The 94,021-nt window shown below is 50.5% G+C and carries 74 protein-coding genes and 2 pseudogenes (1 of these 76 running past the window's edge); 65 read left to right on the top strand and 11 right to left on the bottom strand.

The annotated features are described in order from the left end of the window. From ACTHRH_RS01855 to yajC, 10 genes are all read left to right on the top strand, one after another. Positions 1-740: hypothetical protein (locus ACTHRH_RS01855; protein ID WP_440413798.1), on the top strand; the 740-nt coding region annotated here is incomplete at its 5' end. A 71-nt stretch (positions 741-811) separates the two neighbouring features. After that, positions 812-1,492, top strand: a complete 681-nt coding sequence (locus ACTHRH_RS01850; RefSeq protein WP_379290134.1) for a BofC C-terminal domain-containing protein — start codon at positions 812-814, stop codon at positions 1,490-1,492. A 339-nt stretch (positions 1,493-1,831) separates the two neighbouring features. Continuing rightward, positions 1,832-2,335, top strand: coding sequence for a crossover junction endodeoxyribonuclease RuvC (gene ruvC, locus ACTHRH_RS01845; protein WP_379290132.1), 504 nt, complete (start codon positions 1,832-1,834; stop codon positions 2,333-2,335). Further along, a complete protein-coding gene (ruvA, locus tag ACTHRH_RS01840; protein ID WP_379290130.1) occupies positions 2,332-2,955 on the top strand; it encodes a Holliday junction branch migration protein RuvA in 624 nt (207 codons plus the stop codon). Before ruvC ends, ruvA begins: the two co-directional genes overlap by 4 nt. A 36-nt stretch (positions 2,956-2,991) precedes the next feature. Then, on the top strand, positions 2,992-3,999 hold the full coding sequence (ruvB, locus tag ACTHRH_RS01835; protein ID WP_440413795.1) for a Holliday junction branch migration DNA helicase RuvB: 1,008 nt from the start codon (positions 2,992-2,994) through the stop codon (positions 3,997-3,999). After that, positions 3,996-4,433, top strand: coding sequence for a thiol-disulfide oxidoreductase DCC family protein (locus ACTHRH_RS01830; RefSeq protein WP_379290126.1), 438 nt, complete (start codon positions 3,996-3,998; stop codon positions 4,431-4,433). Before ruvB ends, ACTHRH_RS01830 begins: the two co-directional genes overlap by 4 nt. A 150-nt stretch (positions 4,434-4,583) precedes the next feature. Then, positions 4,584-6,674, top strand: a complete 2,091-nt coding sequence (locus ACTHRH_RS01825; protein ID WP_440413793.1) for a SpoIID/LytB domain-containing protein — start codon at positions 4,584-4,586, stop codon at positions 6,672-6,674. A 9-nt stretch (positions 6,675-6,683) separates the two neighbouring features. Beyond that, complete coding sequence (gene queA / locus ACTHRH_RS01820) at positions 6,684-7,790, top strand: tRNA preQ1(34) S-adenosylmethionine ribosyltransferase-isomerase QueA (RefSeq protein WP_379290122.1); 1,107 nt, start codon at positions 6,684-6,686, stop codon at positions 7,788-7,790. A 55-nt stretch (positions 7,791-7,845) separates the two neighbouring features. Beyond that, positions 7,846-8,982: a tRNA guanosine(34) transglycosylase Tgt gene (tgt, locus tag ACTHRH_RS01815; RefSeq protein ID WP_379290120.1), complete on the top strand. Its 1,137-nt coding sequence runs from the start codon at positions 7,846-7,848 to the stop codon at positions 8,980-8,982. Between the two features lie 36 nt (positions 8,983-9,018). After that, the gene (yajC, locus tag ACTHRH_RS01810) at positions 9,019-9,333 is read left to right on the top strand and encodes a preprotein translocase subunit YajC (RefSeq protein ID WP_144936001.1); all 315 of its coding nucleotides are present in this window, start codon (positions 9,019-9,021) and stop codon (positions 9,331-9,333) included. Between the two features lie 164 nt (positions 9,334-9,497). Here yajC and ACTHRH_RS01805 read toward each other — a convergent pair whose 3' ends face one another. Both ACTHRH_RS01805 and ACTHRH_RS01800 read right to left on the bottom strand, forming a co-directional pair. Further along, positions 9,498-10,334, bottom strand: a complete 837-nt coding sequence (locus ACTHRH_RS01805; protein ID WP_440413790.1) for a phosphatase PAP2 family protein — start codon at positions 10,332-10,334, stop codon at positions 9,498-9,500. An 84-nt stretch (positions 10,335-10,418) separates the two neighbouring features. Further along, complete coding sequence (locus ACTHRH_RS01800; RefSeq protein WP_440413788.1) at positions 10,419-10,808, bottom strand: TIGR04086 family membrane protein; 390 nt, start codon at positions 10,806-10,808, stop codon at positions 10,419-10,421. Positions 10,809-10,977: 169 nt separating this feature from the next. Here ACTHRH_RS01800 and ACTHRH_RS01795 point away from each other — a divergent pair, with 169 nt between their 5' ends. After that, the gene (locus tag ACTHRH_RS01795) at positions 10,978-12,291 is read left to right on the top strand and encodes an ArsB/NhaD family transporter (protein ID WP_440413786.1); all 1,314 of its coding nucleotides are present in this window, start codon (positions 10,978-10,980) and stop codon (positions 12,289-12,291) included. Positions 12,292-12,491: 200 nt separating this feature from the next. Further along, positions 12,492-13,292, top strand: coding sequence for a DUF421 domain-containing protein (locus tag ACTHRH_RS01790; protein WP_440413784.1), 801 nt, complete (start codon positions 12,492-12,494; stop codon positions 13,290-13,292). Positions 13,293-13,370: 78 nt separating this feature from the next. Here the strand turns inward: ACTHRH_RS01790 and spoVB are convergent, their stop codons facing one another. Then, complete coding sequence (gene spoVB, locus ACTHRH_RS01785; RefSeq protein WP_440413782.1) at positions 13,371-14,933, bottom strand: stage V sporulation protein B; 1,563 nt, start codon at positions 14,931-14,933, stop codon at positions 13,371-13,373. A 319-nt stretch (positions 14,934-15,252) separates the two neighbouring features. Between spoVB and ACTHRH_RS01780 the strand changes: the two genes are divergently transcribed. From ACTHRH_RS01780 to ACTHRH_RS01755, 6 genes are all read left to right on the top strand, one after another. Beyond that, positions 15,253-15,510, top strand: coding sequence for a post-transcriptional regulator (locus ACTHRH_RS01780; protein WP_379290108.1), 258 nt, complete (start codon positions 15,253-15,255; stop codon positions 15,508-15,510). A 113-nt stretch (positions 15,511-15,623) separates the two neighbouring features. Further along, on the top strand, positions 15,624-16,856 hold the full coding sequence (gene secD, locus ACTHRH_RS01775) for a protein translocase subunit SecD (RefSeq protein ID WP_440413779.1): 1,233 nt from the start codon (positions 15,624-15,626) through the stop codon (positions 16,854-16,856). Further along, positions 16,846-17,754, top strand: a complete 909-nt coding sequence (gene secF, locus ACTHRH_RS01770; RefSeq protein WP_440413777.1) for a protein translocase subunit SecF — start codon at positions 16,846-16,848, stop codon at positions 17,752-17,754. The genes secD and secF overlap by 11 nt, the downstream gene beginning before the upstream one ends. 82 nt (positions 17,755-17,836) lie before the next feature. Continuing rightward, positions 17,837-18,772 carry a cation diffusion facilitator family transporter gene (locus ACTHRH_RS01765; protein WP_440413775.1) on the top strand — a complete coding sequence of 312 codons (936 nt, stop codon included), beginning with the start codon at positions 17,837-17,839 and terminating at the stop codon, positions 18,770-18,772. Between the two features lie 17 nt (positions 18,773-18,789). Next, positions 18,790-21,216, top strand: a complete 2,427-nt coding sequence (gene recJ, locus ACTHRH_RS01760; protein WP_440413773.1) for a single-stranded-DNA-specific exonuclease RecJ — start codon at positions 18,790-18,792, stop codon at positions 21,214-21,216. 12 nt (positions 21,217-21,228) lie between these two features. Continuing rightward, a complete protein-coding gene (locus ACTHRH_RS01755) occupies positions 21,229-21,741 on the top strand; it encodes an adenine phosphoribosyltransferase (protein ID WP_144936031.1) in 513 nt (170 codons plus the stop codon). Between the two features lie 114 nt (positions 21,742-21,855). Here ACTHRH_RS01755 and ACTHRH_RS01750 read toward each other — a convergent pair whose 3' ends face one another. After that, positions 21,856-22,776 carry a c-type cytochrome gene (locus ACTHRH_RS01750; RefSeq protein WP_144936035.1) on the bottom strand — a complete coding sequence of 307 codons (921 nt, stop codon included), beginning with the start codon at positions 22,774-22,776 and terminating at the stop codon, positions 21,856-21,858. A gap of 256 nt (positions 22,777-23,032) precedes the next feature. On the opposite strand from ACTHRH_RS01750, the gene ACTHRH_RS01745 reads away from it, so the two are divergent. The 4 genes from ACTHRH_RS01745 (at position 23,033) to ACTHRH_RS01730 (ending at position 28,681) form a co-directional block, all read left to right on the top strand. Beyond that, on the top strand, positions 23,033-23,722 hold the full coding sequence (locus tag ACTHRH_RS01745) for a response regulator (RefSeq protein ID WP_144936038.1): 690 nt from the start codon (positions 23,033-23,035) through the stop codon (positions 23,720-23,722). Beyond that, the gene (locus ACTHRH_RS01740) at positions 23,722-25,092 is read left to right on the top strand and encodes a sensor histidine kinase (protein ID WP_440413853.1); all 1,371 of its coding nucleotides are present in this window, start codon (positions 23,722-23,724) and stop codon (positions 25,090-25,092) included. The genes ACTHRH_RS01745 and ACTHRH_RS01740 overlap by 1 nt, the downstream gene beginning before the upstream one ends. A 95-nt stretch (positions 25,093-25,187) precedes the next feature. Further along, a complete protein-coding gene (locus ACTHRH_RS01735) occupies positions 25,188-25,877 on the top strand; it encodes an ABC transporter ATP-binding protein (protein ID WP_440413770.1) in 690 nt (229 codons plus the stop codon). Beyond that, a complete protein-coding gene (locus ACTHRH_RS01730; protein WP_440413768.1) occupies positions 25,874-28,681 on the top strand; it encodes an ABC transporter permease in 2,808 nt (935 codons plus the stop codon). Before ACTHRH_RS01735 ends, ACTHRH_RS01730 begins: the two co-directional genes overlap by 4 nt. Positions 28,682-28,816: 135 nt before the next feature. On the opposite strand, the gene uraA is transcribed toward ACTHRH_RS01730, so the two are convergent. Both uraA and ACTHRH_RS01720 read right to left on the bottom strand, forming a co-directional pair. After that, complete coding sequence (gene uraA, locus ACTHRH_RS01725; protein ID WP_144936106.1) at positions 28,817-30,085, bottom strand: uracil permease; 1,269 nt, start codon at positions 30,083-30,085, stop codon at positions 28,817-28,819. A 247-nt stretch (positions 30,086-30,332) separates the two neighbouring features. Continuing rightward, complete coding sequence (locus tag ACTHRH_RS01720) at positions 30,333-30,992, bottom strand: ThuA domain-containing protein (protein WP_379290088.1); 660 nt, start codon at positions 30,990-30,992, stop codon at positions 30,333-30,335. Between the two features lie 309 nt (positions 30,993-31,301). On the opposite strand from ACTHRH_RS01720, the gene ACTHRH_RS01715 reads away from it, so the two are divergent. The 10 genes from ACTHRH_RS01715 to ACTHRH_RS01670 all read left to right on the top strand — a co-directional run bounded on the left by ACTHRH_RS01715 (position 31,302) and on the right by ACTHRH_RS01670 (position 47,066). Then, positions 31,302-33,476, top strand: a complete 2,175-nt coding sequence (locus tag ACTHRH_RS01715) for a RelA/SpoT family protein (protein ID WP_440413766.1) — start codon at positions 31,302-31,304, stop codon at positions 33,474-33,476. A gap of 30 nt (positions 33,477-33,506) precedes the next feature. Beyond that, complete coding sequence (gene dtd / locus ACTHRH_RS01710; protein ID WP_144936057.1) at positions 33,507-33,947, top strand: D-aminoacyl-tRNA deacylase; 441 nt, start codon at positions 33,507-33,509, stop codon at positions 33,945-33,947. A gap of 169 nt (positions 33,948-34,116) precedes the next feature. Next, entirely contained in the window at positions 34,117-34,290 is a 174-nt protein-coding gene (locus ACTHRH_RS01705; protein ID WP_186328324.1) for a hypothetical protein, read from the top strand. Positions 34,291-34,517: 227 nt separating this feature from the next. Further along, complete coding sequence (locus ACTHRH_RS01700; RefSeq protein WP_440413763.1) at positions 34,518-36,050, top strand: coproporphyrinogen III oxidase; 1,533 nt, start codon at positions 34,518-34,520, stop codon at positions 36,048-36,050. Positions 36,051-36,116: 66 nt separating this feature from the next. After that, a complete protein-coding gene (locus ACTHRH_RS01695; RefSeq protein WP_144936109.1) occupies positions 36,117-38,036 on the top strand; it encodes an FAD-dependent oxidoreductase in 1,920 nt (639 codons plus the stop codon). 899 nt (positions 38,037-38,935) lie between these two features. Then, entirely contained in the window at positions 38,936-40,192 is a 1,257-nt protein-coding gene (gene hisS / locus ACTHRH_RS01690) for a histidine--tRNA ligase (protein WP_379290083.1), read from the top strand. Between the two features lie 107 nt (positions 40,193-40,299). Continuing rightward, entirely contained in the window at positions 40,300-42,078 is a 1,779-nt protein-coding gene (gene aspS, locus ACTHRH_RS01685; RefSeq protein ID WP_440413850.1) for an aspartate--tRNA ligase, read from the top strand. Positions 42,079-42,115: 37 nt separating this feature from the next. Further along, positions 42,116-42,865 (top strand): tRNA threonylcarbamoyladenosine dehydratase, encoded by a 750-nt coding sequence (locus ACTHRH_RS01680; protein ID WP_144936066.1) that lies wholly within the window; start codon positions 42,116-42,118, stop codon positions 42,863-42,865. A gap of 669 nt (positions 42,866-43,534) precedes the next feature. Further along, positions 43,535-44,788, top strand: coding sequence for a replication-associated recombination protein A (locus ACTHRH_RS01675; RefSeq protein WP_144936069.1), 1,254 nt, complete (start codon positions 43,535-43,537; stop codon positions 44,786-44,788). A gap of 571 nt (positions 44,789-45,359) precedes the next feature. Continuing rightward, positions 45,360-47,066: a potassium/proton antiporter gene (locus ACTHRH_RS01670; protein ID WP_440413760.1), complete on the top strand. Its 1,707-nt coding sequence runs from the start codon at positions 45,360-45,362 to the stop codon at positions 47,064-47,066. 170 nt (positions 47,067-47,236) lie between these two features. Here the strand turns inward: ACTHRH_RS01670 and mnmA are convergent, their stop codons facing one another. Continuing rightward, complete coding sequence (gene mnmA, locus ACTHRH_RS01665; RefSeq protein WP_144936074.1) at positions 47,237-48,409, bottom strand: tRNA 2-thiouridine(34) synthase MnmA; 1,173 nt, start codon at positions 48,407-48,409, stop codon at positions 47,237-47,239. Positions 48,410-48,680: 271 nt separating this feature from the next. Here mnmA and cymR point away from each other — a divergent pair, with 271 nt between their 5' ends. From cymR to ACTHRH_RS01585, 16 genes are all read left to right on the top strand, one after another. Further along, on the top strand, positions 48,681-49,100 hold the full coding sequence (gene cymR / locus ACTHRH_RS01660; RefSeq protein WP_144936077.1) for a cysteine metabolism transcriptional regulator CymR: 420 nt from the start codon (positions 48,681-48,683) through the stop codon (positions 49,098-49,100). A 187-nt stretch (positions 49,101-49,287) separates the two neighbouring features. Beyond that, positions 49,288-50,439: a cysteine desulfurase family protein gene (locus ACTHRH_RS01655; protein ID WP_144936080.1), complete on the top strand. Its 1,152-nt coding sequence runs from the start codon at positions 49,288-49,290 to the stop codon at positions 50,437-50,439. A 208-nt stretch (positions 50,440-50,647) separates the two neighbouring features. Beyond that, positions 50,648-51,163 (top strand): PRC-barrel domain-containing protein, encoded by a 516-nt coding sequence (locus tag ACTHRH_RS01650; protein ID WP_379290079.1) that lies wholly within the window; start codon positions 50,648-50,650, stop codon positions 51,161-51,163. Between the two features lie 10 nt (positions 51,164-51,173). Next, positions 51,174-51,374, top strand: a complete 201-nt coding sequence (locus ACTHRH_RS01645; RefSeq protein WP_144936112.1) for a hypothetical protein — start codon at positions 51,174-51,176, stop codon at positions 51,372-51,374. A 194-nt stretch (positions 51,375-51,568) separates the two neighbouring features. Next, positions 51,569-52,642 carry an AI-2E family transporter gene (locus ACTHRH_RS01640; RefSeq protein ID WP_186328325.1) on the top strand — a complete coding sequence of 358 codons (1,074 nt, stop codon included), beginning with the start codon at positions 51,569-51,571 and terminating at the stop codon, positions 52,640-52,642. A gap of 766 nt (positions 52,643-53,408) precedes the next feature. Beyond that, the gene (alaS, locus tag ACTHRH_RS01635) at positions 53,409-56,033 is read left to right on the top strand and encodes an alanine--tRNA ligase (RefSeq protein WP_440413756.1); all 2,625 of its coding nucleotides are present in this window, start codon (positions 53,409-53,411) and stop codon (positions 56,031-56,033) included. A 255-nt stretch (positions 56,034-56,288) separates the two neighbouring features. Further along, the gene (locus tag ACTHRH_RS01630; protein ID WP_144936089.1) at positions 56,289-56,555 is read left to right on the top strand and encodes an IreB family regulatory phosphoprotein; all 267 of its coding nucleotides are present in this window, start codon (positions 56,289-56,291) and stop codon (positions 56,553-56,555) included. 53 nt (positions 56,556-56,608) lie between these two features. Beyond that, positions 56,609-57,025, top strand: a complete 417-nt coding sequence (gene ruvX, locus ACTHRH_RS01625; protein ID WP_144936092.1) for a Holliday junction resolvase RuvX — start codon at positions 56,609-56,611, stop codon at positions 57,023-57,025. Between the two features lie 9 nt (positions 57,026-57,034). Further along, a complete protein-coding gene (locus ACTHRH_RS01620) occupies positions 57,035-57,370 on the top strand; it encodes a DUF1292 domain-containing protein (protein ID WP_379290073.1) in 336 nt (111 codons plus the stop codon). After that, positions 57,370-57,672 carry a DUF1292 domain-containing protein gene (locus ACTHRH_RS01615; RefSeq protein WP_379290071.1) on the top strand — a complete coding sequence of 101 codons (303 nt, stop codon included), beginning with the start codon at positions 57,370-57,372 and terminating at the stop codon, positions 57,670-57,672. The genes ACTHRH_RS01620 and ACTHRH_RS01615 overlap by 1 nt, the downstream gene beginning before the upstream one ends. A gap of 305 nt (positions 57,673-57,977) precedes the next feature. Further along, the gene (gene mltG, locus ACTHRH_RS01610) at positions 57,978-59,006 is read left to right on the top strand and encodes an endolytic transglycosylase MltG (protein ID WP_144933870.1); all 1,029 of its coding nucleotides are present in this window, start codon (positions 57,978-57,980) and stop codon (positions 59,004-59,006) included. A 65-nt stretch (positions 59,007-59,071) separates the two neighbouring features. Then, positions 59,072-60,001, top strand: a complete 930-nt coding sequence (locus ACTHRH_RS01605) for a peptidase U32 family protein (protein ID WP_144933872.1) — start codon at positions 59,072-59,074, stop codon at positions 59,999-60,001. Positions 60,002-60,010: 9 nt separating this feature from the next. Continuing rightward, positions 60,011-61,267 carry a peptidase U32 family protein gene (locus tag ACTHRH_RS01600; RefSeq protein ID WP_144933874.1) on the top strand — a complete coding sequence of 419 codons (1,257 nt, stop codon included), beginning with the start codon at positions 60,011-60,013 and terminating at the stop codon, positions 61,265-61,267. Positions 61,268-61,340: 73 nt separating this feature from the next. Then, positions 61,341-63,455, top strand: a complete 2,115-nt coding sequence (locus tag ACTHRH_RS01595) for a methyl-accepting chemotaxis protein (RefSeq protein ID WP_440413847.1) — start codon at positions 61,341-61,343, stop codon at positions 63,453-63,455. A 222-nt stretch (positions 63,456-63,677) separates the two neighbouring features. Further along, entirely contained in the window at positions 63,678-64,484 is an 807-nt protein-coding gene (locus ACTHRH_RS01590) for a sensor histidine kinase (RefSeq protein WP_191964284.1), read from the top strand. Then, positions 64,481-65,137 carry a response regulator gene (locus ACTHRH_RS01585; RefSeq protein ID WP_144933878.1) on the top strand — a complete coding sequence of 219 codons (657 nt, stop codon included), beginning with the start codon at positions 64,481-64,483 and terminating at the stop codon, positions 65,135-65,137. The genes ACTHRH_RS01590 and ACTHRH_RS01585 overlap by 4 nt, the downstream gene beginning before the upstream one ends. Before the next feature lie 49 nt (positions 65,138-65,186). Here ACTHRH_RS01585 and glpX read toward each other — a convergent pair whose 3' ends face one another. Beyond that, positions 65,187-66,167 (bottom strand): class II fructose-bisphosphatase, encoded by a 981-nt coding sequence (glpX, locus tag ACTHRH_RS01580; RefSeq protein ID WP_440413751.1) that lies wholly within the window; start codon positions 66,165-66,167, stop codon positions 65,187-65,189. A gap of 293 nt (positions 66,168-66,460) precedes the next feature. Between glpX and ACTHRH_RS01575 the strand changes: the two genes are divergently transcribed. The 9 genes and pseudogenes from ACTHRH_RS01575 to ACTHRH_RS01535 all read left to right on the top strand — a co-directional run bounded on the left by ACTHRH_RS01575 (position 66,461) and on the right by ACTHRH_RS01535 (position 77,233). Continuing rightward, complete coding sequence (locus ACTHRH_RS01575) at positions 66,461-67,117, top strand: helix-turn-helix transcriptional regulator (protein ID WP_144933882.1); 657 nt, start codon at positions 66,461-66,463, stop codon at positions 67,115-67,117. 57 nt (positions 67,118-67,174) lie between these two features. Next, positions 67,175-67,980: pseudogene (locus ACTHRH_RS01570) on the top strand (pyruvate, water dikinase regulatory protein). Between the two features lie 706 nt (positions 67,981-68,686). Further along, on the top strand, positions 68,687-69,562 hold the full coding sequence (locus tag ACTHRH_RS01565; protein WP_144933886.1) for a helix-turn-helix transcriptional regulator: 876 nt from the start codon (positions 68,687-68,689) through the stop codon (positions 69,560-69,562). Between the two features lie 106 nt (positions 69,563-69,668). Further along, positions 69,669-70,946: an extracellular solute-binding protein gene (locus tag ACTHRH_RS01560; RefSeq protein WP_440413748.1), complete on the top strand. Its 1,278-nt coding sequence runs from the start codon at positions 69,669-69,671 to the stop codon at positions 70,944-70,946. A gap of 79 nt (positions 70,947-71,025) precedes the next feature. After that, positions 71,026-71,943 (top strand): carbohydrate ABC transporter permease, encoded by a 918-nt coding sequence (locus ACTHRH_RS01555; protein ID WP_440413746.1) that lies wholly within the window; start codon positions 71,026-71,028, stop codon positions 71,941-71,943. Continuing rightward, positions 71,943-72,761 (top strand): carbohydrate ABC transporter permease, encoded by an 819-nt coding sequence (locus ACTHRH_RS01550; protein ID WP_144933892.1) that lies wholly within the window; start codon positions 71,943-71,945, stop codon positions 72,759-72,761. Before ACTHRH_RS01555 ends, ACTHRH_RS01550 begins: the two co-directional genes overlap by 1 nt. Before the next feature lie 9 nt (positions 72,762-72,770). Beyond that, positions 72,771-75,272 (top strand): hypothetical protein, encoded by a 2,502-nt coding sequence (locus tag ACTHRH_RS01545; protein WP_379290063.1) that lies wholly within the window; start codon positions 72,771-72,773, stop codon positions 75,270-75,272. Positions 75,273-75,293: 21 nt separating this feature from the next. Next, complete coding sequence (gene bglB / locus ACTHRH_RS01540; RefSeq protein WP_379290061.1) at positions 75,294-76,358, top strand: beta-galactosidase BglB; 1,065 nt, start codon at positions 75,294-75,296, stop codon at positions 76,356-76,358. A 47-nt stretch (positions 76,359-76,405) separates the two neighbouring features. Continuing rightward, positions 76,406-77,233 (top strand): sugar phosphate isomerase/epimerase family protein, encoded by an 828-nt coding sequence (locus ACTHRH_RS01535; protein ID WP_440413743.1) that lies wholly within the window; start codon positions 76,406-76,408, stop codon positions 77,231-77,233. A 194-nt stretch (positions 77,234-77,427) separates the two neighbouring features. Here the strand turns inward: ACTHRH_RS01535 and ACTHRH_RS01530 are convergent, their stop codons facing one another. Both ACTHRH_RS01530 and ACTHRH_RS01525 read right to left on the bottom strand, forming a co-directional pair. Further along, complete coding sequence (locus ACTHRH_RS01530) at positions 77,428-78,279, bottom strand: L,D-transpeptidase family protein (protein WP_440413741.1); 852 nt, start codon at positions 78,277-78,279, stop codon at positions 77,428-77,430. A 19-nt stretch (positions 78,280-78,298) separates the two neighbouring features. Next, positions 78,299-79,030: pseudogene (locus ACTHRH_RS01525) on the bottom strand (polysaccharide deacetylase family protein). Positions 79,031-79,322: 292 nt separating this feature from the next. Here ACTHRH_RS01525 and ACTHRH_RS01520 point away from each other — a divergent pair. Both ACTHRH_RS01520 and ACTHRH_RS01515 read left to right on the top strand, forming a co-directional pair. After that, entirely contained in the window at positions 79,323-80,396 is a 1,074-nt protein-coding gene (locus tag ACTHRH_RS01520) for a hypothetical protein (protein WP_440413739.1), read from the top strand. 134 nt (positions 80,397-80,530) lie between these two features. After that, positions 80,531-81,226, top strand: coding sequence for a divergent polysaccharide deacetylase family protein (locus tag ACTHRH_RS01515; protein WP_440413737.1), 696 nt, complete (start codon positions 80,531-80,533; stop codon positions 81,224-81,226). A 40-nt stretch (positions 81,227-81,266) separates the two neighbouring features. On the opposite strand, the gene ACTHRH_RS01510 is transcribed toward ACTHRH_RS01515, so the two are convergent. Next, complete coding sequence (locus ACTHRH_RS01510) at positions 81,267-82,277, bottom strand: LacI family DNA-binding transcriptional regulator (protein WP_440413735.1); 1,011 nt, start codon at positions 82,275-82,277, stop codon at positions 81,267-81,269. 238 nt (positions 82,278-82,515) lie between these two features. On the opposite strand from ACTHRH_RS01510, the gene ACTHRH_RS01505 reads away from it, so the two are divergent. The 6 genes from ACTHRH_RS01505 to ACTHRH_RS01480 all read left to right on the top strand — a co-directional run. After that, positions 82,516-84,933, top strand: coding sequence for a glycoside hydrolase family 95 protein (locus ACTHRH_RS01505; protein WP_440413733.1), 2,418 nt, complete (start codon positions 82,516-82,518; stop codon positions 84,931-84,933). Between the two features lie 96 nt (positions 84,934-85,029). Next, positions 85,030-88,185, top strand: coding sequence for an alpha-mannosidase (locus ACTHRH_RS01500; RefSeq protein WP_440413731.1), 3,156 nt, complete (start codon positions 85,030-85,032; stop codon positions 88,183-88,185). A gap of 99 nt (positions 88,186-88,284) precedes the next feature. Then, entirely contained in the window at positions 88,285-90,492 is a 2,208-nt protein-coding gene (locus ACTHRH_RS01495) for a helix-turn-helix domain-containing protein (protein ID WP_440413729.1), read from the top strand. A gap of 266 nt (positions 90,493-90,758) precedes the next feature. Next, positions 90,759-91,613, top strand: coding sequence for an ABC transporter permease (locus ACTHRH_RS01490; RefSeq protein ID WP_144934014.1), 855 nt, complete (start codon positions 90,759-90,761; stop codon positions 91,611-91,613). Between the two features lie 41 nt (positions 91,614-91,654). Further along, complete coding sequence (locus ACTHRH_RS01485; protein WP_440413727.1) at positions 91,655-92,524, top strand: carbohydrate ABC transporter permease; 870 nt, start codon at positions 91,655-91,657, stop codon at positions 92,522-92,524. A gap of 223 nt (positions 92,525-92,747) precedes the next feature. Then, positions 92,748-94,021, top strand: the 5' portion of a protein-coding gene (locus tag ACTHRH_RS01480; RefSeq protein WP_440413725.1) for an extracellular solute-binding protein. It continues 343 nt past the right edge of the window; 1,274 of the gene's 1,617 nt are visible here — the first part of the coding sequence; its start codon is at positions 92,748-92,750; its stop codon lies off the right edge, out of view.

The following is a 94,021-nucleotide window of genomic DNA, read 5'->3' as shown; positions in this document are numbered from 1 at the left end:
ACTGGCCGCATGACGGGGGCAATGTGCAATCGATGAGCCACTGGCCGCATGACGGGGGCAATGTGCAATCGATGGGCCACTGGCCGCAGAATGTGGGCAATGTGCAATCGATGGGCTATTGGCCGCATGACGGGGGCAACATGCAGCCGATGGGCTATTGGCCGCAGGATGGCGGGTATATGCAGCCGATGAGCTATTGGCCGCAGGATGGCGGGTATATGCAGCCGATGGGCCACTGGCCGAACAGCGGGCCGATAGCTAAGAGCGGGGCAGAGAATGTGTCTGCATCGCCAAATGCGAATTTGGCGGCGCAGGCCAAATCCGGACCGAAGATAAATTCCATGCCGAATCTAGAGGCAGCCGCTAATGCGGGTTCTTTTCCCAATATGGGCCCTCTACCGTTTGGGATGCCGGCAATCCAATATGGAGCTGCTGCAGTAGACCCTTACTATGCGCCTTACTGGTCCCCGGCGGCCCCATGGACATACGGGCCTATGGATGCCCCGTATGCCGGCGGCTTCTCCAAAGAGAAGCATTCCCAATCCAGAGGAACGGACAATGAAGAGCCGACCCCGGGCGAGGCGGCAGAGAATAAGGAAACCGCTGAAATAAAAAAGAATAGCCGTACCAAAACAGGAGGATCCGGCACCAAAGCCTCTCTGCATTCCTACCCGCGCAAGAAGAAAAAACGCAGCACCGTGAAAAAAACGAAAACCAACCAACCGTGGATTAATTACTAGATCCGGTTATTAACGTATAATCCCCTTCATTCTGGAAACACTAAAAAAAAATTCAGAAGAAGGGGATTACCGTGAGCTTATCAAGCCTGTTAAAACAGCTCAAGAAGCTGCTAAAGCAAAAAAAACGATGGTTATCGTTAGGGCTCGTTATTTTGGCCGCGGGCGTATCCGTAACGGCTTCGGCATATTATTGGAACAAGAACAGGACGGTTTCGAACGGAACGCAGGAGCAAAAATCTTTGTCCGTATGGAGTTCCCGGGTTGATTCTCCGGAGGAATCACAGGAAGGCAATAAGGCCGTCTTAGACGTCCTTATGCGGGATAACGAGCCCAAGCTGGTCTTTCACCAGAAGAATTACGTTTGCGGGGAGGAGGTCGTGCAGCTCGGATGGCTAAAGCCCGGAGAAATTGCCGACTATTCTTTACAGAACCCGAGGGCAGTTATATCTTTGCAGGACAATCAGCAGGTTTATTTAACGGAACAGATAGACGATTTGTCGGAAAAATGCAAAGGGAATGTTTATTTCGGAATCGACAAGGACGGCAATCTGTCTTTGTTTGAGGGAATGCCCGCAGGAGAGCAAATTATCCGGACGTTCTTCCAGCTTAACGTTCAGCATTTGAAAAGCAGTCTTCCCAGCGAAACCTTGAATCAGTTGTATGACGGAATTCGGATTCTGGACCTCGATGATTATAACAGCGTTATTTCCACGTTCAGCGACTATGCGGTTCAGGGTGGCAAGAGCGAATAGCATTTGCATCGCAATGGAATACAAATCTAAGTTCCGAATGCCCAGGCAGAGAGGGAAAGTTCTTTCCTTCTCTGTCTGTTTGTTTTTCTCAGGCTTCTCCGTAAGCCAAAAAGGAAGGAAAGTCTCCCGGCGTATACTCACTGAGGAGAATATCTGTTATAATGACAAGGAATACATATGTTCGCCAGTCTGCAGATTTATAATTGGAATGATTGGAATGATTGGAAGACCGAGCTTGTCCCGGACTGCCCTAATCATATTTCGTGAGAATAACGGCAATTGGATACCGATGATATAATATCCGTATCCGGCTTTAGCGGAGAATGGAGAGGAAAGCTGTTGCGAATATTGGGAATTGACCCGGGGATTGCGATTGTCGGGTTCGCTTTTATCGATAAGCTGGGAAGCCGCTTGGTTCCGGTACAGTACGGCTGCATCCAGACGGAGGCCCACACGGAGCCTTCCCTGCGGCTCAAGGAAGTCTATGACGCTACGCTGCAATTGATTGACAAATATAAGCCCGAGGCGGTAGCCATAGAGAAGCTGTATTTCAATCGGAATGTTACGACCGCTTTTACCGTCGGGCAGGCCCGGGGAGTCTTGATGCTGGCAGCGGCGCAGAACGGACTTCCGGTGGCGGAGTATACCCCGCTTCAAGTCAAGCAGGCGGTAGTCGGCTACGGGAATGCAGAGAAGAAGCAGGTGCAGGAGATGGTCAAGATGCTTCTTAAGCTGTCACAAGTCCCCAAGCCGGATGATGTGGCCGATGCCTTGGCGGTAGCCATTTGCCATTCCCATTCCTATGTCCTTATGCAAAAAATGAACGAGGTATATAAACGATGATAGATTTTTTGAGAGGTCAACTTGTCCATCGGGAGAAGGATTACGCCGTTCTGGATGTTCACGGGGTCGGGTATCAGGTTTATTGCGCCAATCCCTACGCCTTGGGAGGACATTCCGACGAACCGGTTACGCTGTATACCCACCAGCATGTCCGTGAGGACGCGATTCTGTTATTCGGTTTTGCTACCAGAGAGGAGCAGTCGCTGTTTCGCCGTCTGATCGAGGTGAACGGCATCGGGCCGAAGGTAGCTATAGGAATTCTGTCTGCGGGTCAGCCGGAGGCGGTCATTACAGCGATCTGTCAGGAGAACATCTCCTTCTTGACCAAGCTTCCGGGGATAGGGAAGAAGACCGCGCAGCGGCTCATTCTCGATCTGAAGGATAAGCTCGGCGACTTGACGGCCGGTTGGAGCAATGCCGATCTTGCGTCCAGTGCGGTTTCCAGGCCTATGTCAGGATTATCCGCCTCGGAAGAGGAGGCCAAGCAAGCCTTGATGGCGCTGGGGTATTCGGAAGCAGAAATCGATAGAGTATGGCCTGCGGTCAAGCAGAGAGCGGCGGATTCGGACCCGGTAGACACGGTCGTGAAGACGGCGCTGCAGCTCTTGTTTCAAGGTTAATGGCTGAGGGGAGCATAGGGAGAAGGAGGACCAGTCATGGACGAACGGATCATATCAGCTAATTTAATGATGGAGGACCAGGCGGTCGAGCTCAGTCTTCGTCCAAAATATTTGGCTGAATATATCGGACAATCACAAGCTAAAGAAAACTTGAAAATTTACATAGAAGCAGCCAAAATGCGCAAGGAAGCGCTGGATCATGTATTGCTTTACGGTCCGCCCGGTCTCGGGAAGACAACCTTGTCGAATATTATCGCCAACGAGCTGGAAGTCAACATTCGCACAACATCGGGTCCGGCTATTGAAAGGCCGGGCGATCTGGCGGCGATCCTGACCAATCTTCAAGAGGGGGATGTGCTGTTCATCGATGAGATTCATCGGCTGCATCGCACCGTGGAAGAGGTCTTGTATCCCGCGATGGAGGACTTCGCTCTGGACATTATTATCGGCAAAGGGCCTAGCGCACGCTCCGTCCGTCTCGATTTGCCTCCGTTCACCCTGATTGGAGCTACTACCCGGGCAGGGCTGTTGTCCGCTCCTCTGCGAGACCGCTTCGGGGTGGTCTGCCGGCTGGAGTATTATACCAACGAGGAGCTTGCCTATATCGTGAGCCGGGCTGCCGAAATTCTGCAGGTGGAGATGGTGGGCGAGGCGGCCATGGAAATCGGGATGCGTTCCCGCGGCACTCCGCGTATTGCCAACCGCCTGCTGAAGAGAGTAAGGGACTTCGCCCAGGTCAAAGGGGACGGGATGATTACGAAGGAAATCGCCGAGGTTGCCCTCCGTTTAATTAAGGTGGATAAGCTTGGGCTTGACGAGATCGACCATAAGATGCTGAAGGCCATCATTACCCATTTCAGAGGGGGGCCGGTCGGATTGGATACGATTGCTGCAACAATCGGGGAAGAAGGGCAGACTATCGAAGATGTGTATGAGCCCTATCTGCTGCAAATCGGCTTCCTGCAGAGAACTCCCCGCGGCAGAATGGCCACGGTTCATGCTTATCGACATCTGGGAATAGAGCCGCCGGAGAAGAAGGAATGAAGAACGGACAGCGCCTTACTTTACTCTACGACGCCCATTGTGTGCTGTGCAGAAGAACGGTGGATACATTGAGCCGGCTGGAGGTCGGCTGTGAACTGATTATGATTCCTTATCAGGAGGCCGAAATTTCGCAGCTTCCCGAAGGATTGACTCCGGAACAACTGCAATCGCAGTTGCATGTTATCGATGAACAGAATCAGGTTTACCGCGGGGCAGAGGCTGTCTGCCGGATTATGTCCAAGGTTAGGGGGTGGAGATGGATCGCGGTTCTGTACCGTATTCCTTTCCTCCGTCCTGTGGCTGATCGGATCTATAAGTGGATCGCCGACAACCGGTATAAGCTGTTCGGACGGAACGAAGATTGTGAATCGGGGAGCTGTCAACTTCATCTGCCAATGGATAAGAAGGAAGAACCTGAGTCGGGGAAGAGATAAGAGCAAGAATGAACCTTATCGCCTGTGATAAGGTTTTTTGGGTTTCAGGGGAAAGCGCGTGCAACTTTTTCCAGAAGTAGGAGTCTATATTCTACAGGGGCTGTCCATAGCTCTCACGTTAAACTGAATGATGAAGGAGACAACCTGTCAATGACACAACCACAACCTAAGCGTTCGAAATGGCTGAAATGGGTAGTTGCGTTTAGCATTGTATGCTCGCCGGTACTTCCGGGACCGGTTCCAGCGGCTAAAGCCTCCGTCGCTACTACGGATACGATCCGGGTCGCTTTATATATTGAATCGCCTAAGTATAAACTTTCCGTACCTGCAGTTACCGTCACGACCGATGGCGGGCTCAGCATCGGATTCCGTCAAGCCGCCGGCCCCACAATTGTGCCGGACGGGGCTCCGTCGGCACTGCGGGCAAGCCTGGATCAATATGGCGTTCTTCTGATGGAGACGGATCAGTATACGGCGGCTAAAGCCTATTACGATAAACTGGTTAAAGCCGGCTATTCCTCCACATTATTTGCTGCAGCCAAGCAGGGTAAGGAAGTATATCAGGTTGGTATCGGCGGTTATGCCGATGCTGCTTTAGCCGCAGCGGCACGGGACAAGGTAAAGGCCGACTCCTCCTTGGCCGCATCGGCGTCTGCCCAGTCCCTGACCGGCCCTCTCCGTTGGAGTGCGGGAACTTATTCTACGGAAGCGGAAGCTTCGGCCCGGGTAACGGAATTGCAGCAGGCCGGACTGCCGGCTGTGCTCGCTTATCATGAGGATGGCGCCGGGAACCCGGCTTTCTCCGCGTGGATTGGACAAGAGGCCGACCAGACCGGAATGGCCGCCATACAGGCACAAGCTCTGCAGGTGATGCCGCAGCTGGCGCTGGTACAGGTCGATACTTCGCAACCGTATGCGGTTAAGCGGGATGATCGTACTCAGGGAATGGGAGAAACGCTGCCGCATCTGCAATTCAATGCCGGCAGCAAGCTGTGGATTTCATCATCCCAGCAATCCAGAATTAAAGTAACCGAGAAAGACAACCGCTCTTATCGCGGCAGTCTCGAGTTAAGTCAATACGGCGGGAAGCTTGCTGTAGTGAATGAGCTTCCTTTGGAACACTATTTATATTCCGTCGTGAGCACGGAGATGGGCCAGGGCTGGCCCATGGAGGCTCTCAAGGCACAAGCGGTAACTGCCCGCAGCTATGCTCTGGAGAAGGGAATGAAATATGAAATCGCCCATGTGACGGACAGTACCATCGATCAGGCCTACAATGGTGTAGAATTCGACGATGTGATCGAGGCCGTTAATGCGACCGCCGGAGAGGTCATGGTAATGGGCAAGGGAATTTTCAGTCCGTTATTTTATTCAAACGGAGGCGGGATTACCGCCGAATCCGAAGAGGTTTGGGGAAATCCGGCCCCCAATTACGCAAGTGTAAACAGTCCGGATTCGATAGCGGAGAAGGGCAAGCTTACCTGGTACTTTGTGTGGCTGCCTAACGGGAAGACCGGGTATATCCGATCCGATTTGTTAAAGGATACCGGGTCCAAGAACGCAGCGGGCATGTCTTATTACGAGCCTACGGAGAACGGGGTTAATGTCCGGTCTTTTCCTGATACGAACAGAGCTTCTGCTGTTGATAAAGTAAACCAGGGGGATAGAATCGTTGTTCTAGATGAAGTGATTGAGAGCAATGCCTATTCCTGGATAAGAGGCACCTATACGTCTGCTGAAATGACCGGTATTATGAATAAGCAGCTGGCGGAGCCTTTGGCCGGGCTGGTCAGAAGCCTGGAGGTATCCAAGCGGGGGCCTAGCGGAAGGGCTCTCGAAATTAAGGCTAACGGCCAAGCCGTCCGGGTACAGTATCCCGATGCCATCCGTACGCTGATGGGAGGCCTTCCGAGCACCCTGTTTGAAATTGAAGAAACGGGAAGGTATACTATACTGGGAGCAAATGATGTATCCCGGACCTACCCGGAATCCGCATTATCTTTGTACGCAGTGCAAGGTGGTTCACCAAGCGCCGTTTTGCCCAACGAGTTCTTGGTATTGAACGGGGCCGGTGACGTACGTCTGGCGACCAAGGACCAGAAATTTATATTCAGGGGCAAAGGCAACGGCCACGGTCTGGGCATGTCCCAGTGGGGTGCCCGCGGATTAGCGGAGCAAGGTTATGATTATAAGAAAATTTTGGAACACTACTATAAGGGAGTTACCATTACTAAGGACTGAATAATAGCTATGGATGTAGAATTGTTTAATTATCATCTGCCTGAGGAATTAATTGCTCAGACACCTCTGAAGAACCGGACTCATTCCCGGTTAATGGCTCTGGATAAGCAGACGGGCCGGATCGGACACCATCTTTTCGAGCAGCTGGAAAGTTATTTGAAAGCCGGGGATTTACTCGTGTTAAATGATACGCGGGTCATTCCAGCCCGGCTTTTTGGCTATAAAGCAGATACCGGTGCCAAGGCAGAAGTACTGCTCCTCAAATCGTTGGGGGAAGACCGCTGGGAAGTATTGCTGCGGCCGGCCAAACGATTCAAGGAAGGCTCACGGATAGAGTTCGGTTCGGACGATGCATCGGAGGGGGCCCCCGATTCCGCCGGTCAGCCGCTGCTCACAGCGGTGGTGGAGCAAGCGGGAGAAATGGGGAGCCGGGTTCTGCGATTTGAGTATCAAGGAATATTCAATGAGATTCTTGATCGCCTGGGACAAATGCCGCTTCCGCCTTATATTAAGGAAAGGCTCGAAGACCGGGAGCGTTATCAAACCGTTTATGCGAAGCATGAAGGATCTGCGGCGGCCCCGACGGCAGGGCTTCACTTTACGACCGAATATTTGGAAAGGCTGCAGCGGCAAGGAGTCCGTATCGCTTATGTAACCCTGCATGTTGGTCTGGGAACGTTCCGCCCGGTATCTGTCGACCGCGTTGAGGAGCATGAAATGCATGCGGAGTACTACAGCTTACCCCAGGAGACTGCCGATGCCATCAATGAAACCAGGGCTTCCGGGGGCCGCGTTATTGCTGTGGGAACAACATCGGCGCGAACATTGGAAACGGCAGCAAGAGTTTGTGGACTGGGAGCCGGACCAATGGTACAGGACAAGGAAGCACTGCAAGAGATAAAGGCCTGCAGCGGGTGGACAGATATATTTCTATACCCGGGAGTGCCATTTCTGCTTGTGGACGCTCTCTTAACGAACTTTCATCTGCCGAAATCTACATTAATGATGCTGATCAGCGCAATGGCCGGTCGTGAGCGCATACTGAAAGCTTATGAGGAAGCTGTTCAACACAAGTATCGTTTCTTCAGCTTTGGAGATGCCATGTTTATCTATTAACGGCCAGGCAAGCCGGTAAAACATTTAATGCAAAAGAGAAAAGGGATGAGCGGTTATGGCGGCGGTAACTTATGAATTAATTAAAACCTGCAAGCAAACGGGAGCGCGCCTGGGACGTGTCCATACTCCTCACGGCGTGATAGAGACTCCTACTTTTATGCCCGTAGGCACTCAGGCAACGGTTAAAACCATGAGCCCGGAAGAATTAAAGCAAATGGACGCGCATATAATTTTAAGCAACACCTATCATCTGTTCCTGCGTCCCGGTCACGAAATCATTAAGCGGGCAGGGGGATTGCACCGCTTTATGAATTGGGACAGGCCCATCCTGACGGATAGCGGCGGATTTCAAGTGTTCAGCCTGAACGAAATGCGCAAAATTTCCGAAGAGGGGGTTGAATTTCGTTCACATCTCAGCGGGGATAAGCTGTTCCTCTCTCCGGAGAAGGCTATGGAAATTCAGAATGCGCTCGGTTCGGATATCATGATGGCATTCGATGAATGTCCTCCTTATCCGGCGGATCATTCCTACTGTAAGCAATCGTTGGAACGGACCACCCGTTGGGCGGAACGCTGCCTTCAAAGTCATGCCCGTCCGGACGAACAGGCCTTGTTTGGAATTGTTCAGGGAGGGATGTATGAGGATTTGAGAAAACAGAGTGCGGCGGAGTTGACTTCGTTGGATTTCCCGGGTTATGCTATTGGTGGACTGAGTGTAGGAGAACCTAAAGCATTGATGTACGAGGTGCTGGATTACACCGTTCCTTTGCTTCCCGCAGGGAAACCAAGGTATTTAATGGGAGTGGGATCTCCGGACGCGTTGATAGAGGGAACGATGCGCGGCATAGATATGTTCGATTGTGTCCTTCCGACACGGATCGCCCGCAACGGTACGGTTATGACCAGCTCGGGACGGATGGTGATCCGCAACGCCAAGTTTGCAGATGATTTCGGGCCTCTGGATCCGGAATGCAGCTGCTACACCTGCTCCAATTATTCCCGTGCCTACATTCGCCATCTGTTGAAAGCGGATGAAACGTTCGGGATCCGTCTGACTACGTATCATAACTTGCATTTTCTGTTGGAATTGATGCGAAAGGTAAGACAAGCTATCCGTGAAGACCGTTTACAGGACTTCAGGGATGAGTTCTTCGAGCAGTATGGAATGAATGACAACACAAGTGGATTTTAACTAAATCGGGGTCGAAGTGGAAAGGGGTGAATGTTAATGAGATATATGGCTGAAGCGGCGGCTGAGCCAGTGGGTACGGGCAATTTGCTTCTATCCCTCTGGCCGATTGCCTTAATGTTCCTGATCCTCTATTTCTTGTTGCTGCGTCCGCAGCAGAAGAGGCAGAAAGCTAGAAACGCGATGCTGCAAGCTTTGAAGAAGGGAGACAAGGTTATCACCATCGGCGGGCTGCACGGAACGATTATCGAGATTACAGACGATACGTGCGTGCTGCGGGTGAATGATGCGACCAAGATGACCTTCGAAAGATCGGCGATTAATTCCGTCGTCTCCTCAAACTCGGAATCATAAGAGAGTATCGCCGCAGGATGATCATGTACATAGAGGTAACAAAAAAGAGCCTGTTCAGGCTCTTTTTTACGTTTGAGAGATGGTTTCGTACATTTATCCTCAGTAAAGTCCGGACTCCCGGTTATACACATTCGTTCTCCGCAAGCTCCCCAACAATTGACAATTTACTGTCCCAGGCTGTCATTCCGAGAGCTGTACACTTTGGATTTTCCCGTCTTTCTTTCGCTGATTTTCATGCCTGCCAACGCAGCGCTAACGCCAAGCACAACTCCTGCGACCATATCCGTAACCCAATGAATCCCCAAATAGAAGATGGAAAAGATGATGAAGGCCGCGGTTAGGCCCGCAAACCAGCTCCAGAACCGGTTCCCTGATTTAAAAGCGATGACGGCCATAGTAACGGATAGCGAGGTATGAAGGCTTGGGAAACAATTATCCAGACCTGATAGAGAACGATAGGTTTCTTCAAAGGTCGGGAACGAATCCAAAATCAGAAGACGTACGTCGGGATGGAAAGACCAGACTTCAAAAACCGGGAAAAACAGGTAAAACGGGAACGCCACCAAATAATTGCCGATTATGGCATAACAAACCGCATAAAAAAGAGATTGCCGTTTGTGAAAGGTATACACGGCAATGGAGACGATCATGACCGCCGGAAAGACAACAACATAGAAGAAGGAAGAGAGCCATGTCAGCGTCGGATGTTCAAAAAAGTGCTGTATGGAAGCTACCAGATTACCCTCCAAATGAAAGATGGCAGGTGTAAAATCGGTCTGGGCAGGTAATTTCTCCTCGACCCAGAGCTCGAGCCTATTTACTAACAGGATGGCTATAACAGCCGCAAAATGAAGAAAGTATTTGCGGGATGACAATAATTCCCGTACGAAAGAACCGGCCACCGTTATGGGATTCGCTCTCGCAGCGAGCCATAACAATACAATGACGGCAACAATGGTCCAGATGGTTACCCCTGTCATAGAGTGGAAGTTAAACATCATGGATTCCTCCTAATGTGGTTGTCTGTCGCCAAAAAACACAACGAACCGTATTATATCACATTAGGACGGATTGTAAATGGTAAGTTATTTATGGGTATTTACGCCTATAATGCCGCCCAGAGCCCCGATAAAGAAGCTCGCTGCGCTGAATAAAATCGTGTTTAAGTCAAAGCCTTTATCAAATCCGAGGAAACCGATCATAATTATAATCACACTATAGACCAGCCCCAGAATCCCCCCGTAATACCATCCTTTCATCTCCGCCTTCCTGCCGGCAACCCATCCTCCCAGGCATAACGAAATGGTATGGATAATGTATGCGTATGCAGGAAGCGCGTCTTCTTTTTGATCCGTTAGCATAAGGATAAGAGAAGTAATGATGGCCGCAATACTCATAATGATGAAGGCATACAGCAGGCCGGACAGGATAGGGGATTGAATCCGTACACGGGAAGTGTCGTTCTTGGTTTCCATTTAGCTTTCCTCCTTACTTTTGGGAATGCAAAACTCATCCTTGTACATTGTATGGCCAAGCCGGAGTGATTAGTACAAAGGAGGGAAAGGTTGATTAGGTAATAGACGGGATTGGAAGATTTATGTATAATCTTCAATTAGCACAATCGAAACACAAAGGAGTGCAACTATGAACGAGTTATCGATGGAAGCGGCGACCTGGCAAGTCGTTGCTGCTGTAGTGATTTTCCTGGTCAGCTACGCACTGATTGTTGCGGAGAAATGGAACCGGGCAGTGATTGCCATGGCCGGCGCTATCCTGATGATCATCCTGGGTCTGGTTGATTTTGAGGCGGCCTATCAATCCTATGTGGATTGGAAAACGATATTTTTATTAATCGGCATGATGATCATTGTAGGAATTACGAGCAAAAGCGGTGTTTTTCAATATTTGGCGGTCCGAGCGGCGCAGAAAGCCAAGGGGGACCCGATCCGGATTCTGATTCTTCTCTCTTTGCTTACTGCAGGGGGCTCGGCTTTGCTGGATAATGCGACTATTGTACTGCTAATGGTGCCGATTACGTTTTCTATAACACGTATTCTTAAGCTGAATCCGGTTCCCTTCCTTATTGCCGAGATTATTTCGGCCAACATGGGAGGAACGGCAACCCTTATCGGAGATCCTCCCAATCTAATGATTGGTTCGGCCACACATCTTAATTTTATTGATTTTCTGATTCATCTGGCGCCGGTTATTCTTATTATTCTTGGAGTGACCCTGTTGTTCTTCAAGCTGCTATACGGTAAACAGCTCAAGGTGCAGGCCAAGGAGCGCAAAGAATTGATGAAGCTGAGCGCAAGAAGCTACATAACGGATAAACCCTTGCTTATAAAATCATTAATCGTTCTTGGATTAACGATTATCGGCTTTCTTATCCATCATCTCCTGCATCTTGAAGTCGCCGTAATTGCCATGGCCGGGGCTACGATTCTAATGCTTGTGGCTATTAAAGATAATGATGTTGAAGAGATGCTTCAATCGGTAGAGTGGGTCACCATTTTGTTCTTCGCAGGACTATTTGTGCTCATTGGCGGATTGATTGAAGCCGGGGTTATTCGCAGTTTGGCTACAGGGATGCTGCAGATTACGGAAGGAGATATCGCTTTTACCGCAATGCTCGTTCTGTGGGTCTCGGGATTTGCTTCGGCAACGATAGACAACATTCCGTTCGTAGCGACTATGATTCCTCTAATCAAAGATATGGGAGCTCAGCTTGATGTAGCTCCGTCCGCTTTGAACCCGGTTTGGTGGTCTTTGGCGTTAGGGGCTTGCCTGGGAGGCAATGGAACGTTGATCGGCGCATCGGCCAATTTGATCGTGGCCGGAATGGCCAAGAAGGAAGGAAAAGCATTTTCTTATATGGAGTTTCTTAAGGTAGGGGCACCGGTCACCTTGATTTCTCTGGTCATTTCGTCCTTATATGTTTATTTTGTTTTACTATGACCGGCGGCGTAATTAAAGGAAGATTTGAAATAGTTCAATCCTAGCGATCAGTAATCCCTTCCGGGACAAGGCCGATGGCGAATTGCCAGCAATTAGACAAGGATTTATTGCATGAGAGCAGCAGGTAAGGGTCAGAATACCCATTGAACCTTTTCGTTCTGTCGAGCAACAGTGCAAGCAGAGAACAGGAGGATGTTACAATGGACGTTCTGATTCTTTCCATTCGAACCATTGCAATGTACGTGATCGTATATGTTGTACTTAGAATAATGGGAAAGAGGGAGATCGGCAAGCTGTCCGTTTTCGATCTCGTTATTTCCATTATGATCGCCGAGATAGCCATATTTGTCATTGAAGATGAGGACAAGCCCTTTTGGGAGGGGCTTTTGCCCATTATGATTTTGCTTGTCATTCAGGTTGGACTTGCATATATCATGCTGCGCAATCAAAAAATCAGAAGATTTTTGGACGGCAAGCCTAGTTATTTGATCGAAAACGGTAAATTGAATCGTGAGGAAATGAAGAAACAGCGCTACAACCTCGATGATTTGATTCTCCAGCTGAGGGAAAATAAAATAACCAATATATCCGATGTCGAATTTGCCATTCTGGAAACAACGGGAACTTTGACTGTAGTGGAGAAGCAGAATAATGAGGGGCAATCGCCACAAGGGCAATCTTCGCCTATTCAGCAAGGAAGCCAGGAGGCTCCAAACCCGGCTGCTAATAAACAAACTCAAGAAGGCGAAGGAAAGAACAATAAGAAAGGTAATCAAGCCTCTAATGCGGCAACCAAGCCGTCAAATGAGAAGATTCGTTACGAAGGATTGCCTCTTCCCCTTATTATGGACGGAAAGGTGCAGGATAAAAATCTGGATAAGATCGGAAAAACCCGTTTCTGGCTAAAAAATGAGCTTCAAACTAATGGAGTTAACGATTTTAAAGAAGTATTCTTCTGTTCCATTGACCATAAGGGAAAATTATATGTGGATAAAAAATAAACAGGCGCCCGTTTAGGGGCGCCTTGTTCGTCATGTTATGAAAGGGACGGGGTTTCGTTGGGCATTATCGTTACAGAGTTACAGCTTTTTGCCGATCCAGGGAACCCTCCTCAAATCACTGCGGTCTACTATCTTAAGCATGGCAATACAGACGAGATAGATAGTGAATCCCAGCAGACAGGCATAGATAAATCTCGGAAAGGGCTGCTGTATCCAATTGGAGTTCATCACCGCATAGCAGCCTAAGCCGGTAATACCCATCGCTACAACCACTTTAAAAAAGTCGGCCGCGTTCATCGAAAATTTCAGCATTCTGGATACGCTTGACCAGTTTAACCAAGCTACCACAATCGTGTGGATATTGATGGCCATAATAGCTCCGAGTATGCCGAAATTAGGTTTTGAAGCCAGCCAATAAATCAGAAATAGCTTGATAATTGCGCCGATCAACGTGTTTCTAAGAGCAATCCCGGGTCGATTCAGAGCCTGCAGGGTTGCCTCAAGCGGCCCTTTTAAATACATAATCAGCGCAACGGGGGCCAGCATTTTCAACATGACGCCGATATCGCTTTGATCGTACAAGTAATAAGTTATAGGATCAGCCAGCACATACATAATGACGGCAAAAGGGGCTCCTGAAACCAGCGCAAGCCGCAGCGATTGGTGAAGCCTTTTATGAATCGTGCGCATGTCCTTGCGTGCGGCAGCCTCAGATAAAGATGGAATGAGCGAGACCGAAAGGGAATAAGTCAGGGCGCTCGGAAGCATTAGAATCGGCAGGATCATGCCCTGCAGAGCCCCGTATTGTGAAGTGGCCACGGCGGTGGCCACTCCTGCAACCGCCAAGCTTTGGATGATCAGAATGGATTCCAGGAAGTAGGAGGAAGAGCCGACAAGCCGGCTTCCGGTTACCGGAACGGAAATATGAAAAATCTTTTTTAAAGTATCCAGCCTGCCCCCGTTTCCGGAACCGATTTTGGCGGATTGGTAAACATTGTACTTTTTACGTGTAACGCTATATTGGTACAATAGAATGGCAAGTCCGGAAATTTCTCCGATCAGGACGCCGAACATGGCTCCCGCCGCGGCAAACTCTATTCCATAAGGAAGCATCACATAGGAACAGAGGAGCATCGTAACAATGCGGACGAGCGTTTCGAAAGTCTGGGAAACCGCTGTAGGAATCATGTTCTGCCTTCCTTGGAAATAACCGCGGTAAACCGACGAGATACCGACGATCGGAATAATCGGACTCATGCATAAGAAAGTATAATATACACGTGAATCGGTAAATAAATAAGTGGTTATCCAGCGCGAGGAGATGACGATAAGCAGCGTAAAAAGCAAACTCAGGCTGATGATGACGGCCAGTGATATATGGAGAACCTGCCGGGCTCTCCTTTCATTGCCCTGAGATTCCGCCTCGGCGACCAGCTTGGCAATGGCAAGAGGGATTCCGCCCGTCGTAATGGTCAACACGACACTGAGGAAGGGCCACCCCATCTGATAAAGGCCAACCCCCTCCGCGCCAATAACACGCGGCAATGTAATCCGGGGCAGGAAACCGAGAAGCCGATTGATAATGCCGGCAGCCAGCAGAATCATTGCCCCTTGAATAAACGATTGCTTATACTTTCCCAAATTATGTCCCCTCTTCCCGTTAACCCGCAGGTTGTCTTAAATAATGGATATGCAGAGGGTGGCCAAGCTCATGCTTAAATCGAAGCAGAAAAATAATAACCTTGGCAGGATTAAGCCGTTGGACGCAGAATATTCTAGAGGATCGCCGATTGTAAGATCAATTAGGGGGCGGCCGAAGGGCTGAAGAAGTAGAGTTTCTCCATTATTCAGCGTTATACTTTTAGAAGATTTAGGACTATTGAGATAATCTGCGGATAATAGTCTGGTATCACCTGATTTTGGCAGGGTCAGCTACAACTCCTTGGGGAGGGGAAGGCCGATGGATCACGAACGACCATTTACGACGGAAGAACTGGAGGAAGTGATACTGCATTTATGCCGCATGAAAGCGGAGGAATTTGCGGTCATAGGATACGAGCAGGTTAGCGAGCGGGAGATAAGGAATTATTTTAACGACAAATACCGTCACAAGGGGCATCCTCCTCTTCATCAACTGGTTAATGACATCTTGTCACTTAGTGTTCCCCAATTTATGAACTGGATGACAATGCAGGCTTTCAAGGGCGCCCCGTTCTAGGAACGGGTTTTTTTTCGGTTAGAAGGAGGCTTTTGCTTTTTATAGCAAATTGACTCGTTTTTTTATGGTTAGTATAATAGCAATATTGAGTATGGAAGGGAGACTTTCAGTATATGGATGGCAAGAGAATGGCCGCATTTGTTTTGCTCGTCGTCATTACACTTGGTGCGATCACCTGGACGAGCCCGCAATTGCTGAGCAAAGTTAGACTGGGCCTCGATCTGAGGGGCGGATTTGAAATCTTGTACGTTGCCACTCCGGTTCATGGAGAAGGAGAGGTAACTCAAGATGCATTAAGAGAAACAGCCAGAAGTTTGGAGAAGAGGGTCAACGCTCAAGGAATTGCCGAGCCGGAGATTACTCCCGAGGGGAAAGACCGGATTCGCGTAAGAATTGCCGGAGTTACCGATGAGGCAAAAGTCCGGGAGATGCTTAAGAAGCCGGCCGTTCTGACTTTCCGTGGGCCAGACGGCAATATAGAACTGGACGGGACCGATTTCAAACCGGGTAAAGCCAGGGTGGAATATGAGAACGGAACGATGCCGATAGTCTCTATTGAATTAAAAAACGCCGAGAAGTTCGCTAAAGTAACCGAGAAATTAATCGGTCAAAGTCTGGGCATTTACTTGGATGATCAGATGATCTCCAATCCCAAGGTAAATTATGTTATCAACAGCGACAAGGCGACCATTACCGGTCAATTTACGTACGATGAAGCCAAAAGTTTGGCGGATACAATTAACCTAGGCGCTCTGCCGTTGAATTTGACAGAGAAATATACTCAGAGCGTGGGTGCCACCCTCGGCCAGCTTTCGCTTGAGAAAACGGTCAAGGCCGGTCTGATCGCTTTTGTTCTTATTATTTTGTTCATGATTATCTTCTACCGGGTGCCGGGCATTATTGCTTCGGTTACATTGATTACTTTCAGTTGGCTGCTGCTGCTGGTGTTTGTCTTGATGAACGCCACATTAACGCTTCCGGGAATCGCAGCTTTCGTTCTCGGAGTAGGGATGGCCGTGGATGCCAACATCATTACGTATGAACGGATCAAGGAAGAGCTGAGAAGCGGCAAGAGCGTCCTGTCTTCTCTGCGCGCAGGTTCGAAAAATTCGTTCCGGACGATTATGGATGCGAATATTACTACCATATTGGCCGGTGCTGTGCTGTATTTTATCGGAACTGGAGCCATCCAAGGGTTTGCACTGACACTGATTTTCAGCATTGTAATCAGTATTATTACGAACGTATTCTTCTCGCGTTTGCTGCTGCACCTGCTGATCCGCTCTAATGCCGTTAAGAAACCGGGATATTTCGGCGTAAAGGAGGCGGAAATCCGTGCATTATAATATCCATTTCGATTTCGTCAAGCATCGGAAGAAGTTTTTTGCTTTCTCGATTATAGTAACGATCATCGGTATTGTGGCTCTCCTTGTATTTGGCTTGAATCGAGGAGTCGACTTTAAAGCGGGGACCACTCTTGATATTACAAGCCCCCAGCCGATGGAGAAGGAGCAGGTTATACAAATATTCAAGGAGGCCGGATATGATATAAGTCCTACGGTAGGCGGGACGACGGCTTCGGCCCGTTTTGATAAAGTGCTGACTCAGCAAGAGGTGGAACAAATCATGGCAGGATTCCACGCTGTCTATGGGGACGGAGTCAGCAAGGAAGAAAACACCGTCGATGTAGAGCTGGCTAACGAGCTCGCGCTCAAAGCCGTTTATGCCGTACTGATTGCGAGCTTGGGGATTATTATTTATGTCGCTTTTCGTTTCGAGTGGAGGTTCGGCATTGCCGCGATCGTTTCTTTGCTGCACGACGCTTTCTTCGTAATCACCCTGTTTTCCATCTTCCGTTGGGAAATTAATCTACCGTTTGTTGCGGCAATTTTGACCATTATTGGTTATTCCATTAATGATACGATTGTTATCTTTGACCGGATTCGTGAGAATCTGAGGTTTGCCAAGATCAAATCCTTCAGTGATCTGTCCGAATTGGTCAACCGCAGTATTTGGCAGACGATGACCAGATCCATCAATACGGTAGTAACTGTACTGATCGCAGCCGTGCTTTTGTTTGTCTTGGGAAGCGAGTCGATCCGTTACTTCTCCTTAGCCATCGTTCTAGGTTTGGCAGTCGGGGCTTATTCCTCGATTTTCATAGCAAGTCCTCTATGGCTGCTGTTAAAAACGAAGTGGCCAGGAACAACTAAAAAAGTAGCTGCCGCCAAGAACGAAGTTTAAGTAACAGGACTTTGCTTTAAATGCCGCGAGACTTGTCCCGCGGCATTTGTCTTCAATACTTTTTCCCAAGAGAGGTGCAAATATGTCTCATCATCCGTATGTCAAGGCAGAACTGGCTGCTTTCATCCGTATTGCCGGAAACCTGCTGCTCGCTTTGGCCAAGGGCATCGTCGGGTGGTTAGCCAACAGCTCGGCTTTAATAGCCGATGCCTTACACACCGCTTCTTATGGGATCCGAAATTTGGCTGCTCCCGTGCGTCTGCAGGAGGACCGTCCGCGAGGGGGCAGCAAGCGGAGGAAAGCAAGCCGTGCATGGATAGTCGGGGCCGCGGCCATACTGCTTGTTGCCGGAATAGAGCTTGGGTGGAGTACCGTAAGCAAACTCCAACAAGACAGCTATTTACCTGTCCAATGGTTTGCGCTGCCGATGGTTATGCTGTCCATAATTTTGAAAGGGATTGCGGGCCGGTCGAGAAACGGCGGTGAACGTAAAGAGCTGCGATCCATGCAGAGTAATAAATGGGATCATAAATTATCGTATGCGGGCTCACTGATGGCTCTGATCGGCTCGACAGGAGCCTGGGGCAGCGGATGGCTGCAGCTTCCGCTGATTGGTATATTGGACCCGTTAGCGGCCATCGCAATCACGCTCCTCGTGCTCCGATCCGGTTATCGGATGCTGTACGATGCCAGGCCTGCCGCCGGAGACCAAGCTTTGGAACAGGAAGATGTGGAGGAGCTTATTCGCACGGCCCAACGGGTCAAAGGGGTTATAGCAGTAGATGATTTAAAGGCTTATGAGCAAGGCCATTTTGTTCTGGTCGAGCTGCAGGTGAGCGTTAACCCGCAGATTTCAGTGTCGGAAGGCAATGACATTGCCAGATTGGTCAAGCATCATCTGATGAAGCGGTTTATGCATATTGCCGATGTGTTGGTTAATGTACAGCCGTATGACGGGGGATACCCTTATCGGAATGCCATGGAACATGATCTGGAGAACAGAACGCTGCTTCATTAGGAAAGGGGGAGGATAGGATGCTTGCTTCCAGAGCGAGATGGAAAATTAAGGAAGTTGACAATACAACGGTTGCACGGCTCATTGAGCAGCTAAATCTGTCCCCGCTGCTGGCGAAGCTGCTTGTTGCCCGGGGAATGTCTGACGTGGAAGAGGTTCGAAGATTTTTGCAGGCGGATGCGGACCAGATCTATGATCCGTATTTGATGGACGGAATGCGGGAAGCTGTGGAGAGAATCCGCCGCGCTTTGGACCGCAAGGAATGGATTCGTATTTATGGAGATTATGACGCCGACGGAGTCAGCAGCACTTCTCTGATGGTACAATTAATGAGACAGTTGGGGGCCGGCTTTGACTATTATATCCCCCATCGGATTCATGAAGGTTATGGCTTGAACAAGAATGCCCTGGATCAAGCCAAGGAAAGCGGAGTCGGGTTGATAATAACGGTGGATACCGGGATCAGCGCCTGGCCGGAGGTGGAGTATGCGGCTTCTCTTGGAATAGATGTGATCGTTACCGATCACCATGAACCGCCAGAGAAGCTTCCTCCTGCTTATTCGGTCATTAATCCGAAGAAACCGGGCTGCCCTTATCCCTATAAGCAATTGGCCGGGGTAGGGGTGGCGTTCAAGCTGGCTCATGCCCTGTTGGGCCGTTTGCCTCAGGAGCTGTTGGAGATGGCGGCCTTGGGCACGGTGGCCGATCTGATGCCTCTAACTGATGAGAACCGCGTCCTGGTGAAGCTGGGCATAGAATCTATGCGATCTACGACAAATCCGGGGTTGTCGGCGTTGATGGATGCGGCCGGTGTTGACAAAAAGGAGCTGTCAGCCGGCCATATCGCTTTCTCGTTGGCCCCCAGAATCAATGCCAGCGGAAGACTCGAAAGCGCCGACGATGCGGTGCGGTTACTGACGACGAATGACCGGGAAGAAGCTGACCGCCTGGCTTTCGAGTTGGATCAATTAAACAAGGAACGGCAAAGAATAGTGGAGGAGATGACGGCAGAGGCATTGGCCATGCTGGAGAACACTCCCGACTTGGCCGGACATAAAGTGTTGGTGGTCTGGAAGGAGAACTGGAATGCCGGGGTAATCGGTATTGTTGCTTCCAAGCTGCTGGAGAAATACTATCGTCCCACCATCGTACTGGGCATCGACCCCGAAACCGGCTTGGCCAAAGGCTCAGCTCGTTCCATAACCGGATTCGACCTATATAAGGCGTTAAGCTCCTGCTCGGAATTGTTTGAGCATTACGGAGGACACCAAGCGGCAGCGGGAATGACCATCGCGAGTGAACGTATTCCTGAGCTTAAGCTCAGGCTGGAGGCATACGCAGCAGACTGTCTGACCGAACAGGATCTGATTCCGGAGATTCAGGTCGATTTCCACTGCGGCCTGGAGGATGCGACGTTAGAAGGTATCACGCAGTTGGAAAGGATGGCCCCTTTCGGAATGGGCAATCCATCCCCACGGATAGTCATTAATGAATTGGAACTGCAGGATTGCAAGAAAATAGGGCGAGAGAAACAGCATTTGAAGCTGACTCTGGTACAGGAACAAAGGCAAGTGCCGGCCATCGAAGCGGTCGGTTTCGGCAAAGGCTCTTTAGCCGAAAGAATCGCCCCCTCTGCATTGATAGATATATTGGGGGAGTTGTCTGTCAACGAATGGAACGGTATCCGCAAACCCCAAATCATCATTCACGACTTACGGGTACCTGAGCCACAAGTATTTGATTGGAGAGGAATACGCAGCACAGATTCCCGATGGGCGGAATTGTTTGCGGAAGGGGCTGCGGAACCCGATCTCGGTTCTTGCCAACGGAAAAAGGCTGTTGTTATATTTGGTGAGGAAGAGCTTGCCGGACTCCCCCCGGAATGGAAATCCGGAAGCAGCATTTGGTGCTTTAAAGACACGGGTCAATGGACAGATATACATAATGATCTGAAGCATTCGTATTCTGAAATTACGGACTTGATTCTTTATTCTATGCCTCCGGGGCAGAACCAGCTGGAGCTGGCGCTGCGCGAAGCCGCAGGGGTACAGAGGATATACAGCGTATTTCAGGAACCGTCTCCCGGAAGGAGAACGATACCGGGAAGGGAGCAGTTTAAGCAGGTGTATGCAGTGCTAATGCAGCGTGCACAGTCACCGGTCGAAGAAAATGTTTTGGTGGATTATATTAGCAGAAGGTCTGGGTTGCCGCGAAGTACAATACAGTTTATTATGAAAGTATTTGAGGAATTGAGCTTTGTCGAACGCGACGGAACCGGATATCGGTGCGTAGCTTCTCCGGCCAAGAGAGAACTGTCATCCTCCAGGCTCTACAGCAATTTTATAGACCGGCAGCGGGTTGAGGAAATGCTGATGTATTCCTCCGCGAAGGAACTGAGCCGTTGGATTATTTCACGATTGCCGCAACAAAAATCAAATAATAGATAACGGAGGAACAATATGGATTTCAAGCAGCATATTCGGGTGATTCCCGATTTCCCTCAGCCGGGCATTCGCTTCAAGGATATTACAACGTTGCTCAAGAACGGGCCGGCTTACAAAGAGGCGATTGATGCACTGAAAGAAAAGGTTAGCCGCTACGAGATAGATTATGTAGCCGGCCCTGAGGCGAGAGGTTTTGTTATAGGTGCGCCGTTGGCCTATGCTTTGGGGGTTGGTTTTGTGCCTATCCGCAAGAGCGGCAAACTGCCTGGAGACTGTATTGAAGCCAGTTATGCGCTGGAATATGGCAAAGACAAGCTGGCTATGCATCGGGATGCCATACAGCCCGGCAGCAAGGTATTGATTGCTGACGATTTGCTGGCTACCGGCGGAACGTTATCTACAACCATTGATTTAATTCAGCAACTGGGTGGAGAAATCGTGGCAGGGGCCTTCCTAATCGAGCTTACGTATTTGAATGGAAGAGAGAAGCTTGGAGATCTGGAAGTCATCTCTCTTGTCCAATATTAGTTTTCCCGGGAAACCGCAACGGACAATTAACTTCGAAGAAGATAGTTTTTCCAGCACACCAAAAAGGCTGATCCTATTCAGTGAGAATAGAATCAGCCTTAAAGTGATGCCAAGCTAGTTCAATACTTGCTCCCAATCGATCGTTCCGTTGCGTATCTGTTCGCGAAGCTCTTTATTGATAATATCGTTGGGGCGACCGCCGTTAGGCCAATCGGTATCGTGACCTTTCCACTCTGGACGATCCATGGATAAAATAAATGCCGCCAAGTTGGATACCTCCTGATCGGACAGCGTTCCTCCCTGGCCTTTGGGCATCGTGTTCATAATATAGCCGGCCAGCTTCGTCATTCTCGATAATCCGGCGCCGTCATTGAACGAATTGTCTCCCCACAGAGCGGGTCCCGTACTGGAGCCTGTTCCCGAACCATCGGCACCGTGACAAGCGAGACAGGATTGCTTGTATAGCTTCTCCCCGTCCTCGAGATTAGGAATAGGAAGATTATCGGTCGAGTTCTGCATCCTCCAGGGCAGGTCCGCTCCAACCGGTATGCCTTCGGAGATGTAGGTCAAATACGCCATCATGGCACGCATTTCTTTACTGTCATAAGGAAGCTCCTTGCCGTTCATGCTTCGCACCATACAGCCGTTAATCCGGTCCTCCAGTGTAAAGACAACCCCTTCCCGCGGCCTGTACTGCGGAAATGCGGTGGTTACCCCGACAAACGGCGAGCTGTTAATGTCAAGACCTCCGCCGGCATGGCAGCTGATGCAGGATAACTTGTTGCCGACGTAATCGGGAAGCATCGTATCCGTTTCGCTAATCAACTGATGTCCATACTTAATGGCTTCTCCAACCGGTCCGTCCGGCACATCGTCGAGGCTGGGCGGGTTAAACGCGATTTCACGGGCCGAAGGCTCCGCATAGCGGGGGGCCGCTTCCTTCTGCGGAATGTTCATCTGCTCGGTAATTTTGTATCCTACCAGAAAAGCTCCTAACAGGAAAAAACCAATTATAATTGCTACATTTGTTTTCATCCTTCTCTCCCCTTTATCCTGTTGTATAGTACTCTTACTATAATGGAACGCTGTTGTTTGAACTGTGAGAAAAATCACATTGTGTGCTGAAATGGGAACATGATTCTTCCATTTTCATGAATTTTTCAATATTTGCCAGTGCCCGGTAACCTGATCATCAGAAATGGTATAATAGTATTAACGAGAATAGTTATGACAGACTGCGTCTTAGAGATTGAAAATGGTATTGTTGACGGGGATGAGGGGATAAAACGAGATGAACATATTGTGGGTCGAAGATGAAGTTAAAATGATCGAAAGAGTTGTTCCTTTCTTGAACCAGGAGGGGTGCCGGGTCACCCATGCGATAAGTGCAGAGGCGGCATTAGAACTGCTTCGCAAACAATTGTATGACCTGCTCTTGATCGACTGGATGCTGCCGGGACTATCCGGAACGGATTTGTGCAGGGAAGTTCAACGAGAACGCAAAGTTCCGGTTATTATGCTGACGGCCAAAACGGATGAGTGGGATAAAGTGATTGCGCTTGAGATCGGGGCCGATGATTATATCACCAAGCCGTTTGGAATGAGAGAACTGCTGGCCAGGATCAAAGCGGTTCTGCGGAGAACCGGCTCTGCCGGCGTTGCGGAAGACAAGGTATTGCGGAGCGGATCACTGACGATCGATCCTCTTCGGCATGAAGTGAAGAAGAATGACAAATTAATCTCGCTGACACCTACCGAATTTGAACTCCTGGTCACTTTAGCCGAACAGCCCGGCCGGGTTTTCAGCCGTCTGCAATTGATCGATCAAACGTTGGGTGAGGTATACTATGGTTACGAACGGACTATTGATTCTCACATCCGCAATCTTCGCCGTAAAATTGAAGATGATCCTGCCCAACCGCAATATATAGTTACCGTTTATGGGGTCGGCTACAAGTTTGGCGGAGGAGCTTGCCCGTGATGCCGCAGAGGAATATAAATAGAAAAAGTTTCGTACTACGAAATAGAGGCTCCCTTCTGACAGCGATGATCCTGGCGGCGTTCTGCTCTTTGACCCTGTACGCAGTGACCGCCTGGATTCAGATCAATACGGATGATCTATATAAACGGCAGCAAACGATTCAAACAAGCACTTACCTAAGTTCTCTATACGAACTGTATGGAAACTGGGAGCAGGTGATAGCAAAGCTGGAAACAGCACGACAGGAGAAACTGCCAACTCCTTTGAATGAAACAACTGGGAATCTACAGATATGGTCTGCTGATAACGAATTAGTTTGGCCTGTCGAGTCATCGAATTCGGACAGTATTTTGAACGAACGACAAATTTTACTGTTAGACCGGGAAGTGATCGGTTATTATCAAATATCTTTTCCGGCTGAAATCGCCGGGAGTCCTCATCTAGTCTATATTCCCCTTATTTTCGGCCTGTTGATTTTCGTGGTCAGCTACCTGATGCTGCGAAAAAAAGATGAGGCCCAAGCTCAATTACTCCACCGTCTATCCGATCAATTGACACCGTTGGCTCAAACGCACCCGGAACACGTGACAAGCCAGACCCGTAATTCCGGGAAAATCACAATGCAAATGATAGATGCTGAGATCGCCAAAATCTCGCAGCGGCTGTATCGTCTGGAGACGATCCGCAAATCGATGGTCGCGGATATTGCCCATGAATTGCGAACACCTTTATCTGTGATGCGAACGCAATTAGACCATAGTTTAACCCAGCAAATCCCTCTGGATATGACGCAGGCAGCTTTGCTGCAGGATGAAATCTATCGCATGAGCAAGCTGCTGTCCGACCTGCAACAGCTGGCTCTGGCGGAATCCGGCCATCTGCCGCTTTATCCGACCTGGTTTTCGCTGCGAAATATAATTCATGAGCTTATCGAATTATTCGCCATTGACGCAGAAGAAACAGGCGGGATCAAGATTGGCCTGCAGGGGGAAGGCAGCTTTCGCATCTATGCCGATGAAACTCGCTTCAGACAAATTTTGATCAATTTGATCGGCAATGCATTAAGGTATGCGCGTACTTCGGTACTGATCCGAGTATCCTTCGATGCATCGATGTGTACGATTGCTGTAACAGACGATGGGATGGGCATGGAGGAGGAAGAACTCCCGCACGTATTTGAACGCTTTTATCGGGGAACGATGAAACGCCGTGAAGCGTCGAACGGGTCGTCAACCGGGCTTGGACTAGGGCTTCCGATCGTTAAGCAGCTTGTCGAGCTGCATAAAGGAACCATTACCGTCACGAGCAAATGGAATATCGGAACGACTTTTCGAATCCAAATTCCTATCTTCCATGACCCTGAAGCATGAGACAGCGATCTGCACAACATCTTCATATTTCCTCCATCACTCTTTCATAATGGTTTGTTACATTATGACTTACATTGCAATAAAGAGGTGTGAAGATGATTCAAGCAAACCGACTCACAAAAACATTCGGCTCCGGCGGTTCGATGGTACGAGCCCTTAAAGAAGTGGATCTATCGATCGCCAGAGGGGAAATGATCAGCATTGTCGGACCGTCCGGCTGCGGTAAAACGACCCTGCTCCATGTCCTCTCCGGGATAGAGCTTCCGACAGAAGGAACCGTCCTTATCGACGGATTTGATCTGTATGGAGCAGCAGAAAAAGTGCGCTCCGCTTTCCGTCTGAACAAGACCGGATTTGTGTTTCAATCCTTTCACTTAATTCCGGTATTGAACGCTCTGGAGAATGTGGCGCTCCCGCTGATCGGACAAGGAGTGCCGACAAAGAAAGCGAACGAAAAAGCAAAAATCGCCCTTACTCAAGTCGGTCTCGGCGACAAGTTAAACGCTCGCCCAACCGAATTGTCAGGAGGGCAGAACCAGCGAACCGCGATTGCCCGCGCCATTGTGTCCGACCCGGTCGTCCTCTGGGCCGATGAGCCGACCGGCGCGCTCGACAGCCAGACCTCCGAACAAATTGTCGGGCTGCTGCGGCACATTAACGAAACGATGGGTACCACAATCGTCATGGTCACCCATGATAAAAGCATCGCTGCCCAATCGGACCGGACGATCCGGATGGAAAACGGACGCATCATCGACCACGGGGAAGCGGGGGCGGAACGATGAGAAGCATGCTGACTCCTTCCCTCGTGTGGCGTATGGCGTGGCGGAACCTGTGGACCCAGCCCCGCCAAACGCTGCTGACCGTGCTGGGCGGCTGCATCGGAGCTGCATTGATCATGGCAGCCGTTGTCTTTTTTCAATCGTTTGATGAAAGTGGAAACCGCTGGCTGAAACAGCATTATGGTCCGATTGATTGGGAATTGAAGCCTCCGGCAGGAACCCGACATTTCACGCAAGAGGAAGTGCAGGCGATCGCCGAACGGTTACAGCCATACAATGTACAGCTGCTGCCTGCTGCTATTTTTGAAACAAGCGTCAGCAAAGTCGACGGTCAGTTGCAGCCCGTGCAAACAGGTTTACGCTACTTGGCCATAGGAGTTGACTTTGCTCAAGCCGCTGAATTTGATCCCGATCATCCGCTTTGGGAGCTGTCTTTGTCTGCCGATCAAGTTATACTATCCGAAGCGATTGCGAAGCCACTCGGTCTCGTCGAGGGCGATACGGTGGCGATCCCTGATAAACGTGGAAACTCTAAGCTTTTTCAAGTGAAGAAAATCGTCAAAGAAGAAGGCATAACCGGTTATAGGGGCCTATTCGCTGCCGAAGGAACCCTCATTATGGGAATCCGCCAAGCCCGAAATTTAAGCGCAACTCCTGACGGAGCCTTCACCTCTATCCTGGCTGGCCGGGAAGATTATGCATTAGCAGAACAATCGGCCGTACGCTTTCCGACCCCGCTGCCGTTGTTCGATCTGCATGAGCAGAAAGTAGCGGATGAAAACCAGGTAAACAAAATGAAACAGCGGCATGGGGCTATTTTTATCATTTGCAGCCTAACCGCTATTTTGGCCGGAGCCTTGCTGATGATCCAAATTCTGCAAATGCTGGTTTATTCACGCAAGGAATCCTTAGCTCTGCTGCGTGCGCTCGGCTTTCAAAACAGACAAGTAAGAGCCATTTTTTTCATCGAAACGACATTAATCAACTTATTAAGTACGGGCGTAGGTATTGTGCTGGGAATACCGCTGGGCTTCGGCGTCATTCGTCTGTTTGAATGGTTTAATCAGGACCTGCTCTACGCCTATGGCGCAAACTCAATTCCTATTATGCCTTATGTATCTTTGGGCGGTATCGCCCTGTCTTGCGCTGCGGTTCTCGGGTTATTAACAGTTATCTCATTCGTCGCTTGTTACCGGATGGGCAAAATGAACATCGTGCTTGCTTTGCGGGGAGATCAAGATCCGGAGAAAACAGGCGGCGGACAGTGGATTCGCAAGGGGCTGCGGATCGTGCTGACGGTTTGTGCTGCGATTATAGTGTGCAGCCACTTTATTCAATTTTTCAGCGGGAAAAGTTTAGAGATCATGACAACCAATACAGGATTTGTACCGCACCGATCGTTGTCTGTCTTAGCGTTATGGTTTGGGGCTTCAGTATCGATGCTGTATTTGGTCGTTCAGGTTCTTCCCTATATCCAAAAAGGGCTAAAACCGCTTTTATCCCGGATCGGTATAGGAGATGCAGCTCAACTATTGGCGTTCCGTTATCCGGCAGGAAATTATCGGCGCACGTTCATTGTCACGCTGTTATTTAGCTGCTGTTTCATGGTCCTGGTACTCATCTTGATCGTCACCCAGCACAACTATCGGGATATCAGCCAGAAATCGTATTCGATTCTCGGTTATCCTGCCTATATCAAGTACTATAGCGAGCAGGAGAAGCAGCAGATCTTAGCTGGTTTACAGCAGGATCCCGAATTGGCAGAGGCCGCTCAAAATCCGCCGATGATGGAACCTTATATGCTTGGTTTCGAGCCGAACGATGTCTTTCTGGATTTACAGCAGTTGAATTTGACGGTGCCAAGCGAGGCCTTTCTCGCGCATGGGGCGCCCAAGCTGTCACAGCGCTCCCCGGCATTTGCTTCTGATGAAGAAGCCTGGGCGGCTGTGCTAAATAACCCCCAGGCCGTTATTCTGGATCATAAATACAGCTACGAGATGAGTACCGCCCTCTCAAGGAAGTTGAACGTGGGCGATCATCTGACGCTTAACGTGTACAATAAACCGGCAGAACCTAACACTCCTGATTTCGGAAAGCCTCGAAAAGTTGTCGATACGATCGACATCGACATTATTGGCTTCGCCGATACTTCTACGGGGATGGAATTTTATAATGTCATGTTTGTCCATCCGCAAATTTACGACCAATTGAAAGAGCATGGATATCGTTGGGAGTATTTAAAGGAATCAGGGTATGTTCTGTTGTCTTTGCCCTCTAACGATCTTCGCGATCTGCGCAAAATCGAACAGCGCCTCGCCGCACAAGGGATCAAAGGCTTCTATTCGCCTGGGATTTCCAAGGCCGGAGAAGACATGAATATGATCCAAATGCTGTGGATTTTCATCGGATTTATGACCCTGGTGACTTTGAATATCGGTTTAGCCGGATTAGCCATCCTTCAATATCGCGCAGTTCAGGAGCGAGCCAAAACCATGGCGATGATGCGCTGTATCGGGCTCAGCATCCGAGTGATTCGACAAATGCTGCTGCTGGAAGGAACAACGATCAGCTGGCTGGGTCTCTTGAATGGCTGCCTGTTCGGCTCCATTGGCGGTTATACGATCGTAAGATTGGCCGAATTGACTAAGCCGCCTACCTCGCCGGCCCTGTCATTTGATTATCCATGGGAGATCATCCTGCCCATTATCGGCACTTTAATGCTGATCGCGCTCCTGTTAAATCTGGCTCCTTCACGAAAAATCACACGCTTGTCTCCGGGGGATGCCATTCGTTCGGCGGGCGATTAACACGGTCACTGTACCGGGATGATCAAGTGATTCCGCGCCGGTTTTGGAGAAGAAGCCAACGAAAAAAGAAAAACGGACAGGAGCCGCGTGCCCCTGTCCGTTCATTTAATAATAGCTTTGCTTAGTTGATTTATATTACTTTTCCTGGTCGTTAGACAGCTTCAGAACTTCCAGCAAGCGGAGGAACAAGCTTAGCAGTATGGCCACGATAGTAGCAAGCGCCATGCCCTTCAGCTCGAAATTCCCCCAGCGGAAGGCCGCTCCGCTGATTCCGATAACGAGAACGATTGTGGTCAGAATCAGATTGGCCGGCTTCGAATAATCGACCTTGGACTCGACCAGCATCCGGATACCCGATGCGCCGATAACTCCGAACAGCAGCAGGGAAATGCCGCCCATGACCGGTTCGGGGATGGTCATGATCAGTGTGGACAGCTTGCCCGAGAAGGACAGGATGATGGCGAATACCGCCGCACCGCCGATGACGAATACGGAATAGACGCGGGTCAGGGCGAGAACGCCGATATTTTCCCCATACGTCGTATTCGGGGTAGACCCCACAAAACCGGAAATGATGGTGGAAATGCCGTTGCCGAGCAGAGACCGGTCAAGTCCCGGATCCTTCGTCAAATCTTTGCCTACGATGTTGCCGGTAACAATCAAGTGACCGATGTGCTCGGCGATAACGACCAGCGATACGGGCAGGATAACCGCTATGCTGGCCCAATCCCACTTGGGGGTATAAAATGTAGGCGCAGCAATCAAGCTTGCCTCATGAACTTTAGCGAAATCGACAAGGCCTAGCCGGTAGGCTACGATATAGCCGACGACGATTCCGATCAGAATCGGAATAATCTTCAGGAAGCCGCGAAAGAGAACGTTGCCGAGCACGGCGACCAGCAGCGTCACCATTGAAGCGGTAACCACCTTGGGATCGATGCTCCATGCGGATGATGGAATATCCTCGGGCTTGATCAACCCGGCCATCCGGGCGGCTGTCGGAACAAGCTCCAGACCGATAACGGCCACAATCGCACCCATTGCGGCAGGGGGGAAGACCACATCGATCCAGCCGGTACCGACCTTGCGAATGAGAAGGGCGACAAGCGAGAAGATGACTCCGGTGATAATGAAGCCCCCCAGCGCCATTTCGTAAGACCCGTTGTTCAGAACTACGAATACAGGGGACAGGAAAGCAAAGCTGGAGCCCAGATAGGCTGGAATTTGTCCCTTGCAAATGAACAGATACAGCAGAGTGCCTATTCCGTTCATCAATAGAATGGTAGCCGGATCGACCTTGAACAGGATCGGCACGAGCACCGTAGAGCCGAACATAGCAAACAGATGCTGAAGGCTCAGGGGAATGCTTTTCAACAGAGGCGGACGCTCGTCCACCCGGATCATGTGCTGCTGCAAGAAACTTCCTCCTTGTTTATATAATCTTTTTCGTTTACTAAAAAAGCCCATCGACTATATTATCAGAAAGAAGTCGGAAAGACATCAGTTTTTTTACCACATTAGAAAGTTTAAGTTCATTAAAGCATTAAAATGGAACAACTTTCTAATTGGCATAAAAAGCTTCCTTTAAAACCGGGTTATTCGTCTTCGAAGAGGCTCCGTTAGGGGCTTTTTTTATCCGGTTAAATCCCGCTTATGTTTCTTGCTGGCCGGCCCACTTCATAGCATTGGCGATAAGGCGGCCCATCGTCGGATGAGCCCATGTCTCCGCAGTATGGCCGGGGGTCAGGACACAGACCTTGCCTTGTCCGTGGCGATGAGCCCAGGCGGCGGGAGCCGCTTCCCCTTCCTCTGAGATAAGCTCCGCCAAAATCAGGGGGTCTCCATCCATATCGATAAAATATTGCTCGTCATTTATCTCCCAATCACTGACTCCGGCCGTTACCGGATGGTTAGCGGATGGAGAGGATTTAACGAGCAGCTTGCGGGTGCCCGGCGGATGATGGGTAAACGTCCCCTTGACCAGCTTGCGGTACGTTCCCTCCTTCGGATATTGAGCCAGCCCGGAATGGATGGCAATCAAGCCTCCGCCTGCCGCAACGTAATCGGCAAGCTCCTGCTGGCGTCCTTCCGGACACCAGAGCTTGTCCGTCCGCACGCCGTTCTCCACGAGCAGGGCATCGCGGCCAATCACAATTCCGTCATAAGATTTGAGACGGTCCCACGGGAACTCCTCCGCCCGAGTCAAAATTTCCAAATCATATTCGATAGAACGGGATATAGCCTCGAGGCTGTGACGGGATCGTTCCGCAGGATGATAACGGTCTTCCAGAAGAGCCAACCATTTGACCATAAGACAACCTTCCTTCCTAAATATCATTTGAGAGCCCGTTGCTGCTACCTTGATTTCCGATCAAAGCGAGCAAAGGGATTTATTGCACATTTTATTACCGAAGATAAGCCGTTTTTCCAATGACTCCCACCCATAATACTACAAATTATAGATGGCGGGAACCCAATTCAGATTCGCCCAACGGGGAGTCTGCGGTACGCTTTGGGAATGGCTCGACATGAAAAACGGGACGATTCGACACGTTTCTTGACGGGATGCCCTGTTGAGGTTCATAATGAATAAAAATGATCAAACGGAAAGGATTTAGGAATGGGGATCGAGCTGTTACTTGAGAAGGCATCAACCTATTTAAAAGAGAGCGACCTGAACAAGATACAAGAGGCCTATCTGTTTGCCGAACAGGCTCATCACGGTCAGGTAAGAAAATCGGGAGAGCCTTATATTCTGCATCCGGTCGCAGTAGCCGAAATAGTGGTTAAAATGCAGATGGATGCCACCTCGATCATCGCTGCTCTGCTGCATGACGTTGTGGAAGATACCAGCGTTTCTTTAGACATGCTGCGCGAACGGTTCGGGGATACCTGCGCGATGCTGGTGGACGGCTTGACGAAGCTGGAGAAAATCCAATTTAAATCGAAGCAGGAGCAGCAGAATGAGAATTATCGGAAGATGTTCGTCGCGATGGCTCAGGATATTCGGGTCATTCTTATCAAACTGGCGGACAGGCTTCATAACATGCGGACTCTTAAGTTTCAATCGGAAGAAGCCCAGCGCCGGATTGCCGATGAGACTCTGGAAATTTTCTGCCCGATTGCCCACCGGTTAGGGATATCTGCGATCAAATGGGAGATGGAGGATATCGCTCTCCGTTATCTAAATCCTCAGCAGTACTACCGGATTGCAAATCTGATGCAGAAGAAGAGAACCGAGCGGGAGCAATATATTCAGGATGTTATTGTGAAAATAAAGGAAAAAGTGTCCGAAATGGGGATCGAAAGCGACATATCGGGCCGGCCCAAGCATATCTACAGCATTTATAAGAAGATGACCTCGAGAGGCAAGCAGTTCAATGAAATTTATGATCTGCTGGCCATTCGGGTGATTGTGGACAATATCAAGGACTGCTACGCCACCCTCGGGATTATTCATACTTTATGGAAGCCTATGCCCGGCAGGTTTAAGGACTACATTGCCATGCCCAAGGCCAACATGTACCAATCCCTGCATACGACCGTGATCGGACCCAAGGGGGAGCCGCTGGAAGTGCAGATTCGGACCTGGGAAATGCATCGCACTTCCGAATATGGTATCGCCGCCCACTGGGCGTATAAGGAAGGCTCGGCGGTTCCGTCCGGCAGCTTCAGCAAGAAGATGAACTGGTTCCGTGAAATTCTCGAGCTGCAGAACGAAACGCGGGATGCTTCGGAGTTCATGGAGTCGTTGAAGATGGACTTCTTTACCGATCTGGTCTTCGTGTTCACGCCCAAGGGTGAGGTCATTGAGCTTCCGGCGGGCTCGGTACCGCTTGACTTCGCGTACAGAATTCATACGGAGGTCGGGAACCGGACGATCGGGGCCAAGATCAACGGACGGATCGTCCCGCTGGATTACAAGCTGAACAACGGCGATATCGTTGAAATTCTGACCTCCAAGCATTCGTACGGCCCCAGCCAGGATTGGCTCAAGATTGCTCAATCCTCTCATACGAAGAGCAAGATCAAGCAGTGGTTCAAGAAGGAGAAGCGGGAAGAGAACATCATTAAAGGCCGGGAAGCCATCGAACGGGAGTTAAAGCGCCTGGCCATCGATCCGGCCCAATGGATGACGGATGACAAGCTGCAGGAGGTCGCATCCAAGTTTAATTTTAACGATATAGAGGATATGCTGTCCGCGATCGGCTTCGGGGGAATTACCGCCGCGCAGATTGTTACCCGGCTGACGGAGAAGCTTCGCAAGGAAGAGATCCCTCCGCTGCAGCTGACTAACGAAGTCAAGGAAGTGAAGTCCGCTCCGGAGAAGAAGAGCCGTCCCACCCATGGAGTCCGGGTCAAAGGAGTGGACAACCTGCTGGTCCGCTTCGCCCGCTGCTGCAATCCCGTTCCGGGAGACGATATCGTCGGCTATATTACGCGCGGCCGCGGAGTGTCGGTGCATCGTTCGGACTGCAGCAATATTCCGGCACCGGACGGTGAGGAAGGCAACCGGATTATTGAGATTGAATGGGCGGATTCGATAGAAGCGAATTACAGTGTCGAAATCGAGATAACAGGACATGACCGGCCGGGCTTGCTCAATGAAGTGCTGCAGGCCGTGTCGGAGAGCAAGACGATGATGTCCGCCGTCTCCGGCCGTTCGGACAAGAACAAGATGGCGTTGATTCATATGACGATCCTGATCCGCAATATCGATCATCTCCATTCTGTCGTCGAGAAGATTAAACGAATTCAGGACGTCTATTCCGTGCAAAGAATCATGCAGTCATAAGACGGTATTGACTGGAAACGAGGGATAGGGTTGAGGATTGTAGTACAACGCAGTAAAGAAGCGAGTGTGACCATTAACGGAAGCCTGACGGGGAGCATCGAGCAGGGGCTCGTGCTGCTGGTCGGGGTCACCCACGAGGATACGGAAGAGGATGCCCGCTACTTGGCGGATAAAGTGGCCGGTTTGAGAATATTTGAGGATGACGGCGGCAAGATGAACCTGTCTGTTCAAGAGATAGGGGGTCAAATCTTGTCGGTTTCGCAATTTACTCTATATGGAGATTGCCGCAAGGGCAAGCGGCCCAATTTCATGGCGGCGGCGAGGCCGGAACTGGCAGAACCGCTGTACCACCGGTTTAACGAGCTGTTGAGAGAACGGGGACTAACCGTTGCGACTGGGCGGTTCGGCGAAATGATGGATGTTCGGCTGGTGAATTGGGGGCCGGTTACTCTTATTCTGGAGAGCAAATAACGAGAACAAGGTTCGATTGCCGTGCGCAGACGGGCCTCGGTCAGGCTAAAGTTCGGGACAAGCAGAAGGTGTATAGTCAGGGGAAGAGGCTCCTCTTTTTGGCAGATTATTAGTTTCCGCGGAGGGAAATAATAGCCGCTAGACACCTTGGCATAAAGGAGATGTAGACGTGCACCGATCCGTCAAGGAGGAAACCGTCCTGCTTTCCCAGCAAATTTCTGCTCCGGCCTCTTACCATGAAGCGATCGCTTCCCTGACCCTTGACGGGTCAACGGAGGGCAAGCACAGCTTCGAATCCGAACGGGACGCGATGAAGAGAGTTCCGCGCAAAATCATTCGCTAGCGATTATAATGAGATAACATAATAGCCACGGACGGACACTCAGTCTGTCCTTTTTTTGTGTCTGGGAGGAAGGATTCAATTAATATAGACGGAGGATGCATGAAGGAATCCGCGGGTTCCTACGGCCGCACTAAATCTGCCAGAAATGTTTTATTCGGCGGGCATCTTATGTTACACTCTACAATAGGCTAATCATGCTTACGGAAATACACCTCGGAGGTGCGCACTTGTTAAATATTGCGATTCATCGGATTGGATTCGATGATTTTTCGACTGAAATTTATCATATTACCCGCTTGTTTTTTGAACAGCCCAATGTTCAGTGGGAGCCGCAGGAGAAGGATGCGGAGTGGCAAGCGGTCATAGAAATGCGGAAGAAGGAAGACACCCGTGATATCTATGTGAAGACGGATTTATCGGCGGCAGATGGGGGAGAAGCTTGGTCACATGAGCATACGATGCCCATTCCCGATTCCGGAGAGGAAGAGCGAGGGATAGTGAAGCGGGCGATTCTCTATTCCCTGCTTCAGGTGCTGCAGGATGCCACCGGGCTGGAGCAGCCATGGGGAATTCTCACGGGGGTCCGCCCGACCAAATTAATGCACAACATGATGAATAAACAGGATATAGAAACCTGTAAGCAAATATTGAGAGAGCAGTATTTGATCACCGAACCCAAGGTGAAGCTGCTTGCGGATGTGGCAGAGCGGCAGCTGAAGGTCATTCCCGATCTGTTCCGGCTGGATAAAGAGATAAGTATCTACATAGGAATACCGTTCTGTCCCACCAAATGTGCCTATTGCACGTTTCCGGCTTATGATATTCGGGGAAACAACGGGTCTGTTCAAGGTTTTCTGGAAGGGCTGCATTATGAAATCCGCGAGATGGGCCGATGGCTTCAGCAAGCCGGTCTGGGCATTACGACGATTTATTGGGGCGGCGGAACACCGACGAGTATCGAGGCGGATGAGATGGACGCCTTGTTCCAGACGATTCAACAATCATTCCCCGGATTGGACAAGGTTCGGGAGCTGACGGTTGAAGCCGGACGTCCGGATACGATTACCCCGGAGAAGATTGAGGTCTTGCAAAAGTGGAAGGTGGACCGGATCAGCATTAACCCGCAGAGCTTCACGCAAGCGACGCTGGATACCATCGGCCGCCACCATACGGTAACCGAAACATTGGAGAAATTTAAGCTGGCCCGTCAAATGGGCATGAATAATATCAATATGGACTTGATTATCGGCCTGCCTAATGAAGGGATAGAGCAGTTTCAGCAAACGCTGGACGAAACCGCCAAGCTGATGCCCGAATCGCTGACGGTCCATACCCTTTCCTTTAAGCGGGCATCCAAAATGACCAAAAACCGCAGTGACTATGAAGTAGCTGAACGGGATGAAATCGCCGAAATGATGCAGATGGCTGCGGATTGGACCGAGCGGAACGGTTACCAGCCCTACTATCTGTATCGCCAGAAAAATATATTGGGCAATTTGGAAAATGTCGGTTACTCCCTGGAAGGAAGGGAAAGCCTGTATAACATTGTGATGATGGAAGAACGGCAAACGATTCTCGGACTTGGCTGCGGTGCGGTAAGCAAAATCGTTTACCCGGGAACGGAAGAGGATACCCAGCAGAAGATTGAACGTTTTCCCAACCCGAAAGAGCCTGCCGCTTACATTCAAAATTACAAGGAATACGTGGACAAAAAAATAAAGCTGCTGAATCAGGCGTACTTGTCCGAAGCGGGAATTTGACATTCGTTCATCCTTAATAGATTAATATATGGGGGGTCTACAGTGAAGAATAAATGGATTTTACTGATGGCCACTGCTATTATCCTGCTTGCGGCGGGAAGCAGCTGGATTTATTATATGGAAAAGTACGGCGGCGGTATCCGCTTTACAGCAGGGAACAAGCCGCAGGAGCTGGAGAAGGTGGAGGTTGTTGCACAGCCTGCGGATGATTATGACGTGATCGTGGTAGGAACCGATCCGGAAGGAATCGCGGCGGCGGTTTCCGCTTCCCGCAATGGGCTGCGAACGCTTATGGTGGACGGTCATGACCGCGAAATACTGGGCGGTTTGATGACCCTTGGCTGGCTCAATAGTATTGATATGAATTATGACGTGGAGAATAAATCGATCGTCCCCGGTGCCAAGATGCCGGTTCTGAACAAAGGGATTTTCTCGGAATGGTATGAAAAGGTCGAGGGGGATTCGTTCGACGTCACTACGGCGGCTAACGCTTTTAATAAAATAGTTCAGGGAGAGAAGAACCTCGATGTGCATCTGAAGGCGCGGGCGATTGAACCGATTCTCGCCAAAGGCCAAGAGGATCACATGGTTGTAGAGGGGATATCGCTTACGCGTGAGGACGGAACCGTCCAGCAAATTAAGGCCAGAGCGGTCATCGATGCGACTCAGGATGGCGATTTTGCCGCTGCCGCGGGAGTTCCGTTCACGATTGGCCGGGAAGATTTGGGCGATATGAAGTCCAAGATGGCCGTTACTCTCGTCTTTCGTCTGGGGAATGTGGACGATGAGGTTTGGAAGCAGGTCCGCAAACGGCTCAGCAATGACAACGATCCAAATACCGGTGCTACGGACATGTCGGCCTGGGGCTATGTCGAGATGCAGAAGTACCCGGCAGTCAATAAAGAACGGATGAAGATGCGCGGATTAAATATAGGCCGCCAGAACGACGGCACTATTCTGATTAATGCTCTGCAAATTTTCGGGGTGGATCCGTTCGATCCCAAATCGCGGGAAGAAGCCTTCGTGCTGGCCAAGGAAGAAATTCCGCATGTAGTGGAGCATATGAAGGAGCTGTATCCGGAGTTTGCCAATGTAGAATTTCTCGATACCGCGCCGGAGCTTTATGTGAGAGAAAGCCGGCACATGAAAGGAATGTACCGTCTGACGATACTGGACTTGCTGGAAAACCGCGATCATTGGGACCGCATTGCTTTCGGTTCCTATGCCGTTGATATTCAGCGCACAAGTCCGGCGGATGACGGTGCGGTCGTTCTTGATCCGCCGAAATACGCCATTCCTTTCCGCAGCATTGTTCCCCAGAAGGTAGATAATCTGCTGGTGGTTGGCCGTTCCGCAAGCTTCGATACGCTTCCGCATGGAAGCGCCCGGGTCATTCCGACCGGGATGGCAACCGGTGAAGCGGCCGGGGCAGCCGTCAAAATTGCCATGGATGGAGAGATGACCTTCCGGGAGCTGGCTGAATCCAAGGAAGAGATCAAGAAGCTTCAGGATCTCATCAACAGCAAGGGGATGGATGTCAAGCCATATACTCCGAAGGTACATCCTTACATGGAGCATCCTGCCTATCCGGGATTGAAGGTAGCTGTCTATCTGGGTATTGCCAACGGGGGCTACAATAACGATTTCCGTCTCGATGACACATCCAATCCGCAGAGATTGGTTAATCAATGGAATATAGCCAAGCGGGTATATCCGAATTCGTTCAAAGGAGATGCATCTGCTGCTATCGCAGGTATGGAAGAAGCAGCCAAGCAGCCGTTAACTCTGGAGCAAGCTTGCTATACGATAGCTAAAGCAGTGGAGCTGGATGTTCCGAAGGAGCAGGCTCAGAGCGAGCTGATCGACAAGGGGCTGCTGAAGCAGTCGACGATAGACATGATTAAGGATCAGGGACAATTGACCAATGGAGAGACGTTCATGATGCTTAAGGATACTCTGGAACGGATAGTCGGTGTGAAGTTTTAGAGCTCGAGGCATTATTCTTTGCTCAACGCGCGCCTATTCGGTGCGCGTTGAGGCGTTTCATCACAGCGATCTGTCTTCTAACAGGCATAGGTCCGATAGATGTAATCAAACTGTAATGTTAGGTTCATGCCTTTGTAATAATAAATGTCTATACTTAGAACTGACCCCTTTTGTAACATATATAACTAATTCAACCTGCAGCCGATGCCGCAGGTTCTTTTCTTTTTGGCCGGTTTTTCTATTCCGCAGTTTTCCACAGCTCAGGGGATTCGGAGTCTTCTAAGAAGGGTCATTTGTTCCAAGATGACACATCCGTTCTGGGATGACTTGACAATCCTAAGCCGGCGCATTACAATCAATACTAAATCTTACGACCCTCCGGTGATCGGCGCCTACCGCAACTAAGGACTTTATCACTGGAGAATATCGAAATCCGTTGAAGGGACCCAGTAATTCAACCCCACCTCTGCAGAGAGGGAAGCCGATGGCTGCAAGCTTCCTGAGGATGATTGAATGAATAACCTCCCGGAGGACGGGCCGTGACCCCCACAGCATGAAGATGCGGGTGGAAGTAGCGGCTTCGCGTAGTCGGGCGTTAACCGGAGAAGTGCGGAGCTTTCGTTCCTCTTACTTGACGGTAAGGGAAGAATGCCCCGAATGTGGGTGGTACCACGGGTGATTTGTATATAATCCCTCGTCCCTGGCTGTTATGGCCGGAGACGGGGGATTTTTTGTAAATATAAGAAAGTATAAGTTTTCATCTATACCTGTTCTTATATTTCATCGGTAAACGCGCCCGTCCTAAGGACGGCGATAGCCGTTTATCCTTGCGGAATGCCCGATGTGTCCCGATCCGCACTGCCCGAGTCTCTATATGAAATGCAGAAGGAGGAAGCGAAATGAGTTTTCAGAAGCCGAAAGGCACACAGGATTTGCTGCCCGGCATTGTGGAAAAGTGGCAGTACATCGAAGCGAAAGCAAGAGATTTGTGTCGCCGCTATCATTATAAAGAAATCCGCACGCCGATTTTCGAGCATACGGAGCTGTTTCAGCGCGGCGTTGGCGAGACGACCGATATCGTGGAGAAGGAGATGTATACTTTCCTCGACAAAGGCGGCCGTCATATAGCGCTTCGGCCCGAAGGGACGGCGGGCGTTGTGAGAGCCTACGCGGAGAACAAGCTCTACGCGGAACCGGACGTTACCAAGCTGTATTATATCGGGCCGATGTTCCGCTACGAGCAGCCGCAGGCGGGTCGTTACCGCCAGCTCCACCAGTTCGGCGTGGAAGCGTTCGGCTCGACCGATCCTGCTCTGGATGCGGAGGTCATCGCGCTGGGCTACAGCTTCTACAAGGAAGTTGGCATTCGCGACGTGACGGTTGAGATCAATTCCGTGGGTACCCCGGAAATTCGGGCCCGGTTCCGTCAGACGCTCCTGAACTTCCTTGAGCCGATGCGCAGCGAGCTGTGTAAAGACTGCCAGAACCGGATGGAGAAGAATCCCCTTCGCGTGCTGGACTGCAAAGTCGACCAGCATCGGTTCGCCGGGGCTCCCGAGCTGATCGATCACCTGGACGAGGAATGCGCGGCACACTTTGAGGCCGTCAAGCAGAGCCTGTCCGCCATGAATATTCCGTATCGGATCAACCCGCGGCTTGTCCGCGGCCTCGATTACTATACTCACACCGCTTTCGAGTATAAGGCGGAAGGCATCGGAGCCATCGATACGATCGGCGGGGGCGGACGCTATAACGGGCTCGTCGGAGAGATAGGCGGTCAGGATCAGCCGGGTGTCGGCCTCGGGCTAGGCCTTGAGAGAACTCTGCTCGTACTGGAATCCCAGCAGGCGGACGTTCCCGGCGCACAGCCGATCGACGTTTATCTGGTGCCGATGGGAGACCGGGCGGAGCGTGAAGCGGTGAAGCTGTTGTTCGAGCTTCGTTCGGCCGGGATAGCTGCCGAGAAGGATTATTTGCAGCGGAAGATGAAGGCGCAGTTGAAGGCGGCAGATCGCTCGCAGGCCCGCTATGTGGCGATTCTGGGCGAGGATGAGCTGGAGCAGGGCGTCATAGCGTTGAAGGAAATGGCTACGGGGGAACAGCAGTCCGTACCGCTTGGCGAGCTGCTGTCCTTCCTGAAATCGGCCCTCGGTTAAAAATTCGCATAGTTTGGCTGCGATAAACAGGAATACATTTAGGTTTCGAGTGAAGAGAAGAACGATGAAATCCCCATACTTTTAGAGGAGGAAAGAAAGATATGTCCATGTTAAAAACGCATCATTGTGGTCAGCTTGGCAAAGCTCACGTAGGAGAGACCGTTCAATTAAACGGATGGGTCCAAAGAAGACGGGACCTGGGCGGGGTATTGTTCATCGACCTTCGTGACCGGACAGGTATTGTGCAGATCGTGTTCAACCCGGACTTTTCCGGAGAAGCGCTGGAGATCGCAGACCGGGCGCGCAACGAGTATGTTCTGGCCGTTCGCGGCAAGGTGGTCGAACGGGCGGAAGAGACGAAGAACGCGAACCTGGCTACCGGTGAAATCGAGGTTCAGGTGTCGGAGATTGAAATTTTAAACGCGGCCAAGAATCCTCCGTTCTTCATCGAGGACGGCATCGAAATCGACGAGGCGCTGCGCTTGAAATATCGTTATCTCGACCTGCGCCGCCCGGAAATGCAGCGGACGCTCATGCTGCGCTCCAAAGCGGCCAAAATTTTCCGCGATTTCCTGGACGAGAAGGAATTCGTCGAAGTGGAAACGCCGATCTTAACAAGAAGCACGCCGGAAGGTGCGCGCGACTATCTCGTGCCGAGCCGCGTACATCCGGGAGAATTTTTCGCCTTGCCCCAATCTCCGCAGATTTTCAAGCAGCTGCTGATGGTCGGGGGGCTGGAGCGCTATTATCAAATCGCGCGATGCTTCCGGGATGAAGATCTGCGCGCGGACCGCCAGCCGGAATTTACCCAGGTGGACATCGAGACTTCCTTCCTGTCTCCGGAGCAGCTTCAGGAGCTGATGGAGGAGCTGATGGCGAAGCTGTTTAAGGAAACGATCGGAGTAGACATTCCGCGTCCGTTCCAAAGATTGACTTATGCCGATGCTATGGGCAAATACGGTTCCGACAAGCCGGACCTGCGCTTCGGCCTGGAGCTGGTCGAGGTGTCCGATATTGTGGCGGGCAGCGGCGTCAAAGTGTTCTCGACGGTGGTCGGCAACGGCGGTCAGGTCAAGGCGCTGAATGCCAAAGGGTGCGCCTCCTGGAGCCGTAAAGAGCTGGACGATCTGCAGCCGTTCGCCGCACGTTACGGTGGCAAAGGGCTTGCCTGGATTCAGGTGAAGGACGGCGACTGGAAAGGACCGATCGTTAAATTTTTTACCGAGGAAGAGAAAGCGGCCCTCACCGAGCGTCTGCAGGTGGAAGAAGGAGACCTGCTCGTATTCTCGGCAGATAAGCCTAAGGTGGTTGCGGATGTGCTCGGCAATCTGCGCCTGAAGCTGGGCAAGGATTTGGGGCTCATTGATGAGAGCCAGTTCAAATTTGCCTGGATCGTCGATTTCCCATTGCTTGGCTACGACGAAGAAGAGAAGCGCTATGTCGCTGAGCATCACCCGTTCACACGGCCGAAGGAAGAGGATATTCATTACTTCGATACCGATCCGGGCAAAATTCGGGCACAGGCCTATGACCTGGTCTTGAACGGATACGAAGTAGGCGGCGGATCAATGAGGATCTACAAGCGCGATATCCAAGAGAAAATGTTCGCTGCTCTCGGCTTTTCCAAGGAAGAGGCTTGGGATAAGTTCGGCTATTTGCTGGAAGCCTTTGAGTACGGTACTCCACCGCACGGAGGAATTGCATTCGGGCTGGACCGTCTGGTTATGCTGTTGGCCGGACGCTCCAATCTTCGCGAAACGATTGCATTCCCTAAGACGGCAAGCGCCACTTGTCTGCTGATGGACGCTCCCGGCGAGGTGGACAGCCAGCAATTGGAGCAGCTCTCCATTCGAGTTGCGGTGAAGCAGCCTTCCTCCTCCCAATAAAACTGTCTGATTAAGCCTGTCAAAAGGAGGAAAAGCAATGCTGAATCAATTTTCGAGGACGGAGCTCGCCATTGGCCCGGAAGGGCTGGACGTGATGAAAAGAAGCACCGTAGCTGTGCTCGGCGTCGGCGGCGTCGGCTCTTTCGCGGTAGAAGCCTTGGCCCGCACCGGCGTTGGCCGCATCGTTATGATCGACAAGGATGTTGTCGATATAACGAATGTCAACCGGCAGCTGCATGCGCTGCTGTCGACCGTCGGCCGTCAGAAGACGGAGCTGATGAAGGAAAGAATCCGGGATATCAATCCGGATTGCGATGCCGTAGCGCTGCAGATGTTCTACACTGAGGAAACATACGAGAAGCTGTTCGAGTATCCGCTAGATTATGTCATTGACGCTTCCGATACGATCAGCTATAAGATTCATCTGATCAAGCAGTGCCTGCAGCGTAAAATCCCGCTTATTTCCAGTATGGGAGCGGCGAACAAAATGGATCCGACCCGCTTTCAGGTGGCGGACATCTCGAAGACAACGATGGACCCGATGGCCCGGGTCATTCGCCAGAAGCTGAGGAAAGAAGGGATTACCAAGGGGGTTAAGGTGGTCTTCTCCACCGAAGAACCGGTAAGGCCGAGGGAAGATGTTACGAAGCAGATCGTACCGGAGAATGCGCCCGAAATCCGCAAAGCTAAACAGCCGCCGGCCAGCAACGCGTTCGTTCCGCCGGTGGCGGGATTAATTATGGTAAGCGTGGCCGTGCGTGATCTGCTTAAGTCAGCCGGTCTTTGAGATTGCTGCAGGAGGGGGAGAGCGACGCTCTGTGCTAAAGTTAAAGCGCCCCTCTTACCGGGCTTGGCCGCTCGGCTCGTTGGGCCCGAGCCGGGGGGACAGGGACGGTCACCGGCAAATAATATGGTATAATAGAGCATGTCGACCGGTAACCGGCGGCATGTTCTTTTTTCAACATTTAAGCGTATAAGTTTGACCTTATCCCTGTTCTTATATTTCATCGGTGCGCCTGTCCAAAGGTCGGTAACAGCCGTTTATCCTTGGTCGTGACAGCTTTTGGTAGGAAAACCTGCAACTTTGCATCTTTTGAACAGGTTGCTGGTTCGTTGGCAAAAATTGCTGCGAAAATACATGCTTTTGAGCATCAAATTGAAGAAAATGCCTGTCATGAACAGAAATTCATGTATTTTTGCAGGCTTGCCCACTACAATAGGCGATTTAAGAGAAGAAGGATGCGCTTTTGCTTCTTTTGCCTAAGGCCAGTATGCATAGCACCACACGAGGGACGTAGGCTTTCACTATGCAACGCATAGTTCGCCTTTCCGGCGCCGATTGTGAATGGCCTCATAAGCTATGACGATCTACCACCAAGCGAGGGCCGTAGGCTTTCGCCAAGCAGCGCCATAATGTGCGCTCGAAATTATTTTTAACTGTAAGGGTGAAATCACATTGGACTTATTTGACCTAAATCCAACAACAGACCACCAGCCACTTGCCGAACGTATGCGCCCTCAGACGCTTGATGAATATTTTGGTCAGTCCCATATCTTAGCGCCAGGTAAAGTCCTGCGGAAGATTATTGAAACCGACAAAATCACAAGTATGATTTTACAGGGTCCTCCAAGTAGCGGTAAGACAAGTCTTGCTTATATTATCTCTCAGTCCACAAAAGCCAATTTCGTACGTTTAAATGCGGTTTCCTTAACCGTTGCAGAACTTCGTGAAGCCATAAGTACCGCTAAAGACAATTTAAAAATGTACGGTCAAAAAACCATTGTAATGATAGATGAAATTCACGCTATGAAAAGTAATGTGCAAATGGCATTGCTTCCACATGTAGAAGACGGGACTATCATTCTGATCGGACTGACCACCGAATCCATTGCTCACGATTTAATTCCGCCGCTGGTTTCCAGATGCCGTACTTTTACCTTAAAGGCATTAGACCACAATGATTTGAAAGAAATCATTGTTCGTGCGCTGAAAAGCAATAGAGGTTTGGAAAACAAATTTGAGATTACGGACGAAGCTTTGGAGTATTTGGCCGATGTGTGTAATGGGGATGTGCGGAGCGCTTTTAATGCACTGGAAATGGCTGCTTACTCCCTTTACGAAGGAAATCTTATTGAACTACAGCATATTCGTGAGGCATACGATTCCAGAGTGAATTCCATAACAACTACGGATTTTTATGATATTGTATCTGCTTTTTGCAAATCTTTGCGCGGTTCCCAAACGGATTCGGCTCTTTATTGGCTTGCCCGTATGCTGGACTCTGGTGTAGATCCGTTATACATTGCCCGAAGACTTGTTGTTCATGCATCAGAAGACGTCGGAATGGCAAATCCAAATGCTTTACAAATAGCGATAGCGGCGCAGCAAGCGGTTGAATTTGTCGGGATGCCCGAGGGACGTTTAGCGCTTGCTCACGCCACGGTTTACATTACGGAGAGTCCTAAGTCCAATAGTGTTTATAAAGGGCTTGCAAGCGCATTTCAGACGGTTAGAAATCATCGTGCTTATCCTGTTCCGGAAAACATCAGAGACGGCTCTAGAAGCTATATAAACCCGATTGATAATCCCAACTCCAAAATGCAGTACTTGCCGCCTGAAATTCAGAACGAAAAGTTTTACTTCCCGCAAAATTCAGGAACCGAATCAAAAATTTATGCTCGATATTACGACAAAGAAAACAGAAAGTAATGCCTCCTTGCGGGGGCATTTTTCATTTCCAAGAAACACTGGGCGGTAAACTTGTTCAAGAGGCAATCGAGTTATTAGTCAAAAGTCGTTAATCATAAGGAGAAATTAAGGGTCTAAAATACAATCGACTTTTAGATCTGAATGAAGTGGTGGGCTATGCCTTGTAAAAGAACCTAATCATTATGTGCAACGACAGCATTTTCCCGACGCACTCAAAGAGCAGCCATTTTTTATAGCCGACGAACAGGGAATGGAAGAAAAAATGAGGATAAACCAGAAAAACGAAAAAACCGAAAGACATTCCTTTGAAAAGGATGTATTTTAGGTTTTTTTGCTTTTTTTTGGGCCGGTAACAATGACAATCCGCCCAAGTAAGCTTATAATAAAGAGTGGGGCAAAATAAGGTCGGCGCATCATTCTAAGGGGGAGCCGCGCCTTGTCATACAAACATAGGGAAAACAAGGCGTACATAAAAGTACTTTAACGATGACAATATTTTTGCCGTTCTTGGTAAACAATCAGGAAAGACCGTTAAACGGGAACGAGATGCTAGCGAGAAGGTGATATTCATTTGTTATCGACAGACAATGCGATTTTACTGGTTGCCATCCTGTTACTAATAGGGGTCATCACTACCAAATTTTCCGCACGATTCGGGCTGCCTTCGCTGGTTTTGTTCTTTGTCGTCGGAATGGTCATCAATAAGTTTATTTACTTTGATAATGCCGCGGTTACTCAGCTATTCGGAGTTCTGGCCCTGATCGTGATCCTGTTCGAGGGAGGGCTCCAAACGAAGTGGAGCAATATGCGCAGGGTGCTGGTCCCTTCCTTGTCATTGGCCACCTTCGGCGTCTTCTTAACAACGATCGTCTTCGGCGCTTTCGCCATTCTGATTCTCGATTTGGATTTGATCGAAGGAATGCTGCTTGGAGCTATTGTCGGATCTACGGATGCGGCTGCCGTTTTTGCCGCCCTCGGCACTCGCAACATCAAACAGAAGCTGTCCTCAACACTGGAGGCAGAGTCGGGCACGAACGATCCGATGGCGGTATTTCTTACCGTATCGCTTATTCAGCTTTATCAATCGCCGGACTCCAATTTCTGGATTCTGCTGGTCAATTTGTTCTGGCAGATGGGCGTAGGCTTGCTCATGGGGCTGCTGCTGGGGAAGGTTGCCGTTTGGTGCATCAACAAAATTAATTTGGATTCCTCCGGATTATATCCGGTCTTGTCCGTTGCCTTCGCTATATTTACTTACAGCACGACGGATTTGATCAACGGAAGCGGGCTTCTTGCGGTATACGTGATGGGAGTTCTGGTCGGAAATTCGGATTTGACCTACCGCCACTCGATTTTCCGGTTTAATGAAGGCTTCGCCTGGATGATGCAGATATCCATGTTTATTCTGATGGGACTTCTTGTCTTTCCGTCGGAGTTGATCGGCATTGCATGGCAGGGCTTGGCCTTATCCGCTCTATTGATGTTCGTAGCGAGACCGGTCGGTGTTTTCCTCAGCATGATATTCATGAAGTTCTCCTTTAAGGAAAAAATATTGATTTCCTGGTGCGGACTCCGGGGAGCGGTGCCGATTGTACTGGCGACTTATCCGCTGCTGGCCGGGATGGAAAACGGGTATTTATATTTTAATATGGTATTCTTCATCGTATTGACCTCCGCCCTTATCCAGGGCTGGACCATTACTCCCTTGGCCAATTGGCTCGGCCTGACGGGAGACAAGAAGCCGACTGTCCCCCACAGCTTGGAACTGGTCTCAATCGGTAAGACGAATACGGAAATTATCGAAGTGCAAATCGAAGACCAGGCGAATGTCGTCGGTTCGGAAATCCGGAACCTGGCCCTGCCGGAGGATACTTTGATAACGGCGGTGATCCGCGGGGAGAAGATGATCACTCCAAGGGGAACTACCCGGTTATGCGGAGGAGATATACTATACGTACTGGTGTCCAAGGCTAAAACAGAAGATGTCAAAAATCTGTTTATCGCCATGAAGCCCGGGGAAGAGGATGATTTTGCGGAACCGGAAGGAGAACGTCCTTCAAGGAAAGCGGACGAAAGCGAGGCCGGAGGCAGTAAGGGGACTCATTCGGCATCGGAGGCTTCTCCTTCTCCAGACGGGATCGCCCCGGAAGATCGACAAGAAGAAAGCGGGGCGCCCGAGCGGAAGGCGGAGTTTTCGGGTCAGACGGAATCCGTGACCCCGCCTAATCATTCGAAATACCACGAGCAACGCGAACAAAACGGAAACAAGGAGAAATAAGTTCAATAAAAAAAGCAGCGGAAACGGTGAAGCACCGAATCCGCTGCTTTTTGTTTAAGAAGGTATAAGTTTCACCTTATACCTTCTTAATATTTCACCGGTAAACGCACCTGTCCAAAGGGCGGCGATAGCCTTTTATCCTTGTCTGGCATAAAATCAGGCCATCAGCCCTAAACGAGATCCGTTTCCGGTTCATCCATCCGTTCCGTGCGGTCGATAATGCCGCCGCCCAAGCATAGCTCTCCGTCATAGAATACTACGGCTTGTCCGGGGGTAACGGCTTTCTGCGGCTGGTCGAATTCGACCCGGCAGGTGCCTTCTCCCGTCATGCTTACTCTTACCCCCTGATCCTGCTGCCGGTAGCGGAATTTGGCGGTGCAGCGGAGCGTTCCTACAGGCGGCTGGCCATCGATCCAGCTCACATCCGTAGCTTCAAGCGCGGTGGAGTATAGCCGCGGGTGAGTGTCGCCCTGAACGACGTACAGAATATTGCGGTTCAGATCCTTGTCCGCGACAAACCACGGTTCCCCGGTGCCGGACCCGCCAATCCCCAGGCCCTGGCGTTGGCCGAGGGTATAGTACATGAGCCCGTCATGCTTACCTTTGTATTCCCCGTCCAGCGTAAGGATATCTCCGGATTGGGCCGGCAGGTAATGACTCAGAAATTCCTTGAAATTTCTTTCTCCAATAAAGCAAACCCCCGTGCTATCCTTCTTCTTGGCGGTGGCGAGTCCTGCCGCTGCGGCCAACTCCCTGACTTTCGGTTTAGGCAAATGTCCGATTGGAAACATCGCTTTGGATAGCTGATACTGGTTCAAAGCGTTGAGGAAGTAGGTTTGATCCTTGTTGGCATCAAGGCCGCGGAGGAGACGATATTTTCCTTCATGGAAATCGACCCGAGCATAATGCCCGGTAGCGATATAATCGGCTCCGAGTTCCAACGCTTTCTGTAAAAACTCGCCAAACTTGATTTCCCGGTTACACATAACATCCGGATTAGGGGTTCTCCCTTTGCGGTATTCATCCAGGAAATAAGAAAACACTTTATCGTAATATTGCTTCTCGAAATTAACGGTATAGCAAGGTATGCCGATTTGGGCGCATACTTTGCGCACGTCTTCGGCGTCCTCTTCCGCCGTACAATACCCGAATTCGTCGGTATCGTCCCAGTTTTTCATGAAGATGCCGATCACTTCGTACCCCTGCTCCTTCAGAAGAAGGGCGGCTACTGATGAGTCGACTCCTCCAGACATTCCAAGGACGACTCTCGTCTTTTCAATCGGCTTGTCCATTGATTTAATCCCTCGCTTTGTTTTACTGACTGCTGTATTATTGTAACACATTTTAGCCTGATAACCGCTATTGTGAAAATAAGAACCTTTATAATTTTCATGAAAAAGTCATGGTTTTCATTCCCGTAGAAGCAATTCTGTGTTAACATATAGTTAATGTAGAATATGATACTCAAGATCTACAGAAAGATGGCGGTCATATCGGTTTTTATCCGACTTTTGCCATCCATTTTAGCATGAATTGTCTTTATTTTGGTTAAGCTTGATAACAATAATTCGCCTTGAATTACAAGTCGCAATACGATACAAATGAGGTGCTGATTTGAAGATCTCGACTAAAGGACGCTACGGGCTGACTATTATGATGGAATTGGCCAATCGTTACGGTGAAGGCCCCACTTCCTTAAAAAGCATTGCAGAGAAGCATCAATTATCGGAGCATTATTTGGAACAACTGATAGCTCCCCTGCGCAACGCCGGTCTGGTTAAGAGCGTGCGCGGAGCTTACGGCGGTTATATCTTATCCAAGCCTGCCGAGGAGATTACTTCGGGAGACATTATTCGTGTTCTTGAAGGCCCGATCAGTCCCGTTGATTTCACCGAGGAAGACGATCCGGCCAAGCGAGACCTATGGATTCGCATCCGTGACAGTATTGCGGAGGTATTGGATTCCACTACCTTGGCATCCCTGATAACTTTTAAAGACGAGGGCAGGAGCGACAGCTATATGTTCTACATTTAGTGCCTTGCCGTCGACTGCCGATGTTTGGCCCGGCGGTCCATGAGATTTGCCCGAATCCGGTGTTATAACATACTCCTTGGCCTCTTCATCCAACATTTGGATAGCTGCTCCCCGGCTCCGAGCCTGGCAGCGCCCCGTATTCCACATGACTCGCAGAGAGAACACATCCCATGTTTAGGAGAAGACGATGAAACGTATTTATCTCGATCATGCAGCCACGACCCCCTTGCATCCCGAAGTGCTGGAAGCTATGATGCCATATTTGACGGATATATTCGGGAATGCCTCCAGTGTCCACTCCTTCGGGCGTGAAGCCCATTGGGCCTTGAACGATGCGAGAGAAAGGATCGCTTCGATGCTAGGCTGTGAAGCCAACCAATGGATATGGACGAGCGGAGGGACAGAGAGCGATAATTTGGCTGTCCTCGGCACTGTAGCAGCCGCGAAGGGCAAGCGTCATATCATCTCGAGCGAGATAGAGCATCATGCCGTACTTCATGCCTGCCGGCATTTGGAACAGCATGGCTGCGAAGTGACCTACCTTCCGGTTGATGCAACGGGAAGAGTGCGCGTGGAGGACGTTGAACGTTCGATAAGACCCGACACCGCATTGATCAGTGTCATGTACGGAAATAACGAGGTGGGTACGCTGCAGCCGATCCGCGAGATTGGCGAAATAGCCCGGCAGCATGGAATAGTGTTCCATACCGATGCCGTCCAGGCGCTCGGACTGGAAAAGCTTAATCTTTCGGAGCTTCCCGTAGATTTGGTCAGCTTCTCCGCACACAAAATCGAAGGCCCCAAAGGCATCGGAGGATTATACTGTTCTCCCCGAGTGCGGCTCGCTCCCCAATCCTATGGAGGGCTGCAGGAACGTAAACGCCGCGCGGGAACCGAAAATGTTGCGGGAGCTGTCGGCTTCGCCGCAGCGGCAGTCAGAGCCGTCTCGGCCCTGGAGCAGAAGCAGGCGCAGATGACGGCATTCCGCCGAACAATGATCGAAGGCTTGACCAGAGAACTTGGTTCCGATGGCTTTATTGTTAATGGCCATCCGAACTTGACACTGCCTCATATTCTCAATGTCAGTTTCCCGGGAGTTTCGACCGAAACCCTTCTAATGAACCTCGATTTGGAAGGGATCGCTGCGGCCAGCGGTTCCGCCTGCAATTCGGGAGCTCTGGAGATCTCCCATGTCCTGCAAGCGATGAAGCTTCCCTCTCCGGTTACCCAATCGGCAGTTCGTTTCAGCTTCGGGCCCGGCAACACAATCGAAGACATCGAACGGGCCGCCTCCATAACTGCAACCATCGTTAACAGAATCCGTAATAATAACAGTTAGCCTTGAACCTGACATACGTCCCAAGGTCGGCCTTCAGCCGTTTAGAGTGATGATTGAAGCACCGCCTTGGGGCAGCTCTATACCCGGGTTTGTCCTCTTTTTGCACGGTCAGAATAAGCATGGCCCAATTGACAAACAATTTTGTAAGGACATGCAGCCTTATTATTGAATTTGGCAATTTGATCGGTCGAAAGGAGAGACAAGTCTTTTGCGCAGAGCTAAAGATATGCTGGGTCTGCCCGTTATTGATGTGCGGACCGGAAAACAGCTTGGATCCGTTAAGGATTTATGGATCGATTCCGAATGGCAGGTGCAGGCGATCCTGCTCGATAACAAGTCCTGGTTCTCGAGCCCAAGGTTCATCTTATGGGAAGATATCAACTCTTTCGGGGAAGACGCCGTTACCGTGACTGATGAAGCTGTGATCCGCTCGGAGGAGGACATCACCGGAGCATGGGTTCTGCTCACGGGATCGGGGCAAATTATGGGCTTGCCTCTTCTGACGGTTAACGGGCAGCAATTGGGACGGGTGGAGGATGTTTATTTTTCTCAAAATATGGATAAAAGAATAATAGGATTTGAATTATCGGAAGGCTTCCTGGCCGATGTCAAGGACGGCCGCAAATGGCTGCCCGCTCCTGAGCAAGCAACGATGGGACAAGATGTTATCATGGTCCCTGTAAGCTGTAAAGATTCGTTGGAAGATATTTTATACGAGGAATAGGGTGAAAGAGATGCTGCGATGTCCTAATTGCAACTCCAAGGATATAGGGAAAATCGGTTCGCACCAGTTCTATTGCTGGGGCTGCTTCATTGAGCTGACGGTGAATGGAGACAAGATGTCCGTATATCAGGTGGAAGAAGACGGTACACTTAGTTCTTTGGATGATTTGTTTTTTGAAGAGCCTGCTCCGCAAGAAATTCATGCTAATTAATTTTGTTTGCTGAGCCGTATCATGCATCCGGTTTTTTACGAAACGGAACCGAGGTTTCTGTTTCCTGAAAAGCCGGATGCTTTTGCATGGCAGGGTTTAAGCTCTCTACCCGGGTTAAATTGCCTGACTGCTACATATACTATTGTAGGAGCTAGTCCGTTTTTGGAGAAACGGATGAAACGGGGTGAGAACGGGTGGAGCCTTTTTACAAAAATAAATGGTTCGGATTTTTTTTGTTCGTGCTTGCCGGATTGTTGATTCTGTATATGCTTATATTGGTCCGGCCTATTATTGTTTGGGGATATAGACTGATTAGCACTATTTTGGCCCCTTTTATTATTGCCTTGATTATTTCTTATGTTCTGAACCCGATCGTCACGCTGCTTAATCAGAGGAAGGTTCCGCGGACGGTAGCGGTTCTGTTGATTTATGCGGTGTTCATCACTTCGCTCAGCGTCATTATGCTTAATTTGATTCCGGTCTTTGTGACCCAATTGGCGGAGTTAAACGAGCATATTCCACAGATGACGATGCAGGCGGAAAGTCTGATGATCACTTTAAACGATCACCCGCTGTTGCCCGACAGTATCCGCGAAGGAATTTATAATTCGATAGAGCGATGGGAGAAGGGGATTTCAACCGCTATTTCGGATTACATAGACCGGATCGGCAGCACGATAAATACGCTGTTTATAGCTTTTATCGTTCCGTTCATCGCATTCTATATATTGAAGGACTTTAAATTAATCGAAAGAGGAGTCATCACCATCGTTCCCAAATCATACCGGAAGCCAACGGTCAAGCTGCTACGTGATATTGACCAAGCATTGGGCAATTATATTCGCGGGCAGTTTATTGTTTGTGTAATTGTAGGGCTGCTGGCCTATATCGGCTACTGGCTGATCGATATGCCCTATCCTTTGCTTATGGCCAGTCTGGTCAGTATATTCAATATTATTCCTTATCTGGGGCCGTTCTTCGGAGCTGCCCCGGCCATCATTATGGCGGCTACCGTTTCCTGGAAAATGGTGTTGTATGTCATTATCGTAAACACTCTCGTTCAAATTTTGGAGGGAAATGTAGTCTCACCCCAAGTGGTTGGGCGGACCCTGCATATGCATCCGCTAACGATTATTTTTGCACTGCTGGTAGGGGGAGAGCTGGCGGGAATTATCGGGCTCATTCTGGCCGTGCCGTTCTTCGCGGTCATGAAGGTGATCGTTCAGCATATTTTCATTTATTATGTTCACCGCAAGCCTACCGGTTAGGATCTATGCCAATAAGAACCGGCAGGGAATGGACGCATACGGATCGAAGAGACCGGGCCATGACAAATGTTGACATGGGCACGGAATAACCGCTATAATTTGGGGCATAAGTAATAGTTAAATAGCGGATAAAGCGAGGATGAATTCCAAGAAGTCATAGCCCTCCCTCAGAGAAGAGGTTCCTGTCGAAGGACAGGCTGCGAGAACCTCCGGGATGAAGAATGACGGATGCTGTTTTCGGAGTGTGGATAAACACCACCGGGGAGACCCGTTACATCTCACTAGAGGAGATTGCATGGGGACGATCATGTCCGCAAGGCAATAACCAGGGTGGTACCGCGATTAGAATCGTCCCTGAATGAAGGGGCGTTTTTTGTTTTACCGCATTAGAAAGTATAAGTGTATTGAATCATGAAGTTGGTAAAGACGATTAACTGTAATTTATGCAGGTAATTTCAAGCGAATGGTGGAAAGCGATTAAAGTAAATGGAAAAACTGCATTTAGAATCGAGGTTTTTGGCCGAAAACGCCTTTTTTGCACAAACTAGCTGTAGTTTTTCCACTTAGTTTCCGTCTTTTGCTCCAGAGGAGCAATCTAGCTGTATAAAATCCAGTTAAACATCCAAGTCGGAAAAGCGTCGCCAGTTCGTCAAGCGGCATCATCAGAAGCGGTGGAAAATTTGATTTTCCCATTGTTCGCCCTAACCGGAACGGACCCCAACGGAGTTTTTTAATATTGATATATTGATAATGGAGGAAGGTATGGATGAAAGCTAGTGAAATTCGTCAAAAATGGCTTGATTTTTTTGCGGAGAAAGGACATAAAATCGAACCGAGCTCCCCGCTCGTTCCCCATAACGATCCATCCTTGCTGTGGATTAACGCCGGGATGGCCCCGCTCAAGCCTTATTTCGACGGCCGTGTGAAGCCGGAGAATCCGCGGATAGCGAATGCGCAGAAATGTATCCGCACGAACGATATCGAAAATGTGGGCAAGACCCGCAGACACCATACGTTTTTTGAGATGCTGGGGAACTTCTCGATAGGCGATTATTTTAAGGTAGAAGCGATAACGTGGGCATGGGAGTTTCTGACCGATCCCAAGTGGATAGGCTTTGACCCGGAACGTCTATCCGTAACCGTATATCCGGAGGACCAGGAAGCTTTCGATCTGTGGAAGAATAAAATCGGCTTGCCGGAAGAACGGATTTACAAGGTAGAGGACAATTTCTGGGATATAGGAGAAGGCCCTTGCGGTCCATGTACCGAGATTTTCTACGACCGCGGCGATGCTTACGGCGATCTCAGCGACCCGGAATGCTGGCCCGGCGGAGAGAATGAGCGCTTCCTGGAAGTATGGAACCTTGTATTCTCCCAGTTCAATCACAATAAGGACGGCAGCTACACTCCTCTGCCGAATAAAAATATCGATACCGGCGCCGGATTGGAGCGGTTCGCTTCCATCCTGCAAAATGTCGATTCCAATTTTGACACCGACCTGTTCGTGCCGATCATCGAGCAAATCAGCGAGATTGCCGGCGTCCGTTATAAGGATAACGAGGAACAGGATGTTGCACTGAAGGTGATAGCGGATCACATTCGGACGGTCGTGTTCGCTGTCGGGGATGGTGTCCTGCCTTCCAACGAGGGCCGGGGTTATGTTATCCGCAGGCTGCTGCGCCGCGCAGTCCGTTATGGTAAAGTACTGAGAATCAATCAGCCTTTCCTCTACCGTCTTGTGCCCGTTGTCGGGAAGGTCATGGGCGTGTATTACAACGAAGTGACGGACAAGGCCGAGTTCATAGACAAAGTCATTCGTACGGAGGAAGAGCGGTTCCACGAAACGTTATCCGACGGTCTGGCGATTCTTGCCGGTCTGGCCGACAAGGCCAAGCAGGACGGATCGGGCCGGATTGGCGGTGCGGATGCGTTCAAGCTGTACGATACTTACGGCTTCCCGCTCGATTTGACCGAGGACTTCGCTCAGGAGCACGGATTGGATGTCGACCGCGAAGGATTCGAGCAGGCGATGGAGGCTCAGCGGGAGCGGGCACGGGCTGCCCGTCAGGACAACGACAGCATGAAGGTTCAAGGCGGTCCACTGGCCGATTTCACGGATAAAAGCGAGTTTGTTGGTTATAATGAGTTGGTAACAACTGCTAAAGTGATTGCGATCGTAAGAGAAGGGCAAATGGCGGAAGAGGCAAACGAAGGCGATATCTGTCAGGTCGTTCTGGACCGGACGCCATTCTATGCCGAGTCAGGGGGACAGATTAGCGACACGGGAATGCTGACGGGAGCACAGGCGAAGGCCAAGGTCGAGGACGTAAGCAAAGCCCCGCATGGACAGCATGTTATGACGGTCAAGGTGGAGCAAGGAACTCTGCGCGCCGGGGATACGGTAGAAGCTGTCGTAGACCGGATCAAGCGCGATGATATCATTAAGAATCACACAGCGACCCACCTGCTGCACCAAGCTTTGAAGGATGTGCTCGGCGAGCATGTCAATCAGGCCGGCTCCCTGGTCGCTCCGGAACGTCTGCGCTTCGACTTCTCCCATTTTGGCGGAATCAGCCCTGAGGAACTGCAGGACATCGAGGTTCGGGTTAACCGGCAAATATGGAACCGGACCGGCCTGGACATCTCCCTCATGCCGATCGCGGAAGCTAAAGCGATGGGGGCTATGGCTCTATTCGGAGAGAAGTATGGCGACATTGTGCGGGTCGTCCGGATCGGGGATTACAGCATTGAGCTGTGCGGAGGCTGCCACGTAGGGAGCACGGCGGAAATCGGGTTGTTCAAGATTGTGAGCGAAAGCGGAATAGGGTCCGGTGTACGCCGGGTAGAGGCGGTAACCGGCCGTTATGCTTATGAATATTTGGAGCAGCAGCTTGATCTTCTTAGACAATCCGCAGCGATGCTGAAGTCGGGGATTAGCGATGTCCCCCGCAGGATCGACTCCATGCTCGGCCAGGTTCGTGAGCTGAATAAGGAGATAGAGTCCCTGCGCGGCAAGCTGAGCCACCTTGAGGCGGGCAGTTTGACGGATCGGCTGCAGGAGGTCGATGGTGTGCCTGTATTGGCCTCTAGAGTGGATGCAGGGGATATGGATTCTCTACGGACAATCGTTGATGAATTGAAGACGAAACTGGAATCCGGTATTATCGTGCTGGGCGCGGCTGTAGACGGCAAGGTGAATCTTGTCGCAGCCGTAACTCCTGATCTGGTGGGGAAAGGCTACCACGCCGGCAAGATTGTCAAGGAAGCGGCGGCGATCTGCGGCGGAGGCGGAGGCGGCCGTCCCGACATGGCTCAGGCGGGAGGGAAAGATCCGTCCAAGCTGGAGGAAGCCATAAGACAAGTTCCCGAGCTAATCAAGCGTATGGCTTAATGGGCAATTTAGCCCATAAGGGCATCACGATAGGGGATTCTGAGAAAATTTGTCTGTTAAAAGAGGAATTATCGACACAGGCAGAGAATATATCAGTTAGATGAAAGGTTGTCGGCCATTGCAGACCTCCGGCGCAGGACGATCGGTCCTGCGTTAGAGGTGCGCAGGCGGGTTAGGCGCTGGCATCGGACTAATAAGGAATAGGGTATGAAGCAGGTTTTGCCTAAGGGGCAGAACTCTCAAGGAGGTGCGGTCATGAATTCCATGGATAAAACAATGAAGTTTAATGTCAAAGCCGACGGGATTGAGACATCGCCGGAAGAGGTTATGATTGCCGTATACGACGCTCTGCAGGAAAAAGGCTACAACCCGATCAACCAGATCGTGGGATACTTGCTGTCCGGAGATCCGGCTTATATCCCTAGACATAATAACGCCAGGAGCCTGATCCGCAAACGGGAACGAGATGAATTGATTGAGGAATTGGTTCGATATTATTTGCAGGGAAAGAAGCGCAAATAATAAAATATCGAAGGAAATGTCTTTTTTCGATTAGCAAGACGGGAGACTAGTTGATGAAATGGATGGGTTTGGACTACGGAGACAGGACCATCGGCGTTGCTTTGAGCGATGAGTTAGGCTGGACGGCCCAAGGCCTGGAGGTTATCCGCCGCACGAACAAAGCCGCCGATTTGGCAAGGCTGGGAGAAATTATCCGCGAGCATGGTGTGGAGGAAATTGTCGTCGGCCTGCCGAAAAATATGAACAACACAATCGGTCCTCGCGGGGAGCTGAGTATGGAATTTGCGCAATTATTGCAAACTAAATTTGGACTCCCCGTTCACCTTTGGGATGAACGATTGACGACCGTGTCTGCTGAAAGAGCATTGCTGGAGGCAGACGTCAGTCGTAAAAAAAGGAGGCAAGTCATCGACAAGATGGCCGCCTCCCTAATATTGCAAGGCTATTTGGATTCTAATAAGAGAAGGTGAGGTTGTACAATGGCGAACGATGAGATGCATTTGGACGAACCGGAAATCATCTACATTCCAGATGAAGAAGGAAACGAGGAAGAATTTGAGGTCATCATGAAATTTGAAGTCGACGGCTCGGACAAAAAGTATATGATGGTCGTTCCCGTGGAAGCCGATGACGATGAGACCGATGAGGTGTATGCTTTCCGTTATGAGGAAGACGGTGACGATTTGAAGCTGTATACGATCGACGATGAAGAAGAGTGGAACATCGTTGAAGAGACCTTCAATACACTCATGGATGAGATGGAAGACGACGATGAAGACGATGATGATGGCGATAAAGAGGCCAATGATCGGTAATGCCAATCTACCAATTGAAAGACGCTAAGCCCATTGATGTATTGAAGACAACCTTCGGTGATGAAGTGGTGTTGGAGGATGAGGAATCCTCGCGTACTTACGTGCTTCTCGCTGAATTTTCTCTCGGGCCGAATGAATATGCTGTCCTGGCGCCGGCCGAACCGCAGAAGGATGAGGCGGAATCGGTGTTTCGTATTACCCGTAATGCTGCAGGAGCCCCTGAATTGGAAACGATTCTGGATGATGAAGAATGGGAAACCGTATCCGAAATCTATGATGAAATGACTGCAGACTTCGACTAGCGGGCGGGTAGAACATTTTTTTAGAATATGCTAGGATAAAAAGGGCGGCGGAAGCCGCTCTTTTTCTGATTTATAAGTTCCGGGGCTCCCCGCAAAGTACTCGGAATACGCTTCGAAGGCATACGTCACTTTGTGGGGTTATTTAATGATGCATTTATGGGGGATCTGCAAACGATTTATGGTCCTCTGAACAAAATGCTATGGATTTTATTTTGACGGATTATGGGAGGGTTTTAGTGAACGATCAATTAAAGAACGATAGAAATCATGGTGCCGCTCTCGGCAAAAAAAGGCGTTGGCCTGCAGTGCTTCTTATTTTCTTCTTGCTGCTGGCCGTCCTGGTTACTTTGATTGCCCTATATATTGTCAATGGCATGAAGCCGACAGCCTCCAACGGCGAAACCGCGCGCGTTACTATCCAGCCGGGATCGGGCTCCAAGCAAATTGCCGAAATGCTGGAGCAGGAGGGAATCATACGGAATCAGTGGGTATTTATAGGTTATTTGAGATATAAGAAGGAAGGGCTGCGGTTCCAGGCCGGAGAATATGAAATGAGTCCCGGGATGACCTTCGATCAGATTATCGCGAAGTTAAATTCGGGGGATATCGTTAAGGAAGAGATGATGCGTTTTACCATTCCGGAGGGCTTCACCATTCGACAAATCGCGGAGCGATTGAGTGAGCAAGGTTTTGTTGATGCGGAGGAATTTATTCAAATCGCGCAGGATCCGTCCGCAGTCCAATCCCCTTGGCTCGATTCGCTTCCCGAAGATCCAAATGTGAAGTATCGGCTGGAAGGATATTTGTTCCCCGAAACCTATGAGCTTAAGCTGGACAGCACCCCCAAGGATATTATTGTACGTATGGTAGACGAATGGAACCGGAAGCTGGCTAAGCTGCCTCCTGATTGGCAGAACGTCATGAAGGAACGCGGATTATCCTTCCATCAATTGCTTACTCTCGCGTCGCTAATCGAACGGGAGGTAGCCGTGGAGGACGAGCGTCCTTTGGTGGCCGGAGTCATTTATAATCGGATTCAGCAAGGGATGAAGCTGCAAATCGACGCTACGGTCCAGTACGCGCTGGACAAGCCTAAAGAAAGGCTGTACTACAAGGATTTAGAGGTGGACAGTCCCTATAATACCTATGAGAATGCAGGATTGCCGCCTGGGCCGATCGCCAGCCCCAGCTTGTCTTCTATTGAAGCTGCGCTGTATCCGCAGGAAACGAAGTACTTGTACTATGTGACTAAAAAGGATGGCTCCCAGCGCCATCTGTTCGCCGAAACCTATTCCGAGCATTTGAAGAATAAGGAAGAGAGCGAGAAGCAGTAATTCTTGAACAATAAGTTGAAGCCAGGAAGATGGCTAATTCGTTGGAACGGCAGGAGGGAAAGACAATGACCAAACCGGAGCTGCTGGTTACGGCAGGAACACTGGAGGAAATGGAGAGATTGATCGATGCAGGGGCCGACGCGGTGCAGCTTGGCGAGCAGAGATACGGAATGCGGCTGCCGGGAGACTTCGATCTTCCGATGCTGGAGCAAGCTGTCCGATTGGCCCATTCCAAGCAAGCCAAGGTCTATGTGGTGGCCAACAACATAATGAACAATGACGTATTGCCGGAATTGCCGGCCTACGTTAAGGAAGTCGCCCGGATCGGAGCGGACGCTCTAGTATTCGGAGATCCGGCCGTCTTGATGGCTCTGAAGCAGGCCGGTGTCGAAATGCCCCTGCACTGGAATCCGGAAATGACGGCGACCAACTATGTGACGGCCAACTATTGGGCGGGCAAAGGGGCTACCCGTGTCATTCTTGCCCGGGAGTTGAATCTGGAGGAAGTTTTGGCGGTCAAGCAAAATGTGAAGATGGAGGTTCAGGTTCAGGTTCACGGGATGACGAACATTTTCCATTCGAAGCGGGAAATGGTCTCCAATTACCGGAAGCATCAGGGGCTGGCTCCAAATCCGTCTGACCACGGCAAGGATCAGGGATTATTCCTTATCGAGGTGGAACGGCAGGAGGAGAAATACCCCGTGTATGAGGATTGCAACGGTACCCACATTATGAGCTCCGATGACATCTGTATGCTGGAGGATTTACACGAGCTTCTGGCTGCCGGCATCGATAGCTTCAAGATAGAAGGCTTGCTCAAGCCTCTGGAATATAACGTAACGGCCGTTAGAGCCTACCGGCAGGCGATTGATGCTTATGCGGCTGATCCGTCCGCTTATGAATTTAATCCGGAGTGGCTGGAAGCGATAGAGAAGATTCAGCCGGCCGGCAGGGAGCTTTCTTTCGGATTTTTCTACAAAGAACAGGTTTATTGAGGTGATATGATGTCAGTGCAATTGGAAACGTCTGAAGGACAAAAGCGGACGCTTGCCCGACCGGAGCTGCTGGCGCCGGCAGGCAATTTGGAGAAGCTGAAATTTGCGGTTCATTACGGTGCGGATGCGGTTTATATAGGCGGACAGAAATACGGGCTTCGTTCGAATGCGGACAATTTTACATTCGAGGAAATGCGGGAAGGCGTCCAGTTTGCCTCCCGCTACGGGGCCAAAGTGTTCGTGGCTACGAATATTTATGCCCATAATGAGGACTTGGAGGGACTGGAGGATTATTTGCGGACTCTCCAAGACATAGGTATTGCCGCCATTATTGTCGCTGATCCGGCAATTATCGAAACTTGCCGCCGGGTGGCGCCGAAGCTGGAAATTCATCTGAGCACACAGCAGTCGACCATGAACTGGCAGGCGGTACAATTTTGGAAGGACAACGGGGTCGACCGGGTTGTTCTGGCGCGGGAAGTCAGCATGGCCGAAATTAAAGAAATCAAAAAACAGGTGGACATCGAAATTGAAACCTTCATCCACGGGGCCATGTGCAGCTCTTATTCCGGCCGCTGTGTGCTGTCCAACCATTTTACCGACCGGGATTCGAACCGCGGGGGCTGCTGCCAATCCTGCCGCTGGAAATACGATTTGTTTGTAGGCAGCGAGGACTCCCCTTTATTTGAACCGGAGGATGACAAATTTACAATGGGGTCCAAGGATCTGTGCATGCTTGAATATATTCCCGAGATGATCGAGTCCGGGGTGGAGAGCTTCAAGATCGAAGGAAGAATGAAGAGCATCCATTACGTAGCTACCGTTGTGAACGTTTATCGCCAGGCGATAGACAGCTATCTGGCGGATCCCGAGCGGTATGAGCTTAAGCAGGAATGGCTGGATGAAATTCACAAGGCCGCGAACCGGCCGTTGAATACGGGATTTTTCTTCGATGCCCCGGATCATGAGGATCATATTTTCGGGCCTGAAGAGAAGCTGATTCCATATGAATTCGCCGGCATGGTTATGGAATATGATGAGAGCACCGGTATGGCCGTAATCCAGCAAAGGAATCATTTCAAGCCGGGGCAGGAGGTTGAATTCTTCGGCCCGAACGGCACGGCTTTCAAGCAAATCATCGGCGAGATTTGGGACGAGGAAGGTCAACCGCTGACTGCGGCCCGGCATCCTTTGCAGATTGTAAAGCTTAAAGTGGACAGCCCGGTTCAACCTTTGGATATGATGCGGAAAAAAATGGACGGTTAATTTTTAAAAAAGACTAAAAAAAATGGGTCGAAATGCCGAGAAAATAGTCATCAAGACTTAAATAGGATGGTGGCTGTCTTTGAAACTTTCGAAAAACCCATTTAAGAAGCTGTTTTCACGCAACCAAAGACCTATTTCTCAAGATGGTCGCTCTTTTTCCTGGAAAAATATAAAGCTGAAAAGCCCGGGCAAATCCGTAGGAATGAAGCTGTTTCTCATTTTCTTCTTCAGCATTCTGGTGCCGGTAGTGTCACTAGGTATATTTTCCTATAACTTGTCCAAAGACATTATCGAGAACAAAGTGTCCCAGGCAAGCGAGCAGACCGTTGAGCAGGCGACGGATAAGCTGGATCTGATCTTTCAGAATATTATGGATGTGACGACCCAGCTTTTTGCCGACAGTGAATTTTTGAGAAATTTGCAGATGATCAACGTTCAATCCACTGAAGACTACACCACTTATGATTTAATCAACAAGATTCAGCAGCGCTTGAATACGCTTATCAATTCCAACAACATGATGTACGGAATTTATTTGATTCCGACGGGAGAAGGCCGGATGCTGGGCAGCGGGTCCCTCAGCACAATTAACAGGGCCGAAATCGTAAATGAAGAATGGTTTAAGGAAACGATCGAAGGCGGCGGAGTTCCCGTATGGCTGCCCACCAAGAGATACGGATATGTAGGCGGGGATACCGTCTTCGGCATATCGAGGCTGCTCTCCAAAGAATACGTCATTCTCGCTGAAATCCGTGTCAACGTACTGAACTCCGGCATAGCGAACATTGCAACTGCCGGAGGGGAAGCGGTTATCGTGGATAACCAGAACCGGTTGGTCAGCGTCGAGGATATTGATCAAATCGGAGAGGTATTCGAGATTGATACGACGGACAACAACTCGGCATATGCAAGCTCCGTGTCCAAGAAAGAGGTTTATAACGGGGAAGAGCATTTAATCGTCTATAAGAAGATGAATGCTACCGGCTGGGCTGTTGTTACCAACTCCCCGTTGGCCGGGCTGGTCAAAGACACGAACCAAATATCGAACATTACTCTAATTATGGTCATCGTTTCGGTAGTGGTTGCTGTCCTGATCGGAATGTATGTCGTTCGGATGATCGGCAAACCTCTGTCTCATCTGCGGGATCTCATGAGTCAAGGGGCACAAGGGAACTTGACTGTGAGAATCAAGCATTCCGGTAAAGACGAGATCGGCGAGGTTTCGACAAGCTTCAACCAAATGATGGAGCAGATTACTCGTCTTGTTCAACAGACGAACCAGTCTGCCGCCGATGTATTGGATACGGCCCGCGTCCTTCTCCATTCCTCGAAGCAGACAGCGACCTCCGCAAGAGAGATCGCTATCGCAACGGAGGAAATTGCTAACGGTGCTTCGAGCCTGGCCATGGAAGCGGAGAAGGGGAACGGTCTTACTCAGGAGATCGGCATTCAGATGAAGCAAGTGGTGGCCGCCAATGTCGAGATGGGATCTGCTGCGGCTGAGGTTCATCAGGCAAGCGAGCAGGGAACGGCTTACATGGGTGAACTGACCAACAAGACGAACCTTACGGAGAAGATGACCCGCTCCATGGTCGAGAAGGTGGACAAGCTTAAGGAAAGCACCAGCTCCATTCGAAAAATATTGGATGTGCTTCAGAACTTGACGAGACAGACCAACATTCTCTCGTTGAACGCTACGATTGAAGCGGCACGGGCCGGCGCGGCAGGCAAAGGATTCATGGTTGTCGCCGACGAAATCCGCAAGCTGGCGGATCAGTCCAAGCAGTCTATTGAAGTCGTAGGAGAGATTACGGAGAAAATCCAAGGCGAAATAGATGAAACGGTGTCTGTTCTGTCCGAGGCTTATCCGGTGTTCCAGGAGCAGATAGAATCGGTTAAAGATGCGGAGCTGATCTTCCAGAAGGTGCAGGAGCAGATGGGAGCATTCGTGGAGCAATTATCCGCAGTAACCGACTCCATCCAGACGCTGGAGGAATCACAGGTTGTTCTGCATGAAGCTATGACGAATGTCAGCGCCGTTTCCGAAGAATCCTCCGCTACTTCTGAAGAAGTGGCATCTCTAAGCAATGAACAGCTTAATGTCAGCGATGAGCTGGTCAAGCTCTCTGAAAAGCTTGAAGAGCTGTCTAACTCGTTGAAAGATTCGCTGTCTAAGTTTACAATATAAAAGTAGGAAGAACTTCCTGTTCCTTATCCAAGGAGCAGGTTTTTTTCTACGGGCATATCCGCTGACCGGGAGCGGAAGCATTGGTTCAAATATATAGAAAGGTATAAGTTTCGCCTTATTACCTGTTCTTATATTTCATCGGTTAACGCGCCTGTCCAAAGGTCGGCGACAGCCGTTTCCTTGGGGCAGTCAAAGAACATCAAAGGAAGTGTGGATCACAAAGTGAAGTATCCCGTTTATAAATGGTTTACCATTCTGCTGCCGACTCTGATTATCGGAGGATTCGAATTTATCCGCCACGAATTCCTGCTGGATGTTCTTACGATGGAAGCCGGTAACGTTTATATTACCGTCATGACTCTGATTCTGTTCTATCTGTTCGCGACCTGGATGTTCCGGCATATTGAAATGACGAACAAGAGACTGGCGGAAGAACAGGCGAAACGGGCCGTCTACGAAGAAAGAGAACGGCTGGCTACGGAGCTGCACGATAATATCGCGCAAACGTTATTTTTTCTCAACGTAAAGCTGCAGAAGGGCCAGCTTGAGGAAGCGCGGTCCATGATTTCCGGGATTAATAATGATTTGCGTCAGGCGATCTTTAATCTGCGGTCTTTGCCGGAAGAAGGGGTTATCTTCGAAGATCGGGTAGAGAAATGGCTCGATGAATGGAGTATGGTGACCGGGGTGGAGGTTCGCTTGAAAATGGAGCTAAACGGCCATCGGTTTACTTCCGCTGAAGAGGTTTTGTTATTTGGAATAATCCAGGAAGCGTTTACGAATATCCGCAAGCATGCGCGGGCCAGCCTCGCTGAAGCGCAGTTGGTCGTACAAAAAGAAGGCTGGGTGCTTAAAATTGCGGATGATGGAATCGGCATTATGCCGAATAATGATCAGGATAGAAGATATGGACTCTCGATGATCAAGCAGCGCGCGGAACAATTAGGAGCCGTTCTTCATATCGGCAACGGAGCGAAAGCAGGGACGGAGCTAACCGTAGCCTGCAAGAAAGGAGGCCACCTGCAGTGAATAAATATCGGGTGCTCATAGCGGATGATCATCCGTTAGCGAGGCAGGCGGTAAGAACTTTGCTGGAGGATGATCCGGCATTCGACATCGTAGGTGAGGCAACCAACGGAATCGAGGCCGTGGAAGCTTGCGAACGGCTCCGGCCGAACGTGGTGCTTATGGACATCCATATGCCGGAGATGAACGGTCTAGAGGCGACTCGGAGAATTAAGGCGCAGGATCCTGCCATTAAAATTGTTATCCTGAGCGTATCCGACGCCGCCGCAGACTTGTTCACGGCCATACAGTTCGGGGCCCAGGGATATTTATTGAAAAATATGGACCCGGGGGATTGGGCCGATTATTTGCATGCTTTGCTGGAGGAGGATACCGAAACCGCCCGCCGAATGGCTGATAGATTATATTATCAATTTAAGGCAGTGAAACCGTCTCAAGGCCCTCCGCCGAGCCTGTTAACCCCAAGGGAGAAGGAAATTCTCGCTTACATTGCCGAAGGCGACACGAACAAGCAAATCGCCGACAAACTGGTGATTGCCGAGAACACGGTTAAGAATCATGTGAAGAATGTGCTGGAGAAGCTCAGTCTGGACAACCGCGTTCAGTTGGCCGCCTACGCCGTCAGCCACCGGATTTCCCGTTCGGGTGATGAATAAGTTGACCTCCGTAAGCTGACGGCAGCGAGGCGGTCATTGACCGGCCTCCTTATTCCTCCTGTTCCACTGCATGGATAAACGGTTTATTCGGTAAATAGTGCAGCGTCTTGATAAATCGGATGGTTCTCGTCTTTACCCTCATAACAATGGAATGCGTCTCTGCGCGCTGTCCGGGCAAATAGGATACCCCGCCCAGAAATTCGCCGGGAGTAATCCCCGTGGCAGCGAAGATAACGTCTTCCTCGCCAATCATATCCTTCATGGCCAGGATTTGGACGGGATCCTTCAGCCCCATTTGAATACAGCGCTCATATTCCTGCTCTCCGGAAGGCTTCAGCCTTCCCTGCAGCTCTCCCCCCAGGCAGCTTAACGCAGCGGCGGCAAGCACTCCTTCAGGGGCGCCGCCCGATCCGAGATACAGATCGATACCGGATTCCGGGAAGGCGGGAGCCATCGCTCCGGCAACATCGCCGTCGCTCAGGCATTTAATTCTTACTCCTACCTGGCGTAGCGTGTTCATAATTTCCTGATGGCGGGGTCGGTCAAGAATCATTACGGTCAAATCGGACAGCGGCTTGTTCAGTGTTGAGGAAGCGGTGCGCAGAGTGGCTTCGATAGGGTCATCGAGACTTACCTTACCGGCAAGCGCAGGCCCTACCGCAAGCTTGTCCATGTACATATCGGGAGCATGCAGCAGATTGCCCTTCCCTGCAACAGCAATGACGGCAAGCGCATTGTTCAGGCCTTTCGCCACCAGCTCCGTTCCTTCTAACGGATCGACGGCGACGTCCACCTCCGGTCCTTGAAGATTACCGACACGTTCTCCAATATAAAGCATTGGCGCCTCATCCATTTCCCCTTCGCCGATGACGACCGTCCCCCGTATGGAAACCGAGTCGAGCATCGTTCTCATCGCTTCGGTGGCTGCGGCGTCTGCGTTTATTTTATCTCCACGTCCCATCCAGCGGGCAGATGCCAGCGCGGCCAGTTCCGTTACCCTCACGATTTCCAATGCCAATTCTCTCTCCATCGTTCTCTCTCCCTTGTTGTCAATTATGTAATACATCATAAATAATTTTATGATATATCATATATATGTGCAATTATTTTATTTTGCTTTATTAAATTACGAATTAGGATGGCTTTTATACGGTCCATTGGTTTCGTATGGCTGAAGGAAATAGGTGAATTACCAATAATGACAAGGGAGAAAAAATAATTGACCGGAGTTTACTTTGTTCACGACAAACGATATATTTAGTTTATTGGCAGCAATATGACGTTATAATAGGGATTGTTAAAGGAAATCATTCGCAGGGAAACCTGCTTAGATGTCAGGAGGGAGCCGTCATCGAATTATCTACCCGACAGTTGGAGATCGTGGAGCTGGTCCGGCGGCATGCACCGATTACAGGCGAGCAGATCGCCGAGGCGCTTGGTTTGAGCAGACCGACCATCCGCTCTGATCTGTCGCTGCTCGTCATGCTTGGATATTTGGATGCCAAGCCTAAGGTCGGTTATTTTCTCGGGACATTCGCCGCGGAAACGTCGCGAACTTATGCCCGCACTCTGGGATTGAAAGTAAGAGATGTTCAGGCGGTGGCGGTCGTTGTGCAGCATACCAGTACGGTTCAGGATGCGGTGGTCACTCTGTTTACAGAGGACGTAGGCGGGCTTGCCGTACTGGATGACAACGGCCGGCTGGCCGGGGTTGTTTCCAGGAAAGATCTGCTCAAGGTGACTCTCGGCAATGCGGCCGCCGCTTCTATGCCCATCAGCCTTGTTATGACAAGGGAACCGAATATCGTCACCGTTACTCCGGAAGATACGGTGCTGGATGCGGCCCGCAAGCTGATTTCTCATGAGGTGGACATGCTGCCGGTCGTGTCCGAGGAAGAGCATCCGGATGGTAAGGAAGTGGTGGGCCGGATTACGAAAACGACCATAACTAAAGTATTCATGGGGATGGCGGGAGAGTAGAACCATTCAATTACGGACAATGGTACGGACCAGGTCCGCGGCAGGGAGGAAATATCATTGAACGAGAGTAAAAGCTACACAGTCTATATTTGCTCCGATTCCGTCGGCGAGACGGCCGAAGCGGTTGCGAGGGCCACGATTCGGCAGTTTGACTCGCAATCTGTACGACTTCGCAGGTTCGGCCATATTCAGACTGAGGATGAGATTAGGGCGGTAATGGAGGAAGCGGCGAGCACAGGCGGTTTCGTGGTCTACACGCTGGTACAGCCGGAATTAAGAGAGATGCTGCGGGCCGAGGCGATTCGTCTCGGAATAAGAGCCGTTGACATTATGGGGCCTATGATGCAGGCGTATATCGATACGTTCAACGGTTCGCCCAAGCGCAAGCCCGGTTTGCTGCATGAAATGAACGACGATTATTTCCGTTACATTGAAGCGATCGAATTTTCCGTACGATGTGACGATGGCAAGGACACGCATTCATTAACGCATGCGGATGTGGTGCTGATCGGAGTGTCCCGGACTTCCAAAACTCCGCTCAGCATCTTCCTGGCATACAAGGGCTACAAAACGGCGAATATTCCGCTCGTCCCGGAAATCAAGCCGCCGAGGGAGCTCTATCATGTCAACCGGAAGAAAATCATCGGATTGACTATGGAGCCGGGGCATCTGCTGAAAATCCGCACGGAAAGGCTGCAAGCCGTCGGGCTTCCCTTTGGAGCGCCAAGTATGCCTCTATGGAAAGAATCTGGGATGAACTGGAGCACGCGGCCCGCGTGATGGAACAACTGGGCTGTCCCGTTATCGATGTGACGGCCAAAGCCATTGAAGAGACAGCCGGTTTGATAATGAAGCGCTTTTGAGGTTTTAATGGAATGGAAGGGGAGGCCCGGGTCTTGTTGACCTTAGAGGCAGCCCTTTTTTTTCATAAACTGAGGCTTCGGGGATTCCATCGCTTCTCCGGGATACGGAAAGAATTGCCCAGTTTGCTTTGCGCTTCTGACTGTTATCCCCTTTGCTCAGAAATGTCCCCGTAACCCGGGTTCCATCCGACTGACTTCATCCATCTGTATTGTTTCAAACAGTGAATAAGCTCGGCGCTTCTTCTTGAATACACCTGACTGAAGGGGATAGTGCCCGGAAGGGAGCTGCGAGAGGGATTACGGCCCACAACGTGAAAGATCCTGAACGAAAGGGATAATGGTCGGTATCTATTTTTTCAGGGAAATTATCTCTTAGGGATAACAAGATAGGTTTTATGTCATCAAGATAAGGGACTAAACTGATATTGTGTTGACGGAAGCAAAATTTGGTTAAAAAAATCTGGGTACTTTTACCTTGAAAAGGCGTACTTTGTGAAAAGTTGAACGTTTTCATAGAAAAAATAGGAATAAAGTGGTGCTTTTGTAGTCTTTTTAGCCAGAGAGAGGGAAAGCAAGATATGTTAACAGTTCAACAAGAAATGAAAATTATTTGCTTTTAACGTATGTTAAGATTTGATTGTCGAAAGCGTTCACAAATAAATGGGCGGGCTTCCGGTTAACCTATGTTGTGAAGGAGGGACGGATCTTGAAAAGCTACACCCACTTACCTACCAACCGGGCGCTTTCCAAAGACAAAATTTATATCCGCAACCGCGAATCGGGCATTCAAACGTCCTGGCCGCTGCACTCTCATGAAGGCTATGAAATCTATTATTTTATTGAGGGAGTGGCCAGCTATATTATTGGGGACAATATTTTTCAACTGCTGCCGGGAGATATGCTGATTTTTGAAGGGCAGACTCTCCATCGCGTCAATCCGGATACTGAAGTGCCGTATGTTCGCAGCTACATCAACTTTTTGCCGTCCTATCTCGAATCGTTGGTGCCTGCGGACCTTCTTGATAAATTGTTAACCCCTTTCAATAATGTCAACGGCAAGTTGATTCGCTGGGGGGCGGAAGAGAAGGAAGAGATTGAGTCTATTTTTACCCAAATCGTTTGGGAAAGGGAGAAGGAGAAGACCGGGCATCGGTTCATGGTCCAGGCCTATCTGGCCCAATTGCTGACGCATATTTACCGCAAATCCAGAGAGATGGACCCGGCCCTCGTCGTTCCTAATGCTACGCAGAAGGAAATGTACGTGCATCGGATCCTCCGTTTCATCAACGATCATTATCAGGAAAATCTGTCGCTGGATCAGATTGCCGGCTCCCTGCACCTGAACAAATATTATATGTGCCACTGCTTCAAGGAAGTGACCGGTTATACGATCAATGTCTATCTCTCCAAGAGAAGACTGGATGAAGCCAAGAAAATGCTGAGGACGACCGATCTGCCTATCGGACAAATATCCGACCAGATCGGATTCAACAGCCCGATCCATTTCAGCAGGCTGTTCAAGCAGCATTTGGGCGTCAGTCCTCAAGCGTACCGGAATATGAATACGAATCCCGATTATTAAATTATTATCCCGTTAATGCCGATTCATTACGGTGTAAGCCACAGCCGTTCTTTGGTCGGAATGGCTGGTCTTAAATAATTATTATTTTAAAAAGGGAGTTGTCATGATGAGAAAAACATGGAAACAAGCTGCAGTCCTTCTTATGTCTGTCATTCTCGCGTTTTTTCTTGCGGCATGCGGCGGCGGGTCTAAAGAAGATTCTACCGAAGGCGGCAAGAAAGTTTCCCTTGATTTCGTTTGGTTTACGGACGGAGTAGAGGGAGAGGTCATGAAAGGGCTGATTAAAGAGTACGAGGCGCAGAACGAAAACGTTAAAATCAATTTGATCGAAGTAGCCTATAAAGATTTGGGTACCAAGCTGAAAACGATGATTTCCGGCGGTAAACCACCCGCATTAAGCCGTGTATCGGATACCGGAATGTTTGCCAACCAGGCTCTGGATTTAACGGAATATCTCGGAACAGCGGATGAGTTTTCTTCCCAGTTTATCGATTCCATCAAGCCGTATTACATTGTCGATAACAAAGTCATCGCTGCACCGATGGATGTGACGGCGAACGGAATGATCTATAACAAGACGCTGTTTGACAAAGCGGGTGTTCAGGTGCCGTCTTCCCCGGATGATGTATGGACCTGGGATGAATTCGCAGAAGCTCTTAAGCAAGTTCAGGAAAAAGGCGGAGCGAAATACGGAATGGTCGTTGACGTAACTCCGCATCGCTGGTCCACCATGCTGTATCAATTTGGCGGCAGCGTGTTCAATGAAGACGGTACTAAGACGCTTATTAATGATGAGAATGCCGTCAAAACTTTGGAATACTTTAAAAAGCTTCACGCGGACGGAATCATGCCGGATTCGGTATGGATCGGCGGCGAAAATCCGAACAACCTGTTCCGCACAGGCCAGGTAGGGGTTCATCTGGCTGGAAATTGGATGCTGAGCAACTATAAGGATATTAATAATTTCGAATGGGGCGTCACCTATATGCCCAAACAAGAAATACGATCTTCGGTTCCCGGCGGTAAATACTTGATGGCATTCCAAAATTCCGGAGTGGAGAAAGAAGCGGCAGAATTCATCAAGTTTCTGACCTCCAAGGATATCAACAGCAAGTACAATCAGGAATCTCTGTTCATCAGCCCGCGCAAAGACAGTGCGAAGCTGGATTATGAATTCGGCAAGGAATTCTTCGAGAACTTCTCCGAAGAATTGGCGGCTACCACTCCCAAAGCGGCTAATGACTGGTCCAGACAAGATGTCATCACGAAGTTTACGGACGATTTGAAAACCAACATTATCGAGTCGTTAACCGGCAAGCTTACTCCTCAGGAGGCGTTGGACAAAGTAGCCGAGAAAGCTGCGAAAGCTATCGAAGGGAAGTAAGCGGTATAAGGAAAACATAGAGTGGCTGCACTGGAGGCAGCCTCTCCTGTTTTATCCCATTAGGAAAGGAGCTTGAGCTATGGCGGATAGCATCACCGGCGGCTCCAATGAATACAGAGCGCCTAAAAACCCAAAGTGGAAAAAAACGATCGCTCCCTATTTGTTTGTCCTGCCGAACTTAGTGATATTTACAGTGTTCATCGTCGTTCCTGCCTTATTCGGGCTTATTTATTCGTTTACCGATTACGACGGGATTAACAAGATGAACTTCATCGGACTGGAAAACTACATTTATATTTTCCAGGATTCCGAATTTTGGTCGGCTCTTCGCCGGACTGCGGTCTATGCCGTTTTTGTCGTGCCTTTGCTGTTTGCGGCCGCACTAGGAATCGCCATTCTGCTTATTCAGCAGGTGAAGGGAAAGGGAATTTTCCGTGCGATTATTTATTGGCCGACGATGACTTCCTTCATTATTGTCGGTCTCACCTGGAAATGGATTCTCGGCGGCAGTTTCGGGATTGCGAACTATGTCCTCGAATCGATGGGAATGTCGCCTATCGGCTGGCTGACCGATCCTTTCTATGCGAATGCATCGGTTATCGTGGCCACGCTGTGGTCCAGAGTAGGATTTTTCATGGTTATCTTCATTGCGGGTCTTCAAAGCATTCCGCAGGATTACTATGAAGCGGCCAAGATGGACGGAGCGGGCAAAATTCGTTCCTTCCTCAGCATTACTATGCCGCTGCTGAAGCCGACGAGCCTGCTTGTTCTGATGCTTTCCCTGATTGATGCGTTCAAGGCTTATCCGCTTATGTTCGCGCTTACCGGCGGCGGACCGGGATGCGAAACGACTTATGTCGTTCAGCATATCTACCAAACCGGATTTACGGCCCAGGAGCTTGGCTTGGCCAGTGCCATGTCGGTCGTGCTGTTTATCATTATCGCTATTTTCACAGTGTTTCAGTTTAAACTCGGGAAAGGAGGGGCGATCGACTGATGAAAGGGGCAAACAAAGCGTTCGTTTACACTGCGCTCATCATCATTTCCCTGCTGTTTCTGTTTCCTGTCCTGTGGGTGGTGCTGTCTTCATTTAAGAACAATAACGACTTATACGCCTGGCCGCCTCAAATCTTTCCCAGCGTGTTTACTCTGGAGAACTACAAGGCAGCCTTCGATAAAGGAAATTTCGGCGTTTATTTCATGAACTCGGCTTTTGTCACCGTCGTTTCCACCGTTTTGCTGCTGCTGGTTAACTCCATGGCCGGATTCGCGCTGGCCAAGTATAGATTTAAAGGGGATACGCTGATTCTGGTCGGTTTTATCTCTACGCTGATGATTCCGCTCGAGGTCATCATGATTCCGATCTTCTCGGTCATCAGTAAGCTGGGATTGTACAATTCCTTATGGGGAATTATTATTCCTCCGGCGGCTACGCCTACAGGGGTGTTCCTCATCCGTCAGTATCTGCTGTCCGTGCCTAATGATCTGCTTGAGGCGGCAAGGATGGACGGAGCCTCGGAGTGGAAAATTTACCGGAGCATTATCCTACCTATTGCCAAACCGATTCTCGCTGTGTTGACGATCTTCTCCTTCATGTGGAGATGGGATGATTTCTTATGGCCGTTAATCGTTATCAGCGATCCGAAGAAATACACTATCCAGCTGGCGCTGTCCAACTTTATCGGTGAATATAACGTAGACTGGAGCAGCCTGCTGGCGATGTCTGTCATTACAATGATTCCGGTGCTGATCGTTTTCCTTATTTTCCAGAAGCAATTAGTGCAGGGAATCGTCACTACAGGAATGAAAGGTTGATTAAAGGTTATGGAGAATGAAGCCCGCTATAAGCCTCTTCGCCTTAAGCATCAAAGCATCAATCGATGGCGGATCGGCCAGACAATAGAGCAAAGAGTTCGTTTTGAACCGATGACGATGGATGGAGATATTAATGCTTGGCTGCTGGAGGGGTTTGCGATCCATGAAAATCCCTGCAGGAAAGAATTCGTAACCAAGCGGAGAGAAAATACTCCCGAACCGCCCGGCAGAATGGAAGGGGGCGCGGGTACCGGCGGCGGTGCAGATTCGGAGCCATCGGAGCTGTACTTCCCTTGGGGCAATCCCAGGGTGGAAAGATCCGGTTTCTGGATGGTGCCTACTCATCTGTCCACGTACGCCGTGACGCAGATTCACTCTCCACGCGCCCATAAATCGAAGCTGAAGCTGATTACTTGTGGTTCTATCACTTTGTGGATAAACGGCAAGCTGGTGGACGATTTCACTCCGTTTACCCGAAATCATGAGGCGGAGAAAGAAATCGAAGTCGAGTGGATGGAAGGAATCCATACAGTGGCGGTTTGTTTCGAAGATTTGGCCGAAAGAGACACGCAGTATTACTTCCGGCTCGATTACATGGGGACAGAGGACATAGATATCGTTCTTCCTCTCGGCGGCGATGTGAAGGAGGAAGAGGTACGGCAGCTGGAGAACGCTTTGTCTGAAGCTTATTTCTCGAGAGATACGGTTTTCTCGGGTCCGGTTGTGCTGAATATCCGAAACCCGCTTAATCGGGAAATTCCGTTCCGGCTCCGGTTCGGCAGCGACATCTTCGGGGATCTGCAGAGCAAGGATGCGGTTCTGCCGGCCCGGGCGGAAGCGATGGAATTGGGCCAGGCGGAAGATTTCGGGATGGGCTATAAATATATCGAGCTGTCTGCCCGCATCGGCTCTCTGTCCATTAAGAAACGGTTAGGGGTGCAAATTTATCCGGAGTCCGCTCTGGAATTTATGACGGAAGGCGATATTCGCGCACGTAAGGATGCCGCTCTGAAGACCATTGCCCAATATGGCGAACCGAATATTCATACGGCGCTGGCCTTGCTCAAGACAGACGGGTCGGTGGAAGCGGCGGAAGCGATGATTCGTGTAGGAATGGAAGGCATTAATTCCCGTGCAGACTGCAGTGACTTCTTCCTGGTTTCGTTATTCCGTATTTGGCAGGATTACAGGGACAGCGGCTTGTTCTCCGAAGCATTCTGGGAAGAGATGCGGGAATGCATTCTGAATTTCCGCTACTGGATGGATGAGCCCGGGGATGATGTGATGTGGTTCTTCAGCGAGAACCATGCCCTGTTATTCCATACTTGTGAACTTCTGGCAGGACAATTATTTCCTGAGGGGCATTTTACGAACAGCGGGGAAACGGGGGCACAGCATCAGGCAAAAGCGGAAAGCAGGCTTAAGGAATGGTTCGAGCGGTTTATGGCTGAAGGGTTGGCGGAATGGAATTCGAGCGCCTATTTTCCTATCGACGCGGTGGGCTTCATCCAATTGCATGATTTGGCACAGTCTTCGGAAATTCGCCGGATGGCGAAGGAGGCTCTGGACCTGCTCTATTATTACATGACACTCAATTCGCATCGCGGGGTGCTGGCTTCTACTTATGGCAGAAGCTACGAGAAGGAATTGAAGGGTCACTATATTGTAGGAACCTCATCCATGTGCTGGATCGGTTATGGAATCGGGTATTTGAACAATTACTCATTCAGCAACGTTTCCCTGTGTCTGTCCGAATATGCTCCCCCGGAGGCCTACCGGAAATATTTAACCCTGGGTAAGGACGAGCGCTTTATCTTCCGCTTTGAACAGGGGATCGGAGGATACGCCAAGCTGTATAACTATAAAACCGGTCGATACAGCTTGTCCTCCATAGCCGATTTTAAACCGGGTCAGCCAGGCTATCAGGAGCACGTCATGCACTTGACCTTCGGACCTGAAGCTAATCTGTGGGTGAATCATCCCGGAGAATTGGCCGTTCACGGATCAGGCCGGCCGAGCAATTGGGCAGGCAACGGCTATTTGCCGAAGGCGGGACAGTATAAGGGACTGGGCATTCTTCTGTATCAAATTAATCCGAAGCATGACGTTCACTTCACTCATGCTTATTTTCCGACCGGTATTTTCGATGAATATGCGGAAAGAAACGGATGGTATTTTGCTAGAAGTGGAGACAGCTATGCGGCCATCTATGCGGCTAATGGCCTGAGGCTTCAGCAGCATGGTCCGGACCGGGGCAAGGAGCTGCTCTCCGACGGCTTGAATAATGCCTGGATTATCCGGGTGTCCGATCAGGACGAGAGCGGCAGCTTCGAGCAGTTTATTGAGCGTATCGCCGGCATCGCGATAACTGCGGAGGGCGGACAGCATCTGGCGCTTAACGACCCCGACTATGGAAAAGTCGAACTGCAATGGGATCGTCCGATTATAGTCAATGGCGAGGAACAGCTTATCGAAGGGTTTGGAATACAAGGAAAGCTGGAGTATTTGTGATCGGTTAGGGGAGGGAGAGTAATGACTGTGAATAGAGAGCAAGTAATGGCAGCCATTCACAAGGTTTCGGAAGCCATGAAAACTATGAAAAACGACAGCATGGAAGAGCAGTATCCTATCGGACTGATCGATATTCATTTATGGGAATGGCCTCAGGGCGTGGGACTTTACGGCATGTATCAATACTACGAGGAAACGAAGGACGAAGCCACCTTTCAATTTCTGGCGGACTGGTACCGCGCTCGGATCCGGGAAGGATTGCCGGAGAAGAATGTCAATACCTGCTCGCCGTTAATTACGTTGATTTCGATATGCGAGCAGACAGGGGATCCTCAATTTGAGGCGGTGTGCGATGAATGGAGCCGCTGGATTATGGACGGGCTGATCCGGACCGGAGACGGGGCGTTCCAGCATATGATTACGGGTGATCCCAACGACGGGCAGATTCTGATCGACACCCTTTTTATGACCGTGCTGTTCCTGGCGAAGGCGGGCGTTTATTTCAAGCGCCCCGAATATGTGGAGGAAGCCAAGAGGCAGTTCCTGATTCATATCAAATATTTGTACGACAAAACTACAGGCTTGTTCTATCACGGCTGGGATTTCAACGGCAAACATAATTACGGGGCGGTCCGCTGGGGCAGAGGCAATGGCTGGTACACCTGCGGGGTAGTCGATTTCATCGATATGATCGGACTGGAAGGCGGAATCAAGGATTATTTGCTTGATACGATGCGTGCCCAGGTAGCCGCGCTGATCCGGCTTCAGGATGAGTCCGGATTGTGGCCGACGGTTCTGGACGATCCGTCCTCTTATTTGGAAACCTCCTGCACAGCCGCGTTCGGCTATGGCATTTTGAAGGGAGTCCGCAAAGGATATTTGGATTCGTCCTGCTTGTCCAGCGGCATCCGGGCGCTCGAAGCGGTAATGGGACAGATTGACGCTAACGGTGTCGTCGGGCAGGTTTCGTATGGAACTCCTGTCGGCAACGACGTGCAATTTTACAAGGATATTCCGATCAGTCCCATGACTTATGGACAGGCTCTTTCGCTGCTCATTCTGATGGAAGGCTTGAAGCTATCCTGATCCAAATGGTAAACATGATTCGTAAAATATGGAAGGAGCATATCAGCATGATTACGCTAACCGGCTTTGCCGATGAAATTTCTGCAGATCTAAAAGAACAACTGGATTGCCTTCAATCCGAAGGAATCCGTTATCTTGAATTTCGCGGGGTATGGAATAAAAACGTCCTCGATTTGACGGACGAGGAATTGGCTCAAGTTAAGGAAATGCTGGATGAACGGGGAGTACAAATTTCCGCTATCGGCTCCCCGATCGGCAAAATTAAAATTACCGATCCTTTCGAGCCTCATATTGAGAAGTTTCATAGGGCGGTGCAGGCTGCCAAGTACTTTGGCACCCGCTATATCCGAATCTTCTCCTTCTTTATACCGGAGAACGAAGACCCATCCGTGTACCGTGACGAAGTGATGAGAAGACTGAAGGAATTGGTCAAAATAGCCGAGGAAGCGGACGTTATTCTGCTTCACGAGAATGAAAAAGTAATATACGGCGACAACACGGAAAGATGTCTGGATATTCTCACGACCTGCAGCTCCAGTCATTTGCGCGCCGCTTTTGATCCGGCCAACTTCGTACAATGCGGTGTCAAGCCTTTCGATCAAGCTTACGGTCCGCTCAGACCTCATGTGGAATATGTTCACATTAAAGATGCGCTTTTTGCCGACGGCTCAGTAACTGTGGCCGGACAAGGGGATGGCCAGGTTCCGGAGGTGTTGGCGGCTTTGAAGGAATCGGGATACACGGGCTTCATGTCTCTGGAGCCTCATCTGCAGGCAGCGGGAACGTTCCAAGGCTTTAGCGGCCCGGATTTGTTCAAGGAAGCTACCGGCGGACTGAAGAAGCTGCTTTCCGATTTGAACTGGTCCTGGAATTAACGAAAATTTGCTGGTTTTATGGCATTGTTAACGTTTGCAATCGCTGATACGATCCGGTCATCTGCCATGCATTGCTAAGCACGCCGGAGATGCGCGCGTTAAGAATTGTCCCTGATCCGCAGGCTGCGCTATTGATCGGAAAGGTCCAGTCCGGCAGCACAGCATGAAACGGCCTCCATTTTGGGGGCCGTTCGTTATTCCACCAGTCCCATAGCCATATAATCATGCTGGTTGACCACCCCGTCGACCGGAAGGCCATGCGCCTTTTCATAGGCCTTCATAGCCTGTTCCGTAGAGGCCCGGAATTTGCCGTCGCAAGGCCCCTCATAATAGCCTGCACTGCGAAGCCGGCTCTGAATGAGCTGCACATCGGCTCCGCTATCGCCTCTGGCAAGATCCCGCGGGTTGCGGTGAGGTTCACCGAGCGCATGCCCAAGGATGGAGACGGTAGTTCCCACCTTCACCCATTCAAACAGCTCCTCCACCTGGTGGTTTCTCATGCGAATGCAGCCGTGGCTGGCATCCTGTCCAATGGAGGAAGGCCGATTCGTTCCATGGATTCCATAAATGCCCCAAGGCACGTTCAGACCGATCCAGCGGGTGCCGAAGCCCGAGCCCCAATGGGTATATTTGTTAATGACCTTCCAGTCTCCAGCTGGTGTAGGAGTCTGAGGTTTCCCCAGAGCGATCTTGTATTTTTTGTACAGCTTGCCGTCAATCATAACTCTTAATTCGTTACGCAAAGGCAGAATTTCAATCGTTACCTCGCCCGGCGGGAGAGGACTTGGTTTTCCCCCTTGAGCATCGTTCTGAACGATAGCTTGTTCCATGGATCCAATAACTGTCGAGCCCATCCATTCCAGGGAAGAGCAATTCTCCAAGGATTGAGCAGATTCCCGGACTATCCCCCGTTCCCTATCCGGATGCATCCAAACCAAAGCTGTTTTCCGCTCCAAGGGGCCGTCAACATCAGGCAATGACATAGAGGAAAAGGAGAAGGTTTCACACAGCAAGCCGGCGGCTAGAAGCAGCATAATCGGGTTCATGATTCACCTCTGACGACCGTCAAGAATGAACGGATGATTCCATTTTATTAAAGGGAAGCAGTTCGGAGACGGTAACAAAGCGGAAGCCCCGCTGCTTGAGTTCGGGCAGGATTTGCTTTAGAGCCTCAACGGTCTGCGGATTTTTCTCCACATGGTCGTGAAACAGTACGATGTCACCATTCCTTGCATTATCGAGTACTTTACGGACGATTTTATCTACCCCAGGAGAACGCCAATCCTTCGTATCCTGATGCCATGACCAGAGTACGGTTAAATAGCCTGCTTCCTTTGAGGCCTCCACTATATTCTCACTATAAAATCCGCCAGGAGGCCGAAATAATCTCGGTTTGTGCCGGGTGAGCGAAGTGATTAGCTGCTCATTTTTCAAGATTTCCTGACGAATCTGTTCGATCGGGGTGCTCTGTTTGAAATACGGGTGATTATAAGTATGGTTGGCCAATTCATGTCCCTCATTCGCTTCCCTGCGGACAAGATCCGGGTACTTCTCCATGCGTTTGCCTACCACGAAAAAGGTCGCCTTGGCGTCATATTACTTGAGCAAGTCGAGAATTTGCGGGGTTTGTGCCGCATTCGGGCCGTCATCGAAGGTGAGGGCGATGACTTTCTCATCGGTATTGATCTCCCATACGATCTCCCCCCGGGCTTCATAGTATTCCCGGCCTTTATCGTTGCTTCCGCCTTGCTTCTGAGCTGTAACGAACGAAGGGAAAGGAAAGGCGGCCAACACCATGGCGAGCGGCATCAATAGGAGAATTTTTCTAAATATAATGGATCGCATAGCTTCCTCCGGTAGTCTTTAATCTGTTCACAGGTTGTCCAGCCCTTCTCCATTCCATTCCGGGCATGGCTGGGTATGAAGCATAGTATTACCAAGTCCGCTTCCGATAATTTATCCGGCAGAATGTTCATATTAAAAAGCAAATATTATGGCATGGTCATATGAGATCAATGCCCCTTAAAGGTGATACGCAAGAATCAGATCTTGGATAGGGTTGCTTCTAATAGCCGTAATATGCACCGGATTGGAGCCGCCAGCTGCTGCCCGGGGACGCCCGGCAGATTCGGCCTTCCTAACGGTCAAGAGCTCTCCCTCCGCTTCATACGAAACGACTGGGGAACTGCCCTTCAAAGGGTTAAAGAAAGCCATTGCCGAAGCCGATCGTGTCCATGCAGGAGCTCTGCCTTATACGGACCGTTATCTGACTATAAGAAGCGGGGGGCAATCTTCGGTGTGGCAGGTAGGGAGAGACGGGAGGTTGTATAATGCGGAATCCGGGGAACGGCTGCAGTTGGCCGGAGAATGGACAGATAAGTTAAAGCAGTATGCCGACGAAATGAGCAGGAAGCATTACGGGGAGCTTGTAGACTGGACGGAGGCCCGTCAAGCGATTTCCGTTAAAAGCACAGTGACGTTGATCGATTTGGAGACAGGTCTGTCGTTCCGGGCACAGCGCAGAGCGGGGCGGCATCATGCCGATGCGCAGCCGGTTACGAAGGAAGATACGAAGGTGATGAAGCAAATTTATAATGATAAATGGAGCTGGAAAAGAAGGGCGGTTCTGATTCGCCATGGAGACAGGCTGTACGCGGCCTCTATGCATGGAATGCCGCATGGGGGAGACGGGATTCCGGATAACGGCTTCTCCGGGCATTTTTGCATTCATTTTCGGAACAGTACCACCCACGGCTCCAAAGCTAGAGACCCTGAGCATCAATTAATGGTTCATAAAGCCTCGGGCCGCCTGGAAGAGTATGTGCGAAGCCTGGGCCCGCAGGAGTTAGCAGATGCCTTCATCGCGGCCGTCCACCTCCAGCAGCATCACATGCTCGGATTATTTTTCAAATCTTCCCGTTCCCCGGAATATGTCCGTCTTATGGAAGAGGTACGTCCGCTGATCTCACTCCGTCCGATCCAACAAAAAAAGGAGATCAGTCAGGAAGCAACGGGATGGGCCGCGGAAATTCCGGCAGAGGTACAAATCGAGAGAGCAGGGCGGAAAGCGGTCCGGCACAAGCTGCTCTTTAGAATGCATAGGGATGCCGCTGGAAGCTGGGTTTTAGCCGGGGTGGAAGGACTTGCGAACGGCAAGCCATAGGAAATCCAACGAATAGGAGAGTGATCCTGGTGAAGCGATGGCTGTTCATATTCATATTACAGGCAATTTGGCTACCGCCTCTGATCCTTGGACCCGGCATAGCTTACGCCAAGCCCGATAAGATGAGGCCCAACATGAGCTCGGCGGCCGTGGTCATTGACGATTTTGGCAATAACATGAAGGGAACCGACGAAATGATCAATCTTCCTTTCAAAATAACCGTAGCGGTCATGCCTTTCTTGCCCTCGACCAAGCAGGATGCGGAGAAGGCATATAAGGCCGGGCATGATGTCATCGTCCATCTTCCGATGGAGCCCCTATCGGGGAAGAAGAGCTGGCTCGGCCCGGGGGCCATCACGACCGATCTGCCGGATGAGGAAATTCGCCGCAGAGTCCATGCCGCCATCGATGATGTTCCACATGCCATCGGCTTGAACAATCATATGGGCTCCAAAGCGACATCGGACCCGAGAGTAATGAAGGCTGTTCTGGAAGCATGCAGGGAAAGGGGACTCTTCTTCATCGACAGCCATACCCATTACCGCAGCGTTATTGCCCAAGTGGCCGAAGAGGTTGGGATCCCTTGCCTGGTGAATCATCTATTTCTGGATGACGTTAAGTCCAAGAAGCATATGACCAGGCAGTTATCTTATATGAAGGAGCATCTGGATGACCATACGCCTTGTATAGCAATAGGCCATGTGGGAGCCGGAGGCAAGCTGATGGCAGAGGTTCTGGCGGAAGTTATTCCCGGTATGAACAAGAAATTTAACTTTGTCGGAGTATCCGATCTGTTGGCCGAAATGTACCCTATGGTTTCCGATCGTTAACTAAAGCTCCCCGCAGCGGCAGGGGAGCTTTAGTGCTGAATCAGGCCAGGGGGCAGGTTGACTTCCGGATGTTTAAAGTGCCTGGCAGGACAATTTCCTGAGCCTGCATCCCGGCGGGCTCCTTGACCTGCTGGAACAGCAGCTCCACCGCCATGCCGCCCATTATTTTGGCCGGTTGGATTATGGAGGTGAAATAATCGACGTATTCTGCCGGCAGAGGGGAATACACGTCGTCGAAAGTAACCAGATTAATATCCTCTGGAATTTGTAAACGGTACTCGCTAATCACTCGGACAGCGGTTAACAAATCCGCCGCCTGGGCAATGAAGACAGCCGTCGGCCTGTTCTCCTGAACCAGGAGCTTTCGCATGGCCTGCTCCATCGTTACTCCGTCTCTGTCGAGATCGATCAACCGCTCCGGCCCGGCCTCTATTCCTCTTTCCAGCAAGGCAATCCGGAATCCGCGGATCCGGTCCTTATAGGTGGAGAAACGCGACGGCGTCACCATGGCGATATTGGAATGCCCGAGGGAAAACAAGTAATTCGTCAGATTCATCGCCCCTGACAGATTATCGCCGCGCACCAGGTGCAGCTGCTCTCCTTCCACCTTCTGGTCCACCAACACGCAAGGGATTCCGCTTTGCTTAAGCTGATGAAGGTGATCGCTGGATTCGTTCTTGCTCAGCAGGATGATTCCCTCGACATCGCGGGCCATCATTTGGGTGACAACCGCTTTTTCTTTATTCGGACCGCTGGAGTTTCCAATAAGAACCATGTAATCCTTCTCGAAGGCTTTCTCCTCCACTCCCAACAGAATATCCATTCCGAAGGAATTGGCCGCAATGCTGCTCGTAAGAGGCAGCACCAATCCGATCATCATTGTCCCTTCATGGGACCGTTTCATCTCGTTTGCGTTCAGATTCAGCTTTCGCATCGCTTCCCAAACGCTTTGTCTGGCGGCAGCGGAGACATTCTCATGATTATTGATGACCCGGGAAACGGTTGCTTTCGATACACGGGCCAAATCCGCAACTTCTTGAAGCTTCGACATTGCCGGTCTCCTCTCTGAAACGTTGCAATTATGATTCTAATCATAACTTAGAATTGTTTTTATTGTCAAAAGGTTGAATGGCAAAAAGGTGCAGCATATTTAGGAAAACGAGGACCAGCTAAAATTTGCTTGATAGTTCCTGACAGACCTCTTACAATAGTGAATATGAAACGTTTCTGAAACATAACATAAACGTGAATTAGCAATAATTGTCTTTAATGAGAAGGAGGAAACCACTTTGACAAAACATTCAGAGGAACCAAAGCGGCACAGACACCTGATGAGCATGCGCAAGCCTGCCCTGAAATGGCAGGATGCCTTGCCGAGCGGAAATGGAACAATGGGAGCCATGGTATATGGAAGCATTCAGGAAGAAACGATCCTGTTAAATCATGAAGAGCTGTGGGAAGGAAGCCGTACGAAGCCGCTGCCCGATCTGTCCCGGCATTTGCCCGAAGTCAGAAGATTGCTGGCCGAAGGGAGGCACAGGGAAGCCAATAGATTGTATCCGGATAAGCTTAGAGAAGCGGATTATATCGTACAGACGGCCCGGTTTCACCCCGGGTTCGATCTCAAGCTGTGGACGGAGACGCATTATGCGTTCCGCGAATACGTTCGCGAGCTGGACATGGAGACAGGTCAGGTTTCTGTCCGTTGGTTGGATGGTCCCATCCGGTATGAACGCCGCCTGTTTGTTTCACGAAGCGATGATATGATCGCCCTCGTCATCCGAGCAGATCAGAAGGAAGCAATTTCGGTAGAGATGCGGCTTGAGCCTCATGATTTGAAGGATGCGGTGGATAAGGCCGGACGTCCGCTGGAACTTCCCTTTTCCTTTGAAAGCGCTGTCCAGGAAGAGTTCCTGATGATTACCGGGAAACGGCTGCGGGAAGGAACGGAATTCGGAGCCTTGGCCCGAATCGCTGCCGTTGGAGGAAGCCGCACGATCCGCGGCGATAAGCTCGAAATCACGGGGGCGGACGAGGTTCTGGTGCTGATCCGGCTATTCCCGAACGGGGACAGCCGTGCGGAGATGCCGAATCTGAAAGAGAAGCTGCTATCCCTGCCGCCTGACTACGACATGCTGTTCGAACGGCATCAGTCCGAGCATAGGGAGCTTTTCTTACGGGCGGAGCTTGATTTGGGAGCCTCGGAATCCGAAAGAGCAGGGGTGAACGAACAGATGCTGCTCGACGCTTACGCTGGAGAGGCCTCACCGGCATTTATGGAACGCATGTTTGATTACGGGCGCTACCTGCTTATGTCCAGCTCGCGGCCTGGGGGGCTTCCTGCCAATCTGCAAGGAGTTTGGAACGGTTCCTATGCTCCTCCCTGGTCCAGCGCTTTTTTCAACAACGAAAATATCCAAATGAATTATTGGCAGGCCATGCCCGGGAATATGCCGGAAACGATGCTGCCTTTTTTCGACTTCTTCGAATCGCTGGTTCCCGATATGAGGAAGAATGCGCAAGCTTTCTACGGCTGCCGCGGGATTCTTGCCCCGCTATTTGCCTCGCCAGACTCAGGCTTGAAGAAAAATTTGCAGCCCCACGTCGTTTACTGGACAGCCGGAGCGGGCTGGCTCGCCCAGCACTTTTACGATTATTGGCTGTTTACCGGAGACCGGGAATTTTTGCGGAACCGGGCGGTTCCTTTCATGAAGGAGTGCGCCTTATTCTATGAAGATTTCTTCTATGAAGGGGAGAACGGGTACTACATTTCATCCCCTTCGAATTCCCCGGAAAACTGGGCGGACGGGTCATTTGACGGGGCTCGGGAAATATCGGTTTGTGTCAACGCGACGATGGATTTCGCCGTGGCCAAGGAAGTGCTGAGCCATCTGTGCGAGGCTTGTGCCGAGCTAGAGATAGAGCCGGAGAATGTGGAGAAATGGGAGGCTATGCTTAACAAAATTCCTCCTTATGAAATAAACGAAGACGGTGCGATCCGGGAATGGATGCATCCGGATTTGAAGGATAATTACCACCATAGGCATCAATCACATATTTATCCGCTCTTTCCCGGTCTGGAGGTTACGGAGGAGACGCATCCGGAATGGTTCGAAGCCTGCCGTGTCGCCGTGGAGAAAAGATTGGTCATTGGCTTAAAGGAGCAGACGGGCTGGTCTCTGTCCCATATGGCCAACATTTACGCGAGGCTGGGAGAGGGAGACCGGGCGCTGGAATGTCTGGAAATTTCAGGCCGATCCTGTGTTGGAGACAATTTCCTTACTTATCACAACGATTGGCGGAGTCAGGGGATCACGATGAAGTCGATGTGGGGCTTCAGCGCTCCCTACCAAATCGATGCCAACCTCGGCTGGACCGCGGCGATGCTGGAGATGCTGCTGTTCTCCGCCCCGGGAATCATCAAGGTGCTGCCTGCTCTTCCCGGACGCTGGAAGCAAGGCAGCATACGGGGGATACAGGCGAGAGGCGGAGTGGAGGTCGCGATACGGTGGGATATGGAGGCCGCCCGTGCGGGGGTTCGGCTTCGGTCAAGCAGGGATCAATGGCTGACGGTCAAATTCCCGCGGGCCATAAGGCAGCTTGATTGTACCGGCGAGTGCAGGGATTCTTCCTATGGTCTACTCTACCGGGAAGTATTTGTTCAAAGAGGCCAGGAGTTGAAAATGGAGATAGAGTTCGACTCTTGAGCAAAAGTCCGTTGCATGACAGACATTGGGTTGTCGTAATGATGAATCGGCTCACGCAAGACGAAAACCCGTTTTCGGATAAAGGAGCGAGTGAAGATGTTCTTCAGAATAGAACAGTTGAGCAAGCAAGTGGAGGAATTGGCGGAGTATCGTTACCGGGAGCAGAGGCGCCTTTCTCCTCTGCGCCTCAAGCCCGATCCTTCAGGAGAGGCGGCCGCATACCCGACAGAGGAAGGAGATTGGACCGAGGTGCGGATAGGGGACCGCTGGAAAGGGCAGGATGCCTATTTCTGGCTTGCGGCCGATACAGTCATCCCGTTGGAATGGAAGGACAGGAAGGTGGTCGGCAGATTTTGCTTCGGCAGCGGGGGAGGAGGAAATAATAGAGGCTTTGAAGCTCTGCTCTTTCTTAACGGACGGCTTTATCAGGGGGTGGACACGAACCACCAAGAGGTCTTTCTTCCGTCTGACTGTGCGGGCTCTCAGGTGTCGCTGAGGTTCAGGCTGTGGACGGGTCTCAACGGCTACGGCGCAAGGAGGCCGGTTGAGCATCAATTGATGCAAGCGGATTTGGCCTGGCTCGATCCGGCGGCCGACGATTTCTATTATACAAGCAGGGCGGTGATCGAAACCGTCCAGGTGCTGCCGGAGCATCAGCCGGAGAGGCATGAACTGCTGTCTGTGCTTCACCGGTCCTTCCTGCTCGTCGATTGGTCGCGCCCCGGCTCCCGGGCTTTCTACGATTCTATAGAAAGCGCTCTGCAGCGGTTGAAAGCCGGATTAGCCAAGCTTCCCAAGCATCATGCGGTAACGGTTCATTGCGTGGGACACACCCACATTGATGTAGCCTGGCTGTGGCGACTGAGGCATACGCGCGAGAAGAGCGCCCGCTCCTTCGCCACCGTTCTGCGTCTCATGGAGCTATACCCCGAATATGTCTTCATGCAGACACAACCGCAGCTTTACGACTATTTAAAGCAGGATTATCCCGAGCTGTACCGGGAAATCCGGGCCCGCATCGAGGGAGGGCGCTGGGAGCCCGGCGGGGCTATGTGGCTCGAGGCGGATTGCAATCTGCCTTCCGGGGAATCGCTGGTCCGCCAGCTTCTGGCGGGAACCCGGTTTATGAAGAGAGAGTTCGGCATCGAATGCAAATATTTGTGGCTGCCGGATGTGTTCGGCTACAGTTGGGCTTTGCCGCAAATTATGAAAAAAGCGGGCATCGAAGTTTTTATGACGACCAAAATAAGCTGGAACCAATACAACCGGATGCCGCATGATACGTTCTATTGGCGCGGAATCGACGGAACCGACATCCTGACCCATTTTGTTACGACACCGGACCCCGGCGGGGGAGTAGGTGCCTTCTATTATACGTACAACGGAGGGGTAACTCCCTTCTCGGTAACCGGCATCTGGGAAGGATATCGGGATAAGGAAATCAACCGGGAGCTTCTGCTTTGTTACGGTTATGGAGACGGCGGAGGCGGGGTGAATCGGGAGATGCTGGAGATGAGGCGTCGTCTGGCCGAGCTTCCGGGTATTCCGCACGTAACGACCGGCCGGGCGGATGAATATTTTACCCGATTGCAGGAACGGGTGGGTGCCTCGGAGGAATACGTGCATACCTGGGACGGAGAGCTGTATTTGGAGATGCACAGAGGAACCTATACGAGCCAAGCCTATAATAAGCGGATGAATCGGAAGCTCGAGCTTCTGTATCGGGAAGCCGAGTGGATGGGGGTGGCTGCCGGCCTGCTCGGCAAGGATTGGTCGCACTATCGCCAGGCCGAGCTGGAGGACGGCTGGAAGATCATACTGCGGAACCAGTTTCATGATATCATTCCCGGTTCATCGATTACGGAGGTTTATGAAGACAGCCGCAGGGAGTATGACGAAGCCTGGCGGACAGGGCAGCAAGTGTGGAGGAAGGCGGCTGAAGCCATCGTGGACTTGGTACCCAGCGGCCAGGTGGCCGTAACGGTGTTTAATTCCGCCCCTTGGACACGGTCTGAGCCGGTGGAAATCGAATTAGGGGAGACGGCCGGGCACGGTGTCTGGCGGGATGCCGGCGGGAGCAGGCTGGAAGCCCAGTATGACGGCAGGAAGTGGCGGGTCCGGGCGAAGAACGTTCCTTCCATGGGATGGACGACATTGTATTTTGACGGCCATTCGGCACCGGAACCGGCTTCGGAAGACAACGATGCTTTCTCCGTTACGGAAGGGGGGATTACAACCCCTTATTACGAGATCACATGGAATGAGAGCGGGCAGTTAACCCGCATCTATGATAAAGAGGCCGAACGCGAGGTGCTGCAGGAAGGCCGGCGGGGTAACGTGCTGCAGGTATTTGAGGATAAACCGAAAAGCCGCCACGAAGCCTGGGATATCGATATTTTCTACCAGGAAAAAATGAGAGAAGTCAACGAGCTTGCCGCAGTATCTTACCCCGACCTCGGTCCCTTAAGAGCGGTAATTCGCCGGGAATGGACCTACATGGACTCGAAAATAGTGCAGAATATGATCGTGTACAAATACAGCCGGCGCATTGATTTCGAGACGGAGGTCGATTGGCGCGAGCAAAGACGGCTGCTCAAGGCGGCGTTCCCGGTCGAGGTCCGGGCGACGGAGGCGACCTATGATATCCAATTCGGAAACGTGAAGAGGCCCACGCATTGGAACACCAGTTGGGATTATGCGAAATTCGAATCGGTAGGCCATCAATGGGCCGATTTGTCCGAGAGGGGCTATGGAGTCAGCCTGATGAACGATTGCAAGTACGGATATGACATTAAAGGCCAGGTTCTTCGCCTATCGTTAATCAAATCGGCGATGGCCCCGGACCCGGTTGCCGACCAAGGACGGCATTCGTTTACTTACTCGCTGCTCCCACATCCCGGGGATTGGTTTGCAGGGGGAACAGTGCAGGAGGCGTGGGCGTTGAATCAGCCGCTTACATATACCAGGGGCCGGTCCGTGACCCCGAGCTTTGCCCTGTTTGCACTTTCTTCCGATCATGTGATGATAGATGCCGTCAAGAAAGCCGAGGACAGCCAACTGGTCGTGCTGCGCTTTCATGAATATGGAGGCAAGCGCGGGGAGGTGGACATCGAGTGCGGATTCCCGGTCGATTGGTGGCAGGAGTGCAATCTGCTGGAGAAGCCGGAGGGCGAACGCTTCTTGAACCGGCCCATCCGGACAACAATCCGGCCTTATGAAATCAAGACGCTGCTGATTTGCTGCCGATTATAGAGATAGCTGTCGTGGGGATTCAGACAGACAGCCGGCTGCCGGAGCGAGTGCTTGTTCTATTAGAGTCGATAAAACCTGCTTCTTCAGGAGGGGAAGGATATGAAGAGAAAAGGATACAGACGCCTGTTATTCTCCTACCTGCCTATTTTTTTCTTCACCACTACGGCCATCATATTTCTTTCCGTGCTGTCCGCAAGCGAGCTTTCCAAGAAGGAGGCCATTCACGCCAACGAAGTCTTTGCGGAGCATGTCATGCAGATGATCGATCACACGATGCGGTCGATAGAGCAGCAAATCATCAAGGAAGTCCAGACGAACGACAAGCTGGCCCGGTTCTATGCCGAAAATTATAACGGGGCTTCGGCTATGACTCTTTATGAAATCTCAAATCTGCTGAGAGAATGGATAGTCAATGTCCCGATGATCGATTCGGTCTATTTGGTCCGTTCCTCCGACCTGACGATTTTGAGCAACCATTTCATGACTTCGGTGAAGGAGTTCGAAGACCGCGAATTTATTATGGAAGCGTTGAACCAGCACACCGCTAGGACTTACCGGTGGACGGATATAAGAAGCTACAAAGTGTTTGAAAATCAGCCGCGTCCCATCAAGGTGGTCACCCTCGTCAAACAAGTCCCTCTTCTGAGCGGTGAACAGGGCATTATTGCGGTCAATGTACAAACCTCCGCCATTGAAAATATGATGGAGGACTTGGCCGCCTCAAGCGTGAACTTTATCCGGCTGCTGGACCGGCAGGGGCATCCTATTCTGGGCCACGAGACGAAAGGGAAAGTATTAACCAGCAAGGAATCGGGCTATACCGGCTGGAAAATCGAGAGCGGCCTGGTCGGCGGCCGCTTGCCGGTCTTCATTTTTTCCTACTCATCCCAGGGCTTTGCCCTGAATCTGCTGCTGATCGGCATCGGATTAGCCTGGATGCTTGTCGTGACCCGCCGCAATTACCGGCCGATTGAAGCCATTGTGGCCCGGATCGATGCCTACGCTGCGCAGAAAACAGGGCCCCTCGCAGGCCAGGACGAATACCGGTTTATAGAAACGGCCCTGGACGATCTGGTGGAAAGATCGATTAATTATCAGAAGCAGAGGGAGAACGATCTGATCTATCGCAAAAGAATATTTTTCAAGGAACTGGTCGAGGGAGCCTCCCTCATAACACCGGAGCAATTCCAGGCGGAGATGCGGCTGCTGGGCTTTCAAGGCCATATCGGACAGATAGCGCTGGCGGCGGTGGAGCTCGACAAATATGCGGAGTTCAGCGGCCGTTACGGCCAGAGGGATCAGTATTTGCTCAAATTTGCTCTCGGCAGCGTCATTGCGGAATTGTTCCAGAAGGACGGGATAACGGTCTGGATGGAATGGACCACGTCTTCGCAATTAAGCGTGATGGTTCATCTTCCGGATACGGCAGACGACATACGTTTCGCCGAGCAAATATTCGAGAACGTGCTTCAATGGGTGAATGAACATCTGGCTTTCACGGTCACCATAGGGCTCTCCTCCCTGGCGGGAAAGATCGATGACGTTCCCGGTCTGCACGAAGAAGCTTTGGAGGCCTTGAAGTACAAGCCTGTTCTTGGCGGAAACCGGATTATCCGCATGGAAGCTGTAAAAATATGCCCACAGGGGGAAATTTACAAGCATCTGAATCTACTGCGCTCGGTAGGCCGGAAGTATCGGTTGGGCGATGCGGAATGGGAGCCGGAATTGAAGCAAATGTTCCGTGAATGCGCCGACGGTCTTCTCACCCGCGACAATCTGTCGGCTATTCTCCACAATATGATTTATCATTTGCAGCGGGAAATGATGGAGCAGCCTCCGGAAATTCAGAAAATTTGGAATGATGAGACGCTCCCCCTGCTGAACCGGGCCGTCGAGCGGCTGGATACACTTGAGGAATTGGAGCGGGACCTGCTGTCCATTCTTAAGACGGCCGCCGGCCGGATGGAGCAATGGAGGGAATCCCGGAATCATGACAATCTGATGCTGCGGATCAAAGCATTCACCCATGAGCATTACTCCAACCCGGATCTGTGTCTTACTTATTTGGGCTGTCAATTTGACCTGAATGCCAAATATATCAGTCAGATGTTCAAGGATAAGCTCGGCATCAATTTCCTTGATTATTTGTCGGCGGTACGGATCGGCCATGCGGAGAAGCTGCTTACGGAAACCGACAAGCCGATTCAGGAAATCGGAGCCATGGTCGGCTACACCAACGCGAGGTCTTTCCTGCGTGTGTTCAAGAAGGTAACGGGAGTAACGCCGGGGGAATATCGCAAGAAATGATGCCGGCAGGGAAAAATGACTCTTGAAGAAATATGACATATAGACTTCCTGCCAGGGGGAAACAACAGCCTTCCGGAAATTTGTAACGCCACGGAATATTGACAATTGTCTGCGGACGAAGATTCAGTTACATTGGTTTTCAATCTTATGGAAGGAGAGGTGAGGCGGTGGAGCAGCCGTTAAACAGCCCGAACATACCTGCAGTGAATCGGAAATTATCTCTGGATCGCAAAAGAAGATTCAAGCAAAACCTTCCTTTGCTCATCATGTTTATTCCCGTCATCGCTTTTTATCTCATTTTTAAGTATGCGCCCATGGTTGGCGTGATCATCGCGTTCAAAAACTATAATTTTGCCGATGGGATTTTCGGGAGTCCGTGGGTCGGCATGAAAAATTTCCAGCTGTTGTTCAGCAACCCGAATTCACTGCTCATTATTCGTAATACGCTGATGCTGAGCCTGTTGAGTTTGTTTATCGGGTTTCCGTTTCCGATCATGCTCGCGATTTTGCTGAACGAGGTCAGGAGAATGTGGTTTAAGAAGGCGGTGCAGACCCTAGTCTTTCTCCCTCATTTTTTGTCGTGGGTCATTGTCGGGGGCATGGTGGTAACGATTTTCTCCCAGCAATCCGGGGTCATTAACCATCTTCTGGAGCAGTGGATAGGGTCCACCTACGCCTTCCTGTACAACGAGTTCTCCTGGATATCGATCTATGTCGGGTCGGGCATTTGGAAGGAAGCCGGATTCAGCGCCATTATCTATATGTCGGCCTTGTCTACGATCGACCCCAGCCTATACGAAGCGGCAAGCATAGACGGGGCCAGCAAATGGAAGAAAATATGGCATATCTCGCTTCCGGGAATTACCCCGGTCATTGTCCTCATGCTCATTCTTTCCATGGGAAGAGTGATGGAGGTCGGCTTCGATCAGGTCTATACCTTGCAAAACTCGGTGGTGGCCAACGTTTCTGAAGTCATCAGCACCTATATCTACAGCTTCGGCTTGCAGAGGGGGCAGTTCAGCCTGACGAGCGCCATGGGCTTGTTCGAATCGGTCGTTGGCTTTGTTCTCGTTGTACTGGCCAACACGATTGCCCGCAGGTTCGATCGCGGACTTTGGTAGGCCGCAGTTAATCCGAAATTCTTATATTTCAGGAGGGTCCGATGGGAAGAACGTCAGGTGAAAAATGGTTTAATGGAGCGGTCGCCGTACTATTGTTCATTGCCGGCGTCAGTTGCCTGCTCCCCTTGCTGCATGTTGCATCCGTATCGCTCAGCGATCCCCATTATGTCCGGTCAGGGGCGGTGACTCTATGGCCGCGCGGCTGGACGCTGGAATCCTACTCTTTGCTGTTTAAAGGGTCCAAAATTGTTAGCGCTTTAAAAAATAGTGTTGTCCTCACCGTCGTCGGAGTTTTGCTGAGCATGCTCTTTACGACGCTGGCCGCCTATCCGTTGTCCCGCAACTATTTTTATTTCCGCCGTTTTTTTACTCTGGCCATCGTGTTCACCATGCTGTTCAGCGGCGGCTTAATTCCCACCTATCTGGTCATCAAGCAGTTGGGCCTGATCAATACATACGGGGCTCTGTGGCTTCCCGGACTCATAAGCACCTTCAATATGCTGATCATGCGCACGTATTTCGACGGAATTCCGGAAGAATTGGACGATGCCGCGCGGATGGACGGCTGTGGGGAGTGGCGTTATTTGATTCAGGTAGTGCTGCCGCTGTCGCTCCCGGTCATTGCGACGCTGTCCGTTTTCTATGCGGTCGGCTATTGGAACGCCTTCTTCTCGGTCCTGATCTATATCAACGATACGAGCAAATACAATTTAACCGTGCTGGTACAGCAGATGATCCAGAGCCAATCTTTAATGCAGGAGCTTAACGCAAGCGACATGCAAACCTTCATTACGCCCGAGGGAATCAAAACCGCAGGAATCGTGGTCATGGTTCTCCCGCTGCTGGCCGTCTATCCGTTCCTCCAGAAATACTTCGTCAAAGGCGTCATGATAGGAGCGGTCAAAGGGTAGCCGGATGCATGGGCGGGTAGGGAAAATGCAGAATGAACGGGCAAGATTGGATTCGCAACAGGGCCGGTGCCATGGCGAGTTTTCAAACAAATGTAACCTGTATGGCGGCAACGTTTCAGAGGGCGGATGTTACACGACTGAAGGTTACACGACCGCAGGCGTGGGAAGTGCACGGACGTGGCTGCAGCGCCTATTTATTTCAAAAAAGCGAGGGGTAGATATGATGCAAAGAAGAAGATCCAAATGGATGACCGCCGGAATGCTGCCGGCATTGGCAATGACGGTAGTGATGTCGGGCTGCTCAGGCGGAGGCTCTCAGCAGCAGGGTCAAGAGCCGGGATCGAAGAAGAAAGAGAACATAACGGTTTCGGTTTATGATCGCGGTCTGGTTCCCGAGAGTGAAGGAACGATTGAGAAGAACCGCTGGACGGAGTGGATTAACGAGAACGGACCGGCCAACGTCAAGTTCGTCGCCATTCCCCGCAACGATGCTACCGCGAAGCTGACGACCTTGTTCGCTTCCGGGAGCGCACCTGATTTGATCTTTGAGTACTCCAACACTCTGCGGGATCAGCTTTATTCACAAAAGCAGCTGCTAAGCGTTGACGATTTAATTGAAAAGCACAGCACAACTTATAAGAAGCTGCTTGAGGAATATCCGCTGCTGAAATCGGTCGCCACCATGCCGGATGGAAAAATGTACTCCTTCGGTAAAATCAACGGACTGCAAACGAATCATGCCCTCTATCTCCGGGCCGATTGGCTTAAGCAGGTCAATAAGGAGGTTCCGAAGACGACCGAAGAGCTCTATGAAGTGTTAAAAGCATTTACGGAGCAGGATCCGGATGGCAACGGAATCCAGGACACTTACGGCACATCACTCGCCTATATCACCAGTCATATCATCAATGCGATGTTCCAGAATGTACGCTGGGTCGTCGAGGACGGACAGCTGGTCCGCGATTGGGAAAGGGCCAAGGCAGCCACCGAGTTCAGGAAACGGCTTTATGATGAAGGCTTGGTTGACAAAGATTTTCTGACCGACAAGGGTGGGCAGAAGGCGCAGCAGGACTGGGTTAACGGAAAAATAGGCATGTGGGGGGGACAGACGAACGGTCCGGCCTGGTTTCAAATTTATGAGTCTTTGAAGAAGAACAATCCGTCGGCTGAAGTTATCGTCATTCCACTGCCGGAGAGCCCATTCGGCCAATTCAGTCCCACCATTCAAAATCCGGTGCAGCTTACTGCAATGATTAACGCCCAGGCCAAAAATCCGGAGGCCGTGATGGAGTATATCGATTTCATCTCATCGGAGTCGGCCGGAAAAACTTTGAAGTACGGATTGGAAGGCACCCATAGCACCCAGGGCTCCAACGGCTGTCAAACCTTCGTGGATAAGGACAAGGCCAAAGAGCTGTCCTACACGGATGATTTCAGAATGCTCTATTCTCCCGTATTGGAAGGCAAGTGCGGGTATTATGTAGAGACGCTGAACCA

The sequence above is a fragment of the Paenibacillus sp. SAFN-117 genome (genome assembly GCF_051966115.1).
In the GTDB taxonomy this organism is placed as follows: Bacteria; Bacillota; Bacilli; order Paenibacillales; family NBRC-103111; genus Paenibacillus_L; species Paenibacillus_L residui.
The sequence above is the reverse complement of the archived record's forward strand: the minus strand, read 5'-3'. Positions and strand labels throughout refer to the sequence as shown.

What these genes read in the sequence shown, in the direction of transcription:
- ruvA (WP_379290130.1), top strand. Translation starts at nt 2,332, where the DNA reads ATGATAGATTTTTTGAGAGGTCAACTTGTCCATCGGGAGAAGGATTAC.
- ruvB (WP_440413795.1), top strand. Translation starts at nt 2,992, where the DNA reads ATGGACGAACGGATCATATCAGCTAATTTAATGATGGAGGACCAGGCG.
- ACTHRH_RS01830 (WP_379290126.1), top strand. Translation starts at nt 3,996, where the DNA reads ATGAAGAACGGACAGCGCCTTACTTTACTCTACGACGCCCATTGTGTG.
- ACTHRH_RS01825 (WP_440413793.1), top strand. Translation starts at nt 4,584, where the DNA reads ATGACACAACCACAACCTAAGCGTTCGAAATGGCTGAAATGGGTAGTT.
- queA (WP_379290122.1), top strand. Translation starts at nt 6,684, where the DNA reads ATGGATGTAGAATTGTTTAATTATCATCTGCCTGAGGAATTAATTGCT.
- tgt (WP_379290120.1), top strand. Translation starts at nt 7,846, where the DNA reads ATGGCGGCGGTAACTTATGAATTAATTAAAACCTGCAAGCAAACGGGA.
- yajC (WP_144936001.1), top strand. Translation starts at nt 9,019, where the DNA reads ATGAGATATATGGCTGAAGCGGCGGCTGAGCCAGTGGGTACGGGCAAT.
- ACTHRH_RS01805 (WP_440413790.1), bottom strand. Translation starts at nt 10,334, where the DNA reads ATGATGTTTAACTTCCACTCTATGACAGGGGTAACCATCTGGACCATT.
- ACTHRH_RS01800 (WP_440413788.1), bottom strand. Translation starts at nt 10,808, where the DNA reads ATGGAAACCAAGAACGACACTTCCCGTGTACGGATTCAATCCCCTATC.
- ACTHRH_RS01795 (WP_440413786.1), top strand. Translation starts at nt 10,978, where the DNA reads ATGAACGAGTTATCGATGGAAGCGGCGACCTGGCAAGTCGTTGCTGCT.
- ACTHRH_RS01790 (WP_440413784.1), top strand. Translation starts at nt 12,492, where the DNA reads ATGGACGTTCTGATTCTTTCCATTCGAACCATTGCAATGTACGTGATC.
- ACTHRH_RS01780 (WP_379290108.1), top strand. Translation starts at nt 15,253, where the DNA reads ATGGATCACGAACGACCATTTACGACGGAAGAACTGGAGGAAGTGATA.
- secD (WP_440413779.1), top strand. Translation starts at nt 15,624, where the DNA reads ATGGATGGCAAGAGAATGGCCGCATTTGTTTTGCTCGTCGTCATTACA.
- ACTHRH_RS01765 (WP_440413775.1), top strand. Translation starts at nt 17,837, where the DNA reads ATGTCTCATCATCCGTATGTCAAGGCAGAACTGGCTGCTTTCATCCGT.
- recJ (WP_440413773.1), top strand. Translation starts at nt 18,790, where the DNA reads ATGCTTGCTTCCAGAGCGAGATGGAAAATTAAGGAAGTTGACAATACA.
- ACTHRH_RS01755 (WP_144936031.1), top strand. Translation starts at nt 21,229, where the DNA reads ATGGATTTCAAGCAGCATATTCGGGTGATTCCCGATTTCCCTCAGCCG.
- ACTHRH_RS01750 (WP_144936035.1), bottom strand. Translation starts at nt 22,776, where the DNA reads ATGAAAACAAATGTAGCAATTATAATTGGTTTTTTCCTGTTAGGAGCT.
- ACTHRH_RS01745 (WP_144936038.1), top strand. Translation starts at nt 23,033, where the DNA reads ATGAACATATTGTGGGTCGAAGATGAAGTTAAAATGATCGAAAGAGTT.
- ACTHRH_RS01740 (WP_440413853.1), top strand. Translation starts at nt 23,722, where the DNA reads ATGCCGCAGAGGAATATAAATAGAAAAAGTTTCGTACTACGAAATAGA.
- ACTHRH_RS01735 (WP_440413770.1), top strand. Translation starts at nt 25,188, where the DNA reads ATGATTCAAGCAAACCGACTCACAAAAACATTCGGCTCCGGCGGTTCG.
- ACTHRH_RS01730 (WP_440413768.1), top strand. Translation starts at nt 25,874, where the DNA reads ATGAGAAGCATGCTGACTCCTTCCCTCGTGTGGCGTATGGCGTGGCGG.
- uraA (WP_144936106.1), bottom strand. Translation starts at nt 30,085, where the DNA reads ATGATCCGGGTGGACGAGCGTCCGCCTCTGTTGAAAAGCATTCCCCTG.
- ACTHRH_RS01720 (WP_379290088.1), bottom strand. Translation starts at nt 30,992, where the DNA reads ATGGTCAAATGGTTGGCTCTTCTGGAAGACCGTTATCATCCTGCGGAA.
- ACTHRH_RS01715 (WP_440413766.1), top strand. Translation starts at nt 31,302, where the DNA reads ATGGGGATCGAGCTGTTACTTGAGAAGGCATCAACCTATTTAAAAGAG.
- ACTHRH_RS01695 (WP_144936109.1), top strand. Translation starts at nt 36,117, where the DNA reads ATGGCCACTGCTATTATCCTGCTTGCGGCGGGAAGCAGCTGGATTTAT.
- hisS (WP_379290083.1), top strand. Translation starts at nt 38,936, where the DNA reads ATGAGTTTTCAGAAGCCGAAAGGCACACAGGATTTGCTGCCCGGCATT.
- aspS (WP_440413850.1), top strand. Translation starts at nt 40,300, where the DNA reads ATGTTAAAAACGCATCATTGTGGTCAGCTTGGCAAAGCTCACGTAGGA.
- ACTHRH_RS01680 (WP_144936066.1), top strand. Translation starts at nt 42,116, where the DNA reads ATGCTGAATCAATTTTCGAGGACGGAGCTCGCCATTGGCCCGGAAGGG.
- mnmA (WP_144936074.1), bottom strand. Translation starts at nt 48,409, where the DNA reads ATGTGTTACAATAATACAGCAGTCAGTAAAACAAAGCGAGGGATTAAA.
- ACTHRH_RS01655 (WP_144936080.1), top strand. Translation starts at nt 49,288, where the DNA reads ATGAAACGTATTTATCTCGATCATGCAGCCACGACCCCCTTGCATCCC.
- ACTHRH_RS01645 (WP_144936112.1), top strand. Translation starts at nt 51,174, where the DNA reads ATGCTGCGATGTCCTAATTGCAACTCCAAGGATATAGGGAAAATCGGT.
- alaS (WP_440413756.1), top strand. Translation starts at nt 53,409, where the DNA reads ATGAAAGCTAGTGAAATTCGTCAAAAATGGCTTGATTTTTTTGCGGAG.
- ACTHRH_RS01630 (WP_144936089.1), top strand. Translation starts at nt 56,289, where the DNA reads ATGAATTCCATGGATAAAACAATGAAGTTTAATGTCAAAGCCGACGGG.
- ruvX (WP_144936092.1), top strand. Translation starts at nt 56,609, where the DNA reads ATGAAATGGATGGGTTTGGACTACGGAGACAGGACCATCGGCGTTGCT.
- ACTHRH_RS01620 (WP_379290073.1), top strand. Translation starts at nt 57,035, where the DNA reads ATGGCGAACGATGAGATGCATTTGGACGAACCGGAAATCATCTACATT.
- ACTHRH_RS01615 (WP_379290071.1), top strand. Translation starts at nt 57,370, where the DNA reads ATGCCAATCTACCAATTGAAAGACGCTAAGCCCATTGATGTATTGAAG.
- ACTHRH_RS01605 (WP_144933872.1), top strand. Translation starts at nt 59,072, where the DNA reads ATGACCAAACCGGAGCTGCTGGTTACGGCAGGAACACTGGAGGAAATG.
- ACTHRH_RS01600 (WP_144933874.1), top strand. Translation starts at nt 60,011, where the DNA reads ATGTCAGTGCAATTGGAAACGTCTGAAGGACAAAAGCGGACGCTTGCC.
- glpX (WP_440413751.1), bottom strand. Translation starts at nt 66,167, where the DNA reads ATGGAGAGAGAATTGGCATTGGAAATCGTGAGGGTAACGGAACTGGCC.
- ACTHRH_RS01560 (WP_440413748.1), top strand. Translation starts at nt 69,669, where the DNA reads ATGAGAAAAACATGGAAACAAGCTGCAGTCCTTCTTATGTCTGTCATT.
- ACTHRH_RS01555 (WP_440413746.1), top strand. Translation starts at nt 71,026, where the DNA reads ATGGCGGATAGCATCACCGGCGGCTCCAATGAATACAGAGCGCCTAAA.
- ACTHRH_RS01550 (WP_144933892.1), top strand. Translation starts at nt 71,943, where the DNA reads ATGAAAGGGGCAAACAAAGCGTTCGTTTACACTGCGCTCATCATCATT.
- ACTHRH_RS01545 (WP_379290063.1), top strand. Translation starts at nt 72,771, where the DNA reads ATGGAGAATGAAGCCCGCTATAAGCCTCTTCGCCTTAAGCATCAAAGC.
- bglB (WP_379290061.1), top strand. Translation starts at nt 75,294, where the DNA reads ATGACTGTGAATAGAGAGCAAGTAATGGCAGCCATTCACAAGGTTTCG.
- ACTHRH_RS01535 (WP_440413743.1), top strand. Translation starts at nt 76,406, where the DNA reads ATGATTACGCTAACCGGCTTTGCCGATGAAATTTCTGCAGATCTAAAA.
- ACTHRH_RS01530 (WP_440413741.1), bottom strand. Translation starts at nt 78,279, where the DNA reads ATGAACCCGATTATGCTGCTTCTAGCCGCCGGCTTGCTGTGTGAAACC.
- ACTHRH_RS01515 (WP_440413737.1), top strand. Translation starts at nt 80,531, where the DNA reads ATGAGCTCGGCGGCCGTGGTCATTGACGATTTTGGCAATAACATGAAG.
- ACTHRH_RS01510 (WP_440413735.1), bottom strand. Translation starts at nt 82,277, where the DNA reads ATGTCGAAGCTTCAAGAAGTTGCGGATTTGGCCCGTGTATCGAAAGCA.
- ACTHRH_RS01500 (WP_440413731.1), top strand. Translation starts at nt 85,030, where the DNA reads ATGTTCTTCAGAATAGAACAGTTGAGCAAGCAAGTGGAGGAATTGGCG.
- ACTHRH_RS01495 (WP_440413729.1), top strand. Translation starts at nt 88,285, where the DNA reads ATGAAGAGAAAAGGATACAGACGCCTGTTATTCTCCTACCTGCCTATT.
- ACTHRH_RS01490 (WP_144934014.1), top strand. Translation starts at nt 90,759, where the DNA reads ATGTTTATTCCCGTCATCGCTTTTTATCTCATTTTTAAGTATGCGCCC.
- ACTHRH_RS01485 (WP_440413727.1), top strand. Translation starts at nt 91,655, where the DNA reads ATGGGAAGAACGTCAGGTGAAAAATGGTTTAATGGAGCGGTCGCCGTA.